General features: G+C 72.4%; 101 protein-coding genes, 1 pseudogene and 2 riboswitches (1 of these 104 cut by a window edge). Of the genes and pseudogenes, 53 read left to right on the plus strand and 49 right to left on the minus strand.

What is annotated here, in order from left to right:
• A partial coding sequence (locus IEY56_RS19315) for a transposase (protein WP_189038507.1) occupies positions 1-275 on the plus strand: 275 nt, incomplete at its 5' end.
• Positions 276-1496: 1221 nt separating this feature from the next.
• On the opposite strand, the pseudogene IEY56_RS29105 reads toward IEY56_RS19315, so the two are convergent.
• The 5 genes and pseudogenes from IEY56_RS29105 to IEY56_RS19340 form a co-directional block, all read right to left on the minus strand.
• Positions 1497-1748 (minus strand): annotated as a pseudogene (locus IEY56_RS29105) (hypothetical protein); the annotation flags it as partial.
• A 40-nt stretch (positions 1749-1788) separates the two neighbouring features.
• Entirely contained in the window at positions 1789-2706 is a 918-nt protein-coding gene (gene metF / locus IEY56_RS19325; protein ID WP_189038508.1) for a methylenetetrahydrofolate reductase [NAD(P)H], read from the minus strand.
• Positions 2707-2918: 212 nt separating this feature from the next.
• Complete coding sequence (thiE, locus tag IEY56_RS19330; RefSeq protein WP_189038509.1) at positions 2919-3608, minus strand: thiamine phosphate synthase; 690 nt, start codon at positions 3606-3608, stop codon at positions 2919-2921.
• Positions 3609-3843: 235 nt separating this feature from the next.
• Positions 3844-4209, minus strand: coding sequence for an Rv2175c family DNA-binding protein (locus tag IEY56_RS19335; RefSeq protein ID WP_045864131.1), 366 nt, complete (start codon positions 4207-4209; stop codon positions 3844-3846).
• A 68-nt stretch (positions 4210-4277) separates the two neighbouring features.
• Entirely contained in the window at positions 4278-5510 is a 1233-nt protein-coding gene (locus tag IEY56_RS19340; RefSeq protein WP_373292132.1) for an NAD(P)/FAD-dependent oxidoreductase, read from the minus strand.
• A gap of 142 nt (positions 5511-5652) precedes the next feature.
• Positions 5653-5763: riboswitch (TPP riboswitch) on the plus strand.
• Here IEY56_RS19340 and thiO point away from each other — a divergent pair.
• The 7 genes from thiO (at position 5761) to IEY56_RS19375 (ending at position 12914) form a co-directional block, all read left to right on the plus strand.
• Positions 5761-7056: a glycine oxidase ThiO gene (gene thiO / locus IEY56_RS19345; protein ID WP_189038511.1), complete on the plus strand. Its 1296-nt coding sequence runs from the start codon at positions 5761-5763 to the stop codon at positions 7054-7056. It overlaps the preceding riboswitch by 3 nt.
• Before the next feature lie 14 nt (positions 7057-7070).
• On the plus strand, positions 7071-7301 hold the full coding sequence (gene thiS / locus IEY56_RS19350) for a sulfur carrier protein ThiS (protein WP_189038512.1): 231 nt from the start codon (positions 7071-7073) through the stop codon (positions 7299-7301).
• Between the two features lie 6 nt (positions 7302-7307).
• On the plus strand, positions 7308-8189 hold the full coding sequence (locus IEY56_RS19355; protein WP_189038513.1) for a thiazole synthase: 882 nt from the start codon (positions 7308-7310) through the stop codon (positions 8187-8189).
• A gap of 247 nt (positions 8190-8436) precedes the next feature.
• Positions 8437-10398 (plus strand): Stk1 family PASTA domain-containing Ser/Thr kinase, encoded by a 1962-nt coding sequence (gene pknB / locus IEY56_RS19360; RefSeq protein ID WP_189038514.1) that lies wholly within the window; start codon positions 8437-8439, stop codon positions 10396-10398.
• 425 nt (positions 10399-10823) lie between these two features.
• Entirely contained in the window at positions 10824-11588 is a 765-nt protein-coding gene (locus IEY56_RS19365) for a transglycosylase SLT domain-containing protein (RefSeq protein WP_189038515.1), read from the plus strand.
• A 4-nt stretch (positions 11589-11592) separates the two neighbouring features.
• Complete coding sequence (locus IEY56_RS19370) at positions 11593-12462, plus strand: deoxyribonuclease IV (protein WP_189038516.1); 870 nt, start codon at positions 11593-11595, stop codon at positions 12460-12462.
• Positions 12459-12914: a DUF4396 domain-containing protein gene (locus IEY56_RS19375; RefSeq protein ID WP_189038517.1), complete on the plus strand. Its 456-nt coding sequence runs from the start codon at positions 12459-12461 to the stop codon at positions 12912-12914. The genes IEY56_RS19370 and IEY56_RS19375 overlap by 4 nt, the downstream gene beginning before the upstream one ends.
• Before the next feature lie 71 nt (positions 12915-12985).
• On the opposite strand, the gene IEY56_RS19380 is transcribed toward IEY56_RS19375, so the two are convergent.
• Positions 12986-13609: a sulfite oxidase-like oxidoreductase gene (locus IEY56_RS19380; RefSeq protein WP_189038518.1), complete on the minus strand. Its 624-nt coding sequence runs from the start codon at positions 13607-13609 to the stop codon at positions 12986-12988.
• A gap of 193 nt (positions 13610-13802) precedes the next feature.
• On the opposite strand from IEY56_RS19380, the gene bfr reads away from it, so the two are divergent.
• Complete coding sequence (gene bfr, locus IEY56_RS19385; RefSeq protein WP_189038519.1) at positions 13803-14303, plus strand: bacterioferritin; 501 nt, start codon at positions 13803-13805, stop codon at positions 14301-14303.
• Positions 14304-14578: 275 nt separating this feature from the next.
• Here the strand turns inward: bfr and IEY56_RS19390 are convergent, their stop codons facing one another.
• Entirely contained in the window at positions 14579-14851 is a 273-nt protein-coding gene (locus IEY56_RS19390) for a (2Fe-2S)-binding protein (RefSeq protein WP_189038520.1), read from the minus strand.
• Between the two features lie 154 nt (positions 14852-15005).
• Complete coding sequence (locus IEY56_RS19395) at positions 15006-16355, minus strand: class II 3-deoxy-7-phosphoheptulonate synthase (RefSeq protein WP_189038521.1); 1350 nt, start codon at positions 16353-16355, stop codon at positions 15006-15008.
• A gap of 300 nt (positions 16356-16655) precedes the next feature.
• Here IEY56_RS19395 and IEY56_RS19400 point away from each other — a divergent pair, with 300 nt between their 5' ends.
• Positions 16656-18701 carry an anthranilate synthase family protein gene (locus tag IEY56_RS19400; protein ID WP_189038522.1) on the plus strand — a complete coding sequence of 682 codons (2046 nt, stop codon included), beginning with the start codon at positions 16656-16658 and terminating at the stop codon, positions 18699-18701.
• A gap of 120 nt (positions 18702-18821) precedes the next feature.
• Here IEY56_RS19400 and IEY56_RS19405 read toward each other — a convergent pair whose 3' ends face one another.
• The 4 genes from IEY56_RS19405 to IEY56_RS19420 all read right to left on the minus strand — a co-directional run bounded on the left by IEY56_RS19405 (position 18822) and on the right by IEY56_RS19420 (position 23193).
• A complete protein-coding gene (locus tag IEY56_RS19405) occupies positions 18822-19850 on the minus strand; it encodes a 6-phosphofructokinase (protein ID WP_189038523.1) in 1029 nt (342 codons plus the stop codon).
• 219 nt (positions 19851-20069) lie between these two features.
• Positions 20070-20783, minus strand: a complete 714-nt coding sequence (locus IEY56_RS19410) for a response regulator (protein WP_045864385.1) — start codon at positions 20781-20783, stop codon at positions 20070-20072.
• A gap of 29 nt (positions 20784-20812) precedes the next feature.
• Positions 20813-22129, minus strand: a complete 1317-nt coding sequence (macS, locus tag IEY56_RS19415) for a MacS family sensor histidine kinase (RefSeq protein WP_189038524.1) — start codon at positions 22127-22129, stop codon at positions 20813-20815.
• Positions 22130-22329: 200 nt separating this feature from the next.
• Positions 22330-23193, minus strand: a complete 864-nt coding sequence (locus IEY56_RS19420; protein ID WP_189038525.1) for a lysophospholipid acyltransferase family protein — start codon at positions 23191-23193, stop codon at positions 22330-22332.
• Between the two features lie 218 nt (positions 23194-23411).
• Here IEY56_RS19420 and IEY56_RS19425 point away from each other — a divergent pair, with 218 nt between their 5' ends.
• Positions 23412-24182, plus strand: a complete 771-nt coding sequence (locus IEY56_RS19425) for an alpha/beta hydrolase (RefSeq protein ID WP_189038526.1) — start codon at positions 23412-23414, stop codon at positions 24180-24182.
• Positions 24169-24789, plus strand: coding sequence for a hypothetical protein (locus tag IEY56_RS19430; protein WP_444544894.1), 621 nt, complete (start codon positions 24169-24171; stop codon positions 24787-24789). The genes IEY56_RS19425 and IEY56_RS19430 overlap by 14 nt, the downstream gene beginning before the upstream one ends.
• A gap of 135 nt (positions 24790-24924) precedes the next feature.
• On the opposite strand, the gene IEY56_RS19435 is transcribed toward IEY56_RS19430, so the two are convergent.
• The 6 genes from IEY56_RS19435 to IEY56_RS19460 all read right to left on the minus strand — a co-directional run bounded on the left by IEY56_RS19435 (position 24925) and on the right by IEY56_RS19460 (position 30627).
• The gene (locus IEY56_RS19435; protein WP_189038528.1) at positions 24925-25689 is read right to left on the minus strand and encodes an endonuclease/exonuclease/phosphatase family protein; all 765 of its coding nucleotides are present in this window, start codon (positions 25687-25689) and stop codon (positions 24925-24927) included.
• 112 nt (positions 25690-25801) lie between these two features.
• Positions 25802-26743 (minus strand): ROK family glucokinase, encoded by a 942-nt coding sequence (locus IEY56_RS19440; protein ID WP_189038529.1) that lies wholly within the window; start codon positions 26741-26743, stop codon positions 25802-25804.
• Between the two features lie 87 nt (positions 26744-26830).
• Positions 26831-27601 carry a DUF5304 family protein gene (locus IEY56_RS28885; protein WP_189038530.1) on the minus strand — a complete coding sequence of 257 codons (771 nt, stop codon included), beginning with the start codon at positions 27599-27601 and terminating at the stop codon, positions 26831-26833.
• Between the two features lie 200 nt (positions 27602-27801).
• A complete protein-coding gene (locus IEY56_RS19450; protein WP_308424154.1) occupies positions 27802-29262 on the minus strand; it encodes an ArsA family ATPase in 1461 nt (486 codons plus the stop codon).
• A 7-nt stretch (positions 29263-29269) separates the two neighbouring features.
• A complete protein-coding gene (locus IEY56_RS19455; RefSeq protein WP_189038531.1) occupies positions 29270-29746 on the minus strand; it encodes an SRPBCC family protein in 477 nt (158 codons plus the stop codon).
• 119 nt (positions 29747-29865) lie between these two features.
• A complete protein-coding gene (locus IEY56_RS19460) occupies positions 29866-30627 on the minus strand; it encodes a metallophosphoesterase family protein (protein WP_189038532.1) in 762 nt (253 codons plus the stop codon).
• Positions 30628-30914: 287 nt separating this feature from the next.
• Between IEY56_RS19460 and IEY56_RS19465 the strand changes: the two genes are divergently transcribed.
• Entirely contained in the window at positions 30915-32729 is a 1815-nt protein-coding gene (locus tag IEY56_RS19465) for an AMP-dependent synthetase/ligase (protein WP_189038533.1), read from the plus strand.
• A gap of 29 nt (positions 32730-32758) precedes the next feature.
• Here IEY56_RS19465 and IEY56_RS19470 read toward each other — a convergent pair whose 3' ends face one another.
• Complete coding sequence (locus IEY56_RS19470; protein ID WP_189038534.1) at positions 32759-33901, minus strand: glycosyltransferase family 4 protein; 1143 nt, start codon at positions 33899-33901, stop codon at positions 32759-32761.
• Positions 33902-34055: 154 nt separating this feature from the next.
• Between IEY56_RS19470 and IEY56_RS19475 the strand changes: the two genes are divergently transcribed.
• Positions 34056-35516: a glycosyltransferase 87 family protein gene (locus tag IEY56_RS19475; protein WP_189038535.1), complete on the plus strand. Its 1461-nt coding sequence runs from the start codon at positions 34056-34058 to the stop codon at positions 35514-35516.
• Here the strand turns inward: IEY56_RS19475 and IEY56_RS19480 are convergent.
• From IEY56_RS19480 to IEY56_RS19495, 4 genes are all read right to left on the minus strand, one after another.
• On the minus strand, positions 35473-36861 hold the full coding sequence (locus IEY56_RS19480) for a hypothetical protein (RefSeq protein ID WP_229712041.1): 1389 nt from the start codon (positions 36859-36861) through the stop codon (positions 35473-35475). The two genes, IEY56_RS19475 and IEY56_RS19480, sit on opposite strands and share 44 nt — an antisense overlap.
• A 93-nt stretch (positions 36862-36954) precedes the next feature.
• On the minus strand, positions 36955-38013 hold the full coding sequence (locus IEY56_RS19485) for a C40 family peptidase (RefSeq protein ID WP_189038536.1): 1059 nt from the start codon (positions 38011-38013) through the stop codon (positions 36955-36957).
• A gap of 319 nt (positions 38014-38332) precedes the next feature.
• The gene (locus IEY56_RS19490) at positions 38333-39364 is read right to left on the minus strand and encodes a C40 family peptidase (protein ID WP_189038537.1); all 1032 of its coding nucleotides are present in this window, start codon (positions 39362-39364) and stop codon (positions 38333-38335) included.
• Positions 39365-39744: 380 nt separating this feature from the next.
• Positions 39745-41226 (minus strand): amidase, encoded by a 1482-nt coding sequence (locus tag IEY56_RS19495; RefSeq protein ID WP_189038679.1) that lies wholly within the window; start codon positions 41224-41226, stop codon positions 39745-39747.
• Positions 41227-41320: 94 nt separating this feature from the next.
• Here IEY56_RS19495 and IEY56_RS19500 point away from each other — a divergent pair, with 94 nt between their 5' ends.
• The gene (locus IEY56_RS19500; protein WP_189038538.1) at positions 41321-41911 is read left to right on the plus strand and encodes a TetR/AcrR family transcriptional regulator; all 591 of its coding nucleotides are present in this window, start codon (positions 41321-41323) and stop codon (positions 41909-41911) included.
• Between the two features lie 162 nt (positions 41912-42073).
• On the opposite strand, the gene IEY56_RS19505 is transcribed toward IEY56_RS19500, so the two are convergent.
• Both IEY56_RS19505 and IEY56_RS19510 read right to left on the minus strand, forming a co-directional pair.
• Positions 42074-43375: an NYN domain-containing protein gene (locus IEY56_RS19505; RefSeq protein ID WP_189038680.1), complete on the minus strand. Its 1302-nt coding sequence runs from the start codon at positions 43373-43375 to the stop codon at positions 42074-42076.
• A gap of 189 nt (positions 43376-43564) precedes the next feature.
• Positions 43565-43804: a hypothetical protein gene (locus IEY56_RS19510; RefSeq protein ID WP_189038539.1), complete on the minus strand. Its 240-nt coding sequence runs from the start codon at positions 43802-43804 to the stop codon at positions 43565-43567.
• Positions 43805-43974: 170 nt separating this feature from the next.
• On the opposite strand from IEY56_RS19510, the gene IEY56_RS19515 reads away from it, so the two are divergent.
• A complete protein-coding gene (locus IEY56_RS19515) occupies positions 43975-44667 on the plus strand; it encodes a rhomboid family intramembrane serine protease (RefSeq protein WP_229712042.1) in 693 nt (230 codons plus the stop codon).
• Complete coding sequence (locus IEY56_RS19520; RefSeq protein ID WP_189038541.1) at positions 44664-44945, plus strand: Lrp/AsnC family transcriptional regulator; 282 nt, start codon at positions 44664-44666, stop codon at positions 44943-44945. The genes IEY56_RS19515 and IEY56_RS19520 overlap by 4 nt, the downstream gene beginning before the upstream one ends.
• Before the next feature lie 7 nt (positions 44946-44952).
• Here IEY56_RS19520 and IEY56_RS19525 read toward each other — a convergent pair whose 3' ends face one another.
• The 6 genes from IEY56_RS19525 to ctaE form a co-directional block, all read right to left on the minus strand.
• The gene (locus IEY56_RS19525; protein ID WP_229712057.1) at positions 44953-46401 is read right to left on the minus strand and encodes an aminotransferase class V-fold PLP-dependent enzyme; all 1449 of its coding nucleotides are present in this window, start codon (positions 46399-46401) and stop codon (positions 44953-44955) included.
• 201 nt (positions 46402-46602) lie between these two features.
• A riboswitch (SAM riboswitch) is annotated at positions 46603-46723 on the minus strand.
• Between the two features lie 141 nt (positions 46724-46864).
• A complete protein-coding gene (gene trpD, locus IEY56_RS19530) occupies positions 46865-47959 on the minus strand; it encodes an anthranilate phosphoribosyltransferase (RefSeq protein WP_189038543.1) in 1095 nt (364 codons plus the stop codon).
• 315 nt (positions 47960-48274) lie between these two features.
• On the minus strand, positions 48275-49909 hold the full coding sequence (gene qcrB / locus IEY56_RS19535; protein WP_189038544.1) for a cytochrome bc1 complex cytochrome b subunit: 1635 nt from the start codon (positions 49907-49909) through the stop codon (positions 48275-48277).
• Positions 49906-50973: a cytochrome bc1 complex Rieske iron-sulfur subunit gene (gene qcrA / locus IEY56_RS19540; protein WP_189038545.1), complete on the minus strand. Its 1068-nt coding sequence runs from the start codon at positions 50971-50973 to the stop codon at positions 49906-49908. Before qcrA ends, qcrB begins: the two co-directional genes overlap by 4 nt.
• Positions 50970-51782, minus strand: coding sequence for a cytochrome bc1 complex diheme cytochrome c subunit (qcrC, locus tag IEY56_RS19545; RefSeq protein WP_189038546.1), 813 nt, complete (start codon positions 51780-51782; stop codon positions 50970-50972). Before qcrC ends, qcrA begins: the two co-directional genes overlap by 4 nt.
• 88 nt (positions 51783-51870) lie before the next feature.
• Positions 51871-52491: an aa3-type cytochrome oxidase subunit III gene (gene ctaE, locus IEY56_RS19550; RefSeq protein WP_045864100.1), complete on the minus strand. Its 621-nt coding sequence runs from the start codon at positions 52489-52491 to the stop codon at positions 51871-51873.
• Between the two features lie 225 nt (positions 52492-52716).
• Here ctaE and IEY56_RS19555 point away from each other — a divergent pair, with 225 nt between their 5' ends.
• Positions 52717-53133: a hypothetical protein gene (locus IEY56_RS19555; RefSeq protein ID WP_189038547.1), complete on the plus strand. Its 417-nt coding sequence runs from the start codon at positions 52717-52719 to the stop codon at positions 53131-53133.
• Between the two features lie 76 nt (positions 53134-53209).
• Here IEY56_RS19555 and IEY56_RS19560 read toward each other — a convergent pair whose 3' ends face one another.
• The 4 genes from IEY56_RS19560 to ctaC form a co-directional block, all read right to left on the minus strand.
• On the minus strand, positions 53210-54463 hold the full coding sequence (locus IEY56_RS19560; protein WP_189038548.1) for a L,D-transpeptidase: 1254 nt from the start codon (positions 54461-54463) through the stop codon (positions 53210-53212).
• A gap of 113 nt (positions 54464-54576) precedes the next feature.
• Positions 54577-54975, minus strand: a complete 399-nt coding sequence (locus tag IEY56_RS19565) for a cytochrome c oxidase subunit 4 (RefSeq protein WP_189038549.1) — start codon at positions 54973-54975, stop codon at positions 54577-54579.
• Positions 54972-56708, minus strand: a complete 1737-nt coding sequence (gene ctaD / locus IEY56_RS19570; RefSeq protein WP_189038550.1) for an aa3-type cytochrome oxidase subunit I — start codon at positions 56706-56708, stop codon at positions 54972-54974. Before ctaD ends, IEY56_RS19565 begins: the two co-directional genes overlap by 4 nt.
• A complete protein-coding gene (gene ctaC / locus IEY56_RS19575; protein WP_373292135.1) occupies positions 56705-57700 on the minus strand; it encodes an aa3-type cytochrome oxidase subunit II in 996 nt (331 codons plus the stop codon). Before ctaC ends, ctaD begins: the two co-directional genes overlap by 4 nt.
• A gap of 434 nt (positions 57701-58134) precedes the next feature.
• Between ctaC and IEY56_RS19580 the strand changes: the two genes are divergently transcribed.
• Positions 58135-59616, plus strand: a complete 1482-nt coding sequence (locus IEY56_RS19580) for a cysteine desulfurase/sulfurtransferase TusA family protein (RefSeq protein WP_189038551.1) — start codon at positions 58135-58137, stop codon at positions 59614-59616.
• Positions 59617-59742: 126 nt separating this feature from the next.
• Here the strand turns inward: IEY56_RS19580 and IEY56_RS19585 are convergent, their stop codons facing one another.
• The gene (locus tag IEY56_RS19585) at positions 59743-60720 is read right to left on the minus strand and encodes a carbohydrate kinase family protein (RefSeq protein WP_189038552.1); all 978 of its coding nucleotides are present in this window, start codon (positions 60718-60720) and stop codon (positions 59743-59745) included.
• 137 nt (positions 60721-60857) lie between these two features.
• On the opposite strand from IEY56_RS19585, the gene IEY56_RS19590 reads away from it, so the two are divergent.
• On the plus strand, positions 60858-61175 hold the full coding sequence (locus tag IEY56_RS19590; RefSeq protein WP_373292136.1) for a hypothetical protein: 318 nt from the start codon (positions 60858-60860) through the stop codon (positions 61173-61175).
• A 213-nt stretch (positions 61176-61388) separates the two neighbouring features.
• Positions 61389-62945, plus strand: coding sequence for a hypothetical protein (locus IEY56_RS19595; protein ID WP_229712043.1), 1557 nt, complete (start codon positions 61389-61391; stop codon positions 62943-62945).
• 269 nt (positions 62946-63214) lie between these two features.
• Here the strand turns inward: IEY56_RS19595 and IEY56_RS19600 are convergent, their stop codons facing one another.
• Entirely contained in the window at positions 63215-63568 is a 354-nt protein-coding gene (locus IEY56_RS19600; RefSeq protein ID WP_045864091.1) for a HesB/IscA family protein, read from the minus strand.
• 247 nt (positions 63569-63815) lie between these two features.
• On the opposite strand from IEY56_RS19600, the gene nadA reads away from it, so the two are divergent.
• Both nadA and IEY56_RS19610 read left to right on the plus strand, forming a co-directional pair.
• Positions 63816-65009: a quinolinate synthase NadA gene (nadA, locus tag IEY56_RS19605; RefSeq protein ID WP_189038553.1), complete on the plus strand. Its 1194-nt coding sequence runs from the start codon at positions 63816-63818 to the stop codon at positions 65007-65009.
• Between the two features lie 9 nt (positions 65010-65018).
• The gene (locus IEY56_RS19610) at positions 65019-65936 is read left to right on the plus strand and encodes a GNAT family N-acetyltransferase (protein WP_189038554.1); all 918 of its coding nucleotides are present in this window, start codon (positions 65019-65021) and stop codon (positions 65934-65936) included.
• A gap of 117 nt (positions 65937-66053) precedes the next feature.
• Here the strand turns inward: IEY56_RS19610 and IEY56_RS19615 are convergent, their stop codons facing one another.
• The 4 genes from IEY56_RS19615 to IEY56_RS19630 all read right to left on the minus strand — a co-directional run bounded on the left by IEY56_RS19615 (position 66054) and on the right by IEY56_RS19630 (position 69548).
• Complete coding sequence (locus IEY56_RS19615) at positions 66054-66761, minus strand: response regulator transcription factor (protein WP_189038555.1); 708 nt, start codon at positions 66759-66761, stop codon at positions 66054-66056.
• Positions 66758-68143: a sensor histidine kinase gene (locus tag IEY56_RS19620; RefSeq protein WP_229712058.1), complete on the minus strand. Its 1386-nt coding sequence runs from the start codon at positions 68141-68143 to the stop codon at positions 66758-66760. The genes IEY56_RS19615 and IEY56_RS19620 overlap by 4 nt, the downstream gene beginning before the upstream one ends.
• A gap of 221 nt (positions 68144-68364) precedes the next feature.
• Positions 68365-68643 carry a PspA-associated protein PspAA gene (pspAA, locus tag IEY56_RS19625; protein ID WP_045864087.1) on the minus strand — a complete coding sequence of 93 codons (279 nt, stop codon included), beginning with the start codon at positions 68641-68643 and terminating at the stop codon, positions 68365-68367.
• Positions 68644-68747: 104 nt separating this feature from the next.
• Positions 68748-69548: a PspA/IM30 family protein gene (locus IEY56_RS19630; RefSeq protein WP_189038556.1), complete on the minus strand. Its 801-nt coding sequence runs from the start codon at positions 69546-69548 to the stop codon at positions 68748-68750.
• Positions 69549-69813: 265 nt separating this feature from the next.
• Between IEY56_RS19630 and IEY56_RS19635 the strand changes: the two genes are divergently transcribed.
• A complete protein-coding gene (locus IEY56_RS19635; RefSeq protein WP_308424155.1) occupies positions 69814-70413 on the plus strand; it encodes a DUF3043 domain-containing protein in 600 nt (199 codons plus the stop codon).
• Between the two features lie 50 nt (positions 70414-70463).
• On the plus strand, positions 70464-71144 hold the full coding sequence (locus IEY56_RS19640) for a methyltransferase domain-containing protein (protein WP_189038685.1): 681 nt from the start codon (positions 70464-70466) through the stop codon (positions 71142-71144).
• 100 nt (positions 71145-71244) lie between these two features.
• On the opposite strand, the gene IEY56_RS19645 is transcribed toward IEY56_RS19640, so the two are convergent.
• A complete protein-coding gene (locus IEY56_RS19645; protein WP_189038558.1) occupies positions 71245-71481 on the minus strand; it encodes a hypothetical protein in 237 nt (78 codons plus the stop codon).
• Between the two features lie 83 nt (positions 71482-71564).
• Here IEY56_RS19645 and IEY56_RS19650 point away from each other — a divergent pair, with 83 nt between their 5' ends.
• The 7 genes from IEY56_RS19650 to IEY56_RS19680 all read left to right on the plus strand — a co-directional run bounded on the left by IEY56_RS19650 (position 71565) and on the right by IEY56_RS19680 (position 82066).
• Positions 71565-72788: a bifunctional adenosylcobinamide kinase/adenosylcobinamide-phosphate guanylyltransferase gene (locus IEY56_RS19650; protein WP_189038559.1), complete on the plus strand. Its 1224-nt coding sequence runs from the start codon at positions 71565-71567 to the stop codon at positions 72786-72788.
• A 106-nt stretch (positions 72789-72894) separates the two neighbouring features.
• Positions 72895-74028 carry a nicotinate-nucleotide--dimethylbenzimidazole phosphoribosyltransferase gene (locus IEY56_RS19655; RefSeq protein WP_189038560.1) on the plus strand — a complete coding sequence of 378 codons (1134 nt, stop codon included), beginning with the start codon at positions 72895-72897 and terminating at the stop codon, positions 74026-74028.
• Positions 74029-74423: 395 nt separating this feature from the next.
• Positions 74424-75362 (plus strand): adenosylcobinamide-GDP ribazoletransferase, encoded by a 939-nt coding sequence (locus IEY56_RS19660; protein WP_189038686.1) that lies wholly within the window; start codon positions 74424-74426, stop codon positions 75360-75362.
• A gap of 225 nt (positions 75363-75587) precedes the next feature.
• A complete protein-coding gene (locus tag IEY56_RS19665; RefSeq protein ID WP_189038561.1) occupies positions 75588-77147 on the plus strand; it encodes a leucyl aminopeptidase in 1560 nt (519 codons plus the stop codon).
• A 363-nt stretch (positions 77148-77510) separates the two neighbouring features.
• Positions 77511-78899, plus strand: coding sequence for a dihydrolipoyl dehydrogenase (gene lpdA, locus IEY56_RS19670; RefSeq protein WP_189038562.1), 1389 nt, complete (start codon positions 77511-77513; stop codon positions 78897-78899).
• Positions 78900-79002: 103 nt separating this feature from the next.
• The gene (gene sucB, locus IEY56_RS19675) at positions 79003-80757 is read left to right on the plus strand and encodes a 2-oxoglutarate dehydrogenase, E2 component, dihydrolipoamide succinyltransferase (protein WP_189038563.1); all 1755 of its coding nucleotides are present in this window, start codon (positions 79003-79005) and stop codon (positions 80755-80757) included.
• A gap of 280 nt (positions 80758-81037) precedes the next feature.
• The gene (locus IEY56_RS19680; RefSeq protein ID WP_189038564.1) at positions 81038-82066 is read left to right on the plus strand and encodes an ArsR family transcriptional regulator; all 1029 of its coding nucleotides are present in this window, start codon (positions 81038-81040) and stop codon (positions 82064-82066) included.
• 390 nt (positions 82067-82456) lie between these two features.
• On the opposite strand, the gene IEY56_RS19685 is transcribed toward IEY56_RS19680, so the two are convergent.
• Positions 82457-83113, minus strand: a complete 657-nt coding sequence (locus IEY56_RS19685) for a class I SAM-dependent methyltransferase (RefSeq protein WP_189038565.1) — start codon at positions 83111-83113, stop codon at positions 82457-82459.
• Between the two features lie 76 nt (positions 83114-83189).
• A complete protein-coding gene (locus IEY56_RS19690; protein WP_189038566.1) occupies positions 83190-83744 on the minus strand; it encodes a Uma2 family endonuclease in 555 nt (184 codons plus the stop codon).
• Between the two features lie 387 nt (positions 83745-84131).
• Here IEY56_RS19690 and IEY56_RS19695 point away from each other — a divergent pair, with 387 nt between their 5' ends.
• The 5 genes from IEY56_RS19695 to IEY56_RS19715 all read left to right on the plus strand — a co-directional run bounded on the left by IEY56_RS19695 (position 84132) and on the right by IEY56_RS19715 (position 90471).
• The gene (locus tag IEY56_RS19695; RefSeq protein WP_189038687.1) at positions 84132-84767 is read left to right on the plus strand and encodes a GntR family transcriptional regulator; all 636 of its coding nucleotides are present in this window, start codon (positions 84132-84134) and stop codon (positions 84765-84767) included.
• A 35-nt stretch (positions 84768-84802) separates the two neighbouring features.
• Positions 84803-85165, plus strand: a complete 363-nt coding sequence (locus IEY56_RS19700) for a hypothetical protein (RefSeq protein WP_189038567.1) — start codon at positions 84803-84805, stop codon at positions 85163-85165.
• Between the two features lie 193 nt (positions 85166-85358).
• Positions 85359-86231, plus strand: coding sequence for an amidohydrolase family protein (locus tag IEY56_RS19705; RefSeq protein ID WP_229712059.1), 873 nt, complete (start codon positions 85359-85361; stop codon positions 86229-86231).
• A gap of 266 nt (positions 86232-86497) precedes the next feature.
• Complete coding sequence (gene aceE, locus IEY56_RS19710; protein ID WP_189038568.1) at positions 86498-89209, plus strand: pyruvate dehydrogenase (acetyl-transferring), homodimeric type; 2712 nt, start codon at positions 86498-86500, stop codon at positions 89207-89209.
• Between the two features lie 155 nt (positions 89210-89364).
• Complete coding sequence (locus IEY56_RS19715; RefSeq protein WP_189038569.1) at positions 89365-90471, plus strand: helix-turn-helix transcriptional regulator; 1107 nt, start codon at positions 89365-89367, stop codon at positions 90469-90471.
• 85 nt (positions 90472-90556) lie between these two features.
• On the opposite strand, the gene IEY56_RS19720 is transcribed toward IEY56_RS19715, so the two are convergent.
• Both IEY56_RS19720 and IEY56_RS19725 read right to left on the minus strand, forming a co-directional pair.
• Positions 90557-91360: a methyltransferase domain-containing protein gene (locus tag IEY56_RS19720; protein WP_189038570.1), complete on the minus strand. Its 804-nt coding sequence runs from the start codon at positions 91358-91360 to the stop codon at positions 90557-90559.
• A 33-nt stretch (positions 91361-91393) separates the two neighbouring features.
• The gene (locus IEY56_RS19725) at positions 91394-92320 is read right to left on the minus strand and encodes an SDR family oxidoreductase (protein WP_189038571.1); all 927 of its coding nucleotides are present in this window, start codon (positions 92318-92320) and stop codon (positions 91394-91396) included.
• Between the two features lie 368 nt (positions 92321-92688).
• Here IEY56_RS19725 and IEY56_RS19730 point away from each other — a divergent pair, with 368 nt between their 5' ends.
• The gene (locus tag IEY56_RS19730; RefSeq protein ID WP_189038689.1) at positions 92689-93207 is read left to right on the plus strand and encodes a DUF4240 domain-containing protein; all 519 of its coding nucleotides are present in this window, start codon (positions 92689-92691) and stop codon (positions 93205-93207) included.
• Between the two features lie 33 nt (positions 93208-93240).
• Here the strand turns inward: IEY56_RS19730 and IEY56_RS19735 are convergent, their stop codons facing one another.
• Positions 93241-93762: a GNAT family N-acetyltransferase gene (locus IEY56_RS19735; RefSeq protein WP_373292137.1), complete on the minus strand. Its 522-nt coding sequence runs from the start codon at positions 93760-93762 to the stop codon at positions 93241-93243.
• A gap of 139 nt (positions 93763-93901) precedes the next feature.
• Here IEY56_RS19735 and IEY56_RS19740 point away from each other — a divergent pair, with 139 nt between their 5' ends.
• From IEY56_RS19740 to IEY56_RS19750, 3 genes are all read left to right on the plus strand, one after another.
• Positions 93902-94882 carry a TIGR01777 family oxidoreductase gene (locus IEY56_RS19740; RefSeq protein WP_189038572.1) on the plus strand — a complete coding sequence of 327 codons (981 nt, stop codon included), beginning with the start codon at positions 93902-93904 and terminating at the stop codon, positions 94880-94882.
• 291 nt (positions 94883-95173) lie between these two features.
• Positions 95174-96775, plus strand: a complete 1602-nt coding sequence (locus tag IEY56_RS19745) for an FAD-dependent oxidoreductase (protein WP_189038573.1) — start codon at positions 95174-95176, stop codon at positions 96773-96775.
• Between the two features lie 181 nt (positions 96776-96956).
• A complete protein-coding gene (locus tag IEY56_RS19750) occupies positions 96957-97244 on the plus strand; it encodes a hypothetical protein (RefSeq protein WP_189038574.1) in 288 nt (95 codons plus the stop codon).
• 104 nt (positions 97245-97348) lie between these two features.
• Here IEY56_RS19750 and IEY56_RS19755 read toward each other — a convergent pair whose 3' ends face one another.
• Positions 97349-97759 carry a DnaJ family domain-containing protein gene (locus IEY56_RS19755; RefSeq protein WP_189038575.1) on the minus strand — a complete coding sequence of 137 codons (411 nt, stop codon included), beginning with the start codon at positions 97757-97759 and terminating at the stop codon, positions 97349-97351.
• 120 nt (positions 97760-97879) lie between these two features.
• On the opposite strand from IEY56_RS19755, the gene IEY56_RS19760 reads away from it, so the two are divergent.
• The 10 genes from IEY56_RS19760 (at position 97880) to nhaA (ending at position 111895) form a co-directional block, all read left to right on the plus strand.
• Positions 97880-98545: a TetR/AcrR family transcriptional regulator gene (locus IEY56_RS19760; RefSeq protein ID WP_189038576.1), complete on the plus strand. Its 666-nt coding sequence runs from the start codon at positions 97880-97882 to the stop codon at positions 98543-98545.
• A 240-nt stretch (positions 98546-98785) separates the two neighbouring features.
• Complete coding sequence (locus IEY56_RS19765; RefSeq protein WP_189038577.1) at positions 98786-99796, plus strand: Lrp/AsnC family transcriptional regulator; 1011 nt, start codon at positions 98786-98788, stop codon at positions 99794-99796.
• A 197-nt stretch (positions 99797-99993) separates the two neighbouring features.
• On the plus strand, positions 99994-100962 hold the full coding sequence (locus IEY56_RS19770) for a polysaccharide deacetylase family protein (protein ID WP_189038578.1): 969 nt from the start codon (positions 99994-99996) through the stop codon (positions 100960-100962).
• Positions 100959-102257, plus strand: a complete 1299-nt coding sequence (locus tag IEY56_RS19775; RefSeq protein WP_189038579.1) for an MFS transporter — start codon at positions 100959-100961, stop codon at positions 102255-102257. The genes IEY56_RS19770 and IEY56_RS19775 overlap by 4 nt, the downstream gene beginning before the upstream one ends.
• Positions 102257-103111, plus strand: a complete 855-nt coding sequence (locus IEY56_RS19780) for an SDR family NAD(P)-dependent oxidoreductase (RefSeq protein ID WP_189038580.1) — start codon at positions 102257-102259, stop codon at positions 103109-103111. Before IEY56_RS19775 ends, IEY56_RS19780 begins: the two co-directional genes overlap by 1 nt.
• The gene (locus IEY56_RS19785; protein WP_189038581.1) at positions 103108-105429 is read left to right on the plus strand and encodes a 2-dehydropantoate 2-reductase; all 2322 of its coding nucleotides are present in this window, start codon (positions 103108-103110) and stop codon (positions 105427-105429) included. The genes IEY56_RS19780 and IEY56_RS19785 overlap by 4 nt, the downstream gene beginning before the upstream one ends.
• 284 nt (positions 105430-105713) lie before the next feature.
• Complete coding sequence (locus tag IEY56_RS19790) at positions 105714-106205, plus strand: hypothetical protein (protein ID WP_189038582.1); 492 nt, start codon at positions 105714-105716, stop codon at positions 106203-106205.
• 56 nt (positions 106206-106261) lie between these two features.
• Positions 106262-109132 carry a M48 family metalloprotease gene (locus IEY56_RS19795; protein ID WP_229712045.1) on the plus strand — a complete coding sequence of 957 codons (2871 nt, stop codon included), beginning with the start codon at positions 106262-106264 and terminating at the stop codon, positions 109130-109132.
• A 169-nt stretch (positions 109133-109301) separates the two neighbouring features.
• Entirely contained in the window at positions 109302-109829 is a 528-nt protein-coding gene (locus IEY56_RS19800; RefSeq protein WP_189038584.1) for a TerD family protein, read from the plus strand.
• Between the two features lie 179 nt (positions 109830-110008).
• A complete protein-coding gene (nhaA, locus tag IEY56_RS19805) occupies positions 110009-111895 on the plus strand; it encodes a Na+/H+ antiporter NhaA (RefSeq protein WP_189038585.1) in 1887 nt (628 codons plus the stop codon).
• Between the two features lie 57 nt (positions 111896-111952).
• Here nhaA and IEY56_RS19810 read toward each other — a convergent pair whose 3' ends face one another.
• Positions 111953-112519, minus strand: coding sequence for a histidine phosphatase family protein (locus IEY56_RS19810; protein WP_308424156.1), 567 nt, complete (start codon positions 112517-112519; stop codon positions 111953-111955).
• 299 nt (positions 112520-112818) lie between these two features.
• Between IEY56_RS19810 and IEY56_RS19815 the strand changes: the two genes are divergently transcribed.
• Positions 112819-113043, plus strand: coding sequence for a CbtB domain-containing protein (locus IEY56_RS19815; RefSeq protein WP_189038587.1), 225 nt, complete (start codon positions 112819-112821; stop codon positions 113041-113043).
• 17 nt (positions 113044-113060) lie between these two features.
• A protein-coding gene (locus IEY56_RS19820; RefSeq protein WP_189038588.1) for a CbtA family protein crosses the window boundary here: on the plus strand, positions 113061-113515 show its 5' portion. It continues 316 nt past the right edge of the window; the window shows 455 of its 771 coding nt (coding positions 1-455); its start codon is at positions 113061-113063; the stop codon falls past the right edge of the window.

The raw sequence follows: 113515 nt of genomic DNA on the forward strand, positions 1-113515 counted from the left end.
GCTACAGCTCCCGCGCGATACGGACCTGGCTGCGACGCCGCGGCATCAGCCACACCATCCCCGAGCGGGCCGACCAGATTCGCAACCGGCTCCGGCGCGGCAGCCGAGGTGGGCGCCCGCCGGCCTTCGACAAGCAGCTCTACAAGCAGCGCAACGTCGTGGAACGGTGCTTCAACCGCCTCAAGCAATGGCGCGGCATCGCAACCCGCTACGACAAGACCGCCGAGTCCTACCAAGCAGCCGTCACCCTCGCATCGCTCCTGATGTGGGCCTGACATTTGAAGACAGCCCCTAGCGGCTCTCACCTCGAACGGCACCTGCCGGCCCGCACGGGACCGGCAGGAGGCGTCCGGCCGTAGCCGGCGCGACGTGGGCGGTGCTCAGTAGTAGTAGCCGTTGCCCCCGGTGCCGTACCCGTTCGGGTCGTACGGGTAGGACTGCTGCGGCTCCGGCTCCATCGGCTCGTTGGGGTCCCGCTGCTGGGGCACCCACACGCCACCACCGCCGGTGGGCGCCTGCGGGAAGTACGACTGCTCGGTGTACGTGGCGCCGCCGCCGTAGGAGAGGCCGTAGCCGTCGGTGGCGAATCCGTCCGCGCCGTAGCCGTACGGCGACTGCTGGGGCGGCTGCTGGGCGCCGTAGTCCTGTTGCTGCTGCTCGGGACCGGGGTATCCGTAGCCGTCGAACTGGACGCCGGAGTACCCGCCGTTGGCGTCGTAGCCGTAGTACGGGTCCGCGTAGGCGGCGTACTGCTGCTGGGGGACTTCCTGGCCCTGGCCCGGGTACATGCCCGGCTGCTCGGGGCTGGGGTATCCGTAGCCGCCGAGGGTGAACTCGCCCGTCTCGTCCGGCATGGGGCCGGGCTGGTAGACGGGGACGGGCTCCTCCCCGCCCAGCTGCTGGCCGTAGCCGTTGACCGCCTGGAACTGGCCGGTGTCGTAGGAGACGGTCTCGTAGCCCTGGCGCTCGTAGCCGTTCGTGGCGAAGGTGTCGGCCCCGGGGAAGCTCTGGGCCTCGAAGCCGTTCGCCCCGGCGCCGCCGTCGAAGCCGTTTGCCTGGAAGCCGCTGGTGTCGAAACCGTTGGCCTCGAAGCCGTTGGTCTCGTAGCCGTTCGCCTCGTACCCGTTGCCGTTGATCTGGCCGTTCCCGTCGTAGCGGTTCGAGCCGTAGTCGTCCCCGCCGAAGCCGCTCATGCTCATGGCGGCGGTGCTCTCGAGGGAGTCGCTGTCGTACCGGTTGGCGCGCAGCCCTCCGGTCGTCTCCATGGGACTGGCGTCGTACCGGCTCATGCTCAGCGCGCCGGTGTTCTCCATGCTGTCCGCGCCGAAGGCGCCCATACCCATGCCCATGCCGCTGGGCTGGAAGGCGTCGGACCCCGGGCCGGGGAGGGCGGCCTGCTCCGGCCCGCCCAGTTCGTTCCGCGGCGGGGCGGCGGCCGGCTCCGGCTCCGGCCCGTCCGCCTCGTCGTCACGGCGGCGGAAGTTCGTCCCCGGCAGGCCGTTGAGCGCCCAGCCCGCCGCGAAGCCGCGCCGGTAGGAGAGGGTGACGAAGGTCTGGCCGGTGGCGAAGGCGGCGATGCCCACCCCGATCACGATCACCGAGGGGATCAGCGCCCCCGCCACCACACCGAGAAAGCCGGTGAAGGCGAGCACACGCCAGCGGAGTCGCGCCTTGTACTGCAGCAAGACCTCGCCCAGTAGCCACAGCGCGACGATACCGAACGCGATGTAGAGGACTGTCCAGCCCATGTAAGCCCCCTCTTCTCACTGCTTCGGCCGGCCGCTCCGACTAGGACCGTTCGTGGAGACCAAGATTCTGATGGATTTCCAGGGTTGCCGTGGAGTTGTTGAGCGTAATGAAGTGAAGTCCGGGGACACCCTCGGCCAACAGCCTCGCACACAACTCCGTCGCGTACTCGATTCCGACCGAGCGTACCGCCGCGGGATCGTCCTCGACCGAACGGAGGCGCTCCGCCATCTCCGTCGGGATGGTCGCGTTGCTCAGCTGAGCGAACCGTTCGATCTGCTTCACGTTGGTGACCGGCATGATCTCCGGGATGATCGGAGTCTCGCAACCGGCCGCGACGGCGCTGTCGCGCAGCCGAAGGTAGTCCTCCGCGCGGAAGAACATCTGCGTGATCGCGTAATCGGCCCCCGCGCGGCACTTGTTGACGAAGTGTCGCACGTCGGTGTCCCAGTCGTCGGACCGCGGGTGCATCTCGGGGAAGGCGGCGACGCCGACGCAGAAGTCGCCCGACTCCTTGATCAGCTCCACCAGCTCGGACGCGTAGGTGAGCCCCTCCGGGTGCTTGATCCAGTCCCCCATCGGGTCCCCGGGAGGGTCGCCCCGCACCGCGAGCACGTTGCGGATGCCCGCGTCCGCGTACTGGCCGATGACGTTGCGCAGTTCCGAACGGGAGTGGTTGACGGCGGTGAGGTGGGCGACGGGGGTGAGTGTGGTCTCGGTGGCGATCCGCTCGGTGTTGCGGACGGTGCCCTCGCGGGAGGATCCGCCCGCGCCGTAGGTCACGGAGACGAAGGTCGGCGAGACCGCCTCGATCCGGCGCAGCGCGTTCCACAGCGAGCGTTCGCCCTTCTCCGTCTTGGGGGCGAAGAACTCGAACGAGTAGGAGCACTGTCCGGTCGCGAGCAGGTCACGCACCGTGGTCGTACGGTCTGTCCTGGTAGCTGAGATACCGATGGCCATGCTTGAAGGCTATCGGCCTTGGCTAGAGGGCAACCCGCCGTCGCCTGCCATTATCGCCTGTTCCGTCCTGCTCGGCGCCCACATGTCCCCGGAGCGGGCCGTGCGGGCGCGGGGCGGCCCGGCTCCGGCCGGGGAGCGGAAAAGGCGCAGCTCACAGGCCGGGCGGCGGCGGCCCGTCCCGCTCGCGCCCGGACGAGCGGCGCCTGTCGGCGCTAGTCGCCGACCGGTCGCCGGCCGTCCGCTTCGACCCGTTCGCGCAGCCGCACGGACAGCGCCGCGGCAGCGGCCTCCGGGTCCTCGGCGCCCGTGAGGACCCGGACGACGACGACCCGCCTGGCACCCGCGTCGAGTACCTCGTCGAGGTTGGAGGCGTCGATCCCGCCGATCGCGAACCAGGGCCGCGCCGGTGCGAGGGAGGCCGTGTACCGCACGAGGGGCAGCCCGGGGGCGGGACGGCCCGGCTTGGTGGGCGTCGGCCAGCACGGGCCGGTGCAGAAGTAGTCCACGCCCGGTTCCTCGACCGCCGCGTCGACCTCGGCCTCGGCGTGGGTGGAGCGGCCGATCAGCACGTCGTCGCCGACGAGGGCCCGTGCCGCCGGTACCGGGAGGTCCCCCTGGCCGAGGTGGAGCACGGCCGCGCCCGCGGCGTGCGCCACGTCCGCGCGGTCGTTGACGGCGAGCAGCTTGCCGCGGCGGCGGCAGGCGTCCGCGAAGACCTCCAGGTGGTCCAGCTCCTCAGCGGCCTCCAGCGACTTGTCCCGCAGCTGGACGATGTCGACGCCGCCCCGCAGGACCGCGTCCAGGAACTGCGGGAGGTCGCCCTGCTCCTTGCGGGCGTCGGTGCACAGGTACAGCCGCGCGTCGGCGAGCTGCTGGCGTATGGCGGCGGCGTCGGTGCTCATGACGTACCCCTGGGGCGTACGGGCCGGCCGGACGACCGGCCCGTACGCCCGTGGTTCGGTTTGACGGACGGGCGGTGGGAGGACGGGTGCGGCCGCGGGCGTACCCGCGGAGTGCGGGCACGTGCCGTGCGCCGCGCTGTTTCGCGCTACGCGGGCCCCGAGCGGTGGCGGGACAGCGGCCGACTGGGACGCCCGCTTCCCGGGCGCCCCGGTCACACGGGGGTTCGGGGGCGGCTCACACGGCGAGGGCCTGGGCGCGGCGCTTCACCTCGGTCCCGCGGTTCTCACGCAGGGCCTGTGCCGGGGTGCCGGGCAGGCTCTCGTCCTCCGTGAACAGCCACTCCAGCATCTCCTCGTCGCTGAAGCCGTCGTCCTTGAGGAGGGTGATCGTGCCGACGAGGCCCTTCACGATGCGGCCCGCGCCGATGAAGTCGGCGGGGACCTGGAGGGTTCTCCCCTCTCCTCGGCGGACGGCGATCAGCTGGCCCTCCTTGACGAGCTGCCGGGCGCGGGTCACCGGTACGTCCAGCTTCTCCGCGACGTCCGGGAGGGTGAGCCAGGCGGGGACGAGAGCATCGGTTTTCGCATCAATCTCTGTCACGCCTTCAAGCGTGCCATCCCGGTGTGACAGTCACTACTGTGCGGCGGCCACTGCGCGGGCTTCTTCGTCTACTTGACGGCCTTCTTCAGCGCCGCTTCCGCGTCGGCCAGCACCTTTCCGTCGACCTTGAGCCCGCGTTCCATGATCTTTCTGCCCTGGGCGAGGTCGCGCGGGCGGCCCACCGCCAGCAGTGCGGTGAGAGATCCGTCACGCAGCCAGCAGACCGACCAGGCGGCCTCCGCCGGGTCGCCGCGGTAGACGATCTCGTCCTCCGCCGCGTGGTGTCCGGCGTACTGCACGAACCTGCCGAACTGCTCCGACCAGAAGTAGGGGACGGGGTCGTAGACGGACCGCTCCGCCGCACTGTCCGCGAAGCGTTCGGCCGTGATGTTCTCCGCCACCACCCGCGGCCCCTGCAGGGCGTTGTCCCAGTGGTGCACGAGCAGCCGCTCGCCGTAGCGGGCGGAGGGGAAGGACGCGCAGTCGCCGACCGCGTAGACGTGCGGGGCGGTAGTCCGCAGCCATTCGTCCGCGCGGACAGCGCCGCGCTCGTCCAGTTCGACGGCGGAGCCGGTGAGCCAGCCGGTGGCGGGCCGTGAGCCGATGCCGACCAGCACGGCGTCGGCGCTCAGCCGCGTACCGTCGGCGAGCTGCACGCCCCCGGGGTCGACTGTCCGCACGGCGACGCCTGTGCGCAGTTCCGCACCGCTCTGCGCGTACCAGTCGCGCATGTGCGACGCGACTTCCGCGGGCAGTGCGCCGGGCAGCGGCTGCCCGGCGGCTTCCACGACGGTGACGGCGCAGCCGGCTTCCCGTGCGGCCGTGGCGAACTCCGCGCCGATCCAGCCCGCTCCCACGACCAGGACGGTGCCCCGTGCGGCCAGCACGGGCCGGAGCCGGGCGGCGTCGTCCAGAGTGCGCAGCAGATGGACGCGCTCGACGTCCTCGCTGCCGGGGAGCGTGCGCGGTGCGGCGCCGGTGGCGATGACGAGCTGGTCGTAGGGCACCTCGCCGGAGCCGGTCTCCACCAGTCGCTCGGACGTGCGCAGTCCGGTCACACCGCGCCCGAGTTCCAGTTCGACGTCGAGCGCGCCGAAGTCGATGTCGAACGACGAGCCCTCGGCCTTGCCCAGCAGCACTGCCTTGGACAACGGCGGCCTGTCGTACGGCGGATGCGACTCGTCGCCGATCAGCTTGATCGCGCCGGGCCATCCGCGCTCGCGCAGTTGGACGGCCGTCTGCACTCCCGCCATGCCCGCACCGACGATGACGGCCCGCTGGCTGCTCCGACTGTCACTCACACGGCCAACTCTATGCCGCTGCCCGCACCCGCAGGGACGGCCGCCGGGCGTCTGTCCGCACCGGGCAGCCCACAGTTGCGGGACGGCGCAGTACGCTGGCCGAGGTGCCTCCTGCACGACGTGCGGGACGCGGCCGAACAGAGACGACATACGCGGGAGTCCGGCGCACCGGGCTGAGAGGGAGGCGGGCGGCCTCCGACCGTACGAACCTGATCCGGGTCATTCCGGCGAAGGGAGACACAGCGTTTCCATGCGCCCTAGCAGCACACCGCAGTCCGCCGGTTCCCCATGTGACTCCGGCGCCGTCGCACGCCCAGAGGGCCGGTCCACTGTCCGTGGCGCCGCGCGCCCTGGTGAACGTCCCGACGTGGTGGTCGCCGGCGGCGGCCTCATCGGACTCGTCACCGCGTGGCGAGCGGCTCAGCGCGGCCTGACGGTCGCTGTCGTGGACCCCGCACCGGGCGGCGGCGCCGCGCGGGTGGCGGCGGGCATGCTCGCCGCGGTCACCGAGCTGCACTACGGCGAGGAGGCGCTGCTCGGCCTCAATCTCGCCTCGGCCGCGCGCTATCCGGACTTCACCGCGGAACTCGAGGAGGCGAGCGGCGAAGAGATCGGGTACCGCTCCTGCGGCACCCTGGCCGCCGCCTTCGACGCCGACGACCGCGCCGCCCTGCGGGAACTGCACACGCTGCAGCAGCGGTGCGGGCTGGACTCGCAGTGGCTCACCGGCAGGGAGTGCCGCCGGCTGGAGCCGATGCTCGCTCCGTCGGTGCGGGGCGGGCTGCGCGTGGACGGCGACCACCAGGCGGACCCGCGGCGGCTGGCTGCCGCGCTGCTGTCGGCGTGCGAGCGGTCGGGGGTGCGCTTCGTCCGTGCGTCCGCCGCGCGCCTGTCCGTCGAGGCCGGCCGGGCAACCGGCGTGGTGCTGGAGGACGGCACTGCGGTGCGGGCCGAGCAGACAGTCCTCTCGCTCGGCTCGTACGCTGCGCGGCTGAACGGGATGCCGCCGGAGGTCGTTCCGCCGGTGCGGCCCGTCAAGGGGCAGGTGGTGCGGCTGCGCATGCCGCCGTCCCGCTACGGCCCGTTCCTCTCGCGCACCGTTCGCGCTGTCGTACGCGGCGGCCACATCTACCTGGTGCCCCGCGCCACCGGCGAGCTGGTGATCGGTGCGACGAGCGAGGAGATGGGCTGGGACACGACCGTCACGGCGGGCGGCGTGTACGAACTGCTGCGCGACGCCCACGAGCTCGTCCCCGGCCTGACCGAGCTGCCGCTGGAGGAGACCTGTGCCGGGCTGCGGCCCGCGTCGCCCGACAACGCGCCGCTGCTGGGGCCCACCGCGCTGCCGGGCCTCCATCTGGCGGCGGGCCACTACCGCAACGGCGTCCTCCTCACGCCGGTCACGGGCGACGCCATGGGCGAGTTGCTCGCCACGGGCGAAGTTCCCGAACTGGTACGGCCGTTCAGTCCCACGAGGTTCACCGGCGAGCAACCGCACCGCACACCGGGCGCCGCGCCCGCGCCTACGCCTACGACCAGCACGTGACAGGAGCTACCACCATGACGACCTCCCCGTCCCCCTCGGCGACCGTGACCCTCTCGGTGAACGGCGCGTCCCGCGACGTCGCCCGCGGCTGCACCCTCGGCGAGCTGGTCGCCTCGTTCACGGCGGCGCCGTCCGGAGTCGCCGCCGCCGTGAACGAGAACGTCGTGCCGCGAGGAGAGTGGCCCGCCCGGGAGCTCGTGCAGGGCGACCGCGTAGAAGTACTGACAGCCGTCCAGGGAGGCTGACCCGCCATGACAGACACCGCTTCCTTCGCCCCGGCCGCGCCGGCCGCCCCCGCACCGCACGCGGGGGCCCCCGCACAAGCCGCACCCCCCGCCGGGGATCCGCTCGTCATAGGCGGCCGCTCGTTCACCTCCCGGCTGATCATGGGGACGGGCGGCGCGCCCAGCCTCGACGTGATGGAGCAGTCCCTGCTGGCGTCGGGCACCGAGCTGACGACGGTCGCGATGCGCCGTCTCGACCCGGGAGTCCAGGGCTCCGTCCTGTCCGTCCTGCAGAGGCACGGCATCCAGGTGCTGCCGAACACCGCGGGCTGCTACACGGCCGGGGACGCGGTCCTCACGGCCCGGCTCGCCCGCGAGGCGCTCGGCACCGACTGGGTCAAGCTCGAAGTGATCGCCGACGAGCACACCCTGCTGCCCGACCCGGTCGAACTCCTGGACGCCGCCGAGACGTTGGTCGACGACGGTTTCACCGTGCTTCCGTACACGAACGACGACCCCGTGCTGGCCCGGAAGCTGGAGGACGCCGGCTGCGCGGCGGTCATGCCGCTGGGATCGCCGATCGGGTCGGGGCTCGGCATCCGCAATCCGCACAACTTCCAGCTCATCGCGGAGCGTGCCACTGTCCCCGTCATCCTCGACGCGGGTGCCGGAACGGCGTCCGACGTCGCCTTCGCCATGGAGCTCGGCTGCGCGGCGGTGATGCTGGCCTCGGCGGTGACGCGGGCGCAGGAGCCCGTGGTGATGGCCGAGGCGATGCGGCACGCGGTGGCGGCGGGCCGGCTGGCCCGGCGGGCCGGACGGATCCCGCGCCGCCACTACGCCGAGGCGTCCTCGCCCACGGAGGGCGTCGCCGCCTTCGACCCGGAACGGCCCGCCTTCGGCGGCTGAGACCGGGTCTTCGACGGCTGAGGCCGGGCCGTCGGCGGGCAGGGCCCGGGGGACGAGGGGCACGGGTGCCCGGGAAACCCGCCGTACGGGAGGCCCGGAATTCCGTGCCGGATTCGCGACGCGCTTTCCCACACCTAAAACCCAAAAAGGGCAATACGGACTATTCGTGTCACCGTTCGGCTTCATTGCCCGTTCCGCGGCCGTCCACGGATTTTCGTCCGGTGCACGACTCGTAGACTCGTCCGCGATGGATACGAGCCTTCAGGACCACTCCTCCGGGGCGGCCGGGGAGACCCCGCCGGTCGGCCAGGTGCTCGACGGCCGCTACCGCGTCGAGTCACGCGTCGCCGTCGGCGGCATGGCAACGGTCTACCGCGCCGTGGACCTGCGGCTCGACCGCGAGCTGGCCCTGAAGGTCATGCACCCCTCGCTCGCGGCCGACGCCGCCTTCGTGGACCGCTTCATCCGCGAGGCCAAATCCGTGGCCCGCCTCGCGCACCCCAACGTCGTCGGCGTCTACGACCAGGGCGCGGACGGCACGTACGTCTACCTGGCCATGGAGTACGTGTCGGGCTGCACCCTCCGTGACGTGCTGCGCGAGCGCGGCGCGCTCCAGCCGCGCGTCGCCCTCGACATCCTCGAACCGATGCTGGCGGCTCTCGGCGCCGCCCACCACGCCGGCATGGTCCACCGCGACATGAAGCCGGAGAACGTCCTGATCGGCGACGACGGCCGCGTGAAGGTCGCCGACTTCGGGCTCGTGCGGGCAGTCGACAGCCAGACGTCCGTGGGGACCGACTCCATCCTCGGCACCGTCTCCTACCTCGCCCCCGAGCAGATCGAGCACGGCACGGCCGACACCCGTACCGACCTCTACGCGTGCGGCGTGATGCTCTACGAGATGCTGACGGGAGCGAAACCGCACGCGGGGGGCACGCCCGCCCAGGTCCTCTACCAGCACCTGCAGGAAGCGATGCCCGTCCCGTCGGCGTCCGTTCCGGGACTGGCCCCGGGCCTGGACGCCCTGGTCGCACGGGCCACCGGGCGCGACCCCGACAGCCGTCCGTACGACGCGGGCGCGATGCTCTCCGAGGCCCGCGCCATGCGGGCGATGCTCACGGACGCCGAACTGGACGCCGTCCCGCCGCAGGCCACGGGCGCCGGGACGGGCCACGCCGGGCCGGAGGAGCGTACGAGCGTGCTCCCCCGCCCCGCGGACCGGTACGGCGCCTACAGCCACGGCGACGACGACGCGCTCAACCGCACCGCCCGCTTCGCCGCTCCCCCGCCGGACGAACCGCCCCACGCCCACCAGGGCGGCCCCGGCGGGCGGCGCGCCGGAGGGCGGGTCTTCCTCGTGACGCTCGCCGTGGTGCTGCTGATGCTGGTGGGCACGGGCGTGTGGTACATCAACTCCGGCCAGTTCACCCGGACTCCCGCAGTGCTGGACAAGACCGAGGCCGAGGCCCGGAAGGTCATGGACGGCTCGGGTCTCGACGTCAAGATCAGCCGCGACTACAGCGAGCGCGTCGACCGCGGGCACGTCATCGACACCGATCCGGACCCGGGCTCCCGCATCCGCAGGACAGGGACCGTCACCCTCGTCGTCTCGCGCGGCCCCGAGATCGTGAAGGTCCCGGACCTGGCCGGTACGCCGCTGGCCGAGGCGAAGAGCAAGCTCAAGCGGGCGGGCCTGGAGCCCGGCGTGGTCAAGCGCGAGTTCAGCGAGGACACCGCGCAGGGGGCCGTCGTCGGCACCCGTCCCGACAGCGGCTCCGAACTGCGCCCCGGCAGCCCCGTGGCGCTGACCGTCTCCAAGGGCACCCCGGTCGACGTGCCGGACGTGGTGGGGGACGACGCGGACAGCGCCCGTGAGGACCTCGAGGAAGAGGGGCTGAAGGTACGGGTCGCGGAGAAGCGCGTCTTCTCCGAGGAGGACGAGGGCGAGGTCGCCCGCCAGTCCCCGTCCGAGGGCAGCGAGGCCGCCGAGGGCGACACCGTCACGATCACGATCTCCAAGGGCCAGGACCTGGTGGAGGTACCCGACGTGGAGGACCTGGACAAGGACAAGGCCCGCCGGAAGCTGCGGGAGGCGGGCTTCGACGTCACCGTGCGCCGCCTCTTCATCGGCGACAAGGTCTTCAACCAGTCCCCCGACGCCGGCAAGGAGGCTCCGCGCGGCTCCCGCGTGACCCTCTGGCTCCGCTGACGGCGCCCTCGGAGGGGGCGCGCGGAAGGTACGACGTCGCGGGGAGGCACGCGCGGGCGTGTGAAGGGGCCGCAGCGTAGCGCTTCCCGCCCCGTTCGGGCCCTGCGAGCAGCGGCCGGTGCCCGTCCGGGAGGCGGGGAAACGCCGCCTCGCGTGTGACACCGGACATAGGGCCCACATCACGTACGAGGTCCTTTAGTGCCTCCGGAGCGCCCCATCTCGCGCGCAGAACACGGGAAATGAGCTCCTTCTCCGCCCGGAACGCGTCCGGTGATAACGAGCCGGGATAGTACGTCACACCTTTGTGTTGTCTTTTACGAACCTCTAAGAATTGCCTTCGGTCGCATACGCCGGGGTCCCGAACTCGGCGTACACCGCCTTTCCCGGCCTCTGCGACGCACGCAATGTTGAAAGGTTCGCTCACAATGCCCAGCATTCTCGGCTACGTCCGCAACCCCAAGTTCACGCGTATCTCCGCCGCAGGTATATCGGCCGCCGGTGCGGCAGCTCTCGCGTTCACCGTCATTCCCGGCTCGGCGGACGCAGGTGACAAGTCCCAGTCCGCCGCCAAGAAGGTCACGGCCTCGCAGAAATCATCCAGTCCCGATTCGCCCCGGGACAGGGCCGAACTGAAGGCCGCCAAGCAGGGCACCCTGGACTCCGACGTCCAGCGCTCGGGCGACGTCGTCGCGGCTCAGAAGGAAGGCGTGGCCAAGCAGAAGGCCGTGGCCTCCGAGCGCGCCGCCGCCGTCAAGGAGCAGGCCGACAAGAAGATCGCCGCCGCCGAGAAGGCGGAGAAGGAGCGCAAGGCCGAGGCGAAGGCCAAGGCCTCGCGTGACGCCAAGCGGGCCGCCGCCAAGCCGACCTACCCGAACAACCTGGACGGGTGGATCCGCGAGGCCATGGCCATCATGAAGAAGCACAACATCCCCGGCTCCTACGAGGGCATCAAGCGGAACATCATCCGTGAGTCCGGCGGCAACCCCAACGCCGTCAACAACTGGGACATCAACGCGCAGAACGGCACCCCGTCCAAGGGTCTGCTGCAGACCATCAAGCCCACCTTCGACGCCTACCACGTCGAGGGCACGTCCACCGACATGACCGACCCCGTGGCCAACATCGTGGCCGCCTGCAACTACGCGGCCGACCGCTACGGTTCGATGGACAACGTCAACTCGGCATACTGAGGGTGTGACGGACAAGCGACAGCGCAATCCCATTGGCGGCCACGTCCCCGTAGCTGGGGGGCTGGCCGCCTCTGGCATTTCCTATGCAGACGACATCGGCGCGGAAGCGGTACAGGTATTCGTCGCCAACCCGCGCGGCTGGGCGACGACTTCCGGAAAGCCCGAACAGGACGAGAAATTCCGCGACGCGTGCGCCGAACGCGGAGTCCCCGCATACGTCCACGCGCCCTACCTCATCAATTTCGGCTCGCACACCCAGGCGACCGCGGACAACTCCGTTTCCTCTCTTCGGCATTCACTGCGCCGCGGCCGGGAAATCGGAGCGCGGGGCGTCGTGGTGCACACGGGCGCGGCCACCGGCGGCCGGTCCCGCGAAACCGCCCTCGCCCAGGTGAAGTTGCTTCTCCGGCCGGTCCTCGAGGACCTGACGGACGACGATCCGTGGCTGCTCCTGGAACCGACCGCGGGACAGGGATTCTCCCTCTGCTCCCAAGTCGGCGAACTCGAACCGTACTTCGAGGCCCTCGGCCGCCATCCGCGGCTCGGGGTCTGCCTCGACACGTGCCACGTCTTCGCCGCAGGCCACGATCTGGCCGCGCCCGGCGGTGTGAAGCGGACGCTCGACGAGTTGGAGGCCGTGACGGGCCCCGGACGCCTCAAGCTCATCCACGCGAACGACTCGAAGGACGTCGCGGGCGCGCACAAGGACCGGCACGCCAACATCGGCGCGGGCCACATCGGCACGGACCCGTTCGCCGAGTTGATGGTCCACCCGGCCACCGAGGGTGTGCCTCTCGTCATCGAGACCCCCGGCCGTAAGGAGGGCCACGCGGCGGATGTGGCGCGGCTGAAGGAACTGCGGGAACGCCGATGACGGCGCGGGAGCACACTCCGGCCCCCTGGGGGACGGCGGCACGGGCGACGCTGCACTGCCTCACAGGGTGCGCTGCGGGCGAGGTCGCCGGCATGGCCATCGGCACCGCACTGCGCTGGCACGACGTGCCGACCATGGCGACGGCCATCGCTCTCGCCTTCGTCTTCGGCTACAGCCTCACCGTCTTCGCGGTGCTGCGCGCGGGAGTCAGCCTGAGGGCCGCCGTCAAGGTGGCCCTGGCCGCGGACACCGTGTCGATCGTGATCATGGAGATCACCGACAACACGGTCCTCGCGCTCGTCCCCGGGGCGCTGGACGCCCACCTGGCGGACGGGCTCTTCTGGGCGTCCCTCGCGGCGTCCTTCGCGGTGGCCTTCGTCGTCACGACACCCGTGAACCGCTGGCTGATCGGGCGGGGCAGGGGCCATGCGGTGGTCCACGCCTACCACTGAGAGCCCGGCGCCCGGCCGCCGTCCCGCGCCGGCCGGGCGCTACGGGGCCGCTCCCGGGGCCGGCGGAGCGCCTACAGCTCGGGGCCGTCGCCGGGTTCCTCCTGGTAGGAGTACCGCTGCTCCCGCCAGGGGTCGCCGATGTTGTGGTAGCCGCGCTCCTCCCAGAAGCCGCGGCGGTCGGTGGTCATGTACTCCACGCCGCGCACCCACTTGGGCCCCTTCCAGGCGTAGAGCTGCGGGACCACGAGCCGGAGCGGGAACCCGTGTTCGGCGGTGAGGAGTTCGCCCGCGCGGTGGGTGGCGAAGAGCGTGGTGCGCGCCTCGAAGTCCGCGAGACGCAGATTCGAGCTGAAGCCGTACTCCGCCCAGACCATGACGTGGGTGACGTCCTCCGCGGGCGGCGCCAGTTCCAGGACGTCGCGGGCGAGGACACCGCCCCACTCGACACCGGTCATGCTGAACTTGGTCACGCAGTGCAGATCGGCGACCACGGTGTCGTACGGCAGCGCCGAGAACTGCTCGTGGTCCCAGGAGTGCTTCTCGCCGTCCGCCGTCGCTCCGAAGACCCGGAAGTCCCACTTCTCGGGCCTGAACTTCGGCACGGGGCCGTAGTGCGTGACCGGCCAGCCGCGCTGGAGACGCTGACCCGGCGGAAGCGGTTGCTGCTCCCCCTCACGACTCTCCGGCTCGCCCATCTCCCCATGGTGACAGACCCTGCCGCAGCCGCTTTCCCGCACCCCGTCCGCGCGGTGTTCGAGGCGCTTCCGCACGCCAATTCGGGCGAATTCGGTAAGCCTACTCTTACTGGACCAGTCCGCCACACGGTGCGAGGATGCGCAGGCGCGCGCATGTCCGTGATCTCTCCATCCCTGGAAGGAGCCCACAGCTATGCAGGGCGATCCCGAGGTCATCGAGTTCCTCAATGAGCAACTGACTGCCGAGCTCACCGCCATCAACCAGTACTTCCTGCACGCCAAGATGCAAGAACACAACGGCTGGACGAAGCTCGCGCGGTACACCAGGGCCGAGTCCTTCGACGAGATGCGTCACGCCGAGCGCCTCACGGACCGGATCCTGTTCCTCGACGGGCTGCCCAACTACCAACGGCTCTTCCATGTAAACGTCGGGCAGACGATCACCGAGATGTTCACCGCGGACCGGCAGATCGAGGTGGAGGCCATCGACCGGCTGAAGCGCGGCGTCGAAGTCATGCGCGCCAAGGGCGACATCACGTCGGCGAACATCTTCGAGGAGATCCTCGCCGACGAGGAGCACCACATCGACTACCTGGACACGCAGCTCGCACTGATCGAGAAGTTGGGCGAGCCGCTCTACATCGCGCAGCTCATCGAGCAGGAAGCGCCTTCGGAAGGCTCCTCGGCAGGCTGAGGCAGGCACTCCGCCTGACGCCGGCCCCGGCCGGCTCCGGCAACACGCACGAGCGTCCCGTGTCCTCATGGACACGGGACGCATTGCTGAGTGAGGCGGTCTAGGGGCTGTCTGACAAATGGCGCCGTTCGCCCGGAGGGCGGGGCTCGCGTCGTCTGGTGCGTGCGGATGCAAGGCGGAGGTCCGTCCTCGTAGTGGGCTACTCGGTCGGTCCGACAACGCAGCAGACGTGCGTGCCAGGCGGCGCGAGCCAGGCGGGATTTGTCAGACAGACCCTAAGCCGCTTCGGCGACGCCGGCCCTCTCGTCCTCACCGCGGAAGGCCTCGGCGGCGAGTGCGGCAGGCATGCTCACCGCCGGCTCGGTCTCCTCCAGCTGCCTGCGCGGGCAGCCGCCGCGTCCGAGAAGCCCCTGGATGCGCCGCACGCACGATCCGCAGTCGGTTCCGGCCTTGCTGGCCGAGGCGATCTGTCGCGGTGTACAGGCTCCGGCCTCCGCGTGCTCGCGGACCTGCCGCTCCGTGATTCCGAAGCAGGAGCAGACGTACACGCGCATCTCCTTCGCCCGGGGCCTGGCCGGGCGGGGTCGACTACCGCTCCGGCTTGATGAGGTTAACCTAACCTTACCTGCCGCGGGCTGTCCAGAAACACGGGATGGGGCCCGCATCACAGCAGCGATGCGGGCCCCATAGCGCGGTGCCTCGTCACTGGTCCCGGTACATCTCCGCGACCAGGAAGGCCAGATCGAGCGACTGGCTGCGGTTCAGCCGCGGGTCGCAGGCCGTCTCGTAGCGCTGGTGCAGATCGCCGACGAAGATCTCGTCGCCGCCGCCCACGCACTCCGTGACGTCGTCGCCCGTCAGCTCGACATGGATGCCGCCGGGGTGGGTGCCCGAGCCCTTGTGGACCTCGAAGAAGCCCTTGACCTCGTCCAGGACGTCGTCGAACCGGCGGGTCTTGTGCCCGCTCGCTGCCTCGAAGGTGTTCCCGTGCATGGGGTCGCAGACCCACACGACCTGCGCGCCGGAGGCGCTGACCTTCTCGACGAGAGTGGGCAGCCGGTCGCGGATCTTGTCCGCTCCCATGCGGGTGATGAAGGTGAGCCGCCCGGGCTCGCGGTCCGGGTCGAGGCGGTCGATGAGCGTGAGCGCCTCCTCCGGAGTGGTCGTCGGGCCGAGCTTCACACCGACCGGGTTGCGCACCTGGGCGGCGAACTCGATGTGGGCGCCGTCCAGTTGTCGCGTGCGCTCACCGATCCACACCATGTGGCCCGAGACGTCGTACAGCTTTCCGCTGCGCGAGTCCGTGCGCGTCATGGCCGACTCGTAGTCGAGCAGCAGCGCCTCGTGCGAGGAGAAGAACTCGACGGTCTTCAGCTCCTCCGGGTCCGTGCCGCAGGCGTGCATGAACTTCAGCGCCTGGTCGATCTCGCGCGCCAGCGCCTCGTACCGCTGCCCGGACGGGGAGCGCTTCACGAAGTCCTGGTTCCAGGCGTGCACCTGACGCAGGTCGGCGTAGCCGCCGGTGGTGAAGGCGCGCACCAGGTTCAGCGTGGAGGCCGACGCCTGGTACATCCGCTTCAGCCGCTGCGGGTCCGGCCTGCGGGCCTCCTCGGTGAACTCGAAGCCGTTCACCGAGTCGCCGCGGTACGACGGCAGCGTCACACCGTCACGCGTCTCGGTCGGCTTCGAACGCGGCTTGCTGTACTGCCCGGCGATCCGGCCGACCTTGACGACGGGCACGGACCCGGCGTAGGTCAGGACGGCGCCCATCTGGAGCAGCGTCTTCAGCTTGTTGCGGATGTTGTCCGCGCTGACCTGGTCGAATGCCTCCGCGCAGTCGCCGCCCTGGAGCAGGAACGCCTCTCCCCGGGCGACGGCACCCAGACGGGCGCGCAGCTGGTCGCACTCGCCCGCGAAGACGAGGGGCGGATAGGACTCGAGCTCGGCGACGGTCTCGCGCAGAGCCTCGTGGTCCGGCCAGTCGGGCTGCTGCGCCGCGGGAAGGTCTCGCCAGGTGCGGGCACCGGCGTCGGGATTGGCGTTCACATTCACGCGCCCCAGGTTACGGGGTCACCCCGGCGGTCCCACCCGGCCGCCCGAGTGCTGAGACGGAAAGCACCCGCGCGGCCCGGCCTGCTGTAGGCTCCGCGCCATGCTCGCGCAGACCCGCCCCGTGCTTCCGCCGGAAGCACTCCTGAACAGCTGGTGGTGGACCGCTCATCCGGCGGCCCACTGACTGCGCGCGCACCACGACAGACCGACGACGCGATGGCCGCCCGAGGGGCGGCCATCAGCGTGTCCGCGGCCGTTCCTCCCTGCCTGACACCGCAGTGACCAGGAAGGAACGATCAGATGACCCATTCCGGAGAGAACCCCGGCGCGGCCGGGAAAGCCGCGGGCGGAGCCGGCGAGGACCGCGCGTGCGGGCCCGGTGCCGCTGCCGCGCTCGTCCGCCGCCTGCTGGACGAGGATGCTCCGCCCTTCGCGCTGCTGCGCAGACGTACGCCCGGACGTGACGCGGAGACCGTCGAGGTCCTCATCGGAGCGGTGCGGGAGGTGTCCGCGCTCGCCGGGATCCCCGGCGGCGGACGGGGCGCCCTCGCGCTCGTGCCCTTCCGGCAGATCCGCGAACGCGGCTTCGACGCGCGCGACGACGGCACGCCGCTTGCCGTCCTCGTCCCGGCGGAGGTGCACGAGCTGCCGCTGGGGGACGTCGTCGCGGCGCTGCCCGGCCGCCCGGTGAAGGTGGAGGACGGCGGGTTCGACGTCAGTGACGAGGCGTACGCGGAGACGGTCCGGCGCGTCGTCGGGGAGGAGATCGGCACGGGCGAGGGCGCCGACTTCGTCATCAGGCGCACGTACCGGGGCCGCATCGACGGGTTCGGGCGCGGCCATGCCCTCTCGCTGCTGCGGCGCCTGCTGACCGAGGAGAGAGGCGCGTACTGGACGTTCGCCGTGCACACAGGGGAACGCGTCCTGGTCGGGGCGAGTCCCGAGGTCCACGTGCGGGTGAGCGGCGGCACCGTGGTGATGAACCCCATCAGCGGCACGTACCGGTACCCGCCGGAGGGCCCCTCGGTGGAGGGCCTGCTCCGCTTCCTCGGCGACCGCAAGGAGCGCGAGGAGCTGTCGATGGTCGTCGACGAGGAGCTGAAAATGATGTGCGCCGTCGGGGACAAGGGCGGAGTGGTCGTCGGCCCGCGCCTGAGGGAGATGGCGCACCTGGCGCACACGGAGTACGAACTGCGGGGCCGCAGCACCCTGGACGTGCGCGAAGTGCTGCGCGAGACGATGTTCGCCGCGACCGTGACCGGCTCGCCCGTGGAGAACGCCTGCCGCGTCATCGGCCGCCACGAGCCGGACGGCAGGGGCTACTACGCGGGAGCGCTCGCGCTGATCGGCCGCGACGCGGGAGGGTCCCAGACCCTCGACTCCCCCATCCTCATCAGGACGGCCGACATCGACGCCCGCAGCGGGCAGCTGCGGGTCGCCGTCGGCGCCACGCTGGTCCGCGCCTCCGACCCGGCCGGCGAGGTCGCCGAGACGCACGCCAAGGCGGCCGCGGTGCTCAGCGCGCTCGGCGTACGCGAAGCTCCGTCCCGGAGGCCCGGGGTACGGCGTGAGACGCCGCGGCTGGCCGGCGATCCGCGGGTGCGTGCGGCGCTCCAGGCGCGCAGGGCGGACCTGGCGCCCTTCTGGCTGCGGATGCGGACGGGCGAGGAGCCCGGGCCCGCCGGCGCCGGACGGCCCGGCAGCGTCAGCACGGGACGGGAGGGCGCCGGTGTCCTCGTCGTGGACGGCGAGGACAGCTTCACCTCCATGCTCGCGCATCTGCTGCGCACCACCGGCGCCCGCGTCGAGGTGCGGCGCTACGACGAGCCGGGCCTGGACCGGGCCGCGCTCCGCCACGACGGGCCGGTCGTGCTCGGCCCCGGACCCGGCGACCCCCGCGAGACGTCCGCGAGGATGCGCGCGCTGCGCGGGCTCGCGGCGCTGCTGCTGCGCGAGCACCGGCACGGGCTGCTGGGGGTCTGCCTGGGGCATGAACTGCTCGGCGCCGAACTGGGGTTGGAGATCGTCCGGAAGGCGCGGCCCTACCAGGGGGCGCAGGAGGAGATCGACCTCTTCGGGCGGCGGGAGACAGTGGGCTTCTACAACTCCTACACCCTGCGCTGCGGCCCGGAGGACCCGGAAGACGGCATCCCGGGGCCCGGTGCCCTACCGGCGGGGGTGGAGGTCAGCCGCGACGCGGCGAGCGGGGAGGTGCACGCGCTGCGCGGGCCGGGCTTCGCCGGCGTGCAGTTCCACCCGGAGTCGGTACTGACCCTCGACGGACCGGGGATCGTCACGGAGCTGCTGGCCGGGCTCGTGCCGGCCGGGCGCTCCGGCAGCCGCTGAAGGGGCGGCGGGCCCGCCGCCGCAGTGGTCTGCGGCGGCGGGACGAGCGCCGGCCCGGACACCGGCCGTCCGGCCTCCGTGCGGATCGGCCGGCGCGGGGCCGCCCGACGCTCCCGCCGCTCAGCCGAAGAAGACGCTTGCCTCTTCGTACAGCTCCGGGTCGACGGTCTTCAGCTGCGCCGTCGCCTCCGAGATCGGCACCCTGACGATCCTGGTGCCCTCGAGGGCGACCATCTTCCCCCAGTCCTCGTCCCGCACGGCGTCGATGGCGTGCAGCCCGAAGCGGGTGGCGAGCCAGCGGTCGAAGGGCGTCGGGGTCCCGCCGCGCTGGGTGTGGCCCAGCACGGTCGTACGGGCCTCCTTGCCCGTCCGCTTCTCGATCTCCTTGGCCAGCCACTCGCCGACGCCGGAGAGCCGCACATGACCGAAGGAGTCGTGGGAGTCGTCCTTGAGGACCATGTCGCCGTCCTTGGGCATGGCGCCCTCCGCGATGACGACGATGGGGGCGTAGCTCGCCTTGAAGCGGGACTGGACGTAGCCGCACACCTCGTCGACGTCGAAGCGGCGCTCGGGGATGAGGATGCAGTTGGCGCCGCCCGCGAGGCCGGAGTGCAGGGCGATCCAGCCCGCGTGACGCCCCATCACCTCCACGACGAGCACCCGCATGTGGGACTCGGCCGTGGTGTGGAGCCTGTCGATCGCCTCCGTCGCGACGTTGACCGCGGTGTCGAAGCCGAACGTGTAGTCGGTGGCGGACAGGTCGTTGTCGATCGTCTTGGGCACGCCGATGCACTTGACGCCGAACTCGTCGGTGAGACGGGCCGCGACGCCGAGGGTGTCCTCACCGCCGATCGCGATGAGAGCGTCCACCTCGAACTTGGCGAGGTTGTCCTGGATCCGGCGGACCCCGTTCTCCTCCTTGAAGGGGTTGGTGCGGGAGGAGCCGAGGATCGTGCCGCCGCGCGGCAGGGTGCCGCGCACCGCGGGGATGTCGAGCCGGACGGTGTCCCCCTCCAGCGGGCCGCGCCAGCCGTCCCGGAAGCCGAGGAACTCGTAGTCGTACTCCTGGACGCCCTTGCGGACGACGGCCCTCATGACGGCATTGAGCCCGGGGCAGTCGCCGCCCCCGGTCAGCACTCCGACCCGCATGGGATCTCCCTTCTCACCGCCGCGCGACGCGCGACTCCGTACGCAACTGCGCACACGCTAGCGGTGATCCACATCACATGGGATGGTGCGGCGTGGATCTATTGCGGGTGTGACGGGACGGAACGGCGACAGCGCTGATCAGCGGCCCTACGCCCGTCCGGACGACCGGAACGCCGCCGGAGCCGTCCGCGCGGCGCGGCCGGCCGCGGCGTGCGGACGTCACTCCTCGTCGAGGCCCCGCTGTATCGCGTACCTCACCAGCTCCACGCGGTTGTGGAGCTGCAGCTTGCCCAGGGTGTTCTGCACGTGGTTCTGGACCGTGCGGTGCGAGATGACCAGGCGCTCGGCGATCTGCCGGTAGCTCAGCCCCTTCGCGACCAGCCGCAGAACCTCCGTCTCGCGGTCGGTCAGATGCGGCACGGCGGGCTCGTCCGGCCCGGCCGGGGGCGCGGGATCGGAGGCGAGCCTGCGGTACTCGCCGAGCACAAGCCCGGCGAGACCGGGCGTGAAGACGGGATCGCCCACAGCGGTACGGCGGACCGCGTCCTGCAGCTCCTCCATGCTCGCCGACTTCACCAGGTAGCCCGTGGCGCCGGACTTCACGGCCTCCAGGACGTCCGCGTGCTCGCCGCTCGCCGACAGCACCAGCACGCGCAGTTCGCTGCCCGCGCCGACCAGCCGGCGGCAGACCTCGACTCCCGGCAGGCCCGGCAGGTTGAGGTCGAGGACGAGGACGTCGGGTGCCGCCGCCCGCGCGCGCCGCACGGCCTGCGGGCCGTCGCCCGCCGTGGCCACGACGTCGAAGCCCGCCTCGCCGAGGTCGCGGGCGACCGCGTCCCGCCACATCGGGTGGTCGTCGACGACCATCACCCTGACCGGGCGCTGCTCGGGACGCTGCTTCTCGTCTTCCTGCGCCTTGTCCGTCTTCTCCATCGCGGTGTCCCCCGACGTCGTCGCATCCGTCATGATCGCGCGGACCTCCCGGCCGCCGCCTTCGGCAGCCTCAGCTCCACCTCCGTGCCCTGGCCGGGCACCGACAACAGCTCGGCACCGCCGCCCAGTTCACGCATCCGCCCGCGGATGGACAGCGCGACGCCGAGCCTTCCCTCGGCCTCCGCGGCCTCCAGCCGCCCCTCGGACAGCCCCGGGCCGTCGTCCCGTACGGTCACGAGCACTCCGTCCGGTTCGTCCTCCAGCGAGATCCACGCGTGGGCGGGCCCTCCGGCCGGGCCCTTCGCGTGCTGCCGCACATTGTCGAGGGCGGCGCTGACAGCCGCCGCCAGCTCCCGCGCCGCGTGCTCCGGCAGCAGCACGGGCGCTCCCGGCTCGACGAAGGTGACGCCCGCCCCGGCGTGCCGGGAGAGCAGCGGGCGCAGATCGCACTCCGGGCCGCCGGACGCGTCGCCGCTGCCGGTGACCCCGGCGCGGCCGGTACGCCCGTTCCCGCCGTCCTCCGCGCCGGCACCGCGCCCCGGCCTGCGTCTCACCGGCGCGAGGATCCGGCTCCGTCCGCCGGAGCCGCCGCGCGCGGCCTCCGCCGACGGCGGCCCTTCCTGCTCGTGGGCGGGGGCGGTGCCCTGCGCGGGGACGAGGCCGCTGGAGACGAGCGTGCGCAGCGCGACCTCCTGCTCGCCGGCCATCCTGCCCAGCTCGGCGGCCTCACCGCCGAGCGCCGTCCCGCGGCGCTGCACCATGGCGAGGACCTGGAGGACGCTGTCGTGGATGTCGCGGGCCAGGCGCTCCCGCTCGCGGGTGGCGGCTTCGATCTGCAGCGCCTGGGCGAGGGTGCGCTCGCTGGCGCGGACGACCTCGACGACGTAGCCGATGCCGATGCTCGCGACGCACACCAGCAGGACGTTGTGGAGGGTGGGCCGGGTCACGTCGCCCTGCTCGAGGATGTTGGCGATTCCCACCAGCACCGACGCCCCGGCTCCCCAGCGCCAGCCGCCCTTGAGCGCGAACGCCAGGACGGGCCCGGCCACCCAGATCGTGGGGATGGTGGGGTTCACCGCCCCCGCCCCGTCCACGTACACCGACAGCAGGATCCCGCCGACGGCGAGGGTGACGTCCACCGCGAGGAACCGCTTGGTGCAGCGCCGCGCCGAGGAGACCTGGGAGAGGGTCGCCAGCGTCCAGACGGTGAGCACCGCCAGGTAGACGGCGCCGGGGACGGGGTGGCGGAAACGGTCGAGGGCCCACACGTAGATCGTGATCGCGTAGCCGACGGCGAGCAGCCGATAACCCGTCAGCGCGTGCCACAACGGCTGTTCGACAGACATCTTGGTGACCAACTTCGCTGCCCCGCCCCCTGATCGCGCTTGCTCTGCCGTCGTCCACCGGTGCTGCGTGAGTACCGGTGTGCTGTGTGCCCTGTTGCTCTTGTGCCGCTGTGCCGTGCACCCGTGAGGCGTGCCCGGTGTGCTGTGCAGTGTGCCCTGCGGCCTCGGCGCGCGGTACCGCGATCGGGTCGGTGCGAGGGCTACGCGGCCCTGTCCTGCTCGTTCCGCGCGGTGCTCGCGGGCGCCGGTCCGCTGCTCGGACCGTGCCCCGGCCCGGGGTTCGTCGGGGGCTCGTCGTTGCCCGGTCCTCCCGGGCGGGGGCTCCTCTGCGGCTCCTTCTCCGCCGCCCTGGCCTTCTCCGCCTCGGCCTTCCGCTTGGCCTCCTCGGCCAGTTGCCGTTTGGCGGCGGTGGCGTACATGTCGACGTACTCCTGACCGGAGAGCCGCATGATCTCGTACATGACCTCGTCGGTCAGCGCCCGCTGGATGAAGCGGTCGTTCTCCATGCCCTGGTAGCGGCTGAAGTCGAGCGGCCGGCCGATGCGGATGCCCGGCCGCATGAGCCGGGGCACCACCTGGCCGGGTGGCTGGATCTTTTCCGTATCGATCATCGCGACGGGCAGTACGGGAGCCCCCGAACGCAGCGCGACCCGGGCGAGCCCGCCGGGCTTACCGCGGTACAGACGGCCGTCCGGGGAACGCGTCCCCTCCGGGTAGATGCCGAACAGCTCGCCGCGGGAGAGGACTTCGAGGCCGCTGCGGATGGCCGCCTCGCCCGCACCCCGTGCACCGGAGCGGTCCACCGGCAGCTGCCCGACGCCCTTGAAGAAGGCCGCAGTGAGCTTGCCCTTCACACCGGGGGAGGTGAAGTACTCGGCTTTCGCGATGAAGGTGACCTTGCGGTCCAGGACCGCGGGGAGGAAGAAGGAGTCCGAGAAGGACAGATGGTTGCTGGCGAGGATCGCCGGCCCGTGCTCCGGCACATGCTCAAGCCCCTCGACCCAGGGCCGGAAGGCAAGCTTGAGCCCGTTGCCGACCGACAGTTTCATCGCTCCGTAGAACAACCGAGGACCTCCTGATTCCGACATGGCGACCCTATCTCGCCATCCCGGAAGCAGCGCTCCTCCGTCAGGCAGAGCGGAACTACCCGGTCCCCCGCCCCCGCGCGTAGGCTTGCAGACCCGTCCCCCAGGGGCGGGAGCCCTGCCGCAGCGCCGCGGGCCGCGCCGCAGCACCGCACCGAGACGCCGACCGATCCGAGACAGACCGGCTGGAGGCCGACGTGTCCATCCTTCCCGGAGCCGAGCCCATGCGACATGACGGATCGGAGACGGGCGTCCTGGTCTGCCACGGCTTCACAGGCTCCCCGCAGTCCGTGCGCCCGTGGGCCGACCATCTGGCGGCGCAGGGGCTGACGGTCTCGCTGCCGCTGCTGCCGGGGCACGGCACCCGCTGGGAGGACCTGGCCGTCACCGGCTGGCAGGACTGGTACGCGACGGTCGACCGCGAGCTGCGCGACCTCTCCCGCCGCTGCGAACAGGTCTTCGTCTGCGGACTGTCCATGGGCGGCGCGCTGGCCCTCCGCCTGGCGGCGCGGCACGGGGACGCGGTGAGCGGGGTCGCCGTGGTGAACCCGGCCGTCACCTTCCCGCGCCTCCAGGGGTACGCGCTGCCGCTGGGCCGTTTCGTGCTCCGGTCCGCGAAGGGCATCGCAAGCGACATCGCCAAACCCGGTGCGCAGGAGGTGGGTTACGAGCGGGTGCCGACCCACGCCGCGTACTCCGCGCGGGACTTCTTCCGCCGCGTGCTCGGCGAGCTGCCGCAGGTCACCCAACCGCTGCTGGTCATGCACAGCCGCGTCGACCACGTCGTGCCCCCGTCGGACTCGGCTCTCGTGCTCAGCAAGGTCTCCTCAGGCGACGTGACGGAGACCGTCCTCGAGGACAGCTTCCACGTGGCGACACTGGACCACGACGCGGAGCGCATCTTCGCCGACTCCTACGGATTCATCACCCGGCTCGCAGCGAGGAAGACAGCACGTGATGGAGCGTAATCCCGACGCGGAAGACCACAACTCCGGCGAGGATCCCGAGAGCGGACGGGATCCGGATCCGGCGCTGCCGCTGGACGAGGCGGCCGCCTGGGAGCAGATCGTCGCCGGTTACGGCGAGGCGCCCAAGGCGGACGACCTGGCTCCCGCCGGCGAGCCCGGCGGCGACGCGCGCACCGCGGCCCGGCCCACCTCCAACGCCGGCACCGGCCCCGGCTCGGACGGCGAGGGCGAGGGCGACGAGGGCGGCAAGGCCGTCCGCAGCTTCACCGTCTACTCGGCAGGGGCGGGGCCACGGGACTGGACGGCGCCCGGGGCCGACAGCGAGGACGGCGGCGAGAGCGACGAGGACGACGAGGGCCACTTCGTCCCGCCCGAACCTCCCCCGCTCCCCCAGACGGATCCCACGACGAAGTTCGCGTGGCTCGGCGTCCTCGGCGGCCCCCTTCTGCTGATCTTCGCGATCCTCTTCCAGCAAGACCTGACGTGGTGGATCACGACCCTCGGCGTCGGCGGCTTCCTGGGCGGATTCGCCACCCTCGTCGCCCGGATGAGGGACGGCAGCGACGAGGACGACTGGGACGACCCGGGCCGCGGCGCGGTGGTGTGACCCCCTCGGGCGGTGTGATCCTCGTGCTACGAGGTCAGGGCGGCACTCGCTGCCTCCGGGCCTGCGCGCCCGGCGCGGCGCTGTCAGCCGCCCCGGTGTGCCGAGATGTGTTCGGGCCCCGGCGCGGCGGGGTCTTCAGGCCCCCGTGCCGGACGGTACGCGCAGGGCGGCCAGCACGGGCAGGTGGTCCGTGGCGGCACACAGATCGGACGGCGTGATCCCGTCGAGCCCGTCCGGCACACCGCAGCCGAGCACCTCCACGCCCCGGGACGCGAGGACGGCGTCGATGCGCTGGTGCGGATCGCGCGGCGTCGAGGTGTACTCCCCGCCCCAGGGCTCCACGGCCCAGCAGTCCTGCAGCTTCGACGCGAGAGCCCGGAACGTCTTCCCCCGGGGACGCTCGTTGAGATCCCCCGCGGCGACGGTGTGCTCGGTCCCCAGAGCCGCCAGCTCGTCGAGGAGCATGCGCCCCTGCGCCTGACGCTCGTCGGTCTGCAGGCTCAGATGGCAGCTCAGCACGCCGAGGCGCGCCGAAGGACCGAAGCGCAGCACCGCCGTGGCGAAGCCCCGGCGGTGCAGCCCGGGAGTGTGCGGGAGCAGCACGTCCCGCGTGCTCTCCACGGTGGGGCGCAGCGAGGAGAGGATCATCGGCCCGGTGGCCGTCGCCCCGCCCGTGACGTAGACGAGCCCGCACTCGCGGGCCAGCCACGCGGCGTGCTTGCGCCAGCGGAAGAAGCGCGGCGCCTCCTGGACGCACACGACGTCGGGGGCGCACGCCCGGATGACCCGGGCGAGCGCCCTCCTGTCGTCCCGCATGGAGCGGATGTTGTAACTGAGCAGACGGACGACGGCGGAGCCGTCCGTCCCGGTCCGTCCTGCCGGCAGATCCGCGAGCGTCATCGGCGCGGTTCTCATCTCTCTTCCGACGGCCCGCGGCGACCGGGCCGGGCATCCCGGCCGTGCCGCTCAGCCAAGTAGCCGCTCAGCCAAGTACCTGAGTGCTGCCCGTAGTTCAGCCTTGCCTGGCGAGGTCCGCCACGCCCACCATGCCCGCCTTGCCGCCGAGCCGGGCCGCGAGGACCTCGGCGTGCGGCCGCCAGCGGCTGCCGACGAGCCAGCGGCGGTACGACTTGCGGATCGGGTCCAGCACCAGGTCTCCCTCGTCGGAGACGCCGCCGCCGACGATGAACGCCCCCGGGTCGAAGAGCGAGGCGAGGTCTGCCAGACCCGCACCCGCCCAACGGGCCAGCTCCCGGAAGGAGTCGACTGCCACGGGGCAGCCCTGCCTGGCGGCCTCGCTGATGTGCTTGCCCTCGACGCCCTCGGGAGTGCCGTCGCCCAGCCCCAGCAGGATCGCGGCGTTCTCCGGGGTCGCGGTGGCGCGCTGCCGGGCGTACCGCACGAGGGCGCTGCCGGAGGCGTACTGCTCCCAGCAGCCCTGGTTGCCGCAGCCGCACAGCAGACCGTCCGGCACCATGCGGATGTGGCCGAACTCCGCGGCTACGCCGAAGCGCCCGCGGTGGAGCTTGCCCCCGATGATGACGCCGCCGCCCAGACCGGTGCCGATGGTGATGCAGACGACGTCCTCGTGGCCGGTGCCGATGCCGAACTTGTACTCGCCCCAGGCCGCGGCGTTCGCGTCGTTCTCGATGACGACCGGCAGGTCGATGCGCTGCTCGACCTTGTCCTTCAGCGCCTCGTGGCGCCAGGTCAGGTTCGGCGTGAACAGGACCGTCGCGCGCTTGTCGTCGACGTAGCCCGGTGCCCCGATGCCGACGGCGTCCACCTCGTACTCGGCGCTGGCGTCCCGCACCGCGTCGGCGATCGCGTCGATCACGTGGTCCGCCGTGGGCGGGGTGGGCACGGTGCTGGTTTCCAGAATCGTTCCGTGCTCATCGACCACGCCGGCTGCGATCTTGGTGCCGCCGATGTCGACGCCGATTGTGAGTCCCATGTGTCCCTCGGTCTTCCGGTCCTTCCCCGCCGCGGAACACCGTACCGGAGGCCGTGCGCCGCGATTTCGTGCCCGTGGGCACGGTGGTCACCCCTCGTCGCCCGGACTCCGGTCGCCGTCCTGCCCGGCAGGCCCGGGGCGCTCCGGGGATCCGGCCGTTCCGGGGCCCTGCGTGCGCGGGCCGTCCTGGCCTTCGCCGGCCCCGGCCGCCTCGCCGTCCGCGTGCATCCCGCCGCTCCCGGACGTACCGGGGGCCCCGGACGTACCGCCGTCCACGGAGGCACCGCCGCTCTCGCCGGGCCGTGGGCCCGAGGGGTCCGACGGTCCCTTGTCGAGGTCGATCCGCTCCACCCCGGCCGGTCCGCCGGCGTCCGGGCCCGCGGCGGTGATCTCCGGGCCCGTCCCGTCCGCTTCGCCTCGTTCGCCTGCCGGATCGCCGGACTGCGGGGCCGCGCCGCCCGCTCCGGCCGTTCCCGAGGCTCCGGCCGTCCACCGCCCTTCGGCGTTCTGGACGGCGGCACGGTAGGCGGCGAGCAGCTCGCCGCCCGCAGCCGCGATGTGGTCGAAGACCCCCGGGTTGCGTTCGACGACCGGCTCGATGGCCGCCCTGGCCTGGGCGATCAGCTGCTGCGCCGCGCCCTGCGCGGCCGCGGAGGCCACAGTGCCGCCGAACGGCTTGCCCAGCTCGGCGACCCTGTCGGAGACCGCGTCCGCGAGGCGGCGCAGCTCCTCGGCCGCGCTCAGGGGCGGCTGCCCGTACTCCTCGCGGCGCCGTGCCTTCTCGGCGGCCAGGTCTTCCTCGCAGGCCGTGGCCCAGGCGTCGGCCTCGGGCTCGCGGGGCTCGGCGGCATCGCTCATGGCGGCGGCTCCTACGGAGGGGTTCGAAGGGTTCGAAGGAAGGGTGTACGGAAAAGCGGCGAGCGCGGCGCTCCACTCCCGACGTTACCCGAACGGCCGGGGGCCGATGGGGGCATGCCGCACGCCGGTACGAGCGGAAGCACCGCGTCCGTGCGGGCGGAGCGGGCCCCGCGTGCCGTCGCCGGCCCGCCGGACGTGCGTCAGCCCTTCGGCTCCTCCGGCCACAGCGCCGGGTCGGGCTCGCACCGCACGCGCAGCACTCCCCGCTCCAGTGCGGCGCCCGCCACGCGGCACCTGCGCAGCGCGGAGGGCAGCGTGAGGACACGCCGGTAGGGGCCGGCGCTGAGGATGAGCTCGTCGCCGCGCCGTACGAGGTCCAGCTCGCCCTTGCGCACGGCGGGCAGGGGAAGGTGCCACACCAGCAGCCCCTCGCTCGCGATCCGGTTCTCGACCTCGCCGGCGCCCGCGCGGCGGCCGCTTCCCGCGGCGTCCGCCACCGCGCCGGGGAGCCCGGCCGCGCGGGCGACGCGCTCCAGGTCCTCCACGCCGAGCGGGTCGCGCCCCAGGTGCGGCACTTCGAGCAGCGGCACGTCCTGCGCCTCGCATTCCTCGCGCAACGCCGCCAGGACGTCCCGCTGCCGCCCGGACAGGCCTCTCAGCCACGGGTCCGAACTCTCCATCGGCAGCAGGCGGTTGGCCACCACCGCCGCCAGCGGCAGTCCGTACAGGCCGGCTCCGGCACGTGCGAGGCGCAGCGCCTCGGCCGGCAGCGTCCCCGGTTCCGCGACGAGCCGTACGGACGTCCCCGGTGATTCCAGCATCTCCTCGACGGCGGCGAGTTCACCGTCCCAGCGAGCCGTGGTCTCGTACAGTGCGGCCGTCGGCATCGGCACGCCCACGAGCTGGGCCAGAGCGGGGCGCAGGGCGCGGGCGGCCTGGCGCTCCGGCGGCAGGAGTCGGCGCAGGTACCGGCGCAACTGGCTTGGAAGGGCGAGCAGTTGGAGCGCCGCCGGAGTGGGCGGCAGGTCGACGACGAGGGTGTCCCACGCTTCGACCGCGTGCGCCGCCCGCAGCGTGCGCAGCAGGGCGAACGCCTCGGCGCCGGGGAGTTCGGTCAGTTCGTCCTCGTCCAGGGCCTCCGCGCCGACCATGCCCAGCGCCGGACGGATCCGCTCCTGGAGGGCCCTCCCGCCGCTGCGGAACTGCGCCCCCGCGTCGATCCGCGCGACCCACAACCGGCCCTCGGTGGCGGGCACTTCGGCCGGCCCCTCCTGAACGGGCAGTGCACCGGAAGCGCCCGTGGCCTCACGGGCCGCGGGCTGCGGCACGCCGAGCAGCGGAGCCAGCACGGCGGGCGGTTCGCCGCTGAGCAGCAGCGTCCTCCTGCCGTTGCGGGCCTCCGCCAGCGCACTCGCCGCCGCGACGGTGGTGCGCCCCGCGCCACCCGGACCCGTGATCAGGAGCGTGCGCACCGGAGAGCTCCGGGACGGTCGGCCTGCCGCCTCCACCCGCTGCTCCCCCTCGAACCGGCCCTCGTCCTGGCCTTCGTGGTCGTTCCCGTGGTCGTGCTCGATCTCGTGCCCCCCGCCGGGCTCCGCCCGGAACGTGCCGGCTCCGTCGGCGCCGCCCGCCCCGGGGCCGTACGCGGTGGGCCGGGGCACCGGCGTCTCAGCCTTTGGCGTCTCCCGAACCGGCGGTCGCGCCGCCGCCCGACTCGACGCGCTTCTTCAGACCGGACAGGGCGCGGTCGATGATGACCTTCTCCGCCTTGCGCTTGATCATCCCCAGCATCGGGATCTTGACGTCCACGGTCAGCTGGTAGGTCACCTCGGTGCGCTCGCCGCCCGCCAGCGGGGCGAGGCGGTAGACGCCGTCGAGGGAGCGGAGCATCTGCGACTTCACCAGGGACCACCGGACCTCGTGCTCCCCGTGCCACTCGTAGGCGAGGGTGTGCTCGTCCTTGATGGCTCCGGCGTCCAGCAGCAGCCGCACCTGCTCGGCCCGGCCGGCCCCGTCCTCGGAGAGGACTTCGGCCTCCTTCACCTCGTCCGTCCACTCCGGGTAGCGCGCGAAGTCGGAGATCACCCCCATCACGGCAGACGGCGCTGCATCGATGGTGATGTTCGAACTGGTGTGTTCCGCCATCGCCGTGGCTCCTCCATTGCTGCGAGCTGGCCCCCGATTGCCGCTCGAAGGCTACCGCGCGTGCTCACCCGCCGACGCGGGGGTCCGGTCCGTCCCGCCGCCGGAGGACCCGCGGCCCTTCACCACTCCAGCACCCAGGGAGTGCCCGTCGCGTTGAAGTGGCCGACGTTCACGCACTCCGTCTGCCCCACCCGCATCCGCTGAACCAGCGGCTGGTGCACGTGCCCGAAGAGGTGGTAGCGGGGCCGTACGGCGTGCACCGCCTCCAGCAGCGCCTCGCTGCCCCGCTCGAACCGCCGGGCGACCGTGTCGTAGCACAACTCCGGGACGTCAGGCGGTATGTGGGAGCAGAGCACGTCGACCGGACCCAGCGCGGCCACCTTCGCGGCATACGTCTCGTCGTCGATCTCGTACGGCGTGCGCATCGGCGTCCGCAGCCCCCCGCCCACGAACCCGAAGCGCAGCCCGCCGATGTCGGCCGTCTCGCCGTCCAGCACGGTGGTGCCCTCGTTCGCGTACTCAGGCCAGAGAGGCGGCATGTCGACGTTCCCGTACGTGGCGTACGTCGGGGTGGGGAAGGCGGCGAACATCTCGGTGTACTGCGCGCGGACGGCCGCCTCGGTGGCGGCGACGCGGTCGATGCCCTCCCAGAGCTGCGCCGAGAGCTCCCGCGCCTCCGCGAAGCGGCCCTCCGTGCGCAACTGGACGATGAGGTCGGCGTTTTCGACGCCGAACAGGTCCGGGAAGATGCCGCGGGAGTGGTCCGCGTAGTCGAGGAAGAGAATCAGGTCGCCAAGGCAGACGAGTGCGTCGGCACCGTCACCCGCCGTGGCCAGGTCGCGGCTGTTGCCGTGTACGTCACTGACTACGTGGACTCGCATGGGCCCACCCTAGGCCGGAGTCCGCCCCGTACGGCACCGGTCACCGGGAGCCCCGCCCCACCTGCGGTTACTTTTCCGTCGGCGCCCGGAGGGATTAGGCTGCCGCCGACAGACCGGTGTCGTGTGACGCAGCAGACATCTCGGTGACAACCCCTATCCCGCCGCCCCTACCCGTGGGTAACGTCCGGGCCGTCATTCAATCGGGATCCCTCCGGAGATTCTGATCCGTGCCGCTGGAGGCCGCCCTCGGAGGCCACCGTGTCCGGCGCCGACGAGGAGCAACAGTCTTGCGCGAGTTCAGCCTTCCCGCCCTCTACGAGGTGCCGGCCGACGGAAACCTGACGGATCTCATCCGCCGCAACGCGGCGCAGCATCCCGAAGTGCCCGTCGTCGCCCGCAAGCGGGAAGGGCAGTGGACGGACGTCACCGCCACCGACTTCCTCGCCGAGGTGCAGGCTGCCGCCAAGGGTCTGATCGCGGCGGGCGTCGAACCGGGCGACCGCGTGGCCCTGATGTCCCGCACGCGCTACGAGTGGACGCTGCTGGACTTCGCCGTCTGGAGCGCCGGAGCCGTCACCGTCCCCGTGTACGAGACGAGTTCACCGGAGCAGATCGCCTGGATCCTCGGCGACTCCGGTGCGGTCGCCTGCCTCGTGGAGACGGCCGCGCACTCCGCCGCCGTCGAGTCCGTACGCGACCGGCTCCCCGCCCTGGAGCACGTCTGGCAGATCGAACCTCCGCACTCCGGCGGCCAGTCGGACGGTGCGGTGGCACGGCTGACGGAGGACGGCGCCCGCGTCCCCGACGCGGAGCTCAAGGCCCGCGGCGCCACCGCGAACGCCGACTCCCCCGCGACGATCGTCTACACGTCCGGCACCACGGGGCGTCCCAAGGGCTGCGTCCTCACGCACCGCAGCTTCTTCGCGGAGTGCGGGAACGTCGTCGAGCGGCTGCGTCCCATGTTCCGCACAGGAGAGTCCTCCGTGCTCCTCTTCCTGCCCACGGCCCACGTGTTCGGGCGGCTCGTGCAGGTGGCGGCCGTCATGGCGCCCATCAGGCTGGGGCACGTGTCCGACGTGAAGACGCTGACCGACGAACTCGGCGCGTTCCGCCCGACGATGGTGCTCGGCGTCCCCCGCGTCTTCGAGAAGGTCTTCAACTCCGCCCGTGCACACGCCCATTCGGGCGGCAAGGGCAAGATCTTCGACAAGGCGGCGGAGACCGCGATCGCCTACAGCCGCGCACTGGACGACCCTTCGGGCCCGTCCCTCCAACTCCGGCTCCGCCACAAGCTGTTCGACCTGCTGGTCTACGACAAGCTGCGGGAGGTCCTGGGCGGCCGCGCGACGCACGCGATCTCGGGCGGTGCTCCCCTGGGCGAACGCCTCGGGCACTTCTACCGCGGCATCGGGTTCACCGTGCTGGAGGGCTACGGCCTCACGGAGTCCTGCGCGGCCACGTCGTTCAACCCCTACGACCGGCAGAAGATCGGCACGGTCGGGCAGCCGCTCCCCGGCTCCGTGATCCGCATCGCCGACGACGGCGAGGTGCTGCTGCACGGCGAGCACCTCTTCACCGGCTACTGGAACAACGAGGAGGCGACGCGCGAAGCCCTCTCGGACGGCTGGTTCCACACCGGTGACCTCGGCACCCTCGACGCGGACGGGTACCTCGCCATCACCGGGCGCAAGAAGGAGATCCTGGTGACGGCGGGCGGCAAGAACATCGCGCCCTCCGTCATCGAGGACCACATCCGCGGGCACGCCCTCGTCGCCGAGTGCATGGTCGTCGGCGACGGACGCCCGTTCGTCGGCGCCCTGCTCACCCTCGACGAGGAGTTCCTGCCGCGGTGGGCGGAGGAGAACGGCAAGTCGGACCTCAGCCGTGACGCCCTGCTGCAGGACCCCGATCTGCTGGCCGAGCTCCAGAAGGCGGTCGACGGAGGCAACGCGCTGGTCTCACGGGCCGAGTCCGTACGCAAGTTCCGGGTGCTGGACACCCAGTTCACCGAGGAGTCGGGGCACATCACCCCGTCACTGAAGCTCAAGCGGGGCGTCGTCGCGAAGGACTTCGCGGACGACATCGAGGCGCTGTACGCCTGAGCCCCCGCACGCCGGTGCGGGGGCGGTGCTCACAGCAGGTCCCTGAGCTGCTCCGCGAGGGCGTCCCACCGCCAGCGCTCCGCCACCCACTCCCTGCCCCGCTCGCCCATCCGGGCCCGCAGGGCGGGGTCCTTCAGCAGCGTGCTCACACGCTCGGCCGCCTCCTCCGGAGCGCCGCCCCGCACGACCCAGCCGGTCTCCCCGTCCAGTACGGCGTCGGGGGCGCCGCCCGAGTCGCCTGCGACGACGGGCAGTCCGGTCGCGGAGGCCTCAAGGTAGACGATACCGAGCCCTTCGACGTCGAGCCCCTTCCTGCGGGTGCGGCAGGGCATCGCGAAGACGTCGCCGGCACCGAAGTGCGCGGGCAGCTCCTCCCAGGGGACGGGGCCGGTGAAGCGCACCGAGTCCGCCACGCCCGTGGCCTCCGCGAGCTTCTCCAGCTCCTCCCGGTAGGGGCCGCCGCCGACGATCAGCAGTACGGCGCCTGGTACTTCGGCGAGGACGCGGGGCATCGCACGGATCAGCGTGTCCTGTCCCTTGCGCGGCACAAGGCGGGAGACGCACACGACCACCGGCCGTTCGGCCAGGCCGAGCCGGGCCCGTACGGCCTCGCCCCCGGAACCGGGGTGGAAGCTCTTCTCGTCGACGCCGGGCGGCAGTTGGACCATGCGGGCCGCAGCCTCGGGCGTCAGGGCCCGCGCGATACGGGAGCGGGTGTACTCGCCGAGGTAGGTGAGGGTGTCCGTGCCCTCCCCGATGCGGCGCAACAAGCGGCGTGCGCCGGGCAGTTGGGCCCAGGCGGCCTCGTGCCCGTGGGTCGTGGCGACGAGCCGCCGCGCCCCCGCCGCGCGCAGCGCGGGCGCCATCAGGCCCAGCGGGGCCGCGGCGCCGAACCACACGGAGTCGCAGCCGTGTTCACGCAGCAGCGCGGCGGCACGGCGGGTGACCCTCGGCGTCGGCAGCAGCACAGCCGTGCGGTCCCGCACGACGGTGAAGGGCTGCTCCGCGTCGAACCGCGCCGTCTCGGCCGCCCCCTCCGGACCGCGCTTCGAGGTCGAGGCGTACACGACGACCTGTGAGGGGTCCAGCCGCAGCGCCATGCTGTGCAGGAACGCCTCGATACCTCCCGCCCGGGGCGGGAAGTCGTTGGTGACGATCAGCGTCTTTCGCATCGCCGCCGACAGTACCGTCCGGGTGACGCCCGCCGCCCCGCCCCCTGAGCGCGGCATGAACGGCCGTACCCGCACGGCATGATGTCGCGGGCAGCGAGCAGGCACATATGAGCGAAGGCGGCGTGTGCCGCGTGAGGGAGACGACAGGGCGGACATGACGGACAGCACGACAGCGAGCACCCCGCAGCCGGCGGACGACGAGGCGGCCGCCACGGGGGCGCACGTGACGGGCGGCGCGCGCCGCTCTCCCGGCGGCAGAGGCGGCGCGGGCGCACACCGGAGAGGGGACGGCCCGTCCGGCCCCTCCGAACGGGGCGACAGGAGCGCTTCCGGGTTCCTCGCACGGCCCCTCCGCCTCACCCACCCCCTCGTCGCCCCCCTCGCGGTGTGGGCCGTGACCCGCACGGTGCTGCTGCTGTGCTGCTTCAAGGTGTTCACGCTGCCCGGCCCGGATTTCACGAACGACGTCGAGGCCATCTACCAGGGCTGGTTCGACGTGCTGCGGGCAGGGACCTTCCCGTACGACGACGTCACCTGGCAGTACCCGCCGGCCGCGGCCCTCGCGGTGCTCTCCCCGGCGCTCCTGCCCTTCCTCGGCTACCCGTCGGCCTTCTATTTGCTGGCCTGCGCCGCGGACGCCGTCGTACTGGCCGTGCTGGTGCGTTCCTCGTCCCGCCCGGGCAGGCGCCGGGCCGGGGTGTGGGGCTGGGTCGCCGGTGTCGCGCTCCTCGGCCCCACCTCGTACGCCCGCTACGACCTGATGGTCACCGCGGTGGCCGTGGCGGCGCTGTTCGTGGCGGCGCGGCATCCCAGAACCGCCGGAGCCCTGACGGCGTTCGGGGCGCTGCTGAAGGTGTGGCCGGGCCTGCTGCTGCTCGGCACGCCGCGCGGCCGGGCGTCGCGGGCGACGTGGACGAGCGCGCTCGTCACCGGCACGGTCGTCCTCGGCGTCTTCGCGGTGTCGATGCCGGGCTCGCTCGCCTTCCTCGACTTCCAGCAGGACCGGGGCACCGAGGTGGAGTCACTGGGCGCCCTCGTCTTCCATGTGGCACGGCAGTTCGGGTGGGAGGGGCAGGTCCTGCTCAACTACGGCTCGATGGAGTTCATCGGCCCCCACGTGAACCTCGTCAGCGACGCCGCGCTGCTCCTCACCGGCGCGGCCTTCGCCTGGCTCCTGCTGTGGCGGCTCCGCGCCGTGAGATGGACCCCCTCCACCCCCGCCGACGCCGCGCTGACCGCGGTACTGCTCTTCACGACGACGAGCCGCGTCATCAGCCCGCAGTACATGATCTGGCTGGTGGGTCTGGCATCGGTCTGCCTGACGCTGCGCGCCAGCCGCCAGGTGCTGCCGTCCGTGCTGGTGCTGGCCGCCACGGGTGTGACGCTGCTGGAGTTCCCGCTCGGCTTCGGCCACGTCGTCGCCAGCGACTGGCAGGGCGTCGCGTTGCTGGTGGTGCGCAACGGCCTGCTGGTGGCCGCCTCGCTGCTCGCGTGCGTCCGCCTGTGGCGCACCACGCGTCCGGGGACGGCAGGGGACGCGGCGCGTGAGGGCGACGCCGGAGCCGGGGGCGTCACGGCAGTTCGGCGCGCACGTACGAGCGCCACCGCTCAGTGAACTCGTCCAGCGTCAGGCCCAGTTCAGCCCGCATGGCCTTGTCCGCGGCGGCTCGCTCCTCATCCGGCGAGGGGCTGCCGGAACCGTCAGGTCCGCCGGCGTCACCCACGCGAAGGTAGAAGTCCAGCAGCTTCTCCTCGCCCCACTCCTCCGCGATGAACAGGCATGCGAGCCAGCCGCTCTCGTAGGCCCGTCCCAGCCTCTCCGAGTCGTTGCCGAACTTGAAATCGCGGTCCGAGGGCAGCTCCTGGGGCAGCTCCCCCGCCTCCGCGGCACGTACGAGCTCCGCGGCGGCGCTCCTCGGCGTGCGCCCGGTACCGCGGTAGCCGATCCAGTCGGCGAGCCCCTCGGAGAGCCACATGGGGGTGAGGCGGCCCGTGTGGGTGCGGGAGGCGACGTGCACCGTCTCGTGGGTGACGACGACCTGGCGCCCCTCCTCGCTGAGTTCGCCGTACGCCTCGGGATTGACCACGATGCGGTCCGCGGGGGCCTTCTCGGACTCGCCCGCGTCCCCCGTGGTCACCGCCGCGATGCCCTCGTACGACGGGGCGGGCGCGTCGAGCAGCTGGGCCATGCTCCGCAGCGACGCCGGGGCCTCCACCACGACGCGGTCCGGCCAGGGGCGCGGCCACACCTCGTCGACCCGGGAGACCGCGCGGTCCGCGTCCCGGGCCAGACGGCGCAGCTCCTCGCCGGAGCGGCCGACTCCGAGCACGGAGCTGCGGTCACCACGCACCACGGACAGCTCCCCCTGCTCCCACAACTGCACGTCGCTGCCCGGCAGCTCACCGCTCACGTACCACCGTCCGCCGCGCTCGACGAAGGCGAGCCGCTCGGTGGCGGTGACGGGCGCGCGGTCGTCGCCGCGCAGCCGGTACCTGAGCCGCACCTGCGCCTCGACGCGGCCGCCGCCCTTCCCTCCGCCGGCTTCGTCCGGCTCGCCGCCGTCCTTGTGCCGCAGCCCGTGGAGCCGGTAGGTCCACTGCGTGAGGCGAAGCTGCTGCAGGTTGCCGAACACCTCGCGCTGCGCCGCGCGGTAGCGCTCGGCTCGCGGGTCGATCTCCGCCGTGTACCGCTTCTCGTGACCGCTGCGTACGGCCGTCGCCTGCCGGTCCAGCACGCGCTGGATCTCCGCGCGTTCGCGGTCCGCGCCGTCTCCGGCCTCGGCCGGTCCGCAGCCGCAGGCCGCCGCCAGCGCCGCCGCCGTGACGGCCGCTGCGACGGCCCTCAGGCCGCCGCGCGGTGCCGCGGCCCGCGAACCGCCCGCGCTGCGCCGCCCGGACGTGCTGCCCCCGGCGACGGCCGCTTCGCCGCATGCGTCATGCCACTGTCCAGGACCGCCCACGCGATCGATCGTACGGGCGGCGCCGGGGCGGGGCCCACGTCAGGTGTCCGTACAGGGGCGGTGCCGGCGGGGACGGTCCTGTACGGCCCCTGGTCAGGGGCGGGTGACCGCGGAGACCGGCATCATCCCCACCGGGTCGTAGCGCACCTGGGCGCCCGGATGCGGAGCGTGCACCACCTGGCCGTCCCCCACGTACATTCCCACGTGGCTCGCGTCGTCGCGGTAGATCACCAGGTCGCCGGGGCGGGCCTGGCTCAGCGGCACCTGCCGTCCGGCCGACCGCTGGCCCTGCGACGTACGCGGAATCGACATGCCCGCCCTGCCGTACGCCCACTGCGTCAGTCCGGAGCAGTCGAAGGACCGGGGCCCGGCTGCGCCCCAGACGTACGGCTGGCCCACGGCGGACCGGGCGGCGGCCACCGCTGCCGCGGCGCGGTTCGAGGAGGCCTCGCCGCCGCCGGGCGAGACGGAGTCCCCGCGTCCGCGGGCCCGCGACGCGCGCTCGCGCTCCTTGCGCTGCTCCGGCGTGAGCTCGTCGAGGAGCTTCCGTGCCGTCGCCAGCCGCTTCTGCACCGCCTTCTTGTGCCTCTTCAAGTCCGCGCGGCGGCGTTCCAGTTCGGCGAGCTTCATGCCCGCCTCGGCCCGCTGCTGCTTGAGCGAGCGCTGCGCGCCGCGCAGCCGCGTCAGCTTCTCGTGCTGGCGGCTTCCGATGCGGTCGAGCGTGGCGGCCTTGTCCAGGTAGCCGTCCGGGTCAGCGGTGAGCATCAGCGCGACGCTCGGGTCGACGCCGCCCGAGCGGTACTGCGCCCCCGCGAAGGAGGCCAGCGCCGCGCGCAGCCGGTTCACTTGGGCCTGCCGGCGTGCGGCCCGCGCCTGGGCGTACTCGACCTGCTTGCGCAGTTCGGCGGTGCGCTCGGCGGCGGCGTTGTACTTCTCCGTGGACTTCTCGGCCTCTTCGTAGAGCCTGTCGATACGGGCGCCCGCGGCGCGTGCCGAGGAAGCCCCGCCGGGGCCGTCGTCCGGGCTGGCGCCGGCCGGAGCCGCGGGGGTCAGCGCCGCGGCGGCGCCCGCGACCGCGGTGAGGAGGACGACCCTCGTAGGCCAACTACCGCCGGGCCTGGCGGGTTTTCGGTGGGACCTGTACGAGACCACTGCGGACGTGCTCCTTCCGTGAGGGCATGTCCTGAAGGTTCCGCGCCTGCGTCGAGCGCCCTGCCGGGCTGCCGGAGCGGCTTCAGCACACACCCTGGTCGAACTGCGCGGCGAATCTAGCCGCACAGCCGGGAAGGATTCACGCACCGCGCGCGGCACGGAAGTCGGCCGGAACGCGCCGACCCCGCCGATGACGCAGGTCACCGACGGGGTCGAGGGTCATCACGGCGCATTCGCCATCACCCGGACGAACGACACTGCGGGGCGCCTGTGCTGACGCCCCGGGTGCCTGCCGGGGAGGAAGGAGCCGGAGAAGCGGTCAGCCGATCCGCACGCCGAACTGGAAGGGCATGTTGTTGATCGACTCGTAGCGCACACCGGCGCCGGGCTTCGGGGCGTGCAGGATCTGGCCGTTGCCCGCGTAGAAGCCGACGTGGTGCTGGTCGCCGTAGAAGATGACCAGGTCGCCGGGGGCGAGTTGACCGCGGCCGATCTGGGTTCCGGCCTTCGCCTGGTCCTGGGATATGCGGGGCAGCGAGACGCCGGCCTGGTTGTACGCCCAGGAGGTGAGCCCGGAGCAGTCGAAAGAGCTCGGGCCGGTGGCGCCCCACACGTACGGCGCACCGATCTTGCTCTTGGCCGCGTTGAGCGCGGCGGCGGCGCGCTGCGAGGCGGAGGCGTCGCTGCCGAGGTCGACTCGCGAGCTGGCGGCGCGGTCGGCGCGCGCCTGCTGCGCGGCGAGGCGCGCACGCTCGTCCGCGGTGAGGGTGTTGAGGAGCTTGCGCGCCTCGGAGAGCTTGGCCTGGATCTTCTTCTTCTTCTCGCCGAGCTCCTTGCGGGTGTCGGCGAGGTCCTCGAGCTTGTCCGAGGCTTCCTTGCGCTGCTGCGCGAGGTCGCGCTGCTTGCTCTGGATCTTCTTCAGCGACTCGGCCTGCTTGGTGCTCAACTGGTCGAGCGTTGAGGCCTTGTCGAGGTAGCTGTCCGGGTCGGAGGAGAGGAAGAGCTGCACGGACGGGTCCACGCCGCCGGTGCGGTACTGCGCGGTGGCCATCGAACCGAGGCCGTTGCGCATGTCGTTGAGGTCGTCCTGACCGCGCGCCACGCTGTCCTGCAGGTTGTCGACCTGCTTTTCCAGCTTCTTCTGCTTCTCCTTGGCGCCGTTGTACTTCTCCGTCGCGCCTTCGGCGTCCTCGTAGAGCTTGTCGACCTTCTCCTTGACCTCCTTCTCGGAGGCCTTGGGTTCGGCTTGCGCCGCCTGCGTGGTGAGGGCGACGGCCGCTGCGGCGGTCGCGGTGAGCACGGACACGCGACGAGTGCGGCGGGGCTGCTTGGGACGACGGTGGGACGCCACTGGGGCGAGCTCCTTCTTCCTCAGCCGCCTGCCGGACTGACACTCCGGCCCCACCTCGCCGGCGGCTCGGTGGAGAGAGGCGGTCCTCCGCTGCCGCCCCGGATGGACGTCAACCTCGCGGAGGTTCGGGGCCAGACATTAGCCACGGGTAATCGTCGGATCAAATCACTCTGAGAAAAAACTCGTCACACAACCGGATTCTTTACTCAGCTCGCACAGCGAGCGATGGGGGTGTCACGCAGTGGTGCTAACAGACTCCCGCCACCCCGGTGTTGACCTTCACTCGCTGTTCACGGGTATGCGGCAGCCCCACGCACCACGCCGGTCTCGCCCCCTTCACCCCGCCCGCCGGACCCTCTTCCCCACGCCGGATGTGACCTTCAACTCGTTGCCGCCCCAGCGCCGCTGGAGTTGCGTCGGGGACGGGGATCGAGAGGTGTCAGCACGCCCAGCCGTGCCTCGACCGCGGCGGCCGCGTCGAGGCACGTGTCCTCCCGGTACGGGCGGCCGATCACCTGTACTCCCGTGGGGAGTTCACCGGCCAGCCCGGTGGGGACCGCCACGGCGGGAAGACCGGCGAAGCTGGTGGCCGTGCACAAGCGCATTGCGGAGGTGACGAGTTGGTGGCCCATCTCGTCGCGGGACTCCAGGCCGGGCTCGACCGGCGGTTCGGTGAAGACCGGACCGAGGACGAGGGGGTAGCGGTCCAGAAAGTACGCCCACGAGCGCCGGATGCTCAGCCGCAGGCCCACGAGACGCATGTACTCCCCGAGTCCGGCCCGCGCGGTGCGCGCCATGCCCATCTCGATGTAGCGGTGGCCGCCCTCCCCGAGCAGCGGCGCGACCTCCGCCCACGACTGCGCGAACTCCGTCATCAGCCAGCTCCCGTACGCCTCGACGGTCTCCGCCAGTCTCGGCACGTCCTCGACCCGCTCGACCGCGTAACCGGCGTCAGCCAGCGCGGCCTCGGCGCGTCCGACCGCACGCCGCACCTCGGGATGGACGCCCAGGCCGCCCGGGTCGGCGACGACCGCCACGCGCACCGGCCCGTCGAGGGGTTCGCCCCGCACCGGGACGGGCACCGCACGCGGATCGGCGACGTCGGCGCCCGCCAGCACCTCGAAGGCCAGCCGCAGATCCGCGACGCGGCGCGCCAACGGGCCGTCGACGACGATCTGCTGAGCACCGGGAGGCGGATCGTCCGGGCCCGTCCGGTGATCCGCGGCGAACCGGCCCTGCGTCGGCTTCAGACCGGCGACACCGCAGAAGGAGGCCGGAACGCGTACGGATCCGCCCGCGTCGTTGCCGAGCCCGAGCCCGGCCATGCCGCAGGCCACCGCGACTCCGTCGCCGCCGCTGGAGCCGCCGGGGGTGCGGGCCGGGTCCCACGGGTTGAGCGTCTCCCCGAAGAGCTCGCTGCGGGGATGCATGCCCGCCAGCGTGAGCGTCGGCATGTTGCTGTGCCCGATCGGAACGGCACCCGCGGCCCGCAGGCGCGCCACGGGCGGCGCGTCGTGCTCGGCCACGAGGTTCCGCAAGCGGACGGCGCCGTGGGTGGTGGGCACGCCGCCGACGGCGATGCTCTCCTTCACTGTGAAGCACACCCCGGCGAGCGGGCCCGGGTCGCCGCCCCGCGCACGCCGGCGGTCCACTTCCGCGGCGTCCCGGCGGGCGCTCTCCGCCAGCAGCCGGGTGATCGCGTTCACTGCGGGGCCGGTCCGGGCGATGCGCGCCAGATGGCTCTCGACGATCTCCGCGGCCGTAGCCTTGCCGTCCCGCACGGCTGCCGCCTGACGCTCAGCCGGCTGCGCCCACCAGCCGTCCGCGGCCTCGTCCACGGCCGTGTTCACGGCGTCGCCCATGACGTCCTCCCGATCGTTCCGATGCACTTGCATCGGAACGGTACCCTTGAAGCGATACGCGCGCATCGCAATAACAGGGGAGGAGCGGAAGGCCGTGCCGAGGCAGGTTGACCACGAACTCAGGCGCTCCCGGATCGCGGACGCGGTGTGCCTGCTCGCCGACGAGAACGGGCTGGAGGGCGTCACACTCCGGGACGTGGCCGCCCGTGCCGGGGTCTCCATGGGCGCCGTCCAGCGCTGCTTCGCCACGAAGGAGCAGATGCTCGTCTTCGCCGTACGGCACGTCGGCGCCCGCGTCCGGTCCCGTAGCGACGCCCGGCTCGCGAGCAGCCCGGCCCAGTCCGTCAGGTCCGCTCTCGGGCACGCCCTCTCCGAGATGTCGCTGCTGCGGGAGGAGAACCGCGGAGAGGCACGCGTCTGGCTCGCGTTCGTCGCGAAGGCCGCGGTGAGCCCCCCTCTCGCCGCCGAACTGCGGTCCGGCTACGCGCAGTTCCACGACACGGTGGCGGCTCTGCTGCGGGAGGCCGCAGGAGCGGCCGACCCGCACGTCCAGGCCCGCACGCTGCTGGCGCTCGCCGACGGCCTCACCACGCACGTGCTCGTCGGCCACCTCAGCGAGGAGGCCGCGCGGGAAGCGCTCGACGCCCATCTGCGGAGCCTGTGGAACGACGCACCTGGCGGGTGAACGGCCCGGTGCACGGCGCCGGGTTCACGGCGAGGGCTCCCTGAACGGCTCTACAGCGCCGGGAAGGGGCCACCGGCGACTGCTCGTTCGGGCCGCCGGCGACCGCTCACTGCGACGCGAGTGCGAGAGCGCGCCCGCCCGGCGTCCGGCCCGCCCGGGCCGTCACGTACGTCCGAGGCGCCGCAGCAGAAGGGCCGACGCGACAGGCCGGGCGCCCGCCGCCGCGCTGTCGTCCGCCACCTCGCGGTCGGAGGAGACGACCACCACGGGACGGCCCGGCGGTTCCGCCCGCACGAGCTGGCGGATCAGCTCGTCCGCGATCTGCCCCGGCTTGCTGAACAGCACGCGCACGCCCCGTGGCGGCGCGAGCAGGACGGGTGCCGCCAGTTCGGCCCCGTCGAAGACGCAGGTGACCTCGGCGCCGGACTGCGCGGCGAGCCCGGCGAGCCCCCCGAGGAGGCGCAGCCGCTGCTTGTCCAGCGGCATCGTCGGATAACCGGTCTTGGTGACGTTGTAGCCGTCGACGACCAGATGCGCCTGCGGGAGGGAGAGGAGCTGGTCGAGGAGTTCGGGGTCCGTCTCGGAGAGCGCGCGCGCCGCGATGTCCCGCGGCGTCATGCGGCCGGGCTCGACCGCGTCGACGGTCTCGGCCGGCCGGCTCTCCGTCGGCGGCAGCGCCAGCTCGCGACGGAGGCCCTGTGCGGCGTCCAGCACCGTGTCCAGCAGCAGGCGGACCCGCATGTCCTCGACGCTGCGCCCTTCGCGCGCGGCCCGGCGCCCCGCCTCCAGCGCCGCCTCGGTCTCGGCGAGCCGCGTGCGCAGGCGCCGGCTCTCGCTGTCGGCCGCCGTCTTCTCCGCGGCGGTGGCAGAGCGCAGCTCGTCCAGGTCCGCCCGCAGTTTCCGCGCGGCGGCCTCGCCGCGCTTCACGTCGCTCTGCGCGCTGCGCAGCTTCCGCTGCGTGGCATCCAACTCGCGGCGCAGCGACTCGAGTTCGCTGCGTCCGCGTTCCGCCTCCGTACGGGCTGCGGTGCGGGCGTCGGCCAGTTCGCGCCGGAGCCGGACGAGTTCGCGCTGAGCCTCCTCCCCCGCCTGCTCCGCCTGCGCGCGCTGAGCCTCCTCGCCCGCCGCGGCGACGAGCTTCGGCCAGTCCGCCGGGCGCAGCACGTACGCCACCGCCGCCACGTCGACCGGGTCGGCGGCGGGCGGCGGGGTCGACGAGGAGAGCGCCTCGGTCAGGTCGGGGAAGCGTTCGCGAAGCTGCTCGGCGATCCGCTCGCGGAAGACCGCGTCCTTCTCCAGGGACGTGGCCATCGCGTTGGCGGCGAACTTCGTGCGGCGCTGAGGGGTGAAGCGGGCGTACTGGCGCAGCGGGACGGGCAGCTCGCTGACCGTCAGCCCTCCGAGCGCGTCCCCGGTGAGGGCCACCACGCGGCGGCGCACTCTGTCGGGAAGCGGACGGTCCATGATCTCGCCGGCGCCGGAAGCGTCACCGGCCTCCCCGCCCGTGCCGGCGTCCGTCCCGGCGTCCGTGCCGGCACCGGTCTCCGCGGCGGGCCGGGAATCCTCGTGCGGCTCCGGCGCGGCATCCGACGTCGACGGCTCACGCTCCCCGCCGCCGCCCGTCGCTTCCACCACCGTCACACCTGCCGTTTCTCAGACCTCTGCGCCCGGCCGGTCGACGAGCTCGACCTGGTCGGCGGCGTCGCACCACCGGCAGCGCACGGACTCGATGCTCTCACTGAGCACCTCCTGCTCCTCGACCCTGGACTCACCGGCCAGATCCAGATGGACGTACTCCACGACCCTGCTCGAACGCGTCACGTCGAAGCGCGTCAGGTTGCCGCACAGCGTGCAGCGCCATCGGGTGCCTGCGGTGGGCGCGGGGACCGCCATTGCCTCGACCTCATTCCTTCGAGCGTTCACGGGCTTCGGTGCGGTGCGTGTACGCCTGCGCGCGGTAACCCGACGGAAGCGCGGGAGTGCTTGCCGTAACCCTAAGACCTGCCGCCCGTCCCCGTGTGTCGAGGAGCCTGCCCAGTGACCGAGCCATCATGATCCGCCTCATGCCGAAGCACCCCGTGCTGACCTGTACGCTCATCGCCCTCTGCTGCCTGGTCTTCCTCATCAGCCCGGCCTCCGGCTTCCTGCCCGTACACGGCACCGGTGCCTCGCTGCACCGCGCACAGGCCGACTGGTTCCAGCAGTGGGGTGTACTGCCCCGCACCCTGTGGGACAGGGCCGCTCTCCGTCCGCTGCTCACCCCTCTCACCGCGCTCTTCCTGCACGCGGACTGGCTGCACCTGCTCGGCAACGTGCTCTTCCTGTACGTCTTCGGCGGCCCGGTCGAGATGCGGATGGGCCCCATCCGCTTCGCGCTGTGCTACCTGACCGTCGGCTACATCGCCATGCTCTGCTACGCGGCGGCCCACCACCACTCGGGCCAGACGCTCGTCGGGGCGTCCGGCGCCGTCTCGGGGATGCTCGGCGCCTTCCTCTACCTCTATCCGAAGGCGCGGGTGACCAGCGTCTTCCCCTTCCTCCTCTTCCTGCCGCTGCGCTTCCCCGCCTGGCTGGTGCTGGTCTTCTGGCTGACGCTGCAGTGGATCGCCACACGGCAGGACGGCGACGGGCCGGGCGTCGCCTACCTCGCCCACGTCGCCGGGTTCACGCTGGGCTTCCTCTACGCCTGGCTGCGATTCCGTACGGCTACAGTGGGCACGCCCGCTCCGGCGACCCAGGGAGAGTCCCCACCGTGATCACCTCGATCGTGCTCATCAAGACCAGCACCGACCGCATCCCCGAGATCGCCGAACAGATCGCGGCGCTGGAGAGCGTCAGCGAGGTCTACTCGGTCACCGGTGCCCACGATCTGATCGCGCTCGTGCGCGTGGCGCAGCACGACGACCTCGCGGACATCATCCCCGGCAAGATCAGCAAGGTGCCCGGGGTGCAGTCGACGGAGACCCACATCGCCTTCCGCACCTACTCGCAGCACGACCTGGAGTCGGCGTTCGCGATCGGCCTCGACTCCTGAGCGGACGTCAGGAAACCGTCACCCTTCCGGGCTCCGGGCGGGACCGAGCCGTCCCGCCGTCGCTCCCGCCCGGCGCCTCGCCCCTGCCACCGGCGGCTGCGTCGGCCGCCTCCCCCGCCGCCGGGCGCTCCTCCGGTACGCAGCGCCCGTCCACGGTGCGGTAGTTCCATCGCGCCCCGTTGCGCACGAGCTCGCGTACCGCCCTTACGAACCGTTCGACGTGCTCGTCCGGCGTACCCGCGCCGAAGCTGACCCGCACCGCGTTGAGGTCGCCTCCGCCGCCCGTGCCGCCTGCTCCGCACCCGCCGCGCTGCTCGCTTCCGGCGCCCCGCAACGTCCGGACGAGGGGGTGCGCGCAGAAGAGGCCGTCGCGCACGCCGATGCCGTACTCCGCGGAGAGCGCGGCGGCGAAGTGTGAGCTGTTCCAGCCCTCGACCACGAACGACACCACGCCCACCCGGCTTTCGGCCGCCTCGCCCGGCGAGCCGGCGCCGAACAGTGAGAGCACCTCCACCTCGGGGACCTCGGCCAGCGCGGTCAGCAGCCTCGCGGTCAGCGTGCGCTCGCGCTCGACCAGCCGGCCGAAGCCGGCCTCGTCCAGTGCCCTGCACGCGGCGGCGACGGCGTAGGCGCCGATGACGTTCGGGGAGCCCGCCTCGTGCCGGGCGGCACCGCCCTGCCATTCCACCTCCACGCCGCCGTCCGCCTCCCGTACGACGCTTCGGCTTGCGCCCCCGCCGGCCAGGTACGGCTCCGCCGCGTCCAGCCAGTCCGAGCGCCCCGCGAGCACGCCCGCGCCGAAGGGCGCGTACAGCTTGTGCCCGGAGAACGCCACCCAGTCCACGTCGAGTTCGCCGATGTCGACGGGGTGGTGCGGGGCGAGCTGCGCGGCGTCCAGCACGATGAGTGCGCCGTGCCGGTGCGCGGCGTCGGCGAGCTGCCTCACGGGCCAGATCTCGCCGGTGACGTTCGAAGCCCCCGTCACGCACACCAGCTTGGGGCCTGCGGGCTCGGCGTGCAGCCGCTCCTCCAGCGCCGCGACGGCCTGCTCGGGCGAACGGGGCGCGTCGAGCCACGTCGTGTGCAGCCCCCTCCAGGGCAGCAGGGCCGCGTGGTGCTCGCTCTCGAAGACGTACACGCGGGTGCCCTCGGGCACGGCGGACGCCAGCAGGTTCAGGGAATCCGTCGTGGACCGGGTGAAGAGGACCCGGTCGTCCTCCCGGCAGCCAAGGAAGCGCGCGACCGTCGCCCTGCTCTCCTCGAAGAGCGCCGTGGAGTGCTGCGACAGGTACCCGGCGCCCCGGTGCACGCTGCCGTAGTACGGGGCGTACGCGGCCACTTCGTCCCACACCCGCTGCAGTACGGGGGCGCTCGCCGCGTAGTCCAGCGCGGCGTAAGTCGTCTCGCCGCCCGTGACGAGCGGGACCCGCACGTCCAGGCCGAGCACGGGCAGCACCGGACACTCGGGGCTCCCGCCCGGTGCGCCGGCCCGCGCCTGACGGGCGTCGGCGCCCGCGGAAACAGCAGGGACAGCGGCAACAGCCGGGGGACGGAACGCGGGTGCGGGGACTGCGGACGCGACGTGCTGACTCACGGAGGACTCCCTCAAGACCAGGGATCCCTGGCCGAGGCCTGCCCGCTGCGGGCGGGACAGAGGGATCCGTGCTTGCCGCGCGGCCTTGCTGCCGTGCGGCCCGGTCATCACCCGGGGCACCCCACCACGGACAGGAGGGTTGCCGGACAGCGGGCCGGGGCCTTGATCGCTGTCACTCGTGACCTGGCCGGGAGTATGGCACACGGGTTCGGCGCCGGCGTCCGGGCGTCCGCATCGCGGACAGCGTCACGGCGCAGCGCCGCCGCCCGGCCCCGAGGAGAGGGAAGGCCCCCCAGCCCCGGTTTCCGAACGGCGGAGCCCGCCGTCACATGTGGCTCGCGGCCACCCAGCGCTCCAGCGACGCCCTGGCCGCACCGCTGTCCACGGACTCTGCCGCCCGGGCCATCGCCGCGCGGATCTGATCGGCCAGCGGCGCGTCGCCCGGTTCGAGGGCGACGAGGGCCGCGGCGGAGTTCAGCAGCACCGCGTCGCGCACGGGGCCCTTCTCGCCGTCGAGCACCCGCCTCGCCACGTCCGCGTTGTACGCGGCGTCGGCCCCGCGCAGGGCCTCCACCGGCACGATGTCGATGCCCACGTCGCGCGGGTCGAACGACTGCTGACGCACCTCGCCGTCCCGTACGACCCACACGGTGGACGTGGCCGTGGTCGTCAGCTCGTCCAGACCGTCGTCCCCGCGGAAGACGAGGGCGGAAGAACCGCGTTCGGCGAGCACGCCCGCCATGATGGGAGCCATCCGGGCGTTCGCCACACCGGTCGCCTGCGCCTGTACGCGCGCGGGGTTCGTCAGCGGGCCGAGGAAGTTGAAAGAGGTGGGGATGCCCAACTCGCCGCGGGCGTTGGCCACATGGCGCAGCGACGGGTGGAACTTCACGGCGAAGCAGAAGGTGATGCCCGCCTCCGAGGCCACCTCGGCGACACGCTGCGGGGTCAGCTCCAGATTGACGCCCAGCTTCTCCAGTACGTCCGTCGCGCCACTGGCGCTGGAGGCCGCGCGGTTGCCGTGCTTGACGACCTTCGCGCCGCAGCCCGCGACCACGATGGCGGACATCGTCGAGATGTTGACCGTCTTCGCGCGGTCGCCGCCGGTACCGACGATGTCGACCGTGGGCCCGGGGACCTCGATCACGTTGGCATGCGCGTACATGGCCCGTACGAGACCGGTGATCTCGTCGACCGTCTCGCCCTTCGCCCGCAGCGCCACCGCGAAACCGGCGATCTGCGCGTCGCTCGCCTCGCCCCGCATGATGCGGTCCATCGCCCAGGCGGTGGCGTCGGCCCCGAGGTTCTCCCCCGCGAGCAGCGAGGTCAGTACGTCCGGCCAGGTGTGGGAACCCCCGGGGGCAGCTCCCAGGCCGGAGGCGCTGGGGGCGGGAGAGCCGGCAGACGGAACGGCGCTCATGATCCCTCCTGAGGTCCTGCAACGCGGAGAACGGACGTCCGCCCCGGTGCCGGAGGCTCACGCAGGCAGCGAACGCGACCGGGTGCGAACCACGAGGCACGGCGGGGGACTCGCCGGGCGGCTCCGCTGTGCGTGCCTCCCGGCCGACCCCACCCTAGCCGCCTGACGCCCCGACCAGGACATCACCCGGATCGGGCCGTGGCACTCGCCGGACCGGCGCTACGCCCTTCCGCACGCCCGAGGGGCCGGGCTCCCCGCTGGGGAGCCCGGCCCCTCGTGTGCGACGCTGCGCTGCCCGCTCGGAGCAGCGGAACCTCAGTGGTGGCCGTGGCCGCTGGTGATCTCCCGGTACTCCTCGGCGGTCGGCTTCGGGATCTGAGCCTGCTCGCCGTAGTAGCCCTTCGAGAACCGGGCGCGCAGCTTCTGGGCGCGGCCCACCTTGCGCTGGACGCCGTTCTCGTCGGTCTCCGGGCCGATCTCGTACGGCTTGTGCTGCTCGTGCGCCGTGAGCGTGTGCAGCTGCTCCTGGGAGAGCTGCTCGTGCACCTCGACGAACTCGCCGTGCGGGAGCCGCTTGATGATGCCGGACTCGCGTCCGTGCAGCACCTTCTCCTTGTCCTTGCGCTGGAGCCCCAGGCAGATCCGCCGGGTGACGAAGAAGACCACGACCGGCACCACGAAGAAGGCGATGCGCACGAACCACGTGATGGCGTTGATCGACAGGTCGAAGTGCGTCGCCACCAGGTCGTTGCCGCCGCCGACCAGCATGACGGTGTACCAGGCGATCCAGGCACATCCGAAAGCCGTACGGGTCGGGGCGTTCCGCGGCCGGTCCGCGATGTGGTGCTCCCGCTTGTCGCCCGTCACCCAGGACTCGATGAACGGGTAGACGGCGATCGCGGCGAGCACGAGCGGGAAGACCATCAGCGGGATGAAGACGCCCAGTACGAGCGTGTGGTCCCACAGATGGACCTCCCAGCCGGGCATGACGCGGATCAGCCCCTCGGAGAAGCCCATGTACCAGTCGGGCTGCGCGTTCGTCGACACCTGGTCCGGACGGTACGGGCCGAGCACCCAGATCGGGTTGACGGTGAACGTCGCCGCGATGACGGAGATGACGCCGAAGACGAGGAAGAAGAAGCCTCCCGCCTTGGCCATGTAGACCGGCAGCAGCGGCATTCCGACGACGTTCTTGTTCGTACGGCCGGGGCCCGCGAACTGCGTGTGCTTGTGGTAGAAGACCAGGATCAGATGGGCCACCAGCAGGCCCAGCATGATCCCCGGCAGCAGCAGCACGTGGACGGAGAAGAACCGCGCGACGAAGTCGTGCCCGGGGAACTCGCCGCCGAAGAGGAACATCGACAGGTACGTGCCGACGATCGGCACGGACAGGACCGCGCCCTCCATGAACCGCACGCCGGTGCCCGAGAGCAGGTCGTCCGGCAGGGAGTAGCCGGTGAAGCCGGTGAACATGCCCAGCACGAACAGCAGGAAGCCGAACAGCCAGTTGATCTCACGCGGCTTGCGGAAGGCGCCGGTGAAGAAGACGCGCATCATGTGGACGAACATCGCGCCGAGGAAGATCAGCGCCGCCCAGTGGTGGATCTGCCTCACCAGCAGACCGCCGCGCACGTCGAAGCTGATGTCCAGCGTGGAGGCGAACGCCTCCGACATCAGCACGCCCTGCATCGGCACGTAACTGCCGTGGTACTCCACCTCGTTCATCGACGGGTGGAAGAACAGCGTCAGGTAGACGCCCGTGAGGATGATGATGATGAAGCTGTAGAGCGCGACCTCACCCAGCATGAAGGACCAGTGGTCCGGGAAGATCTTGCGCATGTTGGCCTTGGCGAGGCTGTAGATGCCCAGCCGGCCGTCCGCCCAGTCGGCGACCCGTTCACCGGCGGGTGCCTGCTTCTTCGCAGCGGTGCTCTCGCTTGTAGTACTCATGCTCGACGCTCCCAGTAGGCGGGGCCCACGGGTTCTTCGAAGTCGCCCTGAGCTTCGAGGAATCCATCGTTGTTGACGCTGATCTTGAGCTGCGGCAGCGCGTGGCCGGCCGGACCGAAGATCACTCGCGCACCGTCCGACAGGTCGAAGGTCGACTGGTGGCACGGGCAGAGCACGTGGTGCGTCTGCTGCTCGTACAGGCTGACGGGACAGCCGACGTGCGTACAGATCTTGGAGTAGGCCACGATCCCCTCGTGGGACCAGTCCAGCTCCCGCTTGTCCTTGATGTCCTCGGGCTCGAGGCGGACGAGCATCAGGGCCGCCTTGGCGATCTCCTTCTGGAAGTCCTCGTCGTGCTCGTCAAGGCCCTCCGGCATGGCGAACGTCAGGGAGCCGACGGTGATGTCCTCGGGGCGGAGCGGCTCGTGCGTGTTCTCGTTGACCAGCAGCTTGCCCTTGGCCCACAGGGTGTGCTCGAGCTTGTCCTCGGGCAGCGGACCGAGGTCGCGCAGGAGCACGACACCGGACAGCGGGACGAGCGCCAGAGCCCCGAACATCGTCCGCCGGATGAGCGGACGCCGCCCGAGGGCGGACTCCTTGGCTCCCTGGCGGAAGTCCTCCATGACCTTCGCCCGGGTGTCAGGCTCGGCGGCGACCTGGTGCCGCTCGTCGACCAGTTCGTGGTCCGACATCAGGGTGCGCGCCCAGTGGACCGCGCCCGCGCCGATGCAGAAGAGGGCGACGCCCAGCGTCGTACCGAGCGCGAAGTTCAGCGCGCCGATGTTCCCCATCGGCCAGATGTACACGAACTTGTCGACCGGGATGGCCACGAAGCTCGCGATGAAGCCCACCGTGGCCAGCATCGACGCCGTGAAGAGCATCGCGACGACGCGCTCGGAGCGCTTGGCAGCACGCTCGTCGACGTCCTGGACGCGGGGCTCGTGCGGCGGCATCCCGGGGTCGGCGAACGGGTCGTCCGCCGTGGCCACCGTGCCGTGACCGTTCTCCTGTGCGCTCGGCAGCTTCTCGTCAGACACGTTGTCGTGTGATCCAGTCTCGCTCATGACTTCCTGGCCTTTGCGGTACGAGCCGCGACCCAGACGGCGACGACGATGAGCGCACCGAGCCCGAAGATCCAGGCGAACAGGCCCTCGGCCACCGGTCCGAGACCGCCCAGCTTGTAACCGCCGGGCTGCTTCGAGTCCTTGCTGTTCACCGTCTTCAGGTAGGCGGCGATGTCGCGCTTGTCCTTCTCCGGCATCACCTTGTCCGGGAAGGACGGCATGTTCTGCGGGCCCGTCTGCATGGCCTCGTAGATGTGCTTGGGCGTGACGTCCTCGAGACCCGGGGCGTACTTGCCGTGTGTGAGAGCGCCGCCCTCACCCGTGAAGTTGTGGCACTGGGCGCAGTTCGTACGGAAGAGCTGGCCGCCGTTGGCGATGTCGGCGCCGTTCGGGTCGTACTGGTCCTTGGTGGGCGTGACAGGACCGGAGCCCAGCGAAGCGACGTACGCGGCGAGCTGGTTGATCTCGTCCTGGCTGTAGATCTTCTTCTTCTCCGGCACCTGCGCGCCCGGCTGCTGCGCGGGCATGCGGCCGGTGCCGACCTGGAAGTCCACAGCAGCCGACCCGACACCCACGAGGCTCGGGCCGTCGCTGGTGCCCTGGCCGCCCGTCCCGTGGCAACTGGAGCAGCCGGTGGCGTAGAGCTTCTTGCCCTCTTCGATGGCGAGGGACTGGCTCGAGGCCTGTTCGGCCTTCGCTTCGCCTGCGGGGGCGAACGCGGCGTACAGCCCCCCGGTGGCCGCCAGCGCGAAGAGTAGGACGACGAGCGCCGCCAGCGGATGGCGCCGTCGTGCGGAGAGCTTTTTCACGGATTACCCCGGTGTCAGGATCTTCTGCGTCGATGCTGCTTTTGGTGTCTGTCACTGTCCGGGACGGGCCCGGACGTCGCCCGACCGGTTACTTGATCAGGTAGATCGTGGCGAAGAGGCCGATCCAGACGACATCGACGAAGTGCCAGTAGTAGGACACGACGATGGCCGCAGTGGCCTGCTGATGCGTGAAGCGTTTGGCCGCGTACGTCCTGCCGAGCAGGAGCAGGAACGCGATGAGCCCGCCCGTGACGTGCAACCCGTGGAAGCCGGTGGTCAGGTAGAACACCGAGCCGTACGGGTCCGAGGAGAGCGAGATGCCGTCCTTCTCGACCAGCTCCGTGTATTCGAAGACCTGGCCGCCGATGAAGACGGCGCCCATCACGAACGTGACGATGAACCACGCGCGGAGCTTCTTCACGTCACCGCGCTCGGCGGCGAACACGCCGAGCTGGCAGGTGAGTGAGGAGAGCACCAGAATCGTGGTGTTCGTCGCCGAGAACGGGATGTTCAGCGCCTCGGCATGTTCCTTCCAGAAGTCCGCACCCGTCACGGACCGCAGGGTGAAGTACATCGCGAAGAGGGCCGCGAAGAACATCAGCTCGGAACTCAGCCAGATGATGGTTCCGACGCTGGTGAGGTTCGGCCGGTTGACCGACGGGTGCGCGTGCCCTGTTTCTACTGCAGTTGCTGTCGCCACGATCGACATTATGTCGGTCGCCCATCCGGCCCTTACTGCCGGGGTCCCGTTCGGTGTGTCCGGGCGGCTCCGGGCGCCGTGGCAAGGGCTTCCGCAGGCGTATGCGCCGCTGTTGGGCGAGGGGGCGAAGGAGTAACATCCGCGCAGCGGCTCCACTTGCCGCGGACGCCCGAACCGGGGACGGTTCCCGCCGCCCCCCTACGTGAAAACGTGCGACCTTCAAGCGGAGGAACAATGCAGCCGACCGCCACGGTGCTGGTCTACAGCGACGACGCCAACACCCGCGAGCAGGTCCGGCTCGCCGCAGGCCGCCGGCCTGCCTCCGACGTGCCCGCCGTCGAGTACATCGAGTGCGCGACACTGCCCGCCCTCCTGAGCACGCTGGAGAAGCAGCACGTCGACGTGTGCGTCCTGGACGGCGAGACCGCGCCCGCCGGCGGCATGGGCGTCTGCCGGCAGATCAAGGACGAGATCTTCGACTGCCCGCCCGTCCTGCTCCTCATCGGACGCCCACAGGACGCCTGGCTCGCCTCCTGGAGCCGCGCGGAGCGGGCCGTCTCCCACCCCATCGACCCCGTCGCCCTCGCCGGTGCGCTGGCGGACCTCCTGCGCGAGAAGAACGGCGCGCAGGCCGAGGTCCAGCCGCTGTGAACGAATGACCGTGCAGCCGTGAGCCGGCCCCGGGGCGACGCGCGCCCCGGGGCCGGCTGCTGTCAGCGTGCCGCCCTCAGACCTGCGGGCGGAGCCTGCTGACGTCGGCGGTGCTGCCGCCGCTGTCCTGGGCGCCGGGGCGTAGTGAGCTTCCCTCCTTCCACTTCTTCCAGGACAGGTTCCAGTCCCCGAAGCCGTTGCCGAAGGCGGCCATCTGCTCGCCGTCGGAGTTGGAGTGCGTCACGGGAACACCCGGACGTACGAGGTTGAAGAACCACTCGGCGTTCCCGGTGCTCATGCCCGTGCACCCGTGGCTGCTGTTGGAGACGCCGTGCGAGCCGGACGACCACGGGGCCGCGTGCACGTACTCCCCGCTCCACGTCAGCCGGGTGGCCCAGTGGACGCCGAGGTCGTAGGACTCACCGCCGCCGATGCCGACGCTGCTGCTGCGCATGCGGACGAACGACTCGCGGCCCAGGACCACCTTGGTGCCGTTGCGGGTCTCGAAGCCCGGCTTCCCGGTGGTGATCGGGATCTCCTTGACCGTCCTGCCGTCCTTCTTGACCTTCATGCTCAGCCCGGAGGCGTCGGCGAATGCCTCGACGCGGTCGCCCGTCTTCAGCCTCAGTGACTTGGCCTTGTCCCCGTAGAGCCCCTTGCGGATCTTGAGGCCGTTCAGGCGGCTGCTGACGCTGACGGTGGAGTGCGCGGGCCAGTACTCCTTGGGACGGTAGTGCAGCTCCTTGCTGTCCACCCAGTGCCAGGAGCCCTCGACGCGGGGGCTGGACTTGACGCTCAGCGCACGCTCCACGATGCGGCGCTGCGCGGGGCTCTTGACCTTGTGGCTCAGCTCCGCCGTCACGGGCTGGGCCACGCCGTACGTCCCGCTGTCCGGGCCGAAGGTGACCCCGAGGCGCTTCGCGTGTGCGGGCTTGGTCTGGAAGTTCAGGGTGCGGCGGCCCTGCTCGCCGTCGCCGTTCTCGGTGCTGATGCGGACCGTGTAGCGCACGCCCGCGGCCAGCGGGGTGGTGCTCTGCCACCTGGTGCCGTCCTCGGAGAGCTTGCCGCTCAGGTGGCGGCCTGCCGTGTCGACCGCGGTGACGTCGGCTATTCGCCCTTCGTTGGAGGTCACCTTCAGCGGGCGCGAGGGGTCGATCGTGCTCCCCTCCTCACCCGCGCTCACCGAAATCTGGTTGCCGGCGTCGTACGGGGCTCCCGCGAGCGGGTTGCCGTCGCTTCCGGCGCACGAGGTAAGGCCCACCGCGAGCGGGGCGAGCGTGAGGGCACATCCTGCTGAAATCCGGCGCTTTGCCTTCGATGAGTGATTCATAGGCCCAAGGTAGGAACTCACGCGGTCTTGGGCCTGTTGGGCGCAGGCAAATGGGTCGGCCCCCGGAGAATTCCGGGGGCCGACCCATCTGCAGACTGCCTCAGCCGCGAACCTTACTGAGTGCGGTTCTCGCCGTGGTAGTACTCGAAGACCCAGCCGAACAGGCCGACGAGCAGGATCGGCGCCGAGACGTACACCAGCCACCATCCGAAGGCGACGCCCAGGAAGGCGAAGGCGGCACCGAGACCGAGGGTGAGCGGCTGCCAGCTGTGCGGGCTGAAGAAGCCCAGCTCGCCGGCGTCGTCCGCGACGTCGGCCTCCTTGTTGTCCTGCGCCCCGGCGTCCACGCGGCGCGCGGTGAACGCCAGGTAGTAGCCGATCATCACCGTGAGCCCGAAGGCGAGGAACAGGCCCGTCGTGCCGACGGGCTCCTTCGACCAGGCGCCGTAGACGATCGCCGTGGCCAGCAGGAAGACGGCCAGGCCGAGGAAAATCTTGCCCTGGATCTTCACTTTCCGCTCTCCTTGCCGCTGATGATCCTCTCCTCGCCCTGACCCTTCGCCTCGTACTCCCCGAGCTGGTCGAGGGCCGCGACCTCAGGGTGGTGCAGGTCGAAGGCCGGCGACTCGGAGCGGATGCGCGGCAGCGAGAGGAAGTTGTGCCGCGGGGGCGGGCAGCTCGTCGCCCATTCGAGCGAACGGCCGTAGCCCCACGGGTCGTCGACGTCGACCTTCTTGCCGTGCTTGGCCGTCTTCCAGACGTTGTACAGGAAGGGCAGGATCGACAGGCCCAGCAGGAAGGAGCTGATCGTCGAGAGGGTGTTCAGCGCGGTGAAGCCGTCGGCCGCGAGGTAGTCCGAATAGCGGCGCGGCATGCCCTCGACGCCCAGCCAGTGCTGCACGAGGAAAGTGCCGTGGAACCCGACGAAGAGCGTCCAGAAAGTGATCTTGCCGAGGCGCTCGTCGAGAATCTTTCCGGTGAACTTCGGCCACCAGAAGTGGAAGCCGGCGAACATCGCGAAGACCACCGTGCCGAACACGACGTAGTGGAAGTGCGCCACCACGAAGTAGGTGTCGGAGACGTGGAAGTCCATCGGGGGCGAGGCCAGGATGACGCCGGTCAGGCCGCCGAAGAGGAACGTGACCAGGAAGCCGATCGTCCACAGCATCGGCGTCTCGAAGGACAAGGAGCCCTTCCACATCGTGCCGATCCAGTTGAAGAACTTCACACCCGTCGGTACCGCGATCAGGAACGTCATGAAGGCGAAGAAGGGCAGTAGCACTCCTCCGGTGACGTACATGTGGTGCGCCCAGACCGTCACCGACAGGCCGGCGATGGCGATCGTCGCCGCGATGAGGCTGATGTAGCCGAACATCGGCTTGCGGCTGAAGACGGGGATGATCTCCGAGACGATGCCGAAGAACGGCAGCGCGATGATGTAGACCTCGGGGTGGCCGAAGAACCAGAACAGGTGCTGCCACAGCAGCGGCCCGCCGTTGGCGGCGTCGAAGACGTGGGCACCGAACTTGCGGTCCGCCTCCAGCGCGAAGAGCGCGGCGGCGAGCACCGGGAAGGCCAGCAGCACCAGCACACCGGTCAGCAGCACGTTCCAGGTGAAGATCGGCATGCGGAACATCGTCATTCCGGGCGCGCGCATGCAGATGATCGTGGTGATGAAGTTGACCGAACCGAGGATCGTGCCGAAACCGGAGAGCGCGAGGCCCATGATCCACAGGTCGGCGCCGATGCCGGGCGAGCGGATCGCGTCGGAGAGCGGCGAGTAGGCGAACCAGCCGAAGTCCGCAGCGCCCTGCGGGGTGAGGAAACCCCCGACGGCGATCAGCGAACCGAAGAGGTACAGCCAGTACGCCAGCATGTTCAGCCGCGGGAACGCGACGTCCGGCGAGCCGATCTGCAGCGGCATGATCCAGTTCGCGAAGCCGGCGAAGAGCGGCGTCGCGAACATCAGCAGCATGATCGTGCCGTGCATGGTGAACGCCTGGTTGAACTGCTCGTTCGACATCACCTGGGAGCCGGGACGGGCGAGTTCGGCGCGCATCAGGAGCGCCATGACGCCGCCGATGCAGAAGAAGGCGAAGGACGTGACGAAGTACAGCGTCCCGATCTTCTTGTGGTCCGTGGTGGTCAGCCAGTCGACCACCATGGCTCCGGGCGTCTTCTGTCGTACGGGTGGTGCTGCCTCGGCCGTCGTGGCGGCACCCTTGGACTCGTTGAGGATGCTCACGGGTTATTCGTCTCCGCATTCTTGGCGCCGCCCGTGGTGGCGGTGCCCGACGGGATGTAGCCGGTCTGGCCCTTCTCGGCCAGGTCCTCCAGGTGCTTCTTGTAGCGCTCCGGGGAGACGACCTTGACGTTGAAAAGCATCCGGGAGTGGTCGACGCCGCACAGTTCGGCGCACTTGCCCATGTAGGTGCCCTCCTTGCTGGGGGTCACCTCGAAGCGGTTCACGTGGCCGGGGATGACGTCCTGCTTCATCAGGAACGGCACCACCCAGAACGAGTGGATGACGTCGCGGGAGGTCAGGATGAACTGGACCTTCTCGCCCTTCGGCAGCCAGAGCGTGGGGCCCGGATTGCCGGTCTGGGGGTTCTTCTCACCCGGAGTACCGGCCGCGTAGACGCCTTCGGCGCCCTTGGGGAAGCTCTTCGTCATCCTGTCCGGGATGGCGGAGAGTTCCTTGTCCTCGGTGTTGGAGGTCGAGGCCTTGCCGTCCACGTCCTCGATGTAGTTGAAGCCCCAGCTCCACTGGTAGCCGACGACGTTGACGACGTGCGCCGGCTTCTCCGTGGTCGCCAGGAGCTTGGTCTCGTCCCGCGCGGTGAAATAGAAGAGCACCGCCACGATGATGATGGGCACCACCGTGTACAGGGCCTCGATGGGCATGTTGTACCGCGTCTGCGGAGGGACCTCCACCTTGGTCCTGGTGCGCCGGTGGAAGACGACGCTCCAGAGGATCAGGCCCCAGACCAGTACGCCCACAGCGAGCGCCGCGGCCCACGACCCCTGCCAGAGGGAGAGGATCCGAGGGGCCTCGTCCGTGACCGGAGTGGGCATGCCGAGGCGGGGGAAGTCCTTGGAAGTGCAACCGGTGGCGGTCGCCAGGACCAGGCCCGCGGCGAGCGCCTGCTGCAGCTTCCGCCGCATCGGGCGCCGCGACATGGGGGTACCGCCCCCGCCCGTCGGGCGGTGGGGGAGGTCGGAGCCGTTGGGACTCACGTAGCGCCTTCCCGAGAGTCTCGCCCGCCCATCCGGGCTCGGCCGTTGCAGGTCGGGCGCGGGCCCCTGGCGCGGGCAGGGGTTTGGATGTTGATGCGGAGCAAACCTTACTGGACCGTTCCCGGGCGTCTGCGGGGAGGGTCCCCAACACGTCGCGGGGCCCCTGCCAGCGGTGGAGGGCGGTCCGGCGCGCGGGGCAGCGCGGCGAAGACCCGCCGGGGGAAGCGGCGTTGGGACACGGGCGCGGCGGCGCGCCCGTGCCGCAGCGGAACGGGGGTGCGCCAAGGACCCGCAGCGCGCGGTCGGTCGCCCCTGATGCGGCGTCGGCGCGTTCGCGCCGGGAGCGCCGGGACACGGTCCGGCCCGTACGCGGGGACGGGGCGGACCAGCGGCTGTCCGGGCGGGCAGCCGGGGAACGGAGTTAGCGTTCCTGCGTGCCATACTTCGACGCCGCATCGTCGGTCCCCCTGCATCCCGTCGCCCGCCAGGCCCTGACCGCCGCCCTGGACGAGGGGTGGGCCGACCCCTCGCGGCTGCACCGGGAGGGGCGGCGGGCGAGGATGCTGCTGGACGCCGCGCGGGAGACCGCCGCCGAGGCGGTGGGGTGCCGTCCCGACGAGCTGGTGTTCACCCCATCGGGTACCGCTGCCTTGCACACCGGGATCGCCGGCGTCCTCGCGGGACGGCGCCGCGCGGGAAGGGGGCTGGCCGTCTCCGCCGTGGAGCACTCCGCGGTCCTGCACGCGGCGGCAGCGCACGAGGAGGGCGGGGGCTCCGTCACCGAGGTCCCCGTGGACCGTACGGGCCGGGTCTCCGCGTCCGCCTACGAGGCGGCGCTCAGGGACGGGACGGCGGACGGGGGCACGGCGCTCGCCTGCCTCCAGTCCGCCAACCACGAGACCGGCACCGTGCAGCCGGTCGCCGAGGTCGCAGGGGTGTGCGCGGAGGCCGGGGTGCCGCTGCTCGTGGACGCCGCGCAGTCCCTCGCCTGGGGCCGCCCCGAGGAAGGCTGGTCGGTGCTGACGGGCAGCGCGCACAAGTGGGGCGGGCCGCCCGGCGTCGGCCTCCTCGCCGTACGCAAGGGCGTGCGCTTCGCGGCCCCGCCCCCGTCGGACGAGCGTGAACGCGGGCGCAGCCCCGGTTTCGAGAACATCCCCGCCGTCGTGGCGGCTGCGGCCTCCCTGCGGGCCGTACGGGCGGAGGCGGACGCCGTGGCGGCGCGGCTGCGCCCCCTGATCGAGAGGGTCCGCGCCGAGGTGCCGCGGTCGGTCCCGGACGTCGAGGTCGTCGGGGACCCGGTCCACCGGCTTCCGCACGTCGTGACGTTCTCCTGCCTGTACGTGGACGGGGAGGCCCTGCTGCACGTGCTCGACCGCGCCGACTTCTCGGTCTCCTCGGGCTCCTCCTGCACGTCCAGCACGCTGACGCCGAGTCACGTCCTGCGGGCCATGGGCGTGCTGTCGGAGGGCAACATCCGGCTGTCGCTGCCTCCGGTGCCCGGTGAGTCGGTCGAGGCGGACGTCGAGCGGTTCCTCCAGGTGCTGCCGGACGCGGTTCGGGAGGTGCGTGAGCAGGTGAACGCCCCGGGGACCACCGCGGAGCGGAGCACGGCCGGGCAGGACGGCCGGGCGAGGGACGAGGGGCCGGAGGACCGCGCCGCCCCGTACGGGGAGCAGTCGGCCCCCGCCCCGGAGGAGGGCGGGAGGGAGCTGACCGTCAACGCGCTGGGGACGGTGTGCCCGATGCCCGTCATCGAACTGGCCCGGCACTTCGACGACGTGCCGGTCGGCGGTGTGATCGTGGTGCTCGCGGACGACGAGGCCGCCCGCGTCGACATCCCGGCCTGGTGCGAGATGCGGGGCCAGGAGTTCCTGGGCGTGCAGGGCGACCGGTTCCGCGTGCGCCGCCTGAGCTGAGCGCTCGCCGCCCCACCGCGGGCGGACGGCCCGACGAAGGCGCACCGGCGTGCAGGGGGTGCACGGGCAAGCGGAAGGGGCGGCCCGGTGCCGGGCCGCCCCTCGATGCCGTGTTGCGCTACGGGGTCACACGTTCAGGTGCGAGGTGACCTCGGCGGCGGCCTCCTCGCCGTAGCACTTGGTGAAGCGCTCCATGAAGTGCGACCGGCGCAGTTCGTACTCCTGGGTGCCCACCGTCTCGATGACGAGCGTGGCCAGCATGCAGCCGACCTGCGCGGCGCGCTCCAGGCTGACGCCCCAGGCGAGACCGGAGAGGAAGCCCGCACGGAAGGCGTCGCCCACACCGGTGGGGTCGGCCTTGGCCTCTTCCTTCGGCACCCCGACCTCGATGACCTCCTGGCCCTCGCGCTCGATGCGGACGCCCTTGGCACCCAGCGTGACGACGCGGGTGCCGACCTTCGCCAGTATCTCCTTGTCGCTCCAGCCGGTCTTGGCCTCGATGAGCTCCTTCTCGTACTCGTTCGAGAAGAGGTAGGTCGCGCCCTCCATCAGGGTGCGGATGTCCTCGCCCTCCATACGCGCGATCTGCTGCGAGAAGTCCGCCGCGAAGGGGATGCCCCGCTTGCGGCACTCCTCCGTGTGGCGGGCCATCGCCTCGGGGTCGTCCGCGCTGATGCACACGAGGTCGAGGCCGCCCACGCGGTCGGCGACCGTCTGCAGTTCGATCAGGCGGGCCTCACTCATGGCTCCCGTGTAGAAGGAGCCGATCTGGTTGTGGGCCTCGTCGGTTGTGCACACGAAGCGGGCGGTGTGCTTCAGCTCGGAGATGTGGACGGACTCGGTGTCCACACCGTGCCGTTCGAGCCAGGCGCGGTATTCCTCGAAGTCCTCGCCGGCGGCGCCGACGAGGATCGGGTTCGCCCCGAGCTGCCCCATACCGAAGGCGATGTTGGCGCCCACGCCGCCCCGCCTGATGTCGAGCCCGTCGACGAGGAAGGAGAGCGAGACGGTGTGCAGCTGGTCGGCGACCAGCTGGTCGGAGAACCGACCGGGGAACGTCATCAGGTGGTCATTCGCGATGGAGCCGGTGACTGCGATACGCACGGCGAAAACTGCTCCTGTCGGAGGACGCTGTCGGATGGCAACATCACGCTACCCGCTAGGTCCCCGTATCCGAACAGGACGGAACTACCCGATAGTAGGGCCTTCCAGGCGCCTCACCTGCTGCGTAGCGTCGTGGAATGCAGAACCTGACGCAGGACCTCACACACGGTCTCCCTCCGGGCTCCCCGTACGACAGGCCGCGAAGCGCCTCGTCGGACCCCGAGTCGATGGACGAACTGCGCAGTGACTGCGCCCGCATGGCGCCGCACTGGTCGGGTCCCTTCTTCCCCTCCGCGCTCCCCTGGCCCGCCCCGCACCCTGCCCGCCGGCTGGAGCGCGCGTCCGCGGCCGCCCGCCTCCGCGAGGCCGGTGCGTACGGGGCTCCGCGCGGGGTGCGCGTCCCCGCCTCCTCCGCGCGGATGCTGGACGGGATGTCGGAGTACGGCCTCTGGTGAAGTGCGCCCGCCGCCCCTGCGCGCGCCCCTCGGGGCTTGACCGCCGCCTCCGGGTGAGGGCCCGGGAGGGCGCCGCCGCCACCGGGGCCGAGGTCAGACCCCGGCCGGAGGGCTCAGCCGGGAACCAGGCGGGCTCCGCCGCCGTCACATGGATGTCCCTCGCATGCGGGGCCGGGACCTGAAAGTGATGAGCGGAGCCGAAGGAGCAACGCGGTGAATACCGAAAAGTCTCCCACCGACGGTGGGGGTTTCCCTTCCGCGGACGCACGGCCAGGGCGGCACGGCCGCCGGCGGCTGTCCGTCGCCACGGTGGCGGCGGCCGTACTGCTGGCCGGCGGTGGCGGCGCGTACTGGGCCTCGACCGCGGGCGAAGGCGGCGACTACGCACCCGGCAGCACCTCCAAGCCCCCGAAACTGGCGCTGGACGGGGTGGCCGCGCAGGGCGGCGAGGGCGACGGCGAGGGCATCGCACCCGGGGAGCCGAACCCGAACGCGCAGACGTACCGCGCCAACAAGAAGATGCCGGACGGCCCCGACGCCGCCAGCGTCTACCGGACACCGGACGGCGTATCGCGCGCGGCCGTGACCGCACTGGCGGAGAGCCTGGACGTCTCCGGCAAGCCCGAGAAGAAGGACGGCCGGTGGGTCGTCGGCAAGGACGGGGACTCCGACGGCGGGCTGACGCTGTCGGTGAACGACGAGCGCATGGCCGGCAACTGGACGTACCAGACGTCGCGTTCACCCGTCATGCCGTGCGGCAAGCCGCTCCCGACGGTGCCCGGCGGCCCCGCGCCGTCGGCCGGGGAGGTCGAACGGCCCGGCTCGTGCCCGTCCATGCCCGATTCCGGCAAGGGCGACCCCGTCTCGGAGAAGAAGGCCGAGGACGCCGTGCGGCCGGTGCTGAAGACGCTGAAGCTCCAGGACGCCGAACTGGACGCGAGCGTGACGACCGGTCCGCTGCGCATGGTGACCGTGACGCCCGAGGTGGGCGGCATGCCGACGAAGGACTGGAACACCACGTTCAGCGTCGGCAAGGACGGTGAGATCGTCCGCGGCCACGGAAACCTGGGCGAACTGAGCGAGGGCGCCTCGTATCCGGTGATGTCGGCGGACGAGACGCTGAAGCAGCTCAACAAGCAGGGCGCCACGGGGCCGCACAGCGGCTCCGGCACGGTGCGCGAACCGGCGCCCGCCCCCAAGGCGGACGGCAAGCCGGGCAAGGGCGAGGCGGAGGCCGCCAAGGGCAAGCCGCTCAAGGTGACGGACGCCGAGTTCGGGCTCGTGACGCGGTACTCGGCCGGCAAGCCGGTGCTCGTACCGTCCTGGATCTACGAGTTCGAGCTGCCGGGCGGCGACCAGCAGGCCAGCGTCGCCCACCCCGCGGTCGAGCCGGAGTTCCTCAAGCCCGCCAAGCCGCAGAAGCCCGGGGGCGGTTCGGACGCGGACGCGCCGGACGGTTCGGGGCAGCCCGGCAAGCCGGGCGGGAAGCCCGGCGCCGAGACCCCGTTGCAGGCCGTGAAGTCCTACGAGGTCGACGGGCGCACGGTGAAGCTGACGTTCTGGGGCGGCGTGTGCGACAAGTACACGGCGAGCGCCGAGGAGTCCGGCAAGTCGGTGAAGGTGACCGTGCGGCCGGAGAAGTCCGACCCGGACAAGGTCTGCGTGAAGATGGCCAAGCCCCAGACCGTCGAGGTCGAGCTGGAGAAGGAGCTGGACGGCCGGAAGGTCGTCGACACGCAGGACGGTGAGGCCGTACCGAAGGCCCGGTGAGGCCGGCCGGCGCGGCCCGTGGAGCCGCGAGGGTCGCCAGGCCGCGACAAAGTCGGCCGACGGACCCTTGAGAGGGCCCCCGAGGGGCAGAAGCGACGAGAACAGGACTGAGGGAGAGCGGGGGCAGGAACGACGGAGGCGGCGGACCCCTGGTGGGGGGAGTCCGCCGCCTCCGTCCTTTTCAGTTCTGAGAACTGGAGACAGTTCAGGAACTGGAGCTCAGTTCTGGGAACCGGAGCCGGTCTGCGGCCCGGGGCCGCGGACGCCGCTCAGTTGAAGGAGTCACCGCAGGCGCAGGAGCCCGTGGCGTTGGGGTTGTCGATCGTGAAGCCCTGCTTCTCGATGGTGTCGACGAAGTCGATGGAGGCGCCGCCCAGGTACGGGGCGCTCATCCGGTCGGTGACGACCTTGACACCGTCGAAGTCCTTCACCACGTCGCCGTCGAGCGAGCGCTCGTCGAAGAAGAGCTGGTACCGCAGGCCGGAACAGCCACCCGGCTGGACGGCGACCCGCAGCGCCAGGTCGTCACGACCTTCCTGCTCCAGCAGGTTCTTGACCTTCGCCGCGGCGGCGTCGGACAGAATGATGCCGTCGCTCACAGCGGTCTCGTCCGATACGGACATCTGCTTCTCTCCCGGGTTGTTCGGACTGCTCTGCCGCCAGCTGCAACCGGCGGCGTCCCGGATTCATTCCAGGGCTGGCACGTTCATTTTCCGTCGTTCTCGGTCCTCATGCTCCCACACGGCGGGAGCGAACGGGAATGCGTCACATCGACGCGAACGGCATCGTCAAAGTGACGTGAAGCGGTTATGATTAATAACGTCAATTAGACGAAAAGCCGCTTGCGGCGCTACAGGAAGGGTGGGGGCCGTGACCGCCCAGCCACTGGACGTTCAGCCGACACCGCTCGCGCTTCTGCTTCTCGGCCGCGAGTCCGACACGAGCAGCGAGCGTGGCGTCGACTGCCCGGGCGACCTGCCGGCTCCTTCTGACCCGGACCTGGTCGAGCGGGCGCGTGCCGCGAAGGCGAAGCTCGGCGAGCGGGTCTTCGTCCTCGGTCACCACTACCAGCGTGACGAGGTCATCGAGTTCGCCGACGTGACAGGCGACTCCTTCAAGCTGGCGCGCGACGCGGCGGCGCGGCCGGAGGCCGAGTACATCGTCTTCTGCGGCGTGCACTTCATGGCCGAGTCCGCCGACATCCTCACCTCCGCCGGGCAGCAGGTCGTCCTTCCGGACCTGGCCGCGGGGTGCTCCATGGCCGACATGGCGACGGCCGAGCAGGTCGCCGAGTGCTGGGACGTGCTCACCGAGGCCGGTGTCGCGGACGTCACAGTCCCCGTCTCGTACATGAACTCCTCGGCCGACATCAAGGCGTTCACGGGCCGGCACGGCGGCACGATCTGCACGTCGTCCAACGCCCGCCGTGCGCTGGAGTGGGCCTTCGGCCAGAAGACCGCGGGGGCGGGGGGCGGCAAGGTCCTCTTCCTGCCGGACCAGCACCTCGGACGCAACACGGCCGTCCGCGACATGGGGATGTCGCTGGAGGACTGCGTCGTCTACAACCCGCACAAGCCGAACGGCGGCCTGACCGCCCAGCAGCTGCGCGACGCGAAGATGATCCTGTGGCGCGGGCACTGCTCCGTGCACGGCCGCTTCTCGCTGGACTCGGTGCGGGAGGTACGGGACCGCGTCCCCGGCGTCAACGTCCTCGTCCACCCCGAGTGCAAGCACGAGGTCGTCGCGGCCGCCGACTACGTCGGCTCGACGGAGTACATCATCAGGACTCTGGAGGAGGCGCCCGCCGGATCGAAGTGGGCCGTCGGCACGGAGCTCAACCTCGTCCGGCGGCTGGCGAACCGCCACGCGGACGAGGGCAAGGAGGTCGTCTTCCTCGACCGCACGGTGTGCTTCTGCTCGACCATGAACCGGATCGACCTGCCGCACCTGGTCTGGGCGCTGGAGTCGCTGGCGGACGGCAGGCTCGTCAACCGCATCCAAGTCGACGACGAGACCGAGAAGTTCGCCAAGCTCGCCCTGGAGCGGATGCTGGCACTGCCGTAACCTGCGGCAATGCTCGTGCGGCCGCTGCAGGACTCGGAGGAGGACGCCGAAGCCGTCAGACTGCTGGCCGAGGCGGCCTTCGCAGCAGAGTCCGCCGCCGGGCCCGTCCAGGCGCGGCCCGGCGGGCCGGGAGGCGGCGCGCTGCCCTCGGAACGCCCGCCGGGCGCCGGGAGTCCGGCCCGCAGCCGGGAGCGGATCCGGCATCTGGTGCGTACGGACCCGCGCGGCAGCTGGCTCGCCGCCGACGCGGACGGACGCCCGCTCGGGGCCGCGCAGTCCCTCGTACGGGAAGGCACCTGGGGACTCGCTCTGCTCGCCGTACTGCCCGGGGCCCAGGGCAGGGGCGTGGGCAGGGCACTGCTGGAGCGGACGCTGGAGTACGGCAGGGCGTGCCTCCGCGGGCTGATCTGCTGCCCCGGCCACCCCGGCGCCGCCCGCATCTACCGCGCGGCCGGCTTCGAGCTGCATCCGGCGATGCGGCTGGAGGGCAGGCTCGGCAACGCGCGGCCGGCCCGCCCGGACGGCCCGGTCGTGGCGGGATCGGCCTCCGACCGCGACCTGATGGACTCGGTCGACCGGCGGCTGCGGGGCGGGCCGCACGGCCCCGACCACGAGTTCCTGCTGCGGCACTGCCGGTTGCTCGTCGCCGACGATCTCGCCGGCAGCGGCTACTGCTACCTGCGCGAGGAGGGCCGCGTCGAGCTGCTCGCCGCGACCTCGCGCCGCCTCGCCACGCGCCTCCTCAGCGCGGCGCTGCTGAGCCTCTCCGAGGGAGCCCGGGCTGCCGTCCCCTACGTCACGGCCGAGCAGCAGTGGGCCGTCGACGTCGGCCTCGCGGCCGGGCTCAGCCCGGTGAACGCGGGCTACGTCTGCCTGCGGGGGATGCGGGCGCCCAGCCCCTACATCCCGTCGGGCGGGTTCCTGTGAGGCACGCCCCCGGGGCCGTGCCACCGGTGGCCGTGCAGCCGACCGCCGAGCAGCCGTGTACCGGTGGCGGCGCCGCGACGGGGTCCGCCGCGGCCGGTCCCAGACCGCGCGGGCGGGTCAACCGCCGGGCCTGACCAGCCCGTTCTCGTAGGCGGCGACGACGAGCTGGGCCCGGTCGCGGGCGCCCAGCTTCGACATCGTCCTGTTGACGTGGGTCTTCACCGTCAGCGGGCTGACGGAGAGCCGTTCGCCGATCTCGTCGTTGTTCAGCCCTCCCCCGACGAGCGTCAGCACCTCGCGCTCCCGTCCGGTCAGGGCGTCGAGCGCGTCGGCCGCCGACGCGGCCCCGTCTTCCTCCTCGCCCGCAGCGGCGGTGCTCTCGCCGTACGGGCCGCTCTGCGCGAGGAAGGTGGCGATCAGCCCCCTGGTTGCCGCCGGTGACAACAGGGCGTCGCCGTCGGCCGCCGTGCGTATCGCCGCCAGCAGCTCCTCCGGCTCGGCTCCCTTGCCGATGAAGCCCGAGGCTCCGGCGCGCAGGGCCTGCGCGACGTACTCGTCGACCTCGAACGTGGTGAGGATGACGACCTTGACGTCCTGCAGACGGGGATCGGCGGTGATGGCACGGGTGGCGGCGAGGCCGTCGCAGCCGGGCATGCGGATGTCCATCAGGACGACGTCCGGGTGGAGCCGCCGTACGGTCTCCAGCGCCTCCGCCCCGTCCGAGGCCTCCCCCACCGCTTCCATGCCGGGGTCGGAGTCGACCAGCACCTTGAAGGCACTGCGCAGCAGCGCCTGGTCGTCGGCCAGTACGACCCGGATCGTCATGTCGGAGTGCCTTCCTGGGGGTCTGCCGCTGTCCGGGTGCTCCGCGCGGGCTGCGGGACGTCAGGTGACCGCCCGGGCGGGGCGGACCGGGCCTCCCGCGCACCCCGGGTGCCGGGCTGGTGCGCCGGCGGGAGCGGGAGCCGTACGCGCACGCGGAAGCCGCCGTCCCCCAGCGGCCCCGTCTCGCAGCTCCCGTGCAGCGCGGCAGCGCGTTCCCGCATCCCGACGAGGCCGTGCCCACCGCCTCCTCCGGCCTCGGACGTTCCGCCGCCCGCGACGCCCGCGGGCAGCCCGCCGGAGCCGGCGGCCCCGCCGTCGTCGGTCACGGTGACCTCGAGCGCGGACGGCGCGATGCGGATCGCCACCTCGGCGTGCGCCCCGGTGCCGACGTGCTTCTGCACGTTCGTCAGCGCCTCCTGTACGACGCGGTAGGCCGTGAGGTCCAGCGCCGAGGGCAGGTCGGGCGCGACGCCGGCCTCCGGCCGGGCGTCGGTCACGGAGACGGCGACGGAGAGTCCGGCACGGGTGAAGCCCTCGACCAGCTCGTCCAGCACGCCGAGACCCGGGGCCGGTTCGGTCGGTGCCGGACTCTCCCCCGACTGCCGCAGCAGGCCGACCGTGGCCTGCAGCTCGTCGAGGGCGTGCCGACTCGCCTCCCGTACGTGCGCGAGAGCCTCCTTGGCCTGGTCGGGACGCTGGTCCATGACGTGCGAGGCCACCCCTGCCTGCACGTTGACGAGCGCGATGTGGTGGGCGACGACGTCGTGCAGCTCGCGGGCGATGCGCATCCGCTCCTCCGCGACCCGCCGCAGCGCCTCCTCCTCACGCGTCCGCTCCGCGCGCTCGGCCCGCTCCCGTATGGCGTCGACGAACGCCCGCCTGCTGCGCACCGCCTCCCCCGCGGCCGCCGCCAGCGCCGTCCACGCGAAGATGCCGAGGTTCTCCTGCGCGTACCAGGCCCTGCCGCCGAGCAGCATCCCCGAGGCCGTGAGCACCACGACCGTCGCCGCTCCCGCCCGGACGCCGGTGACGCGGTCCGTGCGGTCGGCGACGGTGTACAGCGCGATGATCGCCGCGACCACGATCGGAGCGCGGTGTCCGTGCGGCGCCACGTCGGCCGGCGGATCGGTGATCATGCCGAGAACGGTCGCCAGCGTCGCCGCCCCGAGTACCGGCAGGGGCGCCCGGCGCCGCAGCGTCAGCGAGGCGCAGGCCAGCGCGGCCAGCAGGACGGTGAGCGGCTCCACGTCGCGCTCGCCGAGACGCGGGCGGATCTCCGGGCCGTGCGGTGTGGCCGTGGCGGCGGCGACGATCGCCGCGAAGGCGACGAGCGCGAGCGCCGCGTCGACGGCGAAGGGGTGCGCGCGCGTCCAGCGCCGCACCTCGCACACGAGCCGCACGCCCCGGCCCTCGCCCGCCTGCGGGCCGGAGCCGGGGGCGGAGCCCGGGAGGGGCTGCGGAGCGAGGTCCGGGCCGGAGTCGTCGGCGGCCATGTCGCGCGTCACGTCGGGAAGCGGGGGCTCCGGGCCCGCCGTCCGCACCGGAGGCGTCCCGCCCGGTGAGGGCGGGGCGGTCCGGCTCGCGGCAGGCGGGCCCCGGTGGCTCAGCCCGGGATGAGGCCGTCGTCGGTGAGCATCTCCCGCACCTCTTCGAGTGACGCGTCGGGCGCGGGAAGGATCAGCTCCGAGGGCTCCAGGGAGTCGTCGGGCAGGGCGGTGCCCATCGTGCGCACCGCGTTGAGGAGCGCGCTGAGGGTGCGGCGGAAGCCCGCCTCGTCCCCGGTCTCCATCTCGGCGAGCAGTTCGTCGTCCAGCTTGTTCAGCTCGGCGAAGTGGCTGTCGTCGAGCTTCACCTGGCCTTCCCCCATGATCCGTACGATCATGTCGCTCTCCTTCTGGCGTGGGGCCGTAAGCCGATTCCCGATGTGACTGCTCGCCGGCGAAAGGCAAGCACCCGCGGCCGCGGTGTGCTGCCCGCCCGGAACCGCTACTTCTCGAACTTGGGAGTGTCCTGCGACTGCTGCCCCTGGCCCTGGCCGGAGGCGCCGCCGCTCTCGATGGCCTGCTGGTCGCCGCCGCCCGTGCCGCCGGCCAGCTCCGCCTTCATGCGCTGGAGCTCCAGCTCGACGTCCGTACCGCCGGAGAGGCGGTCCAGCTCGGCGGTGATGTCGTCCTTCGCCATGCCCGTGGGGTCGTCGAGGGCACCGGAGGCCAGCAGCTCGTCGATGGCGCCGGAGCGGGCCTGGAGCTGCGCGGTCTTGTCCTCCGCGCGCTGGACGGCCATGCCGACGTCGCCCATCTCCTCCGAGATCCCGGAGAATGCCTCACCAATGCGCGTCTGCGCCTGCGCGGCGGTGTAGGTGGCCTTGATGGTCTCCTTCTTGGTGCGGAAGGCGTCGACCTTCGCCTGCAGACGCTGCGAGGCGAGGGTGAGCTTCTCCTCCTCGCCCTGGAGCGTCTGATGCTGCGTCTCGAGGTCCGTGACCTGCTGCTGCAGGGCCGCACGGCGGGAGAGCGCCTCACGGGCCAGGTCCTCACGGCCGAGGGCGAGGGCCTTCTTGCCCTGCTCCTCCAGCTTCGAGGACTGCCCCTGCAACTGGCTCAGCTGCAGTTCCAGACGTTTGCGGGACGTCGCGACGTCGGCGACGCCCCTGCGCACCTTCTGAAGCAGCTCGAGCTGCTTCTGGTACGAGTAATCGAGCGTCTCGCGCGGATCCTCAGCCCGGTCCAGGGCTTTGTTGGCCTTCGCGCGGAAGAGCATCCCCATACGCTTCATGACACCGCTCATGGGCTTCGCGCGCCCCCTTCGTAACGGACTGAGCCTCAGCAGCACACCTACAAGACCCAAGACTACGGGCCCTGCTCCCATTACCGCACTGTTCGAGCGCGGATGCGCTCCTCCTGAAGGACGATCGCGGCCGCGGGCCTCCACATCAGGGAGTAGGAGAACGCGCCCGGCGCGGCCTCACCGCCGCTCACGCGGCGTGGACGTTGCCGGATCGTTCCCGACCGGGCCTGGGGAGCACCGCAGGCCGCACCGTACCCTGGGGACCGTGTTCCGAAGCCGTTCGAAGGAAGGGCAGGCCGCCTCCACCCCCCGGGTGACCGCTGCCGAGCCCCAGCAGACCCGTGACCCGCAGGCCCCGAAGGGCCGCCCCACGCCCAAGCGCAGCGAGGCGCAGTCGCAGCGCCGCTCGTTCGCGAAGGCCCCGGCCAACCGCAAGGAGGCCGCGAAGCGCCAGCGCGAGGAGCGCCGCGCCGCGATGGCCCGGCAGCGGCAGGCCCTGGCCGGCGGCGACGAGCGCTACCTCCCGGCGCGCGACAAGGGCCCGGTGCGGCGCTACGCCCGGGACTACGTGGACGCGCGGTGGTCCGTCGCCGAGTTCTTCCTGCCCATCGCCGTGATCATCCTCGTGCTGAGCATGATGCCGTCGCTGCAGCTGAAGAACATCTCGCTGCTGCTGTGGCTCGGCGTGATCGTGATGATCGTCGTCGATTCGATCGGCCTCGGCTTCCGCCTCAAGCGGGACCTGCGCCGGCGCTTCCCGGACGAGCACAAGCGGGGCGCCGTCGCCTACGCCCTGATGCGTACGCTCCAGCTGCGCCGCATGCGCCTGCCCAAGCCGCAGGTCGCGCGCGGCGAGAAGCCCTGAGCGGGCAGCTGGGCCGGATAGGGCAGCTCGGCGGGCTCGAACAACGGCTCCTGGCCCGTCAGCTCGACGAGCAGACGGACGCCGTCTTCGGATCCGGCCGCACGCTGCGGGTGCTCGACGTGGGTCTCGGCCGCGGCGTGCAGGCTCTCCGGCTCGCCCGCGCGGGACATCAGGTGACAGGGCTGGAGTCCGACCCCGACCTGCGCGGCCTGGTCGAGAAGGAGCTGGCGGACGAGCCCGACGAGATTCGCAAGCGCATCCGTCTCGTCGCGGTCGGCAGCGAGGACACCGGTGCCCACTTCCTGCCCGGCACGTTCGACGTCGTGCTGTGCCACGGAGAGCTGATCCAGGCCCGCGACCCGGGTACGACGCTGGCCGGCCTCGCGAGGGTCCTCGACGGGGGCGGCCTGCTGTCGCTGCTGATACGCAACGACGACGCGCTGGCCATGCACCCGGGACGCACCGGCGACTGGGACGCGGCGCAGGCCGCGCTGGACTTCCCCGAGCGGGCCGGCCGGGCCTTCCGGCTGGACACGTTCACCAGGGGGCTGGCGGGCATCGGCACGCCGCTGCGGCAGTGGTACGGCGTCGGGATATTCGGCCACGACCGCCTGCCGGAGCAGGACGAGGAGGCCGAGCGGATGCTGGCCCTCGAGGAGCGGGCGGCACGCACCGACCCGTACCGCTCGGTGGCGGCGATGCTGCACGTGTGCGGCGTACGGGGCGGCTGACGGACCCGGCTCGCCCTCCGGCGGTCTGCCGGGCCGGCGTGGCCCGGCAGACCGCGGGCTCCGCGACGCGGGCGCCCGGGCGGCTGGAAGCGCCCCTCCGTCAGATGGCGGAGGTCTCGCCCTCTTCGTCGCCGTCCGTCGGGTGCAGGCTCATCGGCCCGTAGATCTTGCTGCCGTCCTCGTGCAGCGTCACCTGATCGGTGCCGCCCTCCAGCAGCTCCTTCCAGACCTCGCCGATCCAGGACTCGGCGTCGCCCTGGGTGGGGAACTCCTCAGGCTGTACGGCAGGTTCCGTCTCCGACCCGTCGGCCTTCTCGAACCGCCACGTCCACGCCATCTGTTCCTCCCGAGATCGACAGTTGCTGCCCGCAGACTAATCCTGAGTGCGCGACGGGCGGCGGCCCGCGAGACGATCGAGACGTGGAACTCACTCTGCTCGGCACCGGAGCCCCCGGCGGGCTGCCCCGCCCCGACTGCCCCTGCGCCGTGTGCGCCGCGGCGGCCAGTGGTCGTTCGCTCTCACGCGCGGCGACCGCGCTCCTCGTGGACGGAACGCTGCTCCTCGACCTCACCCCCGGCCCCGCCTTCGCCGCCGCCCGCGCTGGGAAGTCGCTGCAGGGCGTGCGCCAGGTGCTGCTCTCCCACCCCCACGACGGCCCCGCGATGGAGATCCCCGCCGGGCTGCCCGCGCCCGTACGCGTGTCGGAGCGGCAGGAACTCGCCCTGATCAGCGGCCACCGGGTCCGTGCCGTCGCCCTGGACTCGCCGGGCACCGGCTACCAGGTCACGGGCCCCGGCGGGGAGTGCGTGCTGTACCTGCCGCCGGGTGCGGCTCCGGCCGGTCTGGAGGACGGGCGGGACGGCGCCCAGGCGTCGTTCACGTACGACATGGTCCTCCTGGACGTGCTGGGACGGCCCGACGCCCTGGCGAAGCTGCGGGAGGCCGGCTCCGTGGGCCCCTCGACGGACGTCCTCGCCGTCCACATCGGCCACGACGTGTTCCCCGGCCAGGAGCTGCACCGCAGGCTGGCCGCGGCCGGGGCGCACACGGAGCCCGACGGGACGACGCTGGTCGTCGGCGAGTACCCCGAGGTGCCCGAAGTGCCGCGCCGCACGCTGGTCCTGGGCGGTGCGCGGTCCGGGAAGTCGGTCGAGGCGGAGCGGAGGCTGGAGTCGTTCCCCGGCGTGGTGTACGTGGCGACGGGCGGCACCAGGGAAGGCGACCCCGAATGGGCGGCGCGGGTGAGCGCGCACAAGGAGCGGCGTCCCCCGTCCTGGCGCACGCGCGAGACCTGCGACCTGGTGCCGCTCCTGGAGGAGGCCGGGCCTCCCCTGCTCGTGGACTGCCTGGCGCTGTGGCTGACCGACGCGATGGACAGGGCCGGGGCATGGGACGACGACCGCTGGCGGATCAACGGCTCACGGATGGTGGAGGAGCGGGTGGGGCAGCTCCTCGGGGCGGTCCGCCGTACGCGGCGCACCGTCGTCGCCGTCAGCAACGAAGTGGGCTCGGGCGTCGTTCCGGAGACCTCGTCGGGCCGCCGCTTCCGCGACGAACTCGGGCGCCTGAACGCGGCGTTCGCGGGCGAGTGCGAGCACGTCCTGCTCGTCACGGCGGGTGTCGCACAGCCGCTGCGGGGCTGAGCGGCGGCAGCGCTGCCCGGCACGGTCCCGCCGCGGCCGCGGGGCGGCGGCTCCTCCTCGCCGACGGCCGGTCCGCGCGGGCGCACGTACCGTACGCTTCGCCATCATGAGCGACCGCACCCTGGACCTGGACGACTTCTCCGACCTCATCGAGCGCCCGCACGGCGGACTGCGCCGGGACGCCGAGGAGCGCAGGGCGAGGACGGGCCTCCCGGACCAAGCCCTTGGGCGCCTCGACGAGTTGGGCGAGTGGCTGACGGCGGCACAGGCCAAGGTGCCCGTCGAGCCGCTGCGACAGCCGAAGCTGGTCGTCTTCGCCGGGGACCACGGGGTGGCGGAGCTGGACGTCTCCACCCGCCCGGCCGGCAGCACGCACGCACTCGTCCGGTCGGCGCTGGACGGCCTGTCCCCCGCGGCCATCCTCGCCCGGCGCCTCGAAGTCCCCCTGCGCGTCGTCGACATGGCGCTCGACTGCGACCCGGCGGAACTGCCCGCCGACGTGACCCGGCACCGGGTGCGCCGCTCGTCGGGGAGGCTCGACACCCAGGACACGCTCACCGCCGAGGAGGCGGAGCAGGCGTTCCGCGCGGGCATGGCCGTCGCGGACGAGGAGGCCGACGCGGGCACCGACGTGGTCGTGCTCGGCGACCTCTCCGTGGGCGGCACCACGGCGGCCGGGACACTGATCGCCGCCCTGTGCGGCACGGACGCCTCCGTGGTGACGGGCCGCGGCGGCGGCGACATCGACGACCTGACGTGGATGCGCAAGTGCGCCGCCGTCCGCGACGGGCTGCGGCGCGCACGGCCCGTCATGGGAGACCAGCTGAAGCTGCTCGCGGCCGTCGCCGGCGCGGACCTGACGGCCATGACGGGCTTCCTGCTGCAGTCGGCCGTGCGGCGAACACCGGTGCTCCTCGACGGGGTGGTCTCGGCGGCCTGCGCGCTCGTCGCCCAGCGCGTCGCCTTCCGCGCCCCGGACTGGTGGGTCGCGGGCCACACCGGCAAGGAGCCGGCGCAGGCGAAGGCCCTCGACCGGATGGCCCTCGAACCGCTGCTGGACCAGCAGGTCGCCGTGGGCGGCGGAACGGGTGCGCTGCTGGCGCTCCCGCTCGTGCAGGCGGCCGCCCAACTGGCCGCGGAGCTCCCCGTGTCGGAGGAGAGCGAGGAGGTCGACGGAGCCGGGGACGCCGCGACGGAGGAGGGCGAGACCGCCAACGCGTCCGCGCTGGACGCCACTTGACGGACGCGGCTGGAGGGGCGCGGCATGACTGACTCGGCTTGACGGGGGGCGGTGCGGGGCCCGCCCCCCGTCCGCGGCGCACGGACCGCTGGGGCCGTTCCGGCGAGGTCCACCCGCCGGCGCCGGAGAGCATGCGGTGCGACGGAGTCCGTTCGGACGGTGCCGCTCGGCGCCCTCAGGCGCTAGCCTGCGCACCGATGAACGCCACTCCCCCGGACGGGTCTTCCGGTTCCACGGGTTCCTCGGTGCCCTCCCAGGACCGTCCCTCCGGCACCGACGGCAACGACGCCCCGGAGGGCACCGGCCGCTCCGGGGAATCCGGCACGTCCGCGACGCCCCACGGCCCCGCGGCTTCCGGCGGCCCCGACAGCACCAGCACGGGCCCCGGCCCCGGTATGTCGAGGAGTCCCGGCAACGGTACGACGGACGCCCCCGGTACGCCTGGCGGTCCCGGCGGCCCGGAGCCCGGTTCCGGGCCCGGCGACGGCCCGTCCACCGCCGGTGCGTCGAAGGGCGCTTCCGCCTCCCGCGGCCGTGCGGCGGCTGCCGCCGCCGAGGAAGGCGTCCGCTTCGCCCTCGGCACGCTCACCGTCCTCCCCGTACGCGTCGAGCGCTGGGACCGCGAGGCCGCACGGCGGGGAATGGAGTGGGCGCCGCTCGCCGGCCTGCTGGTCGGCGGCGCGGCCGCCTTCGTGGGGCTGCTGGCGCTGATGTCGGGGGTCTCCTCGCTGCCCGCGGCCGTGCTCTCCGTCGCGGTGCCGGCCGTGCTCACCCGCGGGCTGCACCTGGACGGGCTCGCGGACGTCGCGGACGGTCTGGGCAGCGCGAAGCCCGCCGACGGTGCGCTGCGCGTGATGAAGCAGCCGGACATCGGACCCTTCGGAGTGGTGACCCTCGTCCTCGTGCTGCTGGCCCAAGTCGCCGTGCTCGACGAGCTGTACGGGCAGGTCGGCTGGGCGCAGGGGGCGCTCGGCGTCATGGTGGCCGCCGTCACCGCGCGCTGTGCGATCACGCTCGCAGCTCGTTCGGGTGTTCCTGCGGCGCGCGGAGAGGGGCTGGGCGCCGTCGTGGCGGGCACGGTCCCCGTACGCGCGGCGGCCCTCGTCGCGGCGTCGCTCGCCGTGGCGGCCACGCTGCTGGGCGCGTTCGTGTACTGGGGCGACGCGCTCCACGGCGCCGTGACGTGCCTGCTGGCGGTCCTCATCGGGCTGACCGCCGCCGAACTGCTGCTCCAGCACTGCCGGCGCCGCTTCGGCGGTGTCACGGGCGACGTCTTCGGCGCACTGTCGGAGACGGCAACGACCGCCGCCCTGCTGGCATTCGCCCTCGGCTGAGCACCCGGGGGACACCTGGGGGAAGGGCGCCGCCGGTCCCGCCGACGCGACGTCAGGTGTGTCATACCCGTGCGCAGCGGCAGGGATCGAGCCACAGGCAGCGCGTATCGTCTCCCGCATACGACGTATTGCTCGGGCATACGATGCCCGGCGTGCCGGAAGCCGTTCACCCGTAACCGACGACCCGCTGTTCCGGCCTCTCCAAGGAAGAAGGTCCTTCTCACCGTGTCTGCTCTGACTCTCAGCACCTCGTCCGCCACGACCCAGCGCGGGGACGTCGTCGTCATCGGCGTTGCCAAGGGCTCCAAGGGCAGCCCCGTGGTCGCCTTCGGCGGCGAGACCGTGGACAAGGCGTACGGCGGGAAGCTCGCCGCCACGCTGGAAGCGCTCGGCGCGAGCGGCAGCGAGGGAGAGACCACGAAGCTTCCTGCTCCGCCCACCGGGCTCAAGGCGCCGGTCGTGATGGCCGTCGGGCTGGGCGAGGCCCCCGGCAAGAACGAGCCCTACGACCTGGAGACGCTGCGCCGCGCCGCCGGTACGGCCGCGCGTGCGCTGGCCGGTACGAAGAAGGCCGTCTTCGCGCTGCCCGCGGACGACGCCCCCTCCGTGGGCGCCGTGACGGAGGGCGCGCTGCTCGGGGCGTACGCCTTCAGTACCTACCGCGGCACCGCCGACGGGAAGGGCAAGCGCGGCGCCAAGGCGGACAAGAAGGACCAGGAGTCCGGTGCACCGCTCGCCGAGGTCGTCGTCGTCGGCGCGAAGGCGCGGGACAAGGCGCACAAGGCCGCGGCGGACCGCGCGCAGGTGCTCGCGGCGGAGGTCCACCGCGCCCGCGATCTGGTCAACACGCCCTCCAACGACCTGACTCCGGCCGTCTTCGCGGACCAGGCCCGGGAGGCCGCCAAGCAGCACAGCCTCGACATCGAGGTGATGGACGAAGGTGCCCTGGCCAAGGGCGGGTACGGCGGCATCATCGGCGTCGGCCAGGGTTCGCAGAACCCGCCGCGCCTGGTCCGCATCGGCTACAAGCACCCCAAGGCGAAGAACTCGCTGGCCCTCGTGGGCAAGGGCATCACCTACGACTCGGGCGGCATCTCCCTGAAGCCCGCCGGTCACAACGAGACGATGAAGTGCGACATGAGCGGTGCCGCGGCGGTCTTCGCCGCCGTCGTCTCCGCCGCCCGTCTCGGGCTGCGCGTCAACGTGACGGGGTGGCTCGCTCTCGCGGAGAACATGCCGTCCGGTTCGGCGACGCGTCCGGGCGATGTGCTCAGCATGTACAGCGGCAAGACGGTGGAGGTGCTCAACACCGACGCCGAGGGCCGCCTCGTCCTGGCGGACGCCCTGACCCGCGCGTGCGAGGAGTCCCCGGACGCCGTCGTGGACGTCGCGACGCTCACCGGCGCCATGGTCCTCGCGCTGGGCAACCGCACGTTCGGCGTGATGAGCAACGACGACGCGTTCCGCACCACGGTGCACGAGCTCGCCGACGAGGCGGGCGAGGCGTCCTGGCCGATGCCGATGCCCACCCACCTGCGCAAGGGCATGGACTCCCCCGTCGCGGACATGGCCAACATCGGCGAGCGTCCGGGCGGCGGGCTCGTGGCGGGGCTCTTCCTCAAGGAGTTCGTGGACGAGGACGTGCTGTGGGCCCATCTCGACATCGCGGGCCCGGCGTTCAACGAGTCCGGTCCCTTCGGCTACACGCCCAAGGGCGGTACCGGCTCCGCGGTCCGCACCCTCGTCCGTCTCGCGGAGCGCGCCGCCGCGGGCGACCTCACCTGACGGCGGCCGCCCGGGCCCCGCGGCCGTGCACCGCGCCCCGGCCCGGCGGACCCGCGGGCGGGAGCGGACGGGGACGCCGTCCGTGAGCAGTGTCACACTTCACGCTCCGCCTCAGGGGTACGCCGTGCACTCCCCTTGCGGTACGGCCGCGTTCGCCCACAGCGATCGCGGCCGTACCGCCCGGTAAAACGGCCCCGCGTCCCGCCGCCCGCCGACAAGTGCGAAGATGGGTCCCCGGCAGGACAGGGCCCCCGCGCGGCTTCACCCAAGCCGAGTCAGGGCCGAGCAAGAGAGCGGCCGAACTGAAAGCCGCCCGGTCGGTAGGAGACCGGCTCCGGCGTACCCATGCATGGAGGACGTGACGTGGCGAAAGACGCCAGCACCGTTTTCGACCTAGTGATCCTCGGAGGCGGTAGCGGCGGCTATGCCGCTGCCCTGCGCGGGGCGCAGCTGGGTCTGGACGTCGCCCTGATCGAGAAGGACAAGCTGGGCGGCACCTGTCTGCACCGGGGCTGCATCCCCACCAAAGCGCTGCTGCACGCCGGCGAGCTGGCCGACCAGGCCCGCGAGGGCGCGAAGTACGGCGTGAAGAGCTCCTTCGAGGGCATCGACATGGCCGGGGTGCACAAGTACAAGGACGGCGTGGTCTCCGGGCTCTACAAGGGCCTGCAGGGCCTGGTCGCCTCCCGGAAGATCACCTACGTCGAGGGCGAGGGCCGGCTGTCCTCCCCGACGTCGGTCGACGTCGACGGCCAGCGCTACGAGGGCCGCCACATCCTGCTCGCGACGGGCTCGGTGCCCAAGTCGCTCCCCGGCCTGGAGATCGACGGCAACCGCATCATCTCCTCGGACCACGGCCTGCACCTGGACCGCGTCCCGGAGTCGGCGATCATCCTCGGCGGCGGCGTCATCGGCGTCGAATTCGCCTCCGCCTGGAAGTCGTTCGGCACCGACGTGACGATCGTCGAGGGCCTTCCGCACCTCGTGCCCGCCGAGGACGAGAACAGCTCGAAGCTGCTGGAGCGCGCGTTCCGCAAGCGCGGCATCTCCTTCTCGCTCGGCTCGTTCTTCGAGAAGGCGGAGTACACCGACAACGGCGTGAAGGTCAGCCTCGCCAACGGCAAGGAGTTCGAGGCGGAGGTGCTGCTCGTCGCCATCGGCCGCGGCCCCGTCTCGCAGGGCCTGGGCTACGAGGAGGCCGGCGTCGAGATGGACCGCGGCTTCGTCCTCGCCGACGAGTACTGCCGCACGAACGTGCCGACGATCTCCGCCGTCGGCGACCTCATCCCGACGCTGCAGCTCGCGCACGTCGGCTTCGCCGAGGGCATCCTCGTCGCGGAGCGCCTGGCCGGGCTGAACCCGGTGCCCGTCGACTACGACGGCGTGCCGCGCGTGACGTACTGCCACCCGGAGGTCGCCTCCGTCGGCGTCACCGAGGAGAAGGCCAAGGAGATCTACGGGGCGGACAAGGTCGTCACCCTCAAGTACAACCTCGCCGGGAACGGCAGGAGCAAGATCCTCAACACCACGGGCGAGATCAAGCTGGTCCAGGTACGCGATGGTGCCGTGGTCGGCGTCCACATGGTCGGTGACCGTATGGGCGAGCAGGTGGGAGAGGCACAGCTCATCTACAACTGGGAGGCGCTGCCGGCCGAGGTCGCGCAGCTCATCCACGCACACCCCACGCAGAGCGAGGCGCTCGGCGAGGCCCACCTGGCACTCGCGGGCAAGCCGCTCCACTCCCACGACTGACCCTTGGGGTCTCCCCTGGGGCACCTCCCGGCGAAGCCGGGCCAGCCGCAGGGGAACGGGCGCGACCCACATCCGCACCATTCCGTTAGGAGCAACCGAAACCATGGCGGTTTCCGTAACCCTGCCGGCGCTCGGCGAGAGCGTCACCGAGGGCACCGTCACCCGCTGGCTGAAAGCCGAGGGTGAGCAAGTGGAGGCCGACGAGCCGCTGCTCGAGGTCTCCACAGACAAGGTCGACACCGAGATCCCGGCCCCCGCTGCGGGCACCCTCTCCTCCATCAAGGTGGCCGAGGACGAGACGGTCGAGGTCGGCGCCGAACTCGCAGTGATCGACGACGGTTCGGGGGCACCCGCGGCAGACGCACCGGCCGCCGCCGAGTCCGCTCCCGCGCAGGAGGCCCAGCCGGAGCCCGAGCCGGCGCAGGAGGCCCAGCCGCAGCCCGCGCAGCAGGAGGCGCCGGCGCCGTCCGGAGGCGGCTCGGCGGAGGGCACGGACGTCGTCCTGCCCGCGCTGGGCGAGTCCGTCACCGAGGGCACCGTCACCCGCTGGCTGAAGCAGGTCGGCGAAGAGGTCGAGGCCGACGAGCCACTGCTCGAGGTCTCCACGGACAAGGTCGACACGGAGATCCCGGCCCCCGCGGCGGGAACCCTGCTGGAGATCGTCGTCGGCGAGGACGAGACGGCCGAGGTCGGCTCGAAGCTCGCCGTCATCGGCGCCGCGGGTGCGGCACCGGCCGCGCAGCCCGAGCCGTCCCAGCCCGAGCCCGAGCCCGCGCAGGAGCCTGAGCCCCAGCCCGCGCAGCAGCAGGCCCCGGTGCCTGCTCAGCCGAAGGCGGAGCCCGCCCCCCAGCAGGCACAGCCCAAGCCCACACCGGCGCCCGCACCGGCTCCGGCTGCCGCCCCGGCGGCGCCCGCACCGGCCGCGGCGGAGAACGAGGGCGCGTACGTCACGCCGCTCGTCCGGAAGCTCGCGAGCGAGCAGGGCGTGGACCTCTCCACGGTCAAGGGCACCGGCGTCGGCGGACGCATCCGCAAGCAGGACGTCGTCGCCGCCGCCGAGGCGGCCAAGTCGCAGGCGGCGGCCGCGCCGTCCGCCGCGTCCTCCGCACCGCGCTCACCGAAGCTCGAGCCGTCTCCGCTGCGCGGCCAGACGGTCAAGATGCCGCGCATCCGCAAGGTGATCGCGGAGAACATGATGAAGGCGCTGCACAACCAGGCGCAGCTGTCCACCGTGGTCGAGGTGGACGTCACGCGCGTGATGCGGCTGCGGCAGCGGGCCAAGGACTCCTTCGCCGCACGCGAGGGCGTCAAGCTCTCCCCGATGCCCTTCTTCGTGCAGGCGGCCGCGGAAGCGCTGAAGGCCCATCCCTCGGTCAACGCGCGCCTCAACGACGACGGCACGATCACCTACCACGACGTCGAGAACATCGGCATCGCGGTGGACTCGGAGAAGGGCCTGATGGTCCCCGTCATCAAGGAGGCCGGGAACCTCAACCTGGCAGGCATCGCCCGCAAGACGGCGGAGCTGGCCAAGAAGGTCCGCGAGGGCGGGCTCGGCCCGGACGACATGTCCGGCGGCACGTTCACGATCAGCAACACCGGTTCGCGCGGCGCGCTGTTCGACACGGTCATCGTGAACTACCCGCAGGTCGCCGAGCTCGGCATCGGCGCCACCGTCCGCCGTCCGATGGTCATCGACCACCCGGAGCTCGGCGAGACGATCGCGATCCGGGACATGGTCTACCTGACCCTCTCCTACGACCACCAGCTGGTCGACGGAGCGGACGCCGCCCGCTACCTCGGCGACGTCAAGGCCCGCCTGGAGGCAGGCGAGTTCGAGGGCGAACTGGGTATCTGACCCGGCGCGCCCTGGCGCACTGCGCGCGGCGGCCCCGACCGTACGGCTCCGGCCGGCACGGCCGGGGCCGCCGCCGTTTCCGTGGCGGTTCCGTGCGCCGGCGTCCGGGACCGCGGGCGGAGGCCGGAATTTCCGTTCCACTCCCCGGCTTTGTTCCTGAACGTACGCGCTAGGGTGTCGGACGGGCGTTCCGCACCGATTCGCCCGGGGCGCCGTACCCGCCCCTCAGCGGTGCGTGGCCACGGCCGACACCGCGTTCCGGGCCGCGAGGGAACACCGCATGCTGCGCATCCACTTCACCACCACCGACCTCGCGCGCACCCACGTCGCGGAGGGCCCCGACCCGCTCTGGGAGGTGGTCTTCAGCCTCCACATGCTGCGTGCCCGCTACGGCAGGGTGCCGTTCGCCGAGTGGCGCAGGGACGTACGGGCCGACCTGCGGCGCCACGGGAACACCGACGAGGTGCGGCAGTTGCTCCCCCTCCTCCCCGACGCCAGCTACTTCCCCGACTTCCTCACCCCGCCCGAGGGGCTGCTGGGCCTGGAGGAAGGCGTCGAGGCCATCGTCGCGACGCCGCGCGAGCGGATCGACCACGAACTCGGCATCCTCAACGAGCGGGTGGGCGCGCCCAGTTGGTCGCAGCAGCTGACCGACCGCGCACCGCACGCGCGCCGGCGCCTCGGCAGGATGATCTCCGGCTACCACGAGCGCGCGCTGGCCCCCTACTGGCCCGCGATCCAGCGCCGCGCCGCCGCCGACCGCGCGGTGCGGACGAGGGCGCGGCAGACGGGCGGGGTCGGGGGTGTGCACGGGCTGCTGGCCGGCTTCCGGCCGGCGATGCGCTGGCGTCCGCCCGTCCTCGAGATACCCGCGCACCCTGTGGACCGTAACCTGCACCTCCAGGGGAGGGGGTTGCTGCTCGTGCCCTCCCAGTTCCTGTGGAGCCGGCCCGTGCCGCTGGCCGACCCGGACCTGCCGCCCACCGTGCTGTACCCGCTCGACCGCGACCCCGACTGGACGAAGCCGGCGCCCCACGGCAGCGCCGGTGCTGCCGGCGATCCGCTGGCCCGCCTGCTGGGCTCGACACGGGCGCAGGTGCTGCGCGCGGCGGTGACCGTTCCCAACACGAGCGAACTCGCCCGGCACGTCGGCATCTCGGCCTCGGCGGCGAGCCAGCACGCGGCGGTGCTGCGCGAGTCGGGACTGCTCGTGAGCCATCGGCACGCCAACAGCGTGTTCCACCAGCTCAGTTCGCTCGGCTCCGCGCTGCTCCGGCAGACGGGGAAGGAGAGCGCGGCGGAGCCGTGACGCGGGGGCCGCCGCGGAGCCGTGTCGGCGGGGGCCGCCCGTCCGCCCGGCGCGGGGGTGATCGTGCGACGCCCCTGCCCGCGGTTGCGTACGGGCAGGGGCGTTTCCACGGGCGGCAGCCCGAACCTGCATGCCGTTCTCGGACTCTGTGCCGCCAGAGCGGAGGCCGGCCGGAATGGACCCCCAGGTCTTTCCGGCTTCGCCTCGCTGCTCCCCCCTTTTCCGGGACGACGTGCGACGTACGTCCCGTATACGAGGACTGTGCCGGAGGGCGGCCGTGCTGACCATTGTGTTGCAGTCAGAGAGACAACACCCTGGTCGCAGGCGCGAGTTGGCGTTTACCGCAAACGGGCAGCTCCCGCGGCCCTCGGACGCGGACGGGAGGACAGTTCACCGGCGGGCGATCAGGGCGTAGCGCTCGTCCGTCACCGGTCGGCCCCAGAGCACGGAGTTGCCGCTGAGGGATTCGACGCGGAGCTCCGAGACGAGGGGGCGCACCGCCGCTGCCAGCCGCTCCGCCCCTACGCCGCCGTGCCACGGCAACTCCTCGGCGCCCGCGACATAGGGCACTCCGCTCTGCCCCGATTCGCACCAGCGGCCCTCCACCAGGACGAGCAGCCCGCCCGGCAGCAGCCGGGACGTCCACTCCCGCAGGGCGGCATCCGGATCCGGCAGGGTCCACAGCAGGTGTCTGGCCAGCACCGCGCCGAACCGCTCCCCGCCCGTCGGGGGCCGCATCGCGTCCCCCACGAGGAAACGGGCGCCGAGCCCGGCCGACTCCGCCTTCCGCCGGGCCCGCTCGACCATCCGCGACGCGAGGTCGACTCCGGTGACCCGGTGCCCGTCCGCGGCCAGCAGCAGGGACAGCGAACCGGTGCCGCATCCGGCGTCGAGGACGTCGGCCGGCTCGGACGGCAGCCAGGCACGCAGCAGCCGGGCCCACTCGGATCGGACGTCCTCGGCCAGGAGCCCGTGGTCGGGTTCCTCGTCGAAGTCCGCCGCGGCGGCGTCCCAGTAGGCGGTGATCGAGGCAGCGTGTGAGGTCATGCCGGGACTCTGGCAGGGACTACTGACACCGCCCCTGCCGGGCGTCGGACAGACCGGCCAGGACCCGCCGGCGGGTTCAGCGCACGTAGTTCTTGAGGATGTCCGTCTCCAGCTCGATCCCGACCGGCTCGGGCAGCGTCACCGCTTCTCCGAAGCGGGCGGTGTGCACGTCGCGGTAGCGGGCGCCTTCCCGGTCCAGACAGCTGTGCACGACGGCGGTGCAGGAGTCCCGGTCGATCAGCAGATAGACGGGGATGCCCGCTGCCGCGTAGGCGGGGGGCTTCTCGACGCGGTCCCGCCGGTCGGTGTCCTCGTCGTACGAGGTCACCCCCACGGCCATCAGGACCCCGTCCGGGTCCGCCCACTCACCTTGGCCGGCGAAGTGCGCGACGGGTGCGAGCGCGCCGTCGGCACGAGCACGGCCGTTGCGATACGAACCGACCCGCAGTCCGCGCTCCGGATGCAGGTCGAGATCCGGCCGGGCCTGGATGCACTGCCTGAGCAGCCACATCGTGACGGTGTCGTGGTCCCCGTCAGGAGTGCTCTTGACCCCGATCCGCCCGCCCACGAACTCCAGCATGACGGTCTCGGGTGCCTTGGAGGCGATCTCCTCGAACTCCTCCACCTGCATCTAGGACGTGCGTTCGGCCATAACCGTCACGGTGTACCCCCTTCCGCATGAAGGCCAGTATCGACAGAGCGAAAACCGGCCTTTCGGGCCTGGGATGCCAGAATCACGGCACGAGTGACCCGTTCCGGCACGGCTTCGCGCCGCCCGCGCACGACACCCCCGCGGCCGGGCGGCCTGCCGTAGCGCGGTGAAGACCACACGCGACGGGGGCGCTTCCCCCGCCTGCGGGGCCGTATTGTCGAGGCACCCTCCCGCGCGGCCGCAGCCGTCAGGCCCTCCGGGCTCCGGACGCCGTCGTGGGGAGGCAGCACCCGGAGCACGCCGCCCGGAACCGCCGAGAGCCCCGCTCAGAAGGAGGCCGCGCCTGTGACCTCGCCCCCCTCTCCGCTGCCCCTCGCGCACTCGCTGCGCGAGCAGATCCGCGAGCACATCGTGGAGGGCATCGTCAGCGGCCGGTGGCAACCGGGAGAGCGGATCGTGGAGCGGCGGATCGCGGTGGAGCTGGAGGTCAGCCAGACGCCCGTACGGGAGGCGCTGCGCGAGCTGGAGGCGCTGCGGCTGATCGAGTCGGCGACGAACAAGGGAGTGCGCGTACGGGAGTTGTCGGCCGCCGACCTGGAGGAGATCTACCCCGTGCGGGCGGGTCTGGAGCAGATCGCGGCCGAGCTCGCCGCTCCGCACCTCGCGGGCGACGCGTCGGCGCTCCTGCCGCACGTCGAGGCGCTGTACGAGGCCGACCGGGCAGGTGACGGGGAGGCGCAGGTGCGGCACACCGTCGCCTTCCACCGCGAGATGGTGCGGGCCGCCGGCAACAGCGTGCTGCTGCACACCTGGGAGTCGCTGGGCATCGAGGTGTGGACGGCGCTGTCGATCCGCTGGCTGGGCACGGTGCAGCAGTCCTACGCGGAAGAGCACGAGGCCGTGATGGAGGCGTTCCGGCGCCGCGACCCGCGTATCGCCGAGCTGGTCAAGGCGCACGTCCTCGGCTGCGCGCCCGCGCCGCGCGGTGCGGGCGCGGGCTGACGCCCGTCCGTACGGTCCCACGACGAGGAGGAGACATGGCCGCACCCGATCCGCACATCCATGTCGAGTCCGGAGTGGTCCGCCGGAACGCGGCCGTCCGGGAGTTGATGGCCTCCACGTTCGGTCTCGCGGGCGATCTGCCCAGCCACGTCACGACCGGATGCGGGACGCGCGTGCCCTATGCGATGACCTCGCCGCGCCCGGAGAGCGTCACCTGCCTCGCGTGCCGCGAGCACGCACGCCAGGCGCATCTGCGCTTCGCGGAGGAGGTGGCTCGTCTGGGCGGGATGCCGGGATCGACGATCACCCGCGGCCAGGCCGAACAGGCCGCCGAGCAGCACCGCGAGCTCGCGGCACGGTACTCCGGCGGCGAGGACCGGCCCGACGGCGGGGACTGAGCCGTGGCGGGGGTCGGGCCGGTGGCGGAGGCCGGGCGCCCGGGGTGCCGTCGACCGCGGGCCCCGCGGCGTGATCTGCTGGCGCCCGGTACGTCGAGACGCGAGACTTCCGGAGGCCGGGGTGTGCGAACCGTCTGTTGAGGCCGAGCCGACCGCCGGGGCGGGCGACCCTCCCGGCGAGCAGGCCGGAGCGGTGCCGGAACAGGCCGAAGTAGCCGCGTTCCGCCGCTCGTTGGGGCTGGACTCCCTCATCGACGTGCACACGCACTTCATGCCGCAACGGGTCCTGGCGAAGGTGTGGGCGTACTTCGACTCGGCCGGTCCGCTCGTCGGGCGGCCCTGGCCCATCGCCTACCGGCGGGACGAGGAGCAACGGCTGCGGCTGCTGCGGGAGTTCGGCGTACGCGCCTTCACCTCCATGCTCTACCCGCACAAGCCGGGCATGGCGCGCTGGCTCAACGACTGGGCCGCCGACTTCGCCGCTCGCACGCCGGACTGCCTGCACACGGCCACGTTCTACGCGGAGCCGAGCGCGGCCGGGGACGTGCGGCGCGCTCTGGAGCAGGGCGCCCGGGTCTTCAAGTGCCATCTCCAGGTCGGCGCGTTCGACCCCAACGACCCCTCGCTGAAGGAGGTCTGGGGGACGCTTGCCGAGGCCGGCGTCCCGGTGGTGACCCACTGCGGTTCGGGGCCGGCGCCGGGCCCGTTCACCGGGCCCGGCCCGATCGCGTCGCTCCTCGCCCGGCACCCCCGGCTGCCGCTGGTGGTGGCGCACCTGGGGATGCCCGAGTACGAGGACTTCCTCGGCCTGGCCGAGCGGTACGAGCACGTCATGCTCGACACCACCATGGCGTTCACCCCGTTCGCGGAGGGGGAGGCGCCGTTCCCCCGCGCCGCCCTCCCCCGGCTCGGCGCCCTCGCCGACCGGGTGCTGTTCGGCTCGGACTTCCCCAACATCCCGTACCGGTACGCCGAGGCGCTCCGCTCCCTGGAACGTACGGGCCTCGGCGCGGACTGGCTCCGCGCGGTGTGCCACGGCAACGCGGCGCGCCTCTTCGGTCTCTGAGCGGCGGCCGGGCGGCGGGCCGGAGGCTGGGCCGGCACCGCAGGACTGCTCGTGGTCCCTGCCCGTCCCGGAGCCGCCCGCGGGCCGTCCCTGACATGGACACCGCGTGCCGACTTTCGTGGCACGGAATGCCAATTTCACTCGGAGCTTTGATCGATCATCGATCGCGGGAGTACAGTCCAATCGCCGGGTCGCTCTGTCCTGCCCTTCAGGCACCCGCCCACATCCCCACACCCCCCCGTCCGCCCGTACGGAAGGTGGCCACCATGCCCCGCCCCGCACGCAACCAGCCGAGCGAGCTCGACCAGCTCCCGGACCGCGACCCGCAGGAGACCGCCGAGTGGCGGGAATCGCTGGACGCGGTGGCCGAACACGCAGGTCCCGAGCGGGCCGCGTACCTCGTGCGGCGAGCCCTGGACCACGCCCGGGACAGCGGGCTCCGCGTGCCGGGGCTGCTGGAGACGGACTACGTCAACACCATCCCCACCTCGGCCGAACCGGACTTCCCCGGTGACGAGGCGATGGAGTCCCGCATCACCGCCTGGAACCGCTGGAACGCCGCCGCGATGGTCACCCGCGGCAGCCGCTACGGCCTGGGCGGGCACATCGCGACCTTCGCCTCCGCGGCGTGGCTGTACGAGACCGGCTTCCAGCACTTCTTCCGCGGCAAGGACGGCCTCGGCGCCGACCCTGCCGGGGGCTCGGGCGACCAGCTCTACATCCAGGGCCACGCCTCCCCCGGCATCTACGCCCGCGCCTTCCTCGACGGGCGGCTCACCGAGGGCGACCTCGACCGCTTCCGCCAGGAGGCCGCCGGAGGGGGCCTGCCCTCCTACCCGCACCCGCGGCGCCTTCCGTGGCTGTGGGAGTTCCCGACGGTCTCCATGGGCCTCGGCCCGATCAACGCCGTCTACCAGGCACGGTTCAACCGCTACCTGACGAACCGCGGCATCAAGGACACCTCCGGCTCCCACGTGTGGGCCTTCCTCGGCGACGGCGAGATGGACGAGCCCGAGTCGACCGCCGCCCTCGCCCTCGCCGGGCGCGAGCAGCTCGACAACCTCACTTTCGTCGTCAACTGCAACCTCCAGCGCCTGGACGGGCCGGTACGGGCCAACTTCAAGATCGTGCAGGAGCTGGAGGCGCAGTTCCGCGCCGCCGGCTGGAACGTCGTGAAGTCGCTGTGGGGCAGTGCCTGGGACGAGCTGCTCCAGCTCGACACCTCGGGCGCCCTGGTGAAGCGGCTCCGTGAGGTGCCGGACGCGCAGTTCCAGACGTACGCGACCCGCGACGTCCCCTACATCCGCGAGCACTTCTTCGGCGCGGACCCGCAACTGGCGGAGATGGCGCGGCTGCTGGGCGACGACAAGATCGCCGCCTGCTTCCACAGCTCACGCGCCGGCCACGAGCCCCGCAAGGTGTACGCGGCCTACAAGGCCGCCGTGGAGCACGAGGGCGCCCCCACCGTGATCCTCGCGCAAACGGTGAAGGGCTGGACGCTGGGTCCCGGCTTCGAGTCCCGCAACGCCAACCACCAGATGAAGAAGCTGTCGGGCAAGGAGTTCCGCGCGATGCGGGACCTGCTGGAACTGCCCATCCCCGACAGCAAGCTGGACGACGAGCTGGTGCCGTACGTGCACCCCGGCCCCGGCTCCCCCGAGGTGCGCTACCTCCAGGAGCGCCGTGCCGCCCTCGGCGGCCCCGCCCCCGCCCGCAAGGTGCACCCGGTGGGCCTGCCGGAGCCCGCGGCGAAGCCGTTCGCGGCCCTGGACAAGGGGTCCGGGAGCCAGGAGATCGCCACGACCATGGCGTTCGTCCGGCTGGTCAAGGACCTGATGAAGGAGAAGGAGAGCGGCAGGCGCTGGGTGCCGGTGGTGCCCGACGAGGCGCGCACCTTCGGCATGGAGTCGCTGTTCCCGTCGGCGGGCATCTACTCCCCGCTCGGCCAGAACTACGACCCCGTCGACCGTGACCAGCTCCTGTACTACAAGGAGGCTTCGGACGGTCAGATCCTCAACGAGGGCATCACGGAGGCCGGTTCACTGGCCGACTTCACGGCCGCCGCCACGTCGTACGCCACGCACGGCGAGCCGATGATCCCCTTCTACATCTTCTACTCGATGTTCGGCTTCCAGCGCACCGGCGACCAGTTCTGGTCCCTGGCCGACCAGTTGGGCCGCGGTTTCGTCATCGGCGCGACGGCCGGACGTACGACCATGACGGGCGAGGGCCTGCAGCACGCCGACGGCCACTCCCCGCTGCTGGCCTCCACCAACCCGGCCGTCGTCACCTACGACCCGGCCTTCGCCTACGAGGTCGGCTCCATCGTCAGGGACGGGCTGCGCCGCATGTACGGCCCCGACCCCGCGGCCCACGAGGACCTCCTGTACTACCTCACGGTCTACAACGAGCCGAAGGCGCAGCCGGCCAAACCGGAGGGCGAGGGAGTCGAGGAGGGCATCCTCAAGGGCCTCTACCGCTTCAAGGAGGGCACGGCGCCAGGCGAGGAGGCCCCGGCCGTCCAGCTGCTGGCCAGCGGCACCGCCGTCCACTGGGCGCTGGACGCGCAGCGGATGCTGGCCCAGGAGTGGGGCGTGCGCGCCGACGTGTGGTCGGCGACGTCCTGGAACGAGCTGCGGCGCGACGCGCTGGAGTGCGACGCGGCGCAGCTGCGCGGCGAGGAGCGCGTCCCGTACGTGACGAGGGTGCTGGAGGATGCTCCCGGCCCGGTGCTCGCCGTGAGCGACTGGATGCGGGCCGTCCCGGACCAGATCAGCCAGTGGGTGCCGCAGGACTGGACGTCGCTGGGCACCGACGGCTTCGGGCTCTCCGACACCCGCGAGGCCGCGCGCCGGTACTTCGGGGTGGACGCCGAGTCGGTCGTGGTGGCGGCGCTGGCCCAGCTCGCGCGGCGGGGCGAGGTCAAGCGCGAGACGGTACGGAAGGCGTCGGAGACGTACGGCTTCGGCACGGCCTGACGGCCGCGGCGTACGGCGTCCGCGTGCGGCCGGAACACGCGGCGGGCGCCGCCTGAAGCCCGGCCCGCGAGGGCGGTCCCGTACGCCTCGCGGCGGAGGCGGGGCCGCCCGGCCCTGCGGTTCCGGCCTCCGGCGGCCGGCGGCAGAATGCTGCCATGCGCGCCTCCCGGCTGATCAGAATGGTGCTGCTGCTGCAGACCCGCGGTGCGATGACGGGCGCCGAACTCGCCACGGAGCTGGAGGTGTCCGAGCGCACGGTCTCCCGCGACGTGCTCGCCCTGTCCGAGGCGGGCGTCCCCGTCTACGCGGACCGCGGGCGCAGCGGCGGCTACCGCCTCGTCGGCGGCTACCGGACCCGCCTGACGGGGATCGCGCGCAGCGAGGCCGAGGCTCTCTTCCTCTCCGGAGTGCCGTCCGCGCTGCGCGACATGGGCCTCGCGGACGCCGCGTCGGCGGCCCGGCTGAAGGTCTCCGCGGCGCTGCTGCCGGAGCTGCGCGACGCCCCGCGGACCGCGTCACAGCGCTTCCACCTCGACGCCCCGGGCTGGTGGCGGGAGCCGGAGGCGGCACCGCGGCAGCTTCCGGCGCTCGCCGAGGCGGTGTGGGACGACCGGCGCGTACGCGTGCGCTACCGGCGCCGGGGAGGCGACGTGGAACGCGAGCTCGAACCGTACGGGCTCGTACTCAAGGCCGGCGTCTGGTACTTGGCGGCCCGGGTGGTGGACGGGGGCGACCGGCGCGTGTACCGGGTGGACCGGGTCGAGGGCGTCACGAGCGGCGGACGCTTCGAGCGTGACGAGGACTTCGACCTGCCCGCCTTCTGGGCCGAGCGGTCCGCGGCGTTCGCGAGGTCGATCCTGCGGGACGAGGTCGTGCTGCGCCTGACGCCCGCGGGCCGGCGGAGGCTGCGGCACGTGACCGACCGTGGCGCTGCCGAGGAGGCGCTGGCGAAGGCGGAACCGCTGCCGCCGCACCGCGGCTCCGCGGAGTCCCGGCGGGACGCGCGCGGGGCGGAGGACGCCGGAGCGGCGGGGCGCGGGGCTTCGTCCGCGGCCCGGTCCGCGGACGACGGGGACGTCCGGGTGGTGCTGGCCGTGGAGTCGCTGGACGTCGCCGAGTCGCAGCTGCGTGCCCTCGGACCGGAGTGCGAGGTGCTCGGACCGCCCGCGCTGCGCGCCCGGTTCGCGGACGCGGCGCACCGTATGGCCGCGCTGTACGGGGGCAGCCCGCAGGATGCGGTGCGACAGGGGCACGGCGTCTGAGGGGGCCCGCGTGCCGGGCGCGCACCGGCACCTCCTGTACGCCCGGCGAGGGGGTCAGGGGCCGGGAGGCCGGTCCGGAAAGGGATCAGGGGCCGGGAGGCCGGCGTCCCCAGGCGGAGATCATCGGCGAGGTGGCGAGGTCGAGGCGACCGGCCTCGACGCTGGCGAGGTGGCGGTCGATCTCCTCGTCCGTCGCGAGTCCCGCCGCGACGAGCCTGTCCCGCACCTGGCGGACGGTGGCGGCCTCCAGCACGTCGCACTGGGGCGAGGCGACCGGGAAGTAGGCGTCGGCCCCGACCTCCGCGAGGCCGGCCTCGCGCAGCAGCCGGGGCAGCTTGCGCCCGTAGGCGAGGTCGGCGCCGCGCTGCCGCAGCAGCTCGCGGAAGGCGCCGCGCAGCCGGTTGGCGAGTTCCTGCTCCGGGCCGTGCTCGTCGGGGCAGATCAGTGGCTGCATCGCGGGGTCGGCGTCCTCGATCAGCAGCACGCCGCCGGGGCGCAGCGCCCGGACCATGGAGCGCAGCGCCGCCCCGCGGTCGGCGACGTGGACGAGGACGAGGCGGGCGTGGACCAGGTCGAAGGGCCCGGTGGGGGGTTCGTCGAGGGCAACGTCGTGGCGGAGCACTTCCACGCCCTGCGCCGCGGCCGTTTCCGTCCAGGACACGTCGATGTCGGTGGCGAGGACGCGCCCGGCAGGCCCGACACGCCGGGCGAGCCGGGCGGGGACGTCCGGCCCGCCCGCGCCCGCCTCCCAGCACCGCCAGCCCTCGCGGATCCCGGCCGCCTCGAAGTGCCGGAAGGTGGAGTCGTCGAAGAGGGCGGAGAGCGCCTCGAAGCGCGTGCCCGCCTCGGACCGGCGGTTGTCCAGCAGGTACCCGTCGTCTCGTGCCATGCGCCGATGATTCCACGCCGGGCCGGGGGCGGATCAGCGGTAGCCGGTGACGTCGGCCGGTCTGCCCTGCTGCTCGACCTCCGTGAGGTAGCGCCACGCGTCCGGCGCCGAACCGTCGACGTCGGTGAATCCGTACTCCCGGGCGAGGCCGCCGCTGGAGAGCGACTGCCCGTTGAACCGGGCCACGTCGGGGTCGGACGCCAGCGCGGCGACGGCCCGGCCGACGTACGCGGGCGACTCCGAGATCGCGAAGTGCGGGTCCTGGGCCGTGCCTTCGCGCCAGTTCTCCTCCGTCACCCTGAACGCGGTGTCGAGCATGGCCTCCGACCGGAGCCAGCCCGGCGTGACGCAGACGGCGCACGCCCCGTGTGCGGGAAGCTCCTCCGCGAGTCCCAGCACCATCCTCAGCGGGCCGTACTTGGCGAGGTCGTAGTAGAAGGGCTTGCGGTAGCGGGTGTTGAACTCCGCCGTTCCGTCGGTGACTTCGACGACGAGGCCGCCGGGGCGGCGGATCAGCAGCGGGATGGCGTACCGGCTGGTGACGATGTGGGACTCCACGGAGAGCCGCAGGACGCGCAGGCCGGCGTCCAGGTCGTGCTCCCACATCTTCTTGTCCCACTCGACGAGGTGGTCGCCGCCCCAGATGTCGTTGACCAGCACGTCGAGGCGGCCCTGCTCGCGGTCGATCCGCTCGACGAGCTCCCGCACCTGCCCGTGTTCCAGGTGGTCGGTGGGCACGGCGACGCCGCGGCCGCCCGCCTCGTCGACCAGCTCGGCGGTGCCCTCGACGGTCTCGGACGCCCGGCCGATCTCGCTGACGTGGTCGCGGGTGGTGCGGCCCGTCACGTAGACGGTGGCTCCCGCTCTGCCCAGTTCGACCGCCATCGCGCGGCCCGCTCCCCGCGTGGCGCCCGCCACGAGTGCGACCTTGCCGGTCAGCGGTGACGACGAAGTGCTCATTGCTGTGCCTCTCCGGTGCGTAGACGTACGGCGGCCTCCCGGCGTCCCCGCACCGGGCGTCACAGCGCGCGGACGGGCGCGGAGTGAGGACGGCGCAGGCGTGTGGAGGCCGTGGAGACCGTTCGAGGTCTCCCGTGTCCAGCACGTTCCCACGGATACCGGACACCTTCTGTCGTGATTTTCGGCGGCATCATCCGCTCGCGCGGAACCCGCGGCGCATCCCGGGATGCGGTCTGCGGTGAAGGCCGCTCCGTGGGATGGTCACAACAACCGCACATTGAGGTCTTGACGCGCCCCGGTAACGACAAGGCGGCATCCGAGGGAGTCCGCGTGCGCCGGGCGGGTACAAGGCGGATGCTGTGTTCGTGATGGACGAGACCGAGTTCTGGGCGCTGATCGATTCCACCCGCGAGGACGCCGAGGGCGACCCCGAGGAACAGGCCGAGCTGCTCATCGAGAGGCTCACACAGCTCGATCCGGATGCCGTCATGTTCTTCGCCCGGCACTTCGAGTCCCGTTACAACCGGGCGAGCCAGTGGGACCTGTGGGCCGCGGCGTGGATCCTGCTGGACGGCGTCAGCGACGACGCGTTCGACGCCTTCCGCTGCTGGCTCATCGGCCAGGGCCGCGAGATCTTCGAGCACGCCGTCCACGACGCCGACTCCCTCGCCGATGTGCTCGAGGGGTTCGACGAGGAGCTGGACGGCGACGCGGAAGACCTCGGGTACGCCGCGGACGAGGCGTACGAGCAGCTCACCGGCGTGATCATGCCGGACCTCGGCCTGCCCGAAGCACCCGAGGACCCTTCCGGCGTCGCGCTCGACCTGGAGGACGACGAAGCGCTCGCAGAGCGGCTGCCCAAGCTCTGGGACCGCTTCCGCGGCTGACCGCCGCTCCGGCCCGTCCCCGTCGGGCGGCTGTCAGCCCTCGGCCAGGTGACGCCCCATCAGCACGTCGTCCACGTACTCGCCGTCGAGCAGGAACTCCTCCGGCAGCACGCCCTCCACAGTGAAGCCCGCCGCCTCGTACAGCCGGCGGGCGGGCGCGTTGTGCTCGAGAACGCGCAGCGTGATCCGCCGTGCGCCCTCTTCCCGCGCCCGCGCGCACGCCGCTTCCAGCAGGGCGCGGCCGACCCCGCGCCTGCGGGCGGCCGTGTCGACGACGAGGCCCTGTATCTGCCGGACGTGCGCGTTGCACGCCAGATCCGTCGCCGGGACGAGCCGCAGATAGCCGGCGAGGCCCAGGCCCGCGACCTCCGCGACCAGGTAGTGGACCGGCAGATGCGCCGGGTCGAAGAAGGGCGCGTACGGCGGAGTGGGCGGGGGCTGGACGGAGTGCAGCCTCGACCAGCAGCGCCTGTCGAGCTCCGCGAGGGGAGTCTCGTCGGCCCGGGTCGCGGTGCGCACGGTCGGCTCCGCCGCGGGGGTTCGCATGTCCGGCATGCGCGCAACCCTGCACCGGCGGCCCGCGCGTCCGCCAGCGGTTACCGGCCGGACCGCGTGCGTCCCGGAACACGAAGTCCCAACAGATGGCCCGCGCCCGGCGCTTCAGCATGGCCGTCCCAGACGGCAGGATGACCTCATGCGTATCGCGGTCACTGGTTCCACCGGCCTCATCGGCACGGCTCTCACACGCTCGCTCCGCGCGGACGGCCACGACATCGTCCGGCTCGTGCGGCGTCCGTCGCAGGAGGCGCGGCGCTACGAGTCCGCGGCCGCCGTACGTCCGGGCACGGAGGACGGCGGCTCGGTGGGCTCGGCCTCCGGGAGCGCGCAGCGGACGCCCTCCGAGGTCAGATGGGACCCCAAGGGGCAGTACGTGCAGGTGGAAGGGCTGGCCGGCTGCGACGCCGTCGTCCATCTGGCCGGGGCGGGCGTGGGCGACCGCCGCTGGACCCCCGCGTACAAGAAGGAGCTCCGCGACAGCCGCGTGCTGGGCACCGCCACCCTCGCGGACGCGCTCGCGTCCCTCGACGAGCCGCCGCGCACCCTGATCATGGGCACGGCGATCGGGTACTACGGCGACACCGGCGACCGCGTCGTGGACGAGAGCGCACCGCCCGGCCAGGGCTTCCTCGCCGACCTGTGCCAGGAGTGGGAGGAGGCGGCCGCCGCCGCGGAGGAGGCGGGCATCCGCACGGTCCACGCACGCACGGGCCTGGTCGTCGCGCGCGGCGGCGGCGCCTGGGGCCGCCTCTTCCCGCTCTTCAAGGCGGGTCTCGGCGGGCGGCTCGGCGACGGTACGCAGTACTGGAGTCACATCGCGCTGCACGACCACATCGCCGCTCTGCGTCACCTCCTGGACGACGAGAACCTGAGCGGCCCGTTCAACCTGACCGCTCCTGAGCCCGTCACCAACCGCGAGGTGACCGCCGCGATGGGCCGCGTCCTGCACCGCCCGACCCCCTTCCCGGTGCCCGCGCCGGTACTGAAGGCGGCTCTCGGAGAGTTCGCCGGGGACGTGCTGGGCAGCCAGCGGGTCGTGCCGAGGCGATTGCTGGATTCGGGCTTCGAATTCGCGTTTCCAGGCATCGAGGACGCGGTACGCGCCGCACTGCGCTGACGGCACGCACGGACGTCCCGGACAGAGGGCGGCAGCGGTTCGGAGCGGGCTCCCGGCAGGTCAGGGGCCGGGTCCCGGCTCGGGCCGCACCGCGCAGCGAGGCGTCCGCGACGTGCTGCCGCCGCGCACGCAAGCGGTGTGCGACCGGCGTGCGTCCGTGCTCTGCCCGTGTGCCACTGACCGCAACCTGACCGCTGCGTAGAGTCCTGAAGTCCACGGTTCACTCGCGCTGGTCCGGGGCAGGACGACCGCAGGACGGCCCCGCACCGCGCGCCGACCACGGGAGGCACCGTGCACTCCAGCGACACTGCACGCTCCGGACCCCCGCACACCCCGGACGCCGATGTCGTCGTCATCGGTGCCGGGCTCGCCGGCCTCGCGGCGGCCCATCACCTGACCCGGGCCGGGCTGCACGTCACCGTCCTGGAGGCCACTTCCCGCGTGGGCGGCCGGATGGCCACCGAGAACGTCGACGGCTACCTGCTGGACCGCAGCGGACGGCTGCTGTGCCCGGACTGGCCCGAGTTCGCGCGGCTTCCCGCGCTGGCGGAGCTGGAGCTGCGGCACTTCGCACCCGGTGCGCTGCTGCGTGCCGACGGCCGCACGCACCGCGTCGGCGACCTGCAGCGCGTGAACGGCCGCCGCACGGCCCGCTCCGCCCCGGCACAGCGCACCGGCAGGCCGGACGCCGCCGCGGGAGGGGCCGCGGCCGCGGAGCCCGGCGTCCGTTCGGGACGCGCGGAGACCGCCGGACGGTTCGACGAGCGCGCGGACCGTGCCGGGCGTCTGACGCGGGCCGAACGTGCCGCGCGGGCGGAGAGGGCCGCGCGAGCCGAACGCGCCGACCGGCGGCGCACGAGGGGCGCACTCACCACCGCGCGCGCCCTCACCACCGCCCGCAGCCGCGCCGCCGTGACCGGCGCCCTCGACACCGCCCGGCTGCGCAACGCGCTGGCCCGATTCGCCGCCATACCCTCCGACCGGCTGCTGGCCCGCACCGAACTCCCCGCCGCCCAGGCCCTGTCGACGCGCGGCCTGCCCGCCCGCACGGTCGGCTCGCTCGTACGCCCGCTGCTCGCGGCGCTGCTCTCGGACCCCGCCCTGACGACCTCCAGCAGGGTCGCCGACCTGGCACTGCGCGGGTTCGTGCGGGGCGGCTGCTGCGTGCCGGCGGGAGGCATGGCGGCGGTGCCCGAGCTGCTGGCCTCCGCGCTGCCCCCGGGCACCGTACGCACGGACGTGCACGCCCTGTCCGTCACCACCAACTCCGTCACCACGCGGGACCACGGCACGCTCGCCTGCCGCGCCGTCGTGGTGGCCACCGACGCCGCCGACGCGGGCGAGCTGCTGCCCGGGCTCCGCGTGCCCGGTTTCCACCCCGTGACGGTGCTGCACCACGCCGTCGACGAGCCGCTGCCGCTGTCCCCCTCCCTGCTCGTGGACGGCGACGCGGAACGACACGGGCCGGTCTCGCACACCTGGGCCGCCTCCGCGGTCGACCCGGCGCGAGCGCAGTCCGGGGGCACCCTGATCACGTCGGTCGTGCTGGGGGGCGCCGCGGCCGATCCGGTCGCCGTGCTGGACAAGGCCTCCCGTCCCCAACTGGGCGCTCTGCACGGCGTTCCCGCGGACCGCTGGACCCTGCTGGCGGCTCATCACGACGCGCGTGCGGTGCCGGCCATGCCCGCTCCGCACGACATGCGCCGGCCCGTGCGCGTGCTCTCCGGCCTGTACGTGTGCGGAGAGCACCGCGACACCAGCACCGCGCAGGGCGCGCTCGTCTCGGGACGGCGCGCGGCGGGCGAGGTCCTGAGGGACTTCGGGATGCCGCTGCCGGGTGCCGGGAACGCGTCGCGGCCCGCTCCGGGCAGCCGCTCGCACGCGGCCGCCTGACGTCCGCCGAGGCGGGTCCGGACGCCGCCTCGGAACTCGTCCGCAAAATCGAACAACGCGGCCCCAACTTCTCGTGCGACCAGGGATGTTGGGGCGTTCGATTGTCAGTGCCGACGGGTATTCTGGTAACAGAATCCTGGATCAGAGGCCAGGCGGATCACGACACTCTTGGAGGTCGCCGATGACCGCAGCGAGCACCCTGACGATCACCTTGCCGTTCCCCGTGCCGGCGTCCCACGCCCAAGTGACGCTGCCGAAGAAGCGGTTGCCCGCCGGCCGCCCCCGCGAGTGGTACATCTCGCACAACCGCCAGCTGAAGGCGATGCGCCTCGCCATCGCGCTGCTCGACTCCGGCGTCTACACGCCGGGGCAGGCGCGGGACGACACGATACGGCGCACGGCGGCGCGCATCGGCGTGCATACGCCGTCCAGCACGACCTGCCGTCTGGTGCGTTCCATGCTGCCGTAGAGCCTTCGCCGAGGCCGCCGGAGCCCCCGCCCCGCGCGGGGGCTCCGGCCGTTCGCGCCGCACCTTCGCGAGCCGCGGGCCCGCGGCCCTCTCGCTCCTCTGCCTCAGCCGTCCCGCGCCTCGCGCTTGCCCCGCCACTCGGCCACGACGGCGTCCACGTCGTAGGGGGACAGGTTGAGCGGCGGGCCGGAGAGCGGGCGGCGGAAGGCCTCGCGGATCTTCTCGTTGACCCCCTCGACGATCCGCCGCACCTCCTCCTCCGACCGCGCGCGCGAGGCCGCCTTCAGTGCGTCCTCGGCCTCCTTGCGCAGCGCGAGGGCCGGCGGCAGGTGCGACAGGCCCTCGTCGCGCATCTTCCGCTTCAGCCACCACGACTCGTCGTACGGGGCGTTGGCGTCGCGCAGCGGCTTCCCGGCGCCCGGCAGGTTCTCGAAGGCGCCGCGCTCCTCCGCCTCGCGGATCTGCCGGTCGACCCAGGACTCGAAGCCGATGCCCGGTGGTTTGCGCTCGGTCATGTCTCCGATTCTCCCTCGCCCCGGGCGGCTCGGGGCCGCCGTCCGCTCGCGCCTTGTTCGTGATACGTCTGTATCATAACGAGCCCGCGGCGAGAGCCGCCACACCCCGAGGGAGAGCTGGTGCCCCGCACCGTCGACCACGCGCAGCGGCGCGCCCAGATCACCGACGGCCTCGTGCGGGTCGCCGCACGGGAGGGCCTGCACGCGGTCACGATGCGCTCGGTCGCCGCCGCCTCCGGCGTCTCGCTCCGGCTCGTCCAGTACTACTTCGACAGCAAGGCGCAGCTCATGCGGGCGGCGCTGGAGCGGCTGGAGGCGCAGAGCCACGCGCGGTGGGCGGCCCGGCTCGCGGCGCTGGCCCCGGACCCCTCGGCGCGCGCCGTCGTCGAGACGTGCCTCGCCGAGGCCCTCCCCACCGACGAGGAGAGCCGGGCGTTCCACGTCGTGTGGACGGCGTACGCGAGCCTGGCGATGACGGACCCCTCCCTCGCGGAGCAGCCGTTCGCGGACGGGCCGAGACGGCTGGAGCGCGCACTCACCGGCGTGCTGGAGCGGGCACGGCGCGACGACGAGCTGATGGCGGGCGCCGAACCCGCCCACGAGGCCGCCCGCCTGCTCGCACTCGGCCACGGTCTGGGAACGAGCGTCCTGGTCGGGCAGCGCTCGGCCGGCGACGCGGCGGACGTGCTGCGCTACCACGTGGACCGGCTCTTCACCTCCGCCGTGCGGCGCGGCGCCCGGACCGGCGGCACGGGGACGTCCGGAGTGCCGGCGTCCCCACCCTGACCTCGTCCGACAGGTGAGAAAGCACCGGCGGAAAGCACCGGAACGAAATCCGCGGCGACGGAATCCCGCACGCCGTAGCGAAGGTCACACGGACGCTCCGGCTGGTGGTTCCAGACCGCAGCGGGCGCCCGGGCGGTGGATAACAGGCAGTGGGGCGCTCTCGATGAAGGATCTCGGCATTGACGCTCTTCCGCCGGGCTGCCTACGGTCTCGCTCGTGATTCCGCGTGCGAGTGCCGACATGATCGATGCGCTGGATCGCCGCATCATCGCGGCGCTCCAGCTCAACGGGCGTGCCCCCTGGGCCGGTATAGCCCGCTGGGCGGGCACGAGTGAATCCACCGCACAGCGCCGGTTCAACGTCCTGCGCGAGCGCAAGCTGCTCCACGTCGTGGGCGCGGTGGAGCTCGACCGCACGGGCGGTGGCTCGTCCATGCTGGTGCGCGTGCAGGCCCGTCCCGGCAAGGGACTCGAGCTCGCCGAACTGCTGGCGGAATGCCCCGAGGCGCGCTTCCTCGCCCTCGTGACGGGGACCGCCGACCTCATCGTCGACTTCGTGGCCCGCGACAACGAAGAGCTGCTGCGCCTGCTCTACACCGACCTGCCGGGCGCCCATCTGATCGCCGGTACGGAGCACGTCGCCGTGATCCGCACCTTCTCCTCTGCCGCGCTGTGGGACACCGGACTGCTGCCCGGGGAAGCGGTGGCCGACCTTCGCCCGTCCGCCAGCACCGCCCCCTACGAGCGGGTCGACTGGGACAAGCCGCCGCAGCCGCTCACCGAACTCGAGCGCGCCGTCGTCGGCGAGCTGGCGAAGGACGGGCGGATGCCGGTCACGACCGTCGCCCGGAACCTGGGGCGCAGCGAGTCCAGCGTCGCCCGGTCGCTGGAGCGCATGGTCGCCCGCGGCTGCCTCCACTTCCGCACCCTGGCGGAGCCCGCGCTGCTGGGGTACGAGGCCGAGTTCATGCTGTGGCTGTCGATCGAGCCCGGAAGCCTGGAGGCCGCCGGGCGGCAGCTCGCGAAGCATCCGGGAACGAAGTTCCTGGCCGCGGCGACCGGCCGTTTCAACCTGGTCGGCCACATGGTGCTCCCCCGCCGCACCGACCTCTTCCGCTACACCGACGAGGTCATCGGCGCCCTGCCCGGCCTCAACGCCTCCGACGTCACCCTCCATCTGGTCACACTCAAAGGCGCGTGGACGCGGATGGACCAGTTCGACACCCGCCCCGGCGTTCCCGGCAACGCCTGAGGCACGCGGCCGCGACGTCCGGGCCCCACCCCGGACGGACGGCCCGTGCCGCACCCGAAGCACATCTGAACACCGGCCGGCCCGCTCCCCCACCGGGCTCCCCCGACCGGCCGTCCCACGTCCGTCCCCGCCCCGTCCCCCCGTGCCCACCCTGCTTCCCTCCCTTCGCCGCACCCGACTCTCTGCGAGGAACAACCATGTCAGCGAACGACCAGCCCTCCCCCGGCCCCGCACCGTCCGGCGGCGACGCGGGCAGCACGCCCTCCTGGCAGTGGCCCGAGTCGGTGTGGCGGGGCCACACGTCGGCCGTGACCGCCGGCCGCCCGCTCCTGCCCTCCCGCTGGCCGCAGGGCGCGCGGGCCGCGGTGGCGCTCTCGTTCGACAGCGATCACGAGACGATCCCGCTGCGGGACGGCGAGACCAGCCCCGGCCGGCTCGCGCAGGGCGAGTACGGCGCCCGCGTCGGCGCGGGCCGCGTGCTGCGCCTCCTGGAGCGCTACGGCGCCCCCGCAACGTTCTTCATGCCCGCCGTCTCCGCCCTGCTCCACCCCGACGAGGCCCGCCGCTACGTCGGCGAAGGCCACGAGATCGGAGTGCACGGCTGGATCCACGAGCGGAACACGCTGCTCGCGGCGGACGACGAGAGGACGCTCATCGCTCGCGCGATCGAGACCCTCACGGAGATCACCGGCAGCCGGCCCACGGGCATCCGCACGCCCTCCTGGGACTTCTCCGACTCCACCCTGCAGACGATCCTCGACCTGGGCTTCGACTACGACTCCTCCCTGATGGCCGACGACGAGCCCTACGAGGTGGTCGCCGCGGGCGAGCCCACCGGTCTCGTCGAGATCCCCGTCGAGTGGATCCGCGACGACGCGCCCTACTTCACGATGGACCGCTTCAACTCGGTGCGGCCCTACACCCGTCCACGCGACGTGCTGGAGATCTGGAAGGACGAGTTCGACGCGGCTTACCGCGACGGAGGCGTCTTCCAGCTCACCATGCACCCGCACGTCATCGGTCACCGCTCGCGCCTGGTGATCCTCCGCGAACTGCTGGACCACATCGCCGCCCACGGCGACGTGTGGTTCGCCACCCACGCCCAGCTGGCCGGGATCGCCCGCGACCAGCTCGACCGTCCCACCTCCCCGGAGACCTCCCGATGAGCACCGACACCTCCCCCGCCGCGGCGCCGCACAAGCTGAGTCCGGCGCAGCGCAAGGCGATCCTCGCCGGCACGATCGGCAACACCGTGGAATGGGTCGACTGGGCGCTGTACACGATCTTCGTGAAGACCATCTCGGAGGTGTTCTTCCCCAAGTCGGAGGGCGCGGTCGCGCTGCTTTCGACGCTCGCCGTCTTCGCGGTCGGCTTCGTCGTCCGGCCGGTGGGCGCCGCCGTGCTCGGTGCGTACGCGGACCGGTTCGGGCGCAAGAAGGGCCTCACGCTGACCGTGGGGCTCATGGCGGGCGCGTCCTTCGTCATCGCGCTGACGCCGGGCTACGAGTCGATAGGCGTGGCCGCCCCCGCCGTACTGCTGGTGGCGCGGCTGCTCCAGGGCTTCTCCGCGGGAGGCGAGTTCGGGTCGTCCTCGGCGTTCCTGGTCGAGTCGGCGGCCAAGGGCCGGCGCGCGTTCGCCGGTTCGTGGCAGCAGGTCTCCGTGGGCGGCGGCACGCTCATCGCCTCGCTCCTCGGCACCGTTCTGACCTCGACGCTCGACGACGCCGCGCTGCACTCGTGGGGCTGGCGTGCCGCGTTCGTCATCGGCGGGCTGCTCGGCCTCGTGGGGCTGTGGCTGCGGGTCTCCGTCGAGGACACCGACTCCTTCCACCAGGCCCAGGAGAAGGGGCGCGCGAAGAAGAACCCGCTCACGGCGATGTTCCGGGAGCACCCGGCGGCCGCGCTGCGCGTCGTCGGCATCACCATCGCCGGAACGCTCACGTACTACATCTGGATCACCTACCTGCCGACGTACGCCAACGTCGCGACAGGCATCCCGCTGGACAAGGCGCTGCTCTCCCAGACGATCTGCCTGGTCATCTTCATCGCGCTGCTGCCCTTCGTGGGCAAGCTGTCGGACAGGATCGGCCGGAAGCCCACCATGGCCGGCTTCGCGGGAGGCTTCGTCGTCCTGTCCTGGCCGCTGCTGCACCTGCTGAGCGACAGCTTCGCGAGCCTGTTCTTCGTCCAGCTGACCGGCATGATCCTGATCCTCGGCTACTCCGCCAACTGCGCGGTGATCATGGCCGAGCAGTTCCCGCCAGAGGTACGCGCCACCGGCATCGCGCTGCCCTACGCGCTGGCCGTGGCCGTCTTCGGCGGCACCGCCCCGTACATCACCACGTGGCTCAACGACGTCGGCCACGCCGACCTCCTGTGGCTGTACGTCTCCGGTGCCGCACTGATCTCGCTGATCGTCTACCTGACGATGCCCGAGACCAACAAGAAGGAGTTCGACTGATGACGCACGTCCTGGTGACGGGCGCGGCCTCCGGCATCGGGCGGGCCGTGGCCGGGGAGTTCGCGTCAGCCGCCGGGGAGGTGTCCGGCACCGTCCTGACGCTCGTCGACGTCGACGAGGAGCGGCTCGAAGCGGTCGCGGACCAGTACGACACCGCGCAGGTGTGCGTCGACCTCGCGGAGCCGGACGGCCCGGAGAAAGCCGTCCGGCGGGCGTGGGAGTCCGTCGGCGAGATCGACGTCCTCGTCAACGCCGCGGGCGTCTACCCCTCGCTCGACATGATCGACCTGGACGCCGCCGCATGGGACAGGGTGTTCGCCCTGAACACCCGCGCCCCCGCGCTGGCGACGGCGGCGCTGGCCCGCCGCGCCGTGGCGGCGTCCCGGGCGGCGTCGGTCGTCAACATCTCCTCCGGGGCGGCGCTGCGGGCCCGCCCCGGCGGGGGCCCCTACGCCAGCTCGAAGGCCGCGCTGGAGATGGCGACGCGGGCCGCCGCGCTGGAACTCGGCCCGCACGGCATCCGCGTCAACGCCGTGAGCCCCGGCTTCGTAGCGGTCGACAGCTCCTGCAACCCGGTCGCGCCGGAGTACGCGGCCGCGGTCTCGGCGAACCCCCTGGGGCGGCCCGGCACCCCGGCCGACATCGCCCGTGCCGTGCGCTGGATCGCGGGCCCAGACGCCGCGTGGATCACCGGCGAGGTGCTGCGCGTCGACGGCGGCTCGGGGACCGGGGCGAGCCACCTGCCGCGGCTGTGGCCCCCGGACCCGGCTCCGGGCGGCGCGCCGGGCGACGGCGGCGGCGAGAGCGGCAGCACCAGCGACAGCGGCAACACCACGGAAGGAAGCGCGACATGAGCGCCGACGCCTACACCGTCGTCGGCGGCGGCGCCATCGGCGGGACCCTGGCCCACAGCCTGGCCCGCGCCGGGCACCCCGTCACCGTCATCGACAGCGACGCGGACCACGTCGCCGCCATGCGCGAACGCGGCCTGAAGGTCGACCACGGCCACGGCCGGTTCGCCGCCGCCCGCGTCACGGCGGCGACGCCCGGGGAGTTCGACGGGCCGCTGGAGCGGGTGCTGCTCGCCGTGAAGGCGCAGGCGACGCGGAGCGCGATGGACTGGATCGCCCCGCGGCTGGCACCCGACGGCTACGTGGTCTCCGTGCAGAACGGATTCAACGAACCGGTGATCGCCTCGTACGTCGGGGAGAAGCGCACCCTCGCCGCCTTCGTCAACATCTTCGCCGACCTGACGGCGCCGGGAGTCGTACGCGACGGAGGGCCGGGCGCCTTCGTCATCGGCGAGCCGGGCGGCGCACCGGTCTCGGAACGCGTCCGCCGGCTCGTCGACGACCTCCAGGCATGGGGGCCGGCCCGTGCGAGCGACAACGTCGAGGGCTACCTGTGGGCGAAGGCCGGCTTCGGCGCGATGCTCGCCGCCACGGCCCTCGCCGACGCCTCGATGGCCGACCTGATCGACCGTCACAGGGAAGCGATGTACGCCGTGGTCGGCGAGGTCTTCGACGTGGCGGAGGCGGCCGGCATGCGTCTGGAGCCGTTCGACGCCTTCGAGGCACGGGCCTTCCAGCGGGGCCGGCCGGCACACGTGCGGGACAGTGCCACCGACAGGCTGACCGCGTGGCTGCGCACCCAGCCGAAGGACCGCAGCGGCATCTGGCGCGACCTCGCGGTGCGGCGCCGTCCCGTCGAGGTGACCACGCACTACACGACGGTCTTCGAGGAAGCGGAGCGCGCGGGCATCGAAACGCCCGTACTGCGCGCCGTCATCGGCGGACTGCGCGAGCTGGAGGCCGACCCGGCGGGTATGTCGGAGGAACGCCTGGACGAGCTGGACCGACTGGCCGCCCGCCACGCCGAGCGCGCCGGGGAGGAGGCGCCCGGGACGCCCGGTGAGGCCGCCGGCGCCGCACACTCCGGATGCGCCTCGTCCGCCGGCTCCGGCCTCCCCTCACGGCCCGTGCTCGGCGGCGTGCAGGCGCAGGCCGTGCAGGCCTGGCTGGAGGAGCACCGGGAGGCGATGGTCGACGACCTCGCCGCCTACACCGCGCAGGGCAGCTCCAGCGACGACCCCGCGGAGCTGGAGCGGTGCCTGGAATGGCTACGGGAATGGCTGGACGACGCACTCGGCGCGCCCGGAGTCCGGGGCGTCGGCGAGGAGTTGCTGCAGCGCGACACCAGGGGCGACGTGCTCGTGCGGCGCTACCCGGCCACCGGCGGCACGGATGAGGAGCAGTCCGGAAACGCTCCCGTGCTGCTGCTCGCGCACTACGACACGGTGTGGTCCACGGGCACCCTGGAGGGCTGGCCCTTCCGGCGCGACGGCGACGTGTGCACCGGGCCGGGCGTCTTCGACATGAAGGCGGGGCTCGTCCAGGCGGTCTGGGCGCTGAAGGCCCTCGACGCGCTCGGCCTGCCCCGGCCCGCGTGCACGCTGGTGCTCAACGGCGACGAGGAGACGGGAAGCCTCGCCTCCAGCGAGGCGATCGTCTCCGAAGCCCTCGGCTCGCGCGCCGCGTTCGTCTTCGAGGCGTCGGCGGACGGCGCGGTCAAGACGTCCCGGAAGGGCGTCGGGCTCTTCCGCCTGACCGTCGAGGGCGTCGAGGCGCACGCCGGGCTGGATCCCACCGCGGGGGCCAGCGCGATCGAGGAGGCCGCGCACCAGGTGCTGGACCTCGGCGCGCTCAGCCGCCCCTCCGCCGGCACCACCGTCAACGTCGGCGTGCTGCACGCGGGGACGCGCAGCAACGTCACGGCGGGGCGCGCCGTCGCGGACATCGACGTCCGAGTCGCGTCGGAGCCGGAGCGGCAGCGGATCGACGAGGCGCTGGCCGGGATCTCCCCCGTGAACCCCCGTACGGAGGTGAAGGTCACCGGGGAGTGGAACCGCCCCGTCTTCGAACGCACCCCAGGAGTGGCCCGGCTGTACTCGCTGGCCCGCGACTGCGCGGCACCGCTGGACCTCGACCTGCGGGAGTGCGCCGTGGGCGGAGCCAGCGACGGCAACTTCGTGCTCGCAGCCGGGGTGCCCGTGCTGGACGGGCTGGGCGCGGTCGGCGCGGGAGCGCACGCCCGCGACGAGCACGCCACGGTCAGCGGCATGACGCAGCGGGCGGCTCTCGCGGCGTCCCTGCTGGCCGCGTTCACGGAGTGAGCCCCGGGACCGGGAGCCGGCGGCGCTGAGAGGCCGGAGCGCGTACGGCCGTGGTGCCGACTGCCCCGCTCAGCGGGGCCGTTGCTCTCACGGCCGTACGCGTCCCACCACGGCCGTGACCTCGCCGGGGGCCGGCCGGACTGGTGGTCCGGATACGACGTCCCTCCGGTCGCATCCCCTTGGCGGGTTTTCACGGGTGCCGGCCCCTCACCGACGGCTCCGGCTCGCTCCCCTGAGGGCTCTGACGTACTCTCAGCTGACGTACTGCAAGCGGGGGGTTGCCGATGGTGTACGTACGCGATGTGGTGCGGGAAGTGGTGGCGGAGCAGGCGGCACACGAACTGCCGCTGGTCGACAGCCTCCGCGAGCTGGACGACGCCGGGGCCGTCCGCGCCCTCGCCTCCCGGCGGCAGAGGCGGGAACCGCTCGGCTTCGGCTACGCCGAGGTCGCCGGGCTGATCGCTCCCGTGGTCTGGCTCGTCCTCGACCAGGCGGCGCGGCGCGGTGTGGACACGGCCACGGAGAGCCTTATGGAACGGCTCCGCTCGGGGACGCGGCGGCTGCTCAGGCGAGGCCCTGACGCGACGGAACCGGTCGTGATCGAACTGGAGCCCGGCGAACTGGCCCTCGTCAGGACCCAGATCGTGGAGCGGGCGACGGAACGCGGCATGGAGCGCGCGGAGGCCGAGGCGCTCGCGGACAGCGTCGTGGCCAGGATCGCGATGGCCCCGGCGACCTCGGGCACGCAGTCCGAGACGCCTGACGACCCCTCGTGAGGCCGCCGGCCGCGTTCAGGAGCGCGACCGGCACCGGGCCCCGATTCGTGCTCCTGATGGTGCTCGTCACGCTCTCCGGCGTTCCGCTGTTCGGGATCACCTTCACCGCCCTGACCATGGACTACGAGTCCGGGTCCGGGGCGATGGACTGCATGTTCGCAGCGGGGTTCGACCCCGCTGCCGGCGATGGTGAGAACGCCCTGCGGGCGATGCGCCGCCCGGAGCTGCTGAGGAAGTGCCTCGACGAGCAGCCCCAGTCCTACGCCGGACTCGTCGCGACGGCGGCGATGCTCGCCGTCGCGGCAGCCGTGTACTGGTACCAGCCGAAGCTGCACGGACTGCGGCGCAGGTCGGCACCCGTCGAGACTGTCGACGCCGACGGCTCCCTGGCCGCGGAGCTGGCCCTGCTGCGCACCCACGCCGGGCTCGGACCGGAGCTGAGCTTCCGCGTCGACCTGGCCCGAACGACGTCCAGCGCCTACGTCGAGGGACGGTCCGGCCGCTACAGCGTGCATCTGCACGCCGGGCTGCTGGTGAGGCGGGGAACCGACCCCGAGGGGTTCCGCGCCGTCGTCCTGCACGAACTCGCGCACGTACGCCACCGCGACGTCGACTACGCGTCCGCGAGTACCGCGCTGTGGCGGGTGTTCGTCGTCACCGCGCTGCTGCCGCACCTCGGCCAGTACGGCTACTCCCTCTTCCTCCTGGCCCTCCACACCGACTCCCCGTGGTCTCCCGCGGCGCCCTCGATGGTGGGTTTCGTCCTCGTCGCCCTGCTCCTCGTCGGACTGGTGCACCTGGCGCGGGCCGATCTGCTGCGCAGGCGCGAGTTCCACGCCGACCTCCGCGCCGTGGCGTGGGGCGCGGACCCGGCCGGCTGGCACCGTCCGGAACCGCGGGGCGGCGTGCTGCCGTCGTTGCGCCGGTTCACCGCGCCCCTGCGGACGCATCCCGGCTGGGAGGAGCGCAGGACTGTCCTCGCGGACCCTGGCCGCCTCGACAGGCTCGTCCCACTGGAGATGTTCCTGACCGGTGTGTCCGCCTCGCTGCTGTTCGGGGCGGTGTCCGTCCTCCCGTTCATGCCGCGTGGAACGGCTCTCCTGTGGACTTCGGACGGTCTCGTGACACTGGCGCTCTGCTCCGTACTGGGCGTGCAGGCGACGCGGGCCGCAAGCAGGGTCGACAGGATCGCCGAATCCGGCGTGCTCGCCGGGCTCTGGCTCGGATTCGGGCTGCTGGTCGGGCAGTTCGCGGTAAGCGGCCGGCACCGGGTCGACCTCGTGCCCTCGAACCCCGAGTACCTCCTGGTCTTCCTGCTCGTCGGGACCGTGCCACTGGTGTGGTGGTCGCAGACGCTGCGGCTGCTCCCCGGCCTGCCCGGGCGGAGTCGCCGCGTCGCTCTCCTGGTCTGTGCGCTGGCGGCGGCCCTGACCCTGCTGAGCGGGCTGATGTGGTGGCGGCTCGGCGGGGAGCGCATCATCCTGGGGATCGGCGACCCGGCGGGCGCCTTCGCCAAGGCCTACACCCTGACGGTCCACGGGGACTGGGGGCCTTATGCCTCGGACTTGTCGGCCCTCGCCGAAGGCACGTTCGTCCTGTCGTCGCTGCACGCGCAGCCTCCCGTCAGCGTGGCGGCCGTCCTGCTGTGGCTCGCGCCGCTGGTGCTGTTCCTCTTCCAGGGCGCGGAAGCAGCTCGGCGGTCCCGCCCTGAGGTACGGCGGACGCTCGCCGCCGCCGTCGCGTGCGGTCTGATGTCCTTGGTGGTCGTGGCCGTGGTGAGGTACGCGCAGGCCACGCCCCGCCCGGCGGACGTGCAGGAGCGGACGGGTGCCTTCCTGATCGTTCAGATCTGGTGGCTGATCGTGACGGTGACGGTCGTCTGCATGGTCGCGGGCGCATTGGTGGCGGCCTTCTCACGCCGGCACTGGATGCTCAGGGCCCTGGTCGCCGCGCAGGTGGTGCAACTGTTCCTGTACGGGGGCGTGTTCCTCTCATACGCCGCCGACGGCTGCCTGGGACCGGCGAACGCCGTCTCCGACACCTGTCACTGGAATCTCCGCAACGGCTTGACCACTGCCGTCCCGGTCGTCCGTCTCACCTACAACAACGCCGTCCTCGGCGCGGCCTGTGCCGCGCTCCTGGGCGCGGGCTGCGCGCGGCTCGTCCGGCGGTGGCGTGCCCGTCCGGAGCTCTCCCTCGCGCCGCTGCCGGCACCGGCCGCCGCGGGCCACCGGCGGGTGACCGCTCTGAAGGCGGGGGCGGTGCTCGCGTTCTGCGTGCCGGCGGTGTTCGCGGTCCTCGTCGTCAACTCCGCACCGAAACCGTCGGATTACTCGGACATCGCCGCCCGGGAGCTGGCCGGTGCGGACGGAGACCCCGGCAGTCCGCCGGGGCGAGCGGGCGGGCGGACCGGGGACGACGGCCGGAAGCCGGAGCGTGGGAAGGGCACGGAGGATCCCGCGGTTCAGCGCCTGCAGATGCACTCCTGGCTGCACAAGGGGGGCATCAGACGTGTACGGAAGTTCGACGCGGCGGTGACCTCGCTGTACGCCGAGATCGGCAAGGTGCGCGCCCGGGGTGAGGGGAAGAAGAGGGTGCGGGTGGAGGAGAAGGACTTCCACAAGCTCTGCGTCGACGTGCGGAAACGGACCGACCGCACCCTGGATTACTTCCCCGTTCCGGACAAGGAACTACAGCGCGAGTGGTCGGCCGCGCTGCGCCGGGTGCGGACCGCGGCCCGCGAGTGCCAGGAGGCGACGGTCCTCCCCGAGGACGAGTCCAGGGCGGCGAGGAAGAAGCGGGAGAAGAAGTTCACCGGCTCCCTCCACGAGGTCGTCAGGGGAGTAAGCGACGTCACTGCCGTCTTCGAGAAGATCACGGTCGAGGCCGGCTCCACGACGGGCCACCGCGGGAGGAAGGACGACTGAGCGCGGCTTGTGCACCGCCCCGCCCCCGGTGTCCCACCGTCGCCCCTCGTCCCGCGGCGCGACCTCCGCGACCTCCCGTGATCGCGCTTCAACTGTGCCCTCCGCCAGTACAGTTGAGCATGTGAGCGCGGTCGCTTCCGCCCACATCCGCACGGAGGAAGGGACGTTTGTGAGCATCAGCAAGGGACTCGGAAAGGTCGGGGTGGCTCTGAAGTGGGACCCCAGTCCCATAGGTGCACCGGTGCACGATCTCGACCTCGTGGCCGCCACGTACACGGCTGACGATCCGTACGGAAAGCCCGCCTACCTCGTCACCTTCGACAGCCGCTCGCCGGACGGCACGATCACCCTGGACAGGGAGAGCCGCACCGGGCAGGGCTTCGGCCCCGACGAGGCCCTGACGCTCGAACTGGAGCGGCTGGCATCCTCCTACGCGCGGGTCGTCGTGGGCGTCGTCATCCAGCAGAGCGGGGGGCGCATGACGTTCGGCGACGTCGCCAACACCGCGGTCGAGGTCACCGAGGGCTACACGCAACTGGCGGACGACGACTTCGCGGGCGTCGCCGGTTCCACTGCGGCGACGGTCGCGGAGTTCGTCCGCGGCGAGTCCGGCGGGTGGGAACTCCGGGCGGGCGTCCGCGGGTTCGACGCCGAGCCGGACGAGTTCGCCGCACTGATGGGGAGGAAGCCGGCCTGACCCGTCGGCCGCCCGGCTGCGCCCGGCGGCCGTGACGTGCCGGACAGGTACCGCGGTCCGGCGCCAGGCGACCGGGCACCGGGCCGTGCCCCGCCGCCCGGCCGGACCCGCCGCCCGGCCGGGCGCGGCGCACCCCTGAGGTGCTGGGCCGCCCCGGCGCCCCCGGGCAGACTTGCCGGATGAACGAGTCCCGGGGGTCCGGCACCCAGCAGACCGAGCGCAGCCGCTGGGCGGCCCTCCACCGGCCCCTGCGCCGCTTCCTGCGCACCGAGACCGGCAGCGCCGCGATGCTGCTGGCCGCGACGCTGGCGGCACTCGTCTGGGCGAACCTCGACTCCGGGTCGTACGAGCGCGTATGGGCGACGCGGCTGTTCGTCGGGATCTCCGACGCCCGGATCTCGCTCGACCTGCACGAGTGGGTCAACAGCGGCCTCATGACGTTCTTCTTCTTCGTGGTCGGGCTGGAGGCGCGGCGCGAGTTCGACATGGGCGACCTGCGGGAGCGGCGCCGCGTCACCCTGCCCGTCCTCGCCGGCATCGGCGGCATGGCGGTGCCCGTGGGGATCTACCTGGCGTTCAACGCGGGGCATTCCACCGCGCAGGGGTGGGGCACCGCCATGTCGACGGACACCGCTTTCGCACTGGGCATGCTCGCCCTGGTCGGTCCGCGGTTCCCGAGACGGCTGCGTGCCTTCATGCTCACGTTCACCGTCGTCGACGACGTCATCGCGCTGCTGGTCATCGCCCTCGTCTACAGCGAAGAGGTGGCCCGGGGCCCGCTGCTGACGGCGGTCGGCATCTTCGCGGCGGTGCTGCTCGTCCGCACCGCAGGGGTGAGCTCCGGAGTCGTGTACGCGGTGCTGGGGGCGGCGCTGTGGGTCGCGATGCTCGAATCCGGCGTGGACCCGGTCACCACGGGTCTGGCGCTGGGGCTGCTGACGTACGCCTATCCGGCGTCCCGCGGCGACCTGGAGCGGGCCAGCGGCCTCTTCCGGCTCTTCCGCGAGCAGCCCACCGGCGAACTGGCCCGTACGGCGCGGGTGGGACTGAGGGCGGCGATCTCACCCAACGAGCGTCTGCAGAACCTCTTCCACCCCTGGACGAGTTACGTGATCGTGCCGCTGTTCGCCCTCGCCAACGTCGGGGTCCCGCTGACGGAGGAGCTCCTGACCCGGGCCTTCACCTCGCCGCTGACCTACGGCATCCTCTGCGGCTTCGTCCTGGGCAAGCCCGTGGGCGTCGTCGGCGTCTCGTGGCTCGTGACACGCCTCAGCCACGGCAGGCTGCGGCCACCGGTGGGCTGGGCCGCCGCGGCGGGCGGCGGCACCATCGCCGGCATCGGGTTCACCGTCTCGCTGCTGATCGCCGGACTCGCCTTCCACGGCGAGGAGTTGGAGGAGGCGAAGATCGGCGTGCTCAGTGCGGCGCTGTGCGCGTCCGCGCTCACGTGGGGGCTGTCGAGGGCGACGGCCCTCCTGCCGCACCGGCTACGGGGCCGTGCGCTGCTGGGCCTGTCCGAGCCTGTCGTCGACCTCGCCTCCGTCGTCGACGGCGACCGCGACCACGTGCGGGGGGCCGAGGAGGCCGTCGTGACGATCCTCGAGTACGGCGACTACGAGTGCCCCTACTGCAGCGGCGCGGACCCGGTCGTCCGCGAGCTGCTCGGCTCCCACGAGGACGTCCGCCACGTGTGGCGCCATCTGCCGCTGACGGACGTGCACCCCAACGCGCAGCTCGGCGCCGAAGCAGCCGAAGCAGCCGCCGCGCAGGGCGCGTTCTGGGAGATGCACGAGTGGCTGCTGTCGCATCAGGAGCAGCTGAACGTGCCGGATCTGGTGCGGCAGGCCCAGGCGCTGGGGCTCGACGTGGAACGCTTCCGCGAGGACCTGCGCGAGCGCATCGGCCAGGACCGCATCCTGCAGGACCTCGACTCCGCCGACGAGAGCGGGGTCTCCGGCACTCCAACGTTCTTCATCAACGGCCGCCGCCACCAGGGGGGTTACGACATGGACAGCCTGTACAAGGCCGTGAAGGCGGCGCGGGTGCGGGCGCACATGGGGCCGTGACACCGCTTCTGGCGCCGTTGATCCGCGGCCTGTTCCGCCGTTCCCTGCCGCCCGGGGTCAGACCCGGCCGAGCCGCGTCCCCGGACGGACGTTCCAGCGTCCGGCTGCCGCGCTGAACTCCGTCGCGGTCAGCGGTTCCACGTCCACGCGCCACAGGCTCCCGGCCGGCGCGCCGAGTGCGAGGACGACGGCCGCGCGTACGACGTCGGGCTCCACCACGGCCACCACCCTGCCCGGCCGCGCGGCGAGCTCCGCCAGCCAGCCCTCGATCCTGGCGCACAACTCCCGTACGGATTCGCCCCCGTGGGGCGCGCTCTCCGGATCGGACAGCCAGCGGCGCACACCCTCGGGTTCGGCTGCCGCGACCTCCTCCAGCGTCCTCCCCCGCCAGCGGCCCATCGCACATCCGGCGGCCCGCGCGACCGGTACCGCGGTCAGGCCCAGCGCTTCCGCCGTCTGCTCGCAGCGCGGCGCCGGGGAGGCGAAGTGGCGCGCCGGCGGTGCCGGCGGGAGCGTCCCGGCCGCCGTGGACGCGGCCCGCAGCCCTGCGGACGTGAGGACGCTCCCCCCGTCGAAGCGCACGTCGTCCGACGCCTCGTTACGGGCGGGCGAGATCAAAGTCACTCGGCAGGTCATCGTCCCCTCTTCCCCGGCTGAACTGCGGCTTCCCGGACGGCAGTCGGGCCCCTCCGGCGGTCCCGGAGACACCGGGCGGCCTTGGCCGGGCAGGTCCCCGCGCGGTACCTTCCGCAGGTATAGACGACGGCAGGGCGGAAGCCGGTGGGAATCCGGCGCGGTCGCGCCACTGTATGCCCCCTCCCCGTTCGCTGCCGCGCGCAGAGGACGGGCGGGACGAGTCAGACCCGCTGTGCCGTCACGGGCTCCACCAACAGGGACGCGAGTTCCCATCAGGAGGTCATGTCATGGCACAGTCCATCGCCCCGCCGTCCACCGGCGCCCCCACCGCTGTCCCGGCCCCGCTGCCGGTCAAGGCGATCCTTCCGTGGGCGGTCTTCTTCGGTCTTCTGACCCTGATCGCGCTGTACTTCGTCGGCGCGGAGCAGGGTGCCACGTCCGTCTTCGCCGGGACGGGCGTGCACGAGTGGGTCCACGACGGACGCCACCTGCTCGGCTTCCCCTGCCACTGACGGGGAGGAAGCGCACCGTGAACTCCTCGACAGTGCGGGCACTCCTCGTGAGAGGCATGCTCGCGGGTCTCATCGCGGGCATGTTGGCCCTGGTCACCGCCTATTTCCTGGGTGAACCGCAGATCGACGCCGCCATCGCGTACGAAGAGGCCCACACGCACGGGCACGAGCACGGTCCGGAAGTAGTCAGCCGTTCCGTGCAGTCGACCGCCGGGCTGGCGACCGGCGTCCTCGTCTACGGCGTGGCCGTGGGCGGCGTCGCCTCGCTCGTCTTCAGCTTCGCCCTGGGACGGGTGGGCGGCTTCAGCCCGCGCGCCACGGCGCTGCTGCTGGCGGGCGCGGCGTTCGTGAGCGTCTACCTCGTTCCGTTCCTCAAGTACCCGGCCAACCCGCCCTCCGTGGGCGATCCGGCCAGTCTCGACAAGCGCACCGCTCTGTTCTTCCTGATGGTGGTGCTGGGGGTGCTGCTCGC

The organism is Streptomyces daqingensis (assembly GCF_014645895.1).
GTDB lineage: Bacteria > Actinomycetota > Actinomycetes > Streptomycetales > Streptomycetaceae > Streptomyces > Streptomyces daqingensis.

Bases quoted from the DNA above. Each gene is read 5' to 3' on its own strand.
- metF (WP_189038508.1), bottom strand. From the start codon at position 2,706: ATGGCCATCGGTATCTCAGCTACCAGGACAGACCGTACGACCACGGTG.
- thiE (WP_189038509.1), bottom strand. From the start codon at position 3,608: ATGAGCACCGACGCCGCCGCCATACGCCAGCAGCTCGCCGACGCGCGG.
- thiO (WP_189038511.1), top strand. From the start codon at position 5,761: ATGCGCCCTAGCAGCACACCGCAGTCCGCCGGTTCCCCATGTGACTCC.
- thiS (WP_189038512.1), top strand. From the start codon at position 7,071: ATGACGACCTCCCCGTCCCCCTCGGCGACCGTGACCCTCTCGGTGAAC.
- IEY56_RS19355 (WP_189038513.1), top strand. From the start codon at position 7,308: ATGACAGACACCGCTTCCTTCGCCCCGGCCGCGCCGGCCGCCCCCGCA.
- pknB (WP_189038514.1), top strand. From the start codon at position 8,437: ATGGATACGAGCCTTCAGGACCACTCCTCCGGGGCGGCCGGGGAGACC.
- IEY56_RS19365 (WP_189038515.1), top strand. From the start codon at position 10,824: ATGCCCAGCATTCTCGGCTACGTCCGCAACCCCAAGTTCACGCGTATC.
- IEY56_RS19375 (WP_189038517.1), top strand. From the start codon at position 12,459: ATGACGGCGCGGGAGCACACTCCGGCCCCCTGGGGGACGGCGGCACGG.
- IEY56_RS19380 (WP_189038518.1), bottom strand. From the start codon at position 13,609: ATGGGCGAGCCGGAGAGTCGTGAGGGGGAGCAGCAACCGCTTCCGCCG.
- bfr (WP_189038519.1), top strand. From the start codon at position 13,803: ATGCAGGGCGATCCCGAGGTCATCGAGTTCCTCAATGAGCAACTGACT.
- IEY56_RS19400 (WP_189038522.1), top strand. From the start codon at position 16,656: ATGACCCATTCCGGAGAGAACCCCGGCGCGGCCGGGAAAGCCGCGGGC.
- IEY56_RS19405 (WP_189038523.1), bottom strand. From the start codon at position 19,850: ATGCGGGTCGGAGTGCTGACCGGGGGCGGCGACTGCCCCGGGCTCAAT.
- IEY56_RS19410 (WP_045864385.1), bottom strand. From the start codon at position 20,783: ATGGAGAAGACGGACAAGGCGCAGGAAGACGAGAAGCAGCGTCCCGAG.
- macS (WP_189038524.1), bottom strand. From the start codon at position 22,129: ATGTCTGTCGAACAGCCGTTGTGGCACGCGCTGACGGGTTATCGGCTG.
- IEY56_RS19435 (WP_189038528.1), bottom strand. From the start codon at position 25,689: ATGACGCTCGCGGATCTGCCGGCAGGACGGACCGGGACGGACGGCTCC.
- IEY56_RS19440 (WP_189038529.1), bottom strand. From the start codon at position 26,743: ATGGGACTCACAATCGGCGTCGACATCGGCGGCACCAAGATCGCAGCC.
- IEY56_RS28885 (WP_189038530.1), bottom strand. From the start codon at position 27,601: ATGAGCGATGCCGCCGAGCCCCGCGAGCCCGAGGCCGACGCCTGGGCC.
- IEY56_RS19455 (WP_189038531.1), bottom strand. From the start codon at position 29,746: ATGGCGGAACACACCAGTTCGAACATCACCATCGATGCAGCGCCGTCT.
- IEY56_RS19460 (WP_189038532.1), bottom strand. From the start codon at position 30,627: ATGCGAGTCCACGTAGTCAGTGACGTACACGGCAACAGCCGCGACCTG.
- IEY56_RS19470 (WP_189038534.1), bottom strand. From the start codon at position 33,901: ATGCGAAAGACGCTGATCGTCACCAACGACTTCCCGCCCCGGGCGGGA.
- IEY56_RS19475 (WP_189038535.1), top strand. From the start codon at position 34,056: ATGACGGACAGCACGACAGCGAGCACCCCGCAGCCGGCGGACGACGAG.
- IEY56_RS19495 (WP_189038679.1), bottom strand. From the start codon at position 41,226: ATGGGCGACGCCGTGAACACGGCCGTGGACGAGGCCGCGGACGGCTGG.
- IEY56_RS19505 (WP_189038680.1), bottom strand. From the start codon at position 43,375: ATGGACCGTCCGCTTCCCGACAGAGTGCGCCGCCGCGTGGTGGCCCTC.
- IEY56_RS19510 (WP_189038539.1), bottom strand. From the start codon at position 43,804: ATGGCGGTCCCCGCGCCCACCGCAGGCACCCGATGGCGCTGCACGCTG.
- IEY56_RS19515 (WP_229712042.1), top strand. From the start codon at position 43,975: ATGCCGAAGCACCCCGTGCTGACCTGTACGCTCATCGCCCTCTGCTGC.
- trpD (WP_189038543.1), bottom strand. From the start codon at position 47,959: ATGAGCGCCGTTCCGTCTGCCGGCTCTCCCGCCCCCAGCGCCTCCGGC.
- qcrB (WP_189038544.1), bottom strand. From the start codon at position 49,909: ATGAGTACTACAAGCGAGAGCACCGCTGCGAAGAAGCAGGCACCCGCC.
- qcrA (WP_189038545.1), bottom strand. From the start codon at position 50,973: ATGAGCGAGACTGGATCACACGACAACGTGTCTGACGAGAAGCTGCCG.
- ctaE (WP_045864100.1), bottom strand. From the start codon at position 52,491: ATGTCGATCGTGGCGACAGCAACTGCAGTAGAAACAGGGCACGCGCAC.
- IEY56_RS19555 (WP_189038547.1), top strand. From the start codon at position 52,717: ATGCAGCCGACCGCCACGGTGCTGGTCTACAGCGACGACGCCAACACC.
- IEY56_RS19560 (WP_189038548.1), bottom strand. From the start codon at position 54,463: ATGAATCACTCATCGAAGGCAAAGCGCCGGATTTCAGCAGGATGTGCC.
- IEY56_RS19590 (WP_373292136.1), top strand. From the start codon at position 60,858: ATGCAGAACCTGACGCAGGACCTCACACACGGTCTCCCTCCGGGCTCC.
- IEY56_RS19600 (WP_045864091.1), bottom strand. From the start codon at position 63,568: ATGTCCGTATCGGACGAGACCGCTGTGAGCGACGGCATCATTCTGTCC.
- IEY56_RS19610 (WP_189038554.1), top strand. From the start codon at position 65,019: ATGCTCGTGCGGCCGCTGCAGGACTCGGAGGAGGACGCCGAAGCCGTC.
- IEY56_RS19615 (WP_189038555.1), bottom strand. From the start codon at position 66,761: ATGACGATCCGGGTCGTACTGGCCGACGACCAGGCGCTGCTGCGCAGT.
- pspAA (WP_045864087.1), bottom strand. From the start codon at position 68,643: ATGATCGTACGGATCATGGGGGAAGGCCAGGTGAAGCTCGACGACAGC.
- IEY56_RS19630 (WP_189038556.1), bottom strand. From the start codon at position 69,548: ATGAGCGGTGTCATGAAGCGTATGGGGATGCTCTTCCGCGCGAAGGCC.
- IEY56_RS19645 (WP_189038558.1), bottom strand. From the start codon at position 71,481: ATGGCGTGGACGTGGCGGTTCGAGAAGGCCGACGGGTCGGAGACGGAA.
- IEY56_RS19655 (WP_189038560.1), top strand. From the start codon at position 72,895: ATGAGCGACCGCACCCTGGACCTGGACGACTTCTCCGACCTCATCGAG.
- IEY56_RS19660 (WP_189038686.1), top strand. From the start codon at position 74,424: ATGTCGAGGAGTCCCGGCAACGGTACGACGGACGCCCCCGGTACGCCT.
- sucB (WP_189038563.1), top strand. From the start codon at position 79,003: ATGGCGGTTTCCGTAACCCTGCCGGCGCTCGGCGAGAGCGTCACCGAG.
- IEY56_RS19680 (WP_189038564.1), top strand. From the start codon at position 81,038: ATGCTGCGCATCCACTTCACCACCACCGACCTCGCGCGCACCCACGTC.
- IEY56_RS19685 (WP_189038565.1), bottom strand. From the start codon at position 83,113: ATGACCTCACACGCTGCCTCGATCACCGCCTACTGGGACGCCGCCGCG.
- IEY56_RS19690 (WP_189038566.1), bottom strand. From the start codon at position 83,744: ATGCAGGTGGAGGAGTTCGAGGAGATCGCCTCCAAGGCACCCGAGACC.
- IEY56_RS19700 (WP_189038567.1), top strand. From the start codon at position 84,803: ATGGCCGCACCCGATCCGCACATCCATGTCGAGTCCGGAGTGGTCCGC.
- aceE (WP_189038568.1), top strand. From the start codon at position 86,498: ATGCCCCGCCCCGCACGCAACCAGCCGAGCGAGCTCGACCAGCTCCCG.
- IEY56_RS19715 (WP_189038569.1), top strand. From the start codon at position 89,365: ATGCGCGCCTCCCGGCTGATCAGAATGGTGCTGCTGCTGCAGACCCGC.
- IEY56_RS19720 (WP_189038570.1), bottom strand. From the start codon at position 91,360: ATGGCACGAGACGACGGGTACCTGCTGGACAACCGCCGGTCCGAGGCG.
- IEY56_RS19725 (WP_189038571.1), bottom strand. From the start codon at position 92,320: ATGAGCACTTCGTCGTCACCGCTGACCGGCAAGGTCGCACTCGTGGCG.
- IEY56_RS19730 (WP_189038689.1), top strand. From the start codon at position 92,689: ATGGACGAGACCGAGTTCTGGGCGCTGATCGATTCCACCCGCGAGGAC.
- IEY56_RS19735 (WP_373292137.1), bottom strand. From the start codon at position 93,762: ATGCCGGACATGCGAACCCCCGCGGCGGAGCCGACCGTGCGCACCGCG.
- IEY56_RS19740 (WP_189038572.1), top strand. From the start codon at position 93,902: ATGCGTATCGCGGTCACTGGTTCCACCGGCCTCATCGGCACGGCTCTC.
- IEY56_RS19750 (WP_189038574.1), top strand. From the start codon at position 96,957: ATGACCGCAGCGAGCACCCTGACGATCACCTTGCCGTTCCCCGTGCCG.
- IEY56_RS19755 (WP_189038575.1), bottom strand. From the start codon at position 97,759: ATGACCGAGCGCAAACCACCGGGCATCGGCTTCGAGTCCTGGGTCGAC.
- IEY56_RS19765 (WP_189038577.1), top strand. From the start codon at position 98,786: ATGATCGATGCGCTGGATCGCCGCATCATCGCGGCGCTCCAGCTCAAC.
- IEY56_RS19770 (WP_189038578.1), top strand. From the start codon at position 99,994: ATGTCAGCGAACGACCAGCCCTCCCCCGGCCCCGCACCGTCCGGCGGC.
- IEY56_RS19775 (WP_189038579.1), top strand. From the start codon at position 100,959: ATGAGCACCGACACCTCCCCCGCCGCGGCGCCGCACAAGCTGAGTCCG.
- IEY56_RS19780 (WP_189038580.1), top strand. From the start codon at position 102,257: ATGACGCACGTCCTGGTGACGGGCGCGGCCTCCGGCATCGGGCGGGCC.
- IEY56_RS19785 (WP_189038581.1), top strand. From the start codon at position 103,108: ATGAGCGCCGACGCCTACACCGTCGTCGGCGGCGGCGCCATCGGCGGG.
- IEY56_RS19790 (WP_189038582.1), top strand. From the start codon at position 105,714: ATGGTGTACGTACGCGATGTGGTGCGGGAAGTGGTGGCGGAGCAGGCG.
- IEY56_RS19795 (WP_229712045.1), top strand. From the start codon at position 106,262: ATGGTGCTCGTCACGCTCTCCGGCGTTCCGCTGTTCGGGATCACCTTC.
- nhaA (WP_189038585.1), top strand. From the start codon at position 110,009: ATGAACGAGTCCCGGGGGTCCGGCACCCAGCAGACCGAGCGCAGCCGC.
- IEY56_RS19815 (WP_189038587.1), top strand. From the start codon at position 112,819: ATGGCACAGTCCATCGCCCCGCCGTCCACCGGCGCCCCCACCGCTGTC.